The 112,324-nt window shown below is 70.8% G+C and carries 110 protein-coding genes, 3 tRNA genes, 1 other RNA gene and 2 pseudogenes (2 of these 116 only partly in view); 60 read left to right on the top strand and 56 right to left on the bottom strand.

Annotated features, from left to right (window positions below; translation table 11 throughout):
* The 3 genes in view from mycP to OG992_RS22630 are tightly spaced (at most 53 nt apart) and all read left to right on the top strand, a layout consistent with a single transcriptional unit that may run on beyond the window.
* On the top strand, positions 1–1,161 hold the 3' portion of the coding sequence (gene mycP / locus OG992_RS22640) for a type VII secretion-associated serine protease mycosin (RefSeq protein ID WP_266304243.1). It extends 180 nt beyond the left edge of the window; the window shows 1,161 of its 1,341 coding nt (coding positions 181–1,341); the start codon falls outside the window, past its left edge; the stop codon is at positions 1,159–1,161.
* A 53-nt stretch (positions 1,162–1,214) separates the two neighbouring features.
* Positions 1,215–2,006 (top strand): phosphatase PAP2 family protein, encoded by a 792-nt coding sequence (locus OG992_RS22635; RefSeq protein WP_238687050.1) that lies wholly within the window; start codon positions 1,215–1,217, stop codon positions 2,004–2,006.
* Positions 2,007–2,043: 37 nt separating this feature from the next.
* Positions 2,044–2,751, top strand: a complete 708-nt coding sequence (locus OG992_RS22630; RefSeq protein WP_238687051.1) for a phosphatase PAP2 family protein — start codon at positions 2,044–2,046, stop codon at positions 2,749–2,751.
* Positions 2,752–2,770: 19 nt separating this feature from the next.
* On the opposite strand, the gene OG992_RS22625 is transcribed toward OG992_RS22630, so the two are convergent.
* The 6 genes from OG992_RS22625 to OG992_RS22600 all read right to left on the bottom strand — a co-directional run bounded on the left by OG992_RS22625 (position 2,771) and on the right by OG992_RS22600 (position 8,118).
* On the bottom strand, positions 2,771–3,949 hold the full coding sequence (locus OG992_RS22625; RefSeq protein WP_238687052.1) for a MarP family serine protease: 1,179 nt from the start codon (positions 3,947–3,949) through the stop codon (positions 2,771–2,773).
* A 63-nt stretch (positions 3,950–4,012) separates the two neighbouring features.
* Positions 4,013–4,705, bottom strand: coding sequence for a CoA pyrophosphatase (locus tag OG992_RS22620; protein ID WP_238687053.1), 693 nt, complete (start codon positions 4,703–4,705; stop codon positions 4,013–4,015).
* A complete protein-coding gene (locus OG992_RS22615) occupies positions 4,702–5,394 on the bottom strand; it encodes a TlpA disulfide reductase family protein (RefSeq protein WP_266304242.1) in 693 nt (230 codons plus the stop codon). Before OG992_RS22615 ends, OG992_RS22620 begins: the two co-directional genes overlap by 4 nt.
* The gene (nth, locus tag OG992_RS22610) at positions 5,391–6,179 is read right to left on the bottom strand and encodes an endonuclease III (RefSeq protein WP_266304241.1); all 789 of its coding nucleotides are present in this window, start codon (positions 6,177–6,179) and stop codon (positions 5,391–5,393) included. Before nth ends, OG992_RS22615 begins: the two co-directional genes overlap by 4 nt.
* A gap of 41 nt (positions 6,180–6,220) precedes the next feature.
* The gene (locus tag OG992_RS22605; protein WP_238687056.1) at positions 6,221–7,399 is read right to left on the bottom strand and encodes a CapA family protein; all 1,179 of its coding nucleotides are present in this window, start codon (positions 7,397–7,399) and stop codon (positions 6,221–6,223) included.
* 11 nt (positions 7,400–7,410) lie between these two features.
* Positions 7,411–8,118 (bottom strand): adenosylcobinamide amidohydrolase, encoded by a 708-nt coding sequence (locus OG992_RS22600; RefSeq protein ID WP_266304240.1) that lies wholly within the window; start codon positions 8,116–8,118, stop codon positions 7,411–7,413.
* 143 nt (positions 8,119–8,261) lie between these two features.
* Between OG992_RS22600 and OG992_RS22595 the strand changes: the two genes are divergently transcribed.
* The 9 genes from OG992_RS22595 (at position 8,262) to OG992_RS22555 (ending at position 19,698) form a co-directional block, all read left to right on the top strand.
* The gene (locus tag OG992_RS22595; protein WP_007466162.1) at positions 8,262–8,939 is read left to right on the top strand and encodes a Crp/Fnr family transcriptional regulator; all 678 of its coding nucleotides are present in this window, start codon (positions 8,262–8,264) and stop codon (positions 8,937–8,939) included.
* Positions 8,940–9,051: 112 nt separating this feature from the next.
* A complete protein-coding gene (locus OG992_RS22590) occupies positions 9,052–9,795 on the top strand; it encodes a metallophosphoesterase (protein ID WP_238687058.1) in 744 nt (247 codons plus the stop codon).
* A gap of 508 nt (positions 9,796–10,303) precedes the next feature.
* Complete coding sequence (locus OG992_RS22585) at positions 10,304–10,909, top strand: TetR/AcrR family transcriptional regulator (RefSeq protein ID WP_210780790.1); 606 nt, start codon at positions 10,304–10,306, stop codon at positions 10,907–10,909.
* Positions 10,910–10,946: 37 nt separating this feature from the next.
* Positions 10,947–11,744 carry a TIGR03084 family metal-binding protein gene (locus OG992_RS22580; RefSeq protein ID WP_266304239.1) on the top strand — a complete coding sequence of 266 codons (798 nt, stop codon included), beginning with the start codon at positions 10,947–10,949 and terminating at the stop codon, positions 11,742–11,744.
* Positions 11,741–13,417: an acyclic terpene utilization AtuA family protein gene (locus OG992_RS22575; protein ID WP_266304238.1), complete on the top strand. Its 1,677-nt coding sequence runs from the start codon at positions 11,741–11,743 to the stop codon at positions 13,415–13,417. The genes OG992_RS22580 and OG992_RS22575 overlap by 4 nt, the downstream gene beginning before the upstream one ends.
* Positions 13,414–14,610, top strand: coding sequence for an acyl-CoA dehydrogenase family protein (locus OG992_RS22570; RefSeq protein WP_266304237.1), 1,197 nt, complete (start codon positions 13,414–13,416; stop codon positions 14,608–14,610). The genes OG992_RS22575 and OG992_RS22570 overlap by 4 nt, the downstream gene beginning before the upstream one ends.
* A 55-nt stretch (positions 14,611–14,665) precedes the next feature.
* Complete coding sequence (locus tag OG992_RS22565) at positions 14,666–16,267, top strand: acyl-CoA carboxylase subunit beta (RefSeq protein WP_266304236.1); 1,602 nt, start codon at positions 14,666–14,668, stop codon at positions 16,265–16,267.
* 246 nt (positions 16,268–16,513) lie between these two features.
* Positions 16,514–18,511, top strand: a complete 1,998-nt coding sequence (locus OG992_RS22560) for a biotin carboxylase N-terminal domain-containing protein (protein ID WP_266304235.1) — start codon at positions 16,514–16,516, stop codon at positions 18,509–18,511.
* Positions 18,508–19,698, top strand: coding sequence for an acyl-CoA dehydrogenase family protein (locus tag OG992_RS22555; RefSeq protein ID WP_238686631.1), 1,191 nt, complete (start codon positions 18,508–18,510; stop codon positions 19,696–19,698). The genes OG992_RS22560 and OG992_RS22555 overlap by 4 nt, the downstream gene beginning before the upstream one ends.
* Positions 19,699–19,844: 146 nt before the next feature.
* Here OG992_RS22555 and OG992_RS22550 read toward each other — a convergent pair whose 3' ends face one another.
* Positions 19,845–20,852: a hypothetical protein gene (locus OG992_RS22550; RefSeq protein ID WP_266304234.1), complete on the bottom strand. Its 1,008-nt coding sequence runs from the start codon at positions 20,850–20,852 to the stop codon at positions 19,845–19,847.
* A gap of 2 nt (positions 20,853–20,854) precedes the next feature.
* Positions 20,855–21,202: a PadR family transcriptional regulator gene (locus tag OG992_RS22545; RefSeq protein WP_124822727.1), complete on the bottom strand. Its 348-nt coding sequence runs from the start codon at positions 21,200–21,202 to the stop codon at positions 20,855–20,857.
* Positions 21,203–21,300: 98 nt separating this feature from the next.
* On the opposite strand from OG992_RS22545, the gene OG992_RS22540 reads away from it, so the two are divergent.
* On the top strand, positions 21,301–21,738 hold the full coding sequence (locus OG992_RS22540) for a DUF3592 domain-containing protein (protein ID WP_266304233.1): 438 nt from the start codon (positions 21,301–21,303) through the stop codon (positions 21,736–21,738).
* A gap of 23 nt (positions 21,739–21,761) precedes the next feature.
* Here the strand turns inward: OG992_RS22540 and OG992_RS22535 are convergent, their stop codons facing one another.
* Positions 21,762–22,973: a hypothetical protein gene (locus OG992_RS22535; protein ID WP_266304232.1), complete on the bottom strand. Its 1,212-nt coding sequence runs from the start codon at positions 22,971–22,973 to the stop codon at positions 21,762–21,764.
* Complete coding sequence (locus OG992_RS22530; protein ID WP_238686627.1) at positions 22,970–23,911, bottom strand: transporter substrate-binding domain-containing protein; 942 nt, start codon at positions 23,909–23,911, stop codon at positions 22,970–22,972. Before OG992_RS22530 ends, OG992_RS22535 begins: the two co-directional genes overlap by 4 nt.
* Positions 23,912–24,088: 177 nt before the next feature.
* Here OG992_RS22530 and OG992_RS22525 point away from each other — a divergent pair, with 177 nt between their 5' ends.
* Positions 24,089–24,421, top strand: coding sequence for a hypothetical protein (locus OG992_RS22525; protein WP_266304231.1), 333 nt, complete (start codon positions 24,089–24,091; stop codon positions 24,419–24,421).
* Here the strand turns inward: OG992_RS22525 and OG992_RS22520 are convergent.
* The 7 genes from OG992_RS22520 to OG992_RS22490 form a co-directional block, all read right to left on the bottom strand.
* Positions 24,408–25,904 carry a serine/threonine-protein kinase gene (locus tag OG992_RS22520; RefSeq protein WP_266304230.1) on the bottom strand — a complete coding sequence of 499 codons (1,497 nt, stop codon included), beginning with the start codon at positions 25,902–25,904 and terminating at the stop codon, positions 24,408–24,410. The two genes, OG992_RS22525 and OG992_RS22520, sit on opposite strands and share 14 nt — an antisense overlap.
* A 30-nt stretch (positions 25,905–25,934) precedes the next feature.
* Complete coding sequence (locus tag OG992_RS22515) at positions 25,935–26,438, bottom strand: hypothetical protein (RefSeq protein WP_238686624.1); 504 nt, start codon at positions 26,436–26,438, stop codon at positions 25,935–25,937.
* Positions 26,439–26,641: 203 nt separating this feature from the next.
* Positions 26,642–30,289: an adenylate/guanylate cyclase domain-containing protein gene (locus OG992_RS22510; RefSeq protein ID WP_266304229.1), complete on the bottom strand. Its 3,648-nt coding sequence runs from the start codon at positions 30,287–30,289 to the stop codon at positions 26,642–26,644.
* Positions 30,286–31,122 (bottom strand): MBL fold metallo-hydrolase, encoded by an 837-nt coding sequence (locus OG992_RS22505; RefSeq protein ID WP_266304228.1) that lies wholly within the window; start codon positions 31,120–31,122, stop codon positions 30,286–30,288. Before OG992_RS22505 ends, OG992_RS22510 begins: the two co-directional genes overlap by 4 nt.
* A 123-nt stretch (positions 31,123–31,245) precedes the next feature.
* Positions 31,246–31,707: a RidA family protein gene (locus OG992_RS22500; protein WP_091403351.1), complete on the bottom strand. Its 462-nt coding sequence runs from the start codon at positions 31,705–31,707 to the stop codon at positions 31,246–31,248.
* 55 nt (positions 31,708–31,762) lie between these two features.
* Complete coding sequence (locus OG992_RS22495; RefSeq protein ID WP_007466198.1) at positions 31,763–31,918, bottom strand: DUF4177 domain-containing protein; 156 nt, start codon at positions 31,916–31,918, stop codon at positions 31,763–31,765.
* Positions 31,919–31,962: 44 nt separating this feature from the next.
* The gene (locus tag OG992_RS22490) at positions 31,963–32,445 is read right to left on the bottom strand and encodes a hypothetical protein (protein WP_238686621.1); all 483 of its coding nucleotides are present in this window, start codon (positions 32,443–32,445) and stop codon (positions 31,963–31,965) included.
* A gap of 755 nt (positions 32,446–33,200) precedes the next feature.
* On the opposite strand from OG992_RS22490, the pseudogene OG992_RS22485 reads away from it, so the two are divergent.
* From OG992_RS22485 to OG992_RS22475, 3 genes and pseudogenes are all read left to right on the top strand, one after another.
* Positions 33,201–33,653: pseudogene (locus OG992_RS22485) on the top strand (hypothetical protein); the annotation flags it as partial.
* 26 nt (positions 33,654–33,679) lie between these two features.
* Positions 33,680–34,657: an ArsA-related P-loop ATPase gene (locus OG992_RS22480; RefSeq protein ID WP_238686620.1), complete on the top strand. Its 978-nt coding sequence runs from the start codon at positions 33,680–33,682 to the stop codon at positions 34,655–34,657.
* 53 nt (positions 34,658–34,710) lie between these two features.
* The gene (locus OG992_RS22475) at positions 34,711–35,862 is read left to right on the top strand and encodes an ArsA-related P-loop ATPase (protein ID WP_238686619.1); all 1,152 of its coding nucleotides are present in this window, start codon (positions 34,711–34,713) and stop codon (positions 35,860–35,862) included.
* Positions 35,863–35,868: 6 nt separating this feature from the next.
* Here OG992_RS22475 and OG992_RS22470 read toward each other — a convergent pair whose 3' ends face one another.
* Positions 35,869–36,189, bottom strand: coding sequence for a WhiB family transcriptional regulator (locus tag OG992_RS22470; RefSeq protein ID WP_030328078.1), 321 nt, complete (start codon positions 36,187–36,189; stop codon positions 35,869–35,871).
* 406 nt (positions 36,190–36,595) lie between these two features.
* Between OG992_RS22470 and OG992_RS22465 the strand changes: the two genes are divergently transcribed.
* Positions 36,596–39,013 (top strand): transglycosylase domain-containing protein, encoded by a 2,418-nt coding sequence (locus OG992_RS22465; RefSeq protein ID WP_266304227.1) that lies wholly within the window; start codon positions 36,596–36,598, stop codon positions 39,011–39,013.
* A gap of 114 nt (positions 39,014–39,127) precedes the next feature.
* On the opposite strand, the gene OG992_RS22460 is transcribed toward OG992_RS22465, so the two are convergent.
* Complete coding sequence (locus tag OG992_RS22460) at positions 39,128–39,583, bottom strand: GatB/YqeY domain-containing protein (protein ID WP_196929129.1); 456 nt, start codon at positions 39,581–39,583, stop codon at positions 39,128–39,130.
* Positions 39,584–39,608: 25 nt separating this feature from the next.
* On the opposite strand from OG992_RS22460, the gene OG992_RS22455 reads away from it, so the two are divergent.
* From OG992_RS22455 to OG992_RS22445, 3 genes are all read left to right on the top strand, one after another.
* Complete coding sequence (locus tag OG992_RS22455; protein ID WP_238686617.1) at positions 39,609–40,502, top strand: metallophosphoesterase; 894 nt, start codon at positions 39,609–39,611, stop codon at positions 40,500–40,502.
* A gap of 84 nt (positions 40,503–40,586) precedes the next feature.
* Positions 40,587–40,663 (top strand) — tRNA-Pro (locus tag OG992_RS22450).
* A 592-nt stretch (positions 40,664–41,255) separates the two neighbouring features.
* Positions 41,256–41,600, top strand: coding sequence for a hypothetical protein (locus OG992_RS22445; protein WP_238686638.1), 345 nt, complete (start codon positions 41,256–41,258; stop codon positions 41,598–41,600).
* Positions 41,601–41,688: 88 nt separating this feature from the next.
* Here the strand turns inward: OG992_RS22445 and OG992_RS22440 are convergent.
* Positions 41,689–41,934, bottom strand: a pseudogene (locus OG992_RS22440) (site-specific integrase); the annotation flags it as partial.
* Here OG992_RS22440 and OG992_RS22435 point away from each other — a divergent pair.
* Both OG992_RS22435 and OG992_RS22430 read left to right on the top strand, forming a co-directional pair.
* A complete protein-coding gene (locus OG992_RS22435; protein WP_266305317.1) occupies positions 41,935–42,360 on the top strand; it encodes a hypothetical protein in 426 nt (141 codons plus the stop codon).
* 140 nt (positions 42,361–42,500) lie between these two features.
* Positions 42,501–43,325: a class I SAM-dependent methyltransferase gene (locus OG992_RS22430; protein WP_238686616.1), complete on the top strand. Its 825-nt coding sequence runs from the start codon at positions 42,501–42,503 to the stop codon at positions 43,323–43,325.
* Positions 43,326–43,393: 68 nt separating this feature from the next.
* Here OG992_RS22430 and OG992_RS22425 read toward each other — a convergent pair whose 3' ends face one another.
* Positions 43,394–43,867 (bottom strand): hypothetical protein, encoded by a 474-nt coding sequence (locus OG992_RS22425; protein WP_238686615.1) that lies wholly within the window; start codon positions 43,865–43,867, stop codon positions 43,394–43,396.
* A 150-nt stretch (positions 43,868–44,017) separates the two neighbouring features.
* On the opposite strand from OG992_RS22425, the gene OG992_RS22420 reads away from it, so the two are divergent.
* A complete protein-coding gene (locus OG992_RS22420; RefSeq protein ID WP_238686614.1) occupies positions 44,018–45,301 on the top strand; it encodes an MFS transporter in 1,284 nt (427 codons plus the stop codon).
* A 339-nt stretch (positions 45,302–45,640) separates the two neighbouring features.
* Here the strand turns inward: OG992_RS22420 and OG992_RS22415 are convergent, their stop codons facing one another.
* The gene (locus OG992_RS22415; protein WP_266304226.1) at positions 45,641–47,347 is read right to left on the bottom strand and encodes a bifunctional UDP-sugar hydrolase/5'-nucleotidase; all 1,707 of its coding nucleotides are present in this window, start codon (positions 47,345–47,347) and stop codon (positions 45,641–45,643) included.
* A 279-nt stretch (positions 47,348–47,626) separates the two neighbouring features.
* Here OG992_RS22415 and OG992_RS22410 point away from each other — a divergent pair, with 279 nt between their 5' ends.
* Positions 47,627–48,424 carry an alpha/beta fold hydrolase gene (locus OG992_RS22410; protein ID WP_266304225.1) on the top strand — a complete coding sequence of 266 codons (798 nt, stop codon included), beginning with the start codon at positions 47,627–47,629 and terminating at the stop codon, positions 48,422–48,424.
* A 35-nt stretch (positions 48,425–48,459) separates the two neighbouring features.
* On the opposite strand, the gene OG992_RS22405 is transcribed toward OG992_RS22410, so the two are convergent.
* Positions 48,460–49,110 (bottom strand): histone deacetylase, encoded by a 651-nt coding sequence (locus OG992_RS22405; protein ID WP_266304224.1) that lies wholly within the window; start codon positions 49,108–49,110, stop codon positions 48,460–48,462.
* Between the two features lie 9 nt (positions 49,111–49,119).
* Complete coding sequence (locus OG992_RS22400) at positions 49,120–49,899, bottom strand: phosphodiesterase (protein WP_238684827.1); 780 nt, start codon at positions 49,897–49,899, stop codon at positions 49,120–49,122.
* Positions 49,900–50,097: 198 nt separating this feature from the next.
* Here OG992_RS22400 and OG992_RS22395 point away from each other — a divergent pair, with 198 nt between their 5' ends.
* A complete protein-coding gene (locus OG992_RS22395) occupies positions 50,098–51,507 on the top strand; it encodes a sensor domain-containing diguanylate cyclase (RefSeq protein ID WP_266304223.1) in 1,410 nt (469 codons plus the stop codon).
* 181 nt (positions 51,508–51,688) lie between these two features.
* Here OG992_RS22395 and OG992_RS22390 read toward each other — a convergent pair whose 3' ends face one another.
* Positions 51,689–52,750: an aspartate-semialdehyde dehydrogenase gene (locus tag OG992_RS22390; protein ID WP_238684829.1), complete on the bottom strand. Its 1,062-nt coding sequence runs from the start codon at positions 52,748–52,750 to the stop codon at positions 51,689–51,691.
* Between the two features lie 5 nt (positions 52,751–52,755).
* The gene (locus OG992_RS22385) at positions 52,756–54,021 is read right to left on the bottom strand and encodes an aspartate kinase (RefSeq protein ID WP_030489892.1); all 1,266 of its coding nucleotides are present in this window, start codon (positions 54,019–54,021) and stop codon (positions 52,756–52,758) included.
* A 260-nt stretch (positions 54,022–54,281) separates the two neighbouring features.
* On the opposite strand from OG992_RS22385, the gene OG992_RS22380 reads away from it, so the two are divergent.
* The gene (locus OG992_RS22380; RefSeq protein WP_238684830.1) at positions 54,282–55,070 is read left to right on the top strand and encodes a hypothetical protein; all 789 of its coding nucleotides are present in this window, start codon (positions 54,282–54,284) and stop codon (positions 55,068–55,070) included.
* Positions 55,071–55,154: 84 nt separating this feature from the next.
* Positions 55,155–55,685: a nitroreductase family protein gene (locus OG992_RS22375; protein ID WP_238684831.1), complete on the top strand. Its 531-nt coding sequence runs from the start codon at positions 55,155–55,157 to the stop codon at positions 55,683–55,685.
* Between the two features lie 13 nt (positions 55,686–55,698).
* Here OG992_RS22375 and OG992_RS22370 read toward each other — a convergent pair whose 3' ends face one another.
* Positions 55,699–56,685, bottom strand: coding sequence for a DUF5937 family protein (locus OG992_RS22370; protein WP_266304222.1), 987 nt, complete (start codon positions 56,683–56,685; stop codon positions 55,699–55,701).
* A 77-nt stretch (positions 56,686–56,762) separates the two neighbouring features.
* Between OG992_RS22370 and OG992_RS22365 the strand changes: the two genes are divergently transcribed.
* Together OG992_RS22365 and leuA are read left to right on the top strand one after the other, a co-directional pair.
* Complete coding sequence (locus OG992_RS22365) at positions 56,763–58,034, top strand: MFS transporter (protein WP_238684833.1); 1,272 nt, start codon at positions 56,763–56,765, stop codon at positions 58,032–58,034.
* A gap of 237 nt (positions 58,035–58,271) precedes the next feature.
* Positions 58,272–60,023: a 2-isopropylmalate synthase gene (gene leuA / locus OG992_RS22360; RefSeq protein ID WP_266304221.1), complete on the top strand. Its 1,752-nt coding sequence runs from the start codon at positions 58,272–58,274 to the stop codon at positions 60,021–60,023.
* Between the two features lie 29 nt (positions 60,024–60,052).
* Here leuA and OG992_RS22355 read toward each other — a convergent pair whose 3' ends face one another.
* On the bottom strand, positions 60,053–61,546 hold the full coding sequence (locus OG992_RS22355; RefSeq protein WP_266304220.1) for an MFS transporter: 1,494 nt from the start codon (positions 61,544–61,546) through the stop codon (positions 60,053–60,055).
* 107 nt (positions 61,547–61,653) lie between these two features.
* On the opposite strand from OG992_RS22355, the gene OG992_RS22350 reads away from it, so the two are divergent.
* Positions 61,654–62,310 carry an HNH endonuclease family protein gene (locus OG992_RS22350; RefSeq protein WP_210780751.1) on the top strand — a complete coding sequence of 219 codons (657 nt, stop codon included), beginning with the start codon at positions 61,654–61,656 and terminating at the stop codon, positions 62,308–62,310.
* Positions 62,286–62,675, top strand: coding sequence for a hypothetical protein (locus tag OG992_RS22345; protein WP_238684874.1), 390 nt, complete (start codon positions 62,286–62,288; stop codon positions 62,673–62,675). The genes OG992_RS22350 and OG992_RS22345 overlap by 25 nt, the downstream gene beginning before the upstream one ends.
* 24 nt (positions 62,676–62,699) lie before the next feature.
* Here OG992_RS22345 and OG992_RS22340 read toward each other — a convergent pair whose 3' ends face one another.
* From OG992_RS22340 to OG992_RS22310, 7 genes are all read right to left on the bottom strand, one after another.
* A complete protein-coding gene (locus OG992_RS22340; RefSeq protein ID WP_238684836.1) occupies positions 62,700–63,803 on the bottom strand; it encodes an ABC transporter ATP-binding protein in 1,104 nt (367 codons plus the stop codon).
* Positions 63,800–64,813, bottom strand: a complete 1,014-nt coding sequence (locus OG992_RS22335; RefSeq protein ID WP_238684837.1) for an ABC transporter ATP-binding protein — start codon at positions 64,811–64,813, stop codon at positions 63,800–63,802. The genes OG992_RS22340 and OG992_RS22335 overlap by 4 nt, the downstream gene beginning before the upstream one ends.
* Before the next feature lie 66 nt (positions 64,814–64,879).
* Positions 64,880–65,842, bottom strand: coding sequence for an ABC transporter permease (locus OG992_RS22330; protein ID WP_238684838.1), 963 nt, complete (start codon positions 65,840–65,842; stop codon positions 64,880–64,882).
* A complete protein-coding gene (locus OG992_RS22325) occupies positions 65,839–66,843 on the bottom strand; it encodes an ABC transporter permease (RefSeq protein ID WP_238684839.1) in 1,005 nt (334 codons plus the stop codon). The genes OG992_RS22330 and OG992_RS22325 overlap by 4 nt, the downstream gene beginning before the upstream one ends.
* 85 nt (positions 66,844–66,928) lie before the next feature.
* On the bottom strand, positions 66,929–68,590 hold the full coding sequence (locus OG992_RS22320) for an ABC transporter substrate-binding protein (RefSeq protein WP_238684840.1): 1,662 nt from the start codon (positions 68,588–68,590) through the stop codon (positions 66,929–66,931).
* A gap of 313 nt (positions 68,591–68,903) precedes the next feature.
* Positions 68,904–69,497: a recombination mediator RecR gene (recR, locus tag OG992_RS22315; protein ID WP_238684841.1), complete on the bottom strand. Its 594-nt coding sequence runs from the start codon at positions 69,495–69,497 to the stop codon at positions 68,904–68,906.
* 8 nt (positions 69,498–69,505) lie between these two features.
* Positions 69,506–69,814, bottom strand: coding sequence for a YbaB/EbfC family nucleoid-associated protein (locus tag OG992_RS22310; RefSeq protein ID WP_007466279.1), 309 nt, complete (start codon positions 69,812–69,814; stop codon positions 69,506–69,508).
* Positions 69,815–70,015: 201 nt separating this feature from the next.
* Between OG992_RS22310 and OG992_RS22305 the strand changes: the two genes are divergently transcribed.
* Entirely contained in the window at positions 70,016–70,687 is a 672-nt protein-coding gene (locus OG992_RS22305; protein WP_238684842.1) for a DUF998 domain-containing protein, read from the top strand.
* A gap of 58 nt (positions 70,688–70,745) precedes the next feature.
* Here the strand turns inward: OG992_RS22305 and OG992_RS22300 are convergent, their stop codons facing one another.
* Both OG992_RS22300 and ffs read right to left on the bottom strand, forming a co-directional pair.
* Complete coding sequence (locus OG992_RS22300) at positions 70,746–73,832, bottom strand: DNA polymerase III subunit gamma and tau (RefSeq protein WP_266304219.1); 3,087 nt, start codon at positions 73,830–73,832, stop codon at positions 70,746–70,748.
* Between the two features lie 202 nt (positions 73,833–74,034).
* Positions 74,035–74,124, bottom strand: an RNA gene (ffs, locus tag OG992_RS22295) — signal recognition particle sRNA small type.
* 82 nt (positions 74,125–74,206) lie between these two features.
* Here ffs and OG992_RS22290 point away from each other — a divergent pair.
* A tRNA-Ser gene (locus tag OG992_RS22290) sits at positions 74,207–74,291 on the top strand.
* A 137-nt stretch (positions 74,292–74,428) separates the two neighbouring features.
* Here the strand turns inward: OG992_RS22290 and OG992_RS22285 are convergent.
* Positions 74,429–74,671 (bottom strand): flavin reductase, encoded by a 243-nt coding sequence (locus tag OG992_RS22285; protein ID WP_266304218.1) that lies wholly within the window; start codon positions 74,669–74,671, stop codon positions 74,429–74,431.
* Positions 74,672–74,868: 197 nt separating this feature from the next.
* On the opposite strand from OG992_RS22285, the gene OG992_RS22280 reads away from it, so the two are divergent.
* Both OG992_RS22280 and OG992_RS22275 read left to right on the top strand, forming a co-directional pair.
* The gene (locus OG992_RS22280; protein ID WP_238684845.1) at positions 74,869–75,636 is read left to right on the top strand and encodes a helix-turn-helix transcriptional regulator; all 768 of its coding nucleotides are present in this window, start codon (positions 74,869–74,871) and stop codon (positions 75,634–75,636) included.
* Entirely contained in the window at positions 75,627–75,818 is a 192-nt protein-coding gene (locus OG992_RS22275) for a DUF397 domain-containing protein (protein ID WP_238684846.1), read from the top strand. The genes OG992_RS22280 and OG992_RS22275 overlap by 10 nt, the downstream gene beginning before the upstream one ends.
* A 24-nt stretch (positions 75,819–75,842) precedes the next feature.
* On the opposite strand, the gene OG992_RS22270 is transcribed toward OG992_RS22275, so the two are convergent.
* Positions 75,843–76,490, bottom strand: coding sequence for a DUF1349 domain-containing protein (locus OG992_RS22270; protein ID WP_266304217.1), 648 nt, complete (start codon positions 76,488–76,490; stop codon positions 75,843–75,845).
* 157 nt (positions 76,491–76,647) lie between these two features.
* Here OG992_RS22270 and OG992_RS22265 point away from each other — a divergent pair, with 157 nt between their 5' ends.
* Complete coding sequence (locus OG992_RS22265) at positions 76,648–77,202, top strand: hypothetical protein (RefSeq protein ID WP_238684848.1); 555 nt, start codon at positions 76,648–76,650, stop codon at positions 77,200–77,202.
* 92 nt (positions 77,203–77,294) lie between these two features.
* Entirely contained in the window at positions 77,295–77,789 is a 495-nt protein-coding gene (locus OG992_RS22260; RefSeq protein WP_238684849.1) for a hypothetical protein, read from the top strand.
* A 79-nt stretch (positions 77,790–77,868) separates the two neighbouring features.
* Here OG992_RS22260 and OG992_RS22255 read toward each other — a convergent pair whose 3' ends face one another.
* Complete coding sequence (locus tag OG992_RS22255; protein WP_266304216.1) at positions 77,869–79,482, bottom strand: carboxylesterase/lipase family protein; 1,614 nt, start codon at positions 79,480–79,482, stop codon at positions 77,869–77,871.
* A 172-nt stretch (positions 79,483–79,654) separates the two neighbouring features.
* Here OG992_RS22255 and OG992_RS22250 point away from each other — a divergent pair, with 172 nt between their 5' ends.
* Positions 79,655–80,590 carry a TetR/AcrR family transcriptional regulator C-terminal domain-containing protein gene (locus tag OG992_RS22250; protein WP_238684851.1) on the top strand — a complete coding sequence of 312 codons (936 nt, stop codon included), beginning with the start codon at positions 79,655–79,657 and terminating at the stop codon, positions 80,588–80,590.
* A gap of 4 nt (positions 80,591–80,594) precedes the next feature.
* Here the strand turns inward: OG992_RS22250 and OG992_RS22245 are convergent, their stop codons facing one another.
* Entirely contained in the window at positions 80,595–81,227 is a 633-nt protein-coding gene (locus tag OG992_RS22245) for a TetR/AcrR family transcriptional regulator (RefSeq protein ID WP_266304215.1), read from the bottom strand.
* Between the two features lie 167 nt (positions 81,228–81,394).
* Between OG992_RS22245 and OG992_RS22240 the strand changes: the two genes are divergently transcribed.
* From OG992_RS22240 to OG992_RS22230, 3 genes are all read left to right on the top strand, one after another.
* On the top strand, positions 81,395–82,144 hold the full coding sequence (locus OG992_RS22240) for an SDR family oxidoreductase (RefSeq protein WP_238684853.1): 750 nt from the start codon (positions 81,395–81,397) through the stop codon (positions 82,142–82,144).
* 427 nt (positions 82,145–82,571) lie between these two features.
* On the top strand, positions 82,572–83,234 hold the full coding sequence (locus OG992_RS22235; protein WP_266304214.1) for a hypothetical protein: 663 nt from the start codon (positions 82,572–82,574) through the stop codon (positions 83,232–83,234).
* A gap of 40 nt (positions 83,235–83,274) precedes the next feature.
* Positions 83,275–84,408 carry an XRE family transcriptional regulator gene (locus tag OG992_RS22230; protein ID WP_266304213.1) on the top strand — a complete coding sequence of 378 codons (1,134 nt, stop codon included), beginning with the start codon at positions 83,275–83,277 and terminating at the stop codon, positions 84,406–84,408.
* 88 nt (positions 84,409–84,496) lie between these two features.
* Here the strand turns inward: OG992_RS22230 and OG992_RS22225 are convergent, their stop codons facing one another.
* From OG992_RS22225 to OG992_RS22210, 4 genes are all read right to left on the bottom strand, one after another.
* The gene (locus tag OG992_RS22225; protein ID WP_266304212.1) at positions 84,497–84,934 is read right to left on the bottom strand and encodes a hypothetical protein; all 438 of its coding nucleotides are present in this window, start codon (positions 84,932–84,934) and stop codon (positions 84,497–84,499) included.
* A 613-nt stretch (positions 84,935–85,547) separates the two neighbouring features.
* Complete coding sequence (locus tag OG992_RS22220; RefSeq protein ID WP_266304211.1) at positions 85,548–86,489, bottom strand: NAD-dependent epimerase/dehydratase family protein; 942 nt, start codon at positions 86,487–86,489, stop codon at positions 85,548–85,550.
* Between the two features lies 1 nt (position 86,490).
* Positions 86,491–87,978, bottom strand: coding sequence for a helix-turn-helix transcriptional regulator (locus OG992_RS22215; RefSeq protein WP_266304210.1), 1,488 nt, complete (start codon positions 87,976–87,978; stop codon positions 86,491–86,493).
* Between the two features lie 73 nt (positions 87,979–88,051).
* The gene (locus OG992_RS22210) at positions 88,052–88,465 is read right to left on the bottom strand and encodes a helix-turn-helix transcriptional regulator (RefSeq protein WP_266304209.1); all 414 of its coding nucleotides are present in this window, start codon (positions 88,463–88,465) and stop codon (positions 88,052–88,054) included.
* A 406-nt stretch (positions 88,466–88,871) separates the two neighbouring features.
* On the opposite strand from OG992_RS22210, the gene OG992_RS22205 reads away from it, so the two are divergent.
* From OG992_RS22205 to OG992_RS22150, 12 genes are all read left to right on the top strand, one after another.
* Complete coding sequence (locus OG992_RS22205) at positions 88,872–89,117, top strand: DUF6284 family protein (protein ID WP_266304208.1); 246 nt, start codon at positions 88,872–88,874, stop codon at positions 89,115–89,117.
* Positions 89,117–89,491, top strand: a complete 375-nt coding sequence (locus tag OG992_RS22200) for an RRQRL motif-containing zinc-binding protein (RefSeq protein ID WP_266304207.1) — start codon at positions 89,117–89,119, stop codon at positions 89,489–89,491. The genes OG992_RS22205 and OG992_RS22200 overlap by 1 nt, the downstream gene beginning before the upstream one ends.
* A complete protein-coding gene (locus OG992_RS22195; protein WP_266304206.1) occupies positions 89,488–90,453 on the top strand; it encodes a hypothetical protein in 966 nt (321 codons plus the stop codon). The genes OG992_RS22200 and OG992_RS22195 overlap by 4 nt, the downstream gene beginning before the upstream one ends.
* A gap of 263 nt (positions 90,454–90,716) precedes the next feature.
* Positions 90,717–90,866 carry a hypothetical protein gene (locus OG992_RS22190; protein WP_266304205.1) on the top strand — a complete coding sequence of 50 codons (150 nt, stop codon included), beginning with the start codon at positions 90,717–90,719 and terminating at the stop codon, positions 90,864–90,866.
* Positions 90,867–90,963: 97 nt separating this feature from the next.
* Complete coding sequence (locus OG992_RS22185) at positions 90,964–93,192, top strand: cell division protein FtsK (RefSeq protein WP_266304204.1); 2,229 nt, start codon at positions 90,964–90,966, stop codon at positions 93,190–93,192.
* 142 nt (positions 93,193–93,334) lie between these two features.
* A complete protein-coding gene (locus OG992_RS22180) occupies positions 93,335–93,580 on the top strand; it encodes a hypothetical protein (RefSeq protein ID WP_266304203.1) in 246 nt (81 codons plus the stop codon).
* Positions 93,577–93,873: a hypothetical protein gene (locus OG992_RS22175; RefSeq protein WP_266304202.1), complete on the top strand. Its 297-nt coding sequence runs from the start codon at positions 93,577–93,579 to the stop codon at positions 93,871–93,873. Before OG992_RS22180 ends, OG992_RS22175 begins: the two co-directional genes overlap by 4 nt.
* The gene (locus OG992_RS22170; protein WP_266304201.1) at positions 93,873–94,172 is read left to right on the top strand and encodes a hypothetical protein; all 300 of its coding nucleotides are present in this window, start codon (positions 93,873–93,875) and stop codon (positions 94,170–94,172) included. The genes OG992_RS22175 and OG992_RS22170 overlap by 1 nt, the downstream gene beginning before the upstream one ends.
* 31 nt (positions 94,173–94,203) lie before the next feature.
* The gene (locus OG992_RS22165; protein ID WP_266304200.1) at positions 94,204–95,178 is read left to right on the top strand and encodes a bifunctional DNA primase/polymerase; all 975 of its coding nucleotides are present in this window, start codon (positions 94,204–94,206) and stop codon (positions 95,176–95,178) included.
* The gene (locus OG992_RS22160) at positions 95,175–96,734 is read left to right on the top strand and encodes a hypothetical protein (protein WP_266304199.1); all 1,560 of its coding nucleotides are present in this window, start codon (positions 95,175–95,177) and stop codon (positions 96,732–96,734) included. Before OG992_RS22165 ends, OG992_RS22160 begins: the two co-directional genes overlap by 4 nt.
* Positions 96,735–97,334: 600 nt before the next feature.
* Positions 97,335–97,544, top strand: a complete 210-nt coding sequence (locus OG992_RS22155; RefSeq protein WP_266304198.1) for a helix-turn-helix domain-containing protein — start codon at positions 97,335–97,337, stop codon at positions 97,542–97,544.
* A gap of 16 nt (positions 97,545–97,560) precedes the next feature.
* Positions 97,561–98,826 (top strand): site-specific integrase, encoded by a 1,266-nt coding sequence (locus OG992_RS22150; RefSeq protein ID WP_266304197.1) that lies wholly within the window; start codon positions 97,561–97,563, stop codon positions 98,824–98,826.
* A gap of 86 nt (positions 98,827–98,912) precedes the next feature.
* Here OG992_RS22150 and OG992_RS22145 read toward each other — a convergent pair.
* A tRNA-Ser gene (locus OG992_RS22145) sits at positions 98,913–98,999 on the bottom strand.
* A gap of 75 nt (positions 99,000–99,074) precedes the next feature.
* Here OG992_RS22145 and deoD point away from each other — a divergent pair.
* Positions 99,075–99,782, top strand: coding sequence for a purine-nucleoside phosphorylase (gene deoD / locus OG992_RS22140; protein ID WP_074315244.1), 708 nt, complete (start codon positions 99,075–99,077; stop codon positions 99,780–99,782).
* 156 nt (positions 99,783–99,938) lie between these two features.
* Here deoD and OG992_RS22135 read toward each other — a convergent pair whose 3' ends face one another.
* Genes OG992_RS22135 through OG992_RS22120 form a run of 4 tightly spaced genes read right to left on the bottom strand, consistent with a single transcriptional unit; the run spans position 99,939 to position 103,430 of the window.
* Positions 99,939–101,138, bottom strand: a complete 1,200-nt coding sequence (locus OG992_RS22135; RefSeq protein ID WP_266304196.1) for an ABC transporter permease — start codon at positions 101,136–101,138, stop codon at positions 99,939–99,941.
* A complete protein-coding gene (locus OG992_RS22130; protein WP_211326764.1) occupies positions 101,138–101,821 on the bottom strand; it encodes an ABC transporter ATP-binding protein in 684 nt (227 codons plus the stop codon). Before OG992_RS22130 ends, OG992_RS22135 begins: the two co-directional genes overlap by 1 nt.
* A gap of 8 nt (positions 101,822–101,829) precedes the next feature.
* Positions 101,830–102,921, bottom strand: a complete 1,092-nt coding sequence (locus OG992_RS22125) for a peptidoglycan-binding domain-containing protein (RefSeq protein WP_266304195.1) — start codon at positions 102,919–102,921, stop codon at positions 101,830–101,832.
* Positions 102,918–103,430, bottom strand: a complete 513-nt coding sequence (locus OG992_RS22120; RefSeq protein WP_266304194.1) for a hypothetical protein — start codon at positions 103,428–103,430, stop codon at positions 102,918–102,920. The genes OG992_RS22125 and OG992_RS22120 overlap by 4 nt, the downstream gene beginning before the upstream one ends.
* A 141-nt stretch (positions 103,431–103,571) precedes the next feature.
* On the opposite strand from OG992_RS22120, the gene OG992_RS22115 reads away from it, so the two are divergent.
* Both OG992_RS22115 and OG992_RS22110 read left to right on the top strand, forming a co-directional pair.
* Positions 103,572–104,228, top strand: a complete 657-nt coding sequence (locus OG992_RS22115) for a response regulator transcription factor (protein WP_181518658.1) — start codon at positions 103,572–103,574, stop codon at positions 104,226–104,228.
* Complete coding sequence (locus OG992_RS22110) at positions 104,225–105,379, top strand: HAMP domain-containing sensor histidine kinase (RefSeq protein WP_266304193.1); 1,155 nt, start codon at positions 104,225–104,227, stop codon at positions 105,377–105,379. Before OG992_RS22115 ends, OG992_RS22110 begins: the two co-directional genes overlap by 4 nt.
* A 14-nt stretch (positions 105,380–105,393) precedes the next feature.
* On the opposite strand, the gene OG992_RS22105 is transcribed toward OG992_RS22110, so the two are convergent.
* From OG992_RS22105 to OG992_RS22090, 4 genes are all read right to left on the bottom strand, one after another.
* Positions 105,394–105,840 carry a nucleoside deaminase gene (locus OG992_RS22105; RefSeq protein ID WP_266305254.1) on the bottom strand — a complete coding sequence of 149 codons (447 nt, stop codon included), beginning with the start codon at positions 105,838–105,840 and terminating at the stop codon, positions 105,394–105,396.
* Between the two features lie 145 nt (positions 105,841–105,985).
* Positions 105,986–106,513, bottom strand: a complete 528-nt coding sequence (locus OG992_RS22100; protein WP_238684860.1) for a tRNA adenosine deaminase-associated protein — start codon at positions 106,511–106,513, stop codon at positions 105,986–105,988.
* A 117-nt stretch (positions 106,514–106,630) separates the two neighbouring features.
* Positions 106,631–106,798 carry a hypothetical protein gene (locus OG992_RS22095; RefSeq protein WP_167362451.1) on the bottom strand — a complete coding sequence of 56 codons (168 nt, stop codon included), beginning with the start codon at positions 106,796–106,798 and terminating at the stop codon, positions 106,631–106,633.
* 111 nt (positions 106,799–106,909) lie between these two features.
* The gene (locus OG992_RS22090; RefSeq protein ID WP_238684876.1) at positions 106,910–107,248 is read right to left on the bottom strand and encodes a hypothetical protein; all 339 of its coding nucleotides are present in this window, start codon (positions 107,246–107,248) and stop codon (positions 106,910–106,912) included.
* Between the two features lie 115 nt (positions 107,249–107,363).
* Between OG992_RS22090 and OG992_RS22085 the strand changes: the two genes are divergently transcribed.
* Both OG992_RS22085 and OG992_RS22080 read left to right on the top strand, forming a co-directional pair.
* Positions 107,364–108,125: a M23 family metallopeptidase gene (locus OG992_RS22085; RefSeq protein ID WP_266304192.1), complete on the top strand. Its 762-nt coding sequence runs from the start codon at positions 107,364–107,366 to the stop codon at positions 108,123–108,125.
* A gap of 1 nt (position 108,126) precedes the next feature.
* Positions 108,127–109,200: a PHP domain-containing protein gene (locus tag OG992_RS22080; RefSeq protein WP_266304191.1), complete on the top strand. Its 1,074-nt coding sequence runs from the start codon at positions 108,127–108,129 to the stop codon at positions 109,198–109,200.
* A 30-nt stretch (positions 109,201–109,230) separates the two neighbouring features.
* On the opposite strand, the gene OG992_RS22075 is transcribed toward OG992_RS22080, so the two are convergent.
* Positions 109,231–110,211, bottom strand: a complete 981-nt coding sequence (locus OG992_RS22075; RefSeq protein WP_266304190.1) for a DMT family transporter — start codon at positions 110,209–110,211, stop codon at positions 109,231–109,233.
* Between the two features lie 130 nt (positions 110,212–110,341).
* Here OG992_RS22075 and OG992_RS22070 point away from each other — a divergent pair, with 130 nt between their 5' ends.
* Positions 110,342–112,012, top strand: coding sequence for a DUF885 domain-containing protein (locus OG992_RS22070; RefSeq protein WP_238684864.1), 1,671 nt, complete (start codon positions 110,342–110,344; stop codon positions 112,010–112,012).
* 120 nt (positions 112,013–112,132) lie between these two features.
* On the opposite strand, the gene OG992_RS22065 is transcribed toward OG992_RS22070, so the two are convergent.
* Positions 112,133–112,324 carry the 3' portion of a DUF6114 domain-containing protein gene (locus tag OG992_RS22065; protein WP_266304189.1) on the bottom strand. The gene runs 1,290 nt beyond the window's last position, so the window shows 192 of its 1,482 coding nt (coding positions 1,291–1,482); its start codon lies beyond the right edge, outside the window — the gene reads right to left on this strand; it ends in the stop codon at positions 112,133–112,135.

Here is a 112,324-nt window from a genome sequence, read left to right as displayed (position 1 = left end):
CCCGGTGACGCCATCGCCCGCACCGATCAGGTCCGCGACGAGCAGTGGCAGCTCGACGAGTTGCAGGCCGAGACGGCGTGGCGCAGTTCGACCGGCCGGGGCGTGACAGTGGCGGTGGTCGACTCCGGAGTGGACGGCAACCACCCCGACCTGGTTGGCCAGGTGCTGCCCGGCAAGGACCTGGTCGGCCCCGGTGGTGCGCCGGGCCCGGATCCGGTGGGTCACGGCACCACCGTCGCCGGCCTGATCGCCGGGCGCAACGACGACAAGCGGGGCGTGGTCGGCCTCGCACCGGACGCCAGGATCCTGCCGGTCCGCGTGCTGGACGAGGAGAACCGTTACGACGACGCGCTGATCGTCGCCCAGGGGGTCCGCTGGGCGGTGGACAACGGGGCCCGCGTGATCAACCTGTCGCTGGGCGGCAGCGGCGACAGCCCGGCCCTGGCCGCCGCCCTGGACTACGCGTTCGTCCGGGACGTGGTCGTGATCGCCTGCACCGGCAACCTGGCCACCTCGACCAGCACCAAGGTCTGGTACCCGGCTCGGGAGCCGGGTGTGGTCGCGGTGTCCGGTCTCGAACGCAGCAGCGACAACATGTGGTCCGGCTCGATCACCGGCCGGGCGACGGTGCTCACCGCTCCCGCCAGCGGGCTGGTCGGCGCCAAGCCTCCCGGCGGGTACTGGCGGGTGCAGGGCACCAGCTTCGCCGCGCCACTGGTGGCGGCGACCGCCGCGCTGGTCCGGTCCCGCTATCCGCAGATGCCCGCGGGTGAGGTGGTCAACCGGTTGTTGGCCACCGCCCGGGACCTGGGCCCGACCGGGCGGGACGACCGCTTCGGGTACGGGGTGGTCGACCCGGTGGCCGCGTTGACCGCTCAGGTGCCGCCGGTTAGCGCCAACCCGTTGGACGACCAGACGTCGCCGGGCGTGACCGGTTTCGGTCCGGCGCCCGGCTCGGTCGACGACGATCCGGTGGCCGGTGCCGGTGCCGATCCACTCGGTCTCGCCGCGTCCGGTCAGCAGAGCCGCTGGACGGCTCGGGCGGCGGGCGGTCAGGACACCTCCGCCCCGCGGCAACTGTGGACCACTGTCGTGTTCCTCGTCGCTCTGGTCGGTGGGGCGGCACTGGTGGTGCGTCGGCTGCGCCAGCGGACTCGTTGATCGAGGCCGACCGGCAGGCCTGACCGGCTTCCCGGCCGGGTAGAAACGGACCCATGAGTACGCACCGGCCGCCCACCCTCGCCCCTACCGCCCGGCCGTCCTGGCGCCACCGCCGATTCGACAGGGACCACGCGCTGGGTCTGCGGCTCACTCTCGCCGCCACTGCGGCGTTCCTGGTGCTGGTGCCGTTCGCGCTGCTCACACTGCTGGTGCTCGGCGTCTGGGCACCGCTGCACCGGCTGGACACGGCGGTCACCGACGCGTTGCACGGCTACGCCCAGGATCATCCGGCCTGGGTCTTGCTGATGCGGGTCTGGACCGAGGTGTTCGCACCGATGCCACTGCGCGCCGTCGCCCTGCTCCTGGTGATCTGGCTGCTGCGCCGGGGAGCCCGCCGGCTGGCCCTCTGGGCGGCCACCACAATGGTCGTCGGCGGCTTGGTCGGTCCGCTGCTCAAGTTGCTGGTCGGCCGGGACCGGCCGGAGTTGTTGGACCCGGTGGCCCGGGCCGCCGGCTACTCGTTCCCCTCCGGGCACGCGCTGAACGCCACCCTGGCCGCCGGGGTGCTGCTGCTGGTGCTCCTGCCGTACGTCGGGCGGGGGGCGGCGCGGGCCGCGCTGTGGGTGGCGGCGGTCCTGCTCACAGTGGTGACCGGGCTGAGCAGGGTGACGCTGGGCGTGCACTTCACCAGCGACGTGGTGGGTGGATGGTTGCTGGGTGTGGCAGTGGTCGCGGCTACCACCGCCGCGTTCACCAGTTGGCGGGCACACACCGGTCTGCGGCCGGTCCGGCCGACCCGCGACGGCGTCGCTCCCGAGGTCGAGCGGCACCCGGGAGCGGCCTGAGGAGTGACGAAGAGGTCGGCCGGGTACTGGCCGACCCATGTCCGAGACCGTGGTCCAGATCGTCCGGCGGGTGCTGCTGCCGGTGTCCCTCCTGCTCGGGCTCATGGTGCTGCTCGGGGTGCTGGTCACCCGGGTGTTCGCCAGCACCTGGCCGTTCACGGTGGAGGACGCGGTGAACCGCGAGCTGGCCGCTGACCGCACCGGCGACTGGAACAACGTCTCGCTGGTGTTCAGCACGCTGGCCAGCACCCAGATGATCGTCGTGGTCACCGTGCTGGTGGCGTTGGCGCTGCGGCTCTGGCTGAAGCGCTGGCGTGAGCCGCTGTTCCTGTGCGCGGCGGTGACCGCCCAGGCGCTGGTGTTCCTGCTGACCACACTGGCGATCGACCGACAGCGGCCAGCGGTGGAGCACATGGACGTCTCACCACCCACGTCGAGCTTTCCGTCGGGGCACACCTCGGCTTCGGTGGCGCTCTACGTCGGCATCGCCGTGCTGCTGGCGCTGCGGGCCCGGAGCACCGGCGCGAAGGTCGCCTGGTGGACGCTGCTGCTGACGGTGCCGCTGGGCGTGGCGCTGACCCGGATGTACCGGGGAATGCACCACCCGAGCGACGTGGTGGCGTCCTTCCTCAACGGCGGCACGTGCGTCGCCATCATGGCCCGCGCGGTGCTGGACCGGGGGCTGCGGTGGGGGCGGGCGAAGCTACCGACCGTCGGGCGTCGCGCCCTGCCGGCTCAGGGCTGAGCCGGCCCCGCAGCGCCGCTCAGGTGCACTCACCGGTGGCGACCTGCCGGTTGCGTTCGGCACCGGCCAACGCCACCGGGCGGGCCTCGGCCGCCGTCACGGCGAAGCCGGTGTTCGGGTCGTCGGACGCCGCCGCGAAGATCACGCCGAGCACCAGACCGTTGGCGGAGAGCAGCGGACCGCCCGAGTTCCCGCTGCGCACCAGCGCCCGGATCGTGTAGATCTCCCGGGTCACCTCGGTGGACGAGTAGATGTCCGGTCCCTTGATCCGGTCGACGTCGCGGACCCGCGCCGACTGCGCGTTGTACGGGCCGTCGAGCGGGAAGCCCAGCACGATGGCGTCGGAGCCGCTGCCCGCGTTGCCGGCGGCGAACCGCAGGGACGGCCCGGGCAGCCCGGGCACGAGCAGCACCGCGAGATCCCGGTTCGGGTCGTAGACCACCACCTTGCCGTCGTACCGCTCACCGCCCAGCTCCACGGCGACCGAGCGGGTGCCGGCCACCACGTGCGCGTTGGTCATCACCCGGTCGTCCGCGTACACGAAGCCGGAACCCTCGATCCGGCGTGAGCAGCTGGGCGCGGAGCCGAGCACCTTCACGACCGACTGCTGACCGCTGACCACGATCTGCGAGCCGGCCAACGCCGGGTCCGGCGGGTCGACCTGCCGGGCCCGGGTGGGCGCGAGGTCACCGAAGACGTCCGGGAACCCGTCGGTGTCGACGGTGTCCTCCAGTGCCGTGGACAGCTGGTGGGCCTGCTCCGGCAGAACCTGGTTGACCACCGTGATCAACGCGCTGTTGCGGACCGAGGCGGCGAGCCAGGGCACCGAGGACGAGCCAAGCGGCACGGCGACCAGCCAGGCGAGCAGGAGCACCGCGAACAGCGAGACGAGCGCCCCACCGACGTCGTCGGCCCGTTTGCCCACGTCGCTGGTGATGGTCTTACGCAGGTGCGAGCCGAGCCAACCGGCGAGTGCCTGCCCGACCACCGCCAGCCCGAAGATGGCCACCAGCGAGATCAGCACACGGGTGCCGGCGTCCACGAACTGTCTGGCGAACAGCGGCCCGAGCTGGAGACCCAGCAGCAGGCCCAGGAAGAAGCCGGACAACGACGTGACGCCGATGACGAAACCCTGGCGGTATCCGCTGATCGCGAACACGAGCATGAGCAGCAGCAGGACGAGATCCACGACGGACACGGGTCAAGCGTACGGGCAGTGTGCCCACTGGATGACCATCGCTTGCGGATGGTGACCGTGCGGTCAGCGCAGGGCGTTCTCGTCTGCCTCGTCGGTGCCGGCGGACGGTGCCGGTGTCGCCCCGGTCGGCGGAAGCTCCACCACCCGGCCGCGCGGCCATGGACGGGCCCAGCCGCCCATCTCGAGCAGTGTGGCGAGCACCCCGGCGGTGAAGCCCCAGACGAGCATCCCGCGCGCCGAGAACGCCGGCCCGATCCAGCCGCTCGGGTGCCGGACGCGCAGTCGGTTGGCCGGATCGACCAACTCGCTGACCGGCAGGCGGGCGACGTGCGCCACCTCGGCCGGCTCCCGTGGGTGCACCGGGTGCGGGTCGTGCCACCAGGCGAGCACCGGCGTGACCACGAAGTCGCTGACCGGGATCCACAGTTTCGGCAGCTCGGCCAGCACTGTCACGCTGGCCGGGTCGAGGCCCACCTCCTCGTTCGCCTCGCGGAGGGCGGTGGCGCGGACGTCGGCGTCCTCCGGGTCGGCCGCACCCCCGGGAAAGGCGGGCTGGCCGGCGTGGTTGCGCAGGGTGGCGGCGCGTTGCAGGACCAGCACGTCGGGACCCGCGCCGGGCTGCTCGCCGAGCAGCACCAGCACGGCGCTCTCCCGACCGCCCTCGGCCGGAGTGGTCAGCCGGGTGAAGTCCTCGGCGCGGGCGGTGCCCAGCCGGGTCAGCAACGGCTGGGTCCAGTCGGGGGGCCGACGGGTCACGCCGGCACCGCCAGGCCCAGGTGCTGACGGACCAGCGTGGCGAGCTTGGTGTCGTCGAGAGCGCCGCTGGCGTCGACGTGCCGGACCTGACCGTCGGCGTCGACGAAGAGGGTCAGCGGAATGGCGTTGCGCTTCAGCTCGCGCTGTAGCGCCTCGCCCTGGTCCACCAGGATCGGGAACCGGACGCCGAAGTCCTCACCGATGGACTGCGCGCCGCCCCGGCTGTCCCGACTGTTGACCCCCACCACCTGGAGCTGACCGGCGGCCCGCTCGCTGAGGCGCTGGAAGGCGGGCAGCTCCTTGCGGCAAGGCGGGCACCAGGAAGCCCAAACGTTGATCACCGCCGGCCCGGCCACCTCCCGCAGCACGACCGGGGCACCGCCGGTGAAGCAGGAGAGCGTCAGCTCCGGCAGCGCCGACCCACCGGCGGCGCGAGCCGTCGAGCCGGACGTTCCGGAGGCCGTCGGGCCCGAGCCGGGCGACGCCGGAGTCGCCGTTGCGGGGGTCGCCGTGCCGGCGCCGGGCGACGTTGCCGTGGGCGCCGTGCTCAGCGTGGCGCAGTCCCGGAACGGGGATGGTCGCTCGGCGGCGGCCGGGCGGGGGGCCGGCTCGTCGTCGGCGGTGCCGCTGGTGCAACCGGTGACCGCCAGCAGCAGCGGCAGGACGGCGAGGGCGAGTCGGCGGTTCACGGCACCTCCGCCGCGATCGCCTGCGCCGGCACCAACTCCGGGTCGACTCCGGCAGCCACCGCGAGGTCGCGCGCCCGAGGGCCCTTGAGCAGCTTGGCTGCGGCCGCCGGCTCGGTCGGGCCGGTGCCGTACGAAGGGCAGAGCTTGGCGAGCGTGCAGGCGCCGCAGGCCGGCTTGCGGGCGTGGCAGACCCGTCGCCCGTGGAAGATGATCCGGTGCGACAGCATGGACCAGTCGCGCTTGTCGTACAGCGCGCCGATCGCGTGCTCGATCTTGACCGGGTCGGTCTCGGTGGTCAGCCGCCACCGGTGGACCAGTCGCTGGAAGTGCGTGTCGACTGTGATGCCCGGGACGTCGAAGGCGTTACCCAGGATCACGTTGGCGGTCTTGCGGCCGATGCCGGGGAGCGTCACCAGGTCGACGAGCCGGCCCGGGACCGTGCCGTCGTACCGGTCGAGGAGGGCCTGACCGAGCTTGAGCAGTGAGTCGGTCTTGTTGCGGTAGAAGCCGGTGGGCCGGATCAGCTCCTCCATCTCGCCGCGGTCGGCGCCGGCGTACGCGGCAGCGCTCGGGTAGCGGGCGAAGAGCTTCGGGGTGACCTCGTTGACCTTCTTGTCAGTGCACTGCGCGGACAGGATCGTGGCGACGGCCAACTCCAGAGCGTTGGAGTGGTCCAGCTCACAATGCGCGTCGGGATGCGTCTCGGCCAGCACCCGGCCGATCTTGCGGGCACGGCGTTTGCGCCCGAGATCGGTCTCGCTGGCACCGGGAGGGCTACTGGTCACGACGGTCAGCCTACGTCGCACCCCGGACGCTCCTCGTCGGGTCAGCCGGCCGTCGGCGCCGAGATCTTCCCCTGCCCGTCGAGGCGAGCGCCGCCCTTCGGGAAGTCGGCGCGGCTCAACTCGGTGACCAGGCCCAGGCCCCGGTCGTCCGGGTCCATGGTCGGCTTGCCGGCGGAGTTCATGTACGTGGAGGTGAACGAGCCGGCGGCCCAGCTGCCGTCCGGCTTGAGCGACACCTTCAGGACCCCGCCCCAGCCGAGCCGGCCGTCGTTGCTCAGCGAGTTGCCGCCGCCAGCGAAGTTGCCCAGGCTGTACGCGATCAGGCGCCCCTTGTAGAACTCCATCCCACGCAACACGTGCGGGCCGTGCCCGACGATCAGGTCGGCGCCAGCGTCGATCATCGCGTGCGAGAACTTCACCGGGTCGCCCCGGTTCTCGCCCAGGAACATCTCGGTGCCCGGCTTCACCCGGGTCTTGTCGACGCCCTCGCCACCCATGTGCACCTGCACCACTACCAGGTCGGCCATGGTGGCGGCCTTGGCGACCACCGCCTTGGCCTTGTCGATGTCGACGAGGCTGTTGGACCAGACGTACGACGAGAAACCGGCGACGGCGACCTTGACGCCCTTGACGTCGACCACTGTGATCTCGTTCGGTGCGCCGGTGTGCTCCAGGTCGTACTTCTTCAGGGCCTTCTGGGTGTTCTCGTAGCCCTTGGGCCCATAGTCGTAGCCATGGTTGTTGGCCTGGTTGAGCAGGTCGAAGCCGGCGTCGCGCAGGTGGGCTGCGTACTCCGGCGGGGCGCGGAACTGGAAGCAGCGGGTGGAGTTCGCCCCGCACTTGCCGGTGCCGGTGTCGACGGTCAGCGGCTCTTCCAGGTTGCCCATCACCAGGTCGGCCTTGAGCGCCTCGGTGACCGAGTTGAAGAAGCCCTTACCTCCGGCGGCGGGCAGCCGACTGGGCGCGTTCCCCATGATGATGTCGCCGGTGGCGGAGAGCGAGATCGCGCCACCCTGACCGGACGATGCGGGCCCGGTGGCCTTCGGGCCGGCCGTGGAGACCGGCGCGCCGGTGCCACCACCTCCCGCGCCGGGCTGCCACACGGGTGCCTCACCACCGGAGTCGGCACAGCCGGCCACGAGGAGGGCGGCCAGCAGCGCGGCGAGGCCGAGGGCGACGCGGCGACGCGGGCGGGACGCGAGGGGGGCGGGAGCGTACATCGCCCGCGACCCTACCGGTCGTTAAACGCGCCGACGACAGCCGATCGGTTGGACTTTGCGTCCCTGAGCTGGTCGGACCACGGCACGACCGGCCGCGAACCACCGGCGAGCACCGCCGCGTGCACCGCTCGGGCGAGCGGGGCCCCCCAGGTGGAGCGCGGCCCGCCGTACGCGGCCTCCGGCCCGTCCACCGGGCAGAGCACTGTGACCGCGTCGGTGGGCGTGCCGGTCCCCGGAACCCCCAGCTCGGTGATCGCCTGGGTCTTCGCCTCGGTCGCGGTGGCCACCGCGTTGACCAGTGCCGAGTCGGCGAGCCGGGCCGGCACGTACACCACGATGTTGACGGTGCCGACGCGTTCGGTGAGCACGGCCGGCGTCGGAGCGGCCGCGGGCACCGGCGTGCCGAGCCCGACCGTCGCCCAGGCCCGCACCCCGGCGTCGGTTCGCGCCACCACCTCTGTCACATCGACGCCGGTCAGCAGACCGACCCCGGGCCCGTCGAGGGCCATCTCGGCGGCGAGCGAGGCCAGGTGGGCCGCGGGGTCCTCCCGGTCGTACGACATCGGTACGGTCGCGTTCAACACCCACCGCCGGAGCCCGATGCCACCGCCCAGCGGAGCACTGCTGATCGCCCGCAGAGGCACGTCCGCGCGCCAGACGAGCAGCGGGACATGTAGCCCGTCCTCGGCGCGGCTGGTCAGAGTCGGCTCGCTCAGCACGTCGGGCAGGTTACGCCCACCGATCAAGATTCCAGGGGCGACCTCTGATTCATGCTCACGTGCGCCTAGACTTGGCGGCGCGCGAGGGGATCAGCGGACGGCGGCCCCGGCCGACGGACGGCACGCGCAACCGGAGGTGCGCAATGGACGAGGTACTGGCCCGCAGCGGGATCTTCCAGGGTGTTGACCCGGAAGCTGCCGAGGCGCTTGCCAAGGAGATGGAGACGATCGAGGTCCGCAAGGGCGAGATCGTTTTCAATGAGGGCGAGCCCGGTGACAGCCTCTACATCCTGCTGTCCGGGAAGATCAAGGTTGGTCGCCGCGCAGCGGACGGCCGACAGAACCTGATCGCGGTGATGGGGCCGTCGGACATGGTCGGTGAGCTGTCGCTCTTCGACCCGGGTCCGCGTACGGCGACCGCCACCGCGGTGACCGACACCCGGCTGGTGCGGCTGCGCAAGCAGGCGCTGCGGCCGTGGCTCAACAACCGCCCGGAGATCGCCGAGCAGTTGCTCCGGGTGCTCGCCCGGCGGCTGCGTCGGACCAACGACTCGCTCGCCGACCTGATCTTCACGGACGTGCCGGGCCGGGTCGCCAAGAACCTGCTCCAGATGGCGGGCCGCTTCGGCACCCGCGACGGCGGCGTTCTGCGGGTGACCCACGACCTCACCCAAGAGGAGATCGCTCAGCTCGTCGGCGCGTCCCGGGAGACCGTCAACAAGGCGCTGGCCGACTTCGCCTCGCGTGGCTGGCTGCGGTTGGACGGCAAGAGCATCATCATTCTGGACCCGGAGCGCCTGGCCCGTCGCGCCCGCGTCTGAGCAGCACCCGACGTCCCCGCCCGCCGTCACCGACGGTGGGCGGGGACGTTTGCCGTCTGCCTGACGCAGAATCGCTGGCCTGGAGGCGGGGCCCCCGGTGAGTGTGGGGCGCATGGTGAACCGAGTAGCGGTGCTCTCCGACATCCATGGTGTCCTGCCGGCGCTGGAGGCCGTACTGGCCGAGCCGGACGTCGCCACCGCCGATCTGATCGTGCTCACCGGTGACATCGCCGCGGGCCCGCAACCGGTCGAGGTGCTGGACGTGCTCGCCGGCCTGGGCGACCGGGTGTGCTGGGTCGGCGGCAATGCCGACCGCGAGCTGGTCGAGGCCCGGTCCGGCCGCCCTGCGTCGATCGAGGTGTCGAACTGGGCCGCCGGGCAGTTGCGCGACGACCAGGTGGCCCGGCTCGCCGGGCTGCCGGCGACGGCGACGCTGGAGATCGACGGCCTCGGGCCGACGTTGTTCTGTCACGCCACGCCCCGCGACGACGAGGAGGTAGTGCTCGTCGACTCCCGGATGGCGCGCTGGGTGGAGGTGTTCGACGGTCTCCCCGCCGAGGTCTCCACGGTGGTCTGCGGCCACACGCACATGCCGTTCACCCGGCTGGTCGACCGGCGTCTGGTGGTCAACCCGGGCAGCATCGGCATGCCGTACGGGGGCGCGGGCGCGTGGTGGGCGCTGCTCGGGCCAGGCGTCCAACTGCGCCGCACCGCCTTCGACGTGGACGCGGCCTGCGCCCGGGTGGCGGCCGAGTCGACCTTCCCCGACGCCGCCGCCTGGGCCGACGAGTACCTGCGCTCCCAGCACAGCGACGTCGACGCGCTGACCGCGTTCGGCCCCCGCGACGGCCGCTGAGCAGGCACTGAGCCGGCCGCCGGGCGGCGGGCGGCGGGCCGCGGACGGCGGACGGGCGGACGGGCGGACGCCGGGCGGCGGACGGCGGACGGCGGACGGCGGACGGCGGGCGGCGGGCGGCGGACGGCGGACGGCGGACGGCGGACGGCGGACGCCGGGCGGACGGGCGGGCGGACGCCGGGCGGACGGGCGGGCGGCGGGCGGGCGGGCGGGCGGGCGGCGGAATGCCACTCTGGGAGCCTTTGGAGCTGAATCGTTTGCGGCATCAGCCGTAGGTGATCGGCAGGCCGATGCTCGAACGAGGTCGACGGGCACGGTCGACGGGCACGGTCGACGGGCACGGTCGACGGGCGATTCGTTTGTGACATCAGCTCCAAAGCGCGACGAGCCACCCATGCCGACCTCCCGCCCCGCCCCGCCCCGCCGCCCCACCGCGAGCCACCGGAGCGTCACCAGCTCAGAAAAAGTCAGTCTTGACTGTTTGTTTCGTAGGCAGCAGGCTGTCTCCGTGCCCACCTCATCGACGCGTGTCCCTCAGCAGGAACGCAGCCGCGCCACCCAGGCCCGGCTGCTGGAGGCGACAGTCGACTGCCTGATCGAGCACGGTTGGTCCGGCACCACGACCACAGTCGTCGCGGCGCGGGCCGGTGTTTCGCGCGGGGCACAGCTGCATCACTACCCGACGAAGGCGGCGCTGGTGACGGCCGCCGTGGCCCATCTGGCCGAGCGCCGGGCCGACGAGTTGCGTACCGAGGCCGAGGCGTTGCCGGCCGGCCCGCAGCGGTTGGACCGGGTCGTCGACCTGCTCGCCGTGGCGTTCACCGGGCCGCTGTTCGTGGCAGCGCTGGAGCTCTGGGTCGCCGCCCGCACCGATCGGGAGCTGCGGGACGCCCTGGTGCCGCTGGAGGCGACTGTCGGGCGGGAGATGCACCGGCTCACCGTCGCCCTGCTCGGTGTCGACGAGCGTCGACCCGGTGTCCGCGAAGCGGTGCAGGCCACGCTCGATCTGCTCCGTGGGCTCGGGGTGGCCAACCTGCTCAGCGACGACTCCGCCCGCCGGGCCGCCCTGTTGACCACCTGGAAGCGCCAGCTCGCCACCCTGCTCACGCCCTGACCGCCGGCCGCACCGGCCACCACCGACCGGAGGCACCATGGTCGACCTCAGCGACCTGCTCACGGACCTGGCCGACGAGTCCGCCCAATTGGACGCCCTGGTAGCGCCCCTGCCGGTGGCCGACTGGGCGAGGCCGACCCCCGCGCCGGGCTGGAGCGTCGGGCATCAGATCGCCCACCTCGCCTGGACCGACCACGTAGCGCTGTTGGCCGCGACCGACCCCGAGGCGTTCTACGCGACTGTCACCGCCGCGCCAGACGTGACCCGGCTCGTCGACGTCGGCGCCGAGGAGTTCCTCGCCCCGCCGGCCGAGCTGCTTGCCCGTTGGCGGGCCGGGCGCACCGCGCTCGTCGACGCACTGGCCGCCGTTCCGGCCGGTGGCAAACTGCCGTGGTACGGCACCCGGATGTCGGCCACCTCGATGGCCACCGCCCGGATCATGGAGACCTGGGCGCACGGCGCGGACGTGGCCGACGCCCTCGACGTAGTCCGCCCCGACAGCGACCGACTCCAGCACGTGGCGCACCTGGGCGTGCGTACCCTCGGGCACGGCTTCGCCGCGCACGGCCGGGAGGCACCGACGGCGCCGGTGCGGGTCGAGCTGGTCGGGCCCGACGGGGAGGCCTGGAGCTGGGGTCCGCCGGACGCCGCCGACCGGGTCAGCGGCCCGGCTCGGGACTTCTGCCTGCTGGTCACCCAGCGCCGACACCGCGCGGACCTCGCTCTGGTCGCCACCGGACCGGTCGCCGACGAGTGGCTCGACGTGGCGCAGGCCTTCGCCGGGCCGCCGGGTGAAGGCCGGCAGCCGGCCGGCGGGATCGGGGTACGGGCATGATCCGCATCGGCAACGCCTCCGGCTTCTACGGCGACCGGTTCACCGCCTGGCGGGAGATGCTCGACGGCGGTGAGCTGGACGTACTGACCGGCGACTACCTCGCCGAGTTGACCATGCTGATCCTCGCCCGGGATCGCCTGCGCGACCCCGACCTGGGCTACGCGAAGACGTTCCTGCGGCAACTGGAGACCTGCCTCGGCACTGCCCTCGACCGAGGGGTGCGGATCGTGACGAACGCCGGCGGGCTCAACCCGGCCGGCCTGGCCGCCTCGATCGAGAAGCTCGCCAACCGGCTCGGCCTGCCGACCCAGGTCGGGTACGTCGAGGGCGACACGATCCAGCGACCGGACGCGTTGAGCGCCAACGCCTACCTCGGCGCGTTCGGGATCGCCGCCTGCCTCGACGCCGGCGCGGACGTGGTGGTCACCGGCCGGGTCACCGACGCGTCGCTGGTGGTCGGCCCGGCCATCTCCCGGTACGGGTGGGGCCGCGACGACCTCGACGAGCTGGCCGGGGCCACCGTCGCGGGGCACCTCGTCGAGTGCGGCGCGCAGGTCACCGGCGGCAACTTCAGCTTCTTCACCGAGCTGCCCGACGGCGGTCATCGGCCCGGGTTCCCGATCGTCGAGGTGCACCCCGACGGCTCCTCGGTGGTCACCAAGCATCCGGGCACCGGCGGCGCGGTCACGGTGGATACTGTCACCGCCCAACTGCTCTACGAGATCGGCGGGCCCGCGTACCTCGGGCCGGACGTGGTCACCCGACTGGACACTGTGACGCTGCACCCCGACGGGGCGGACCGGGTCCGGGTCTCCGGCGTACGGGGAACGCCGCCACCGCCCACGCTCAAGGTGGGCGTCAACAACCTCGGCGGCTTCCGCAACTCGATGACGTTCGTTCTCTGCGGGCTTGACATCGAGGCGAAGGCGGCACTGGTCCGGGGGCAGGTCGAGGAGGCGGTGGGCAAGGACGGGCTGGAGTTCACGCTGGCCCGGACGGACCACCCGGACGCCGCCGACACCGAGGCGGCCAGCGCCCTGCTGCACGTACACCTGCGCGACAGCGACAAGGCGCGGGCCGGGCGGGCGTTCTCGGCCGCCGCTGTGGAGTTGGCCCTGGCCTCGTACCCGGGCTGCACGCTGACCACGGTGCCCGGTGACGCGACACCGTACGGCGTCTTCACCGCCGACGCCGTGCCGCAGGGCGCGGTGGCGCACGTGGCGGTGCTACCCGGTGGCGAGCGGGTGCCGATCGCTCCGCCGATCCGCACCGCCCCCACCTCGCCGGACGAGTCGGCCCCGGGTGGTGACCCGGCGGTCGGCGGCCCTACCCGGCGCGGGGCGCTCGGCGAGGTGGTCGGCGCACGATCCGGGGACAAGGGCGGGGACGCCAACCTCGGTGTCTGGGCGCGTTCCGACGGCGGGTACGCGTGGCTGCGGACCTGGTTGACAGGCGAACGGCTGGCGGAGCTGGTGCCCGAGACCGCTCCGCTGTCGGTGCGGCGTTACGAGTTGTCCAACCTGCGCGCCGTCAACTTCGTGATCGAGGGCCTGCTCGGCGCCGGGGTGGCCGCGTCCACCCGGTTCGACCCGCAGGCCAAGGCACTCGGCGAGCTGCTGCGCGCCCGGATCGTCGACCTGCCGGCCGACCTTGCGACGGGGGGATCCCGATGAGCATCGTGGACACTCCGGAGCGCCGGCAACTACGCGAGCTGACCCGGGCGTTCGTGACCCGGGAGGTGTTGCCGCACCTGAACGACTGGGAGCGGGCCGGCGAAGTGCCTCGGGCGCTGCACGCGACCGCCGCGAAGCTCGGTCTGCTCGGCATCGGCTTCCCGGAGTCCGTCGGTGGCAGCGGCGGTGACCTGCTCGACTCGATCATCGTGACCGAGGAGCTGATCCGCTCCGGTGGCTCGTCCGGGCTGGTGGCGGCCCTGTTCACGCACGGGATCGCGTTGCCGCACATGGTCGCGGCGGCCGGTGCCCGCACCGGTGGCTCGCTGGGCGGCCGGCTCGGTGGCGTCTCGTCCCCGGCCGACGACAGCCTGATCGAGCGGTACGTGCGGCCCACGCTGTCCGGCACGATGATCGGCGCGCTGGCCATCACCGAGCCGGACGGCGGTTCGGACGTGGCCGGCATCCGCACGACCGCCCGCCGTGACGGCGACCACTACGTGGTGAACGGGTCGAAGACGTACATCACCAGCGGGCACCGGGCCGACTTCGTGACCACCGCGGTGTGCACCGACTTCCCCGGCAGCGGTGAACTCACCCTGCTGGTCGTCGACAAGGGATCGCCCGGGTTCACGGTGGGACGCCGGTTGGAGAAGCTGGGCTGGCACTGCTCGGACACCGCCGAGCTGTCCTTCGCGGACGTGCGGGTGCCGGTCGCCAACCGGATCGGCGCGGAGAACACCGGCTTCCTGGCGATCATGCAGCACTTCGCGGCGGAACGGCTGTCGCTGGCGACCCAGGCGTACGCGACAGCGCAGCGCTGCGTCGAGTTGGCGGTGCGCTGGTGCCGGGACCGGGAGACGTTCGGGCGTCCGCTGGCCAGCCGGCAGCTCATCCGGCACCGGTTGGCCGAGATGCACACCCGGGCCGAGGCGGCCCGGTCGTACGTGCACGGGGTCGCGGGTCGGGTGGCGGCTGGCGAGCCGGTGGTGACCGAGGTGGCGATGGCGAAGAACGTGGCGGTGGCCGCCTGCGACCACGTCGTCGACCAGGCGTTGCAGTTGCACGGCGGGTTCGGCTACCTGCGCGACGCCGAGGTGGAGCGGCACTACCGCGACGCGCGGATCCTCGGCATCGGTGGCGGCACCACCGAGATCATGAACGAGATCATCGCGAAAGGCATGGGCCTGTGAGCGCGAGGAGTGAGCCGGGTCTGCGAGTCCCGCAGTCGCGAATGAAGGAGGCACGGTGACCACACTGGACAGCGCAGTCGACCCGTCCGCGCCCTCGTACCTGGCGAACCGAGCGGCGTTGCTGGAGCGGTTGACCGAGTTGGACGCCGCGCTGGACCAGGCGCGGGCGGGTGGTAGCGACAAGTACGTGACCCGACACCACGCGCGCGGCAAGCTGCTCCCCCGGGAGCGGATCGAGCTGCTGGTGGACGCCGACAGCCCCTTCCTGGAGTTGTCGCCGGTCGCCGCGTACGGCTCGGACTTCCCGGTCGGGGCCAGCGTGGTCACCGGCATCGGGGTGGTCGAGGGCGTGGAGTGCCTGATCGTCGCCAACGACCCGACGGTACGCGGCGGCGCTGTCAACCCGTGGTCCCTCGCCAAGACGCGGCGGGCTGGCGAGATCGCCCTGGCCAACCGGCTGCCCATGGTCAATCTGGTGGAGTCGGCCGGGGCGGACCTGCCCACCCAGGCGGAGATCTTCATCCCCGGTGGTCGGGTGTTCCGTGACCTCACCCGGCTCTCGGCGGCCGGCATCCCCACTGTCAGCGTGGTCTTCGGCAACGCCACGGCCGGTGGCGCGTACGTGCCGGGGATGTCCGACCACGTGATCATGATTCGGGACCGGTCACAGGTCTACCTGGCCGGTCCGCCGCTGGTGAAGATGGCGACCGGCGAGGTCACCGACGACGAGTCGCTGGGTGGCGCGGCGATGCACGCCGGCACGTCCGGGCTCGCCGACTACCTGGCCGCCGACGAGCGGGACGGCATTCGGCTGGCCCGGCAGTGCGTCCGCCGACTGAACTGGCGCAAGCAGGGCCCGTCGCCGCGGACGGCGGTGCCGCAGCCACCGAAGTACGACCCGGAGGAGTTGCTCGGCATCACCAGCGCCGACCTGAAGGTGCCGTTCGACCCGCGGGAGGTGCTGGCCCGGATCCTGGACGGCAGCGACTTCGACGAGTTCAAGCCGGCGTACGGGGACGCGCTGGTCACCGGTTGGGGTGAGCTGCACGGTTACCCGGTGGGGGTGCTGGCGAACGCCCGAGGGGTGCTGTTCAGCGCTGAGGCGCAGAAGGCGGCCCAGTTCATCCAGCTCGCCAACGCCTCGAACACCCCGTTGATCTTCTTGCAGAACACCACCGGCTACATGGTGGGCACCGAGTACGAGCAGCGCGGCATCATCAAGCACGGCGCCCTGATGATCAACGCGGTGTCGAACTCGACGGTGCCGCACCTGACGGTGAACCTGGGCGCCTCCTACGGGGCGGGCAACTACGGCATGTGCGGCCGGGCGTACGAGCCGAGGTTCCTGTTCACCTGGCCGAACGCGAAGTCGGCGGTGATGGGCCCGGCGCAGCTCGCCGGGGTGCTGTCGATCGTGGCCCGGCAGGCGGCTGCCGCACGAGGGCGCGACTACGACGAGGATTCCGACGCGGCGATGCGTTTGATGGTCGAGCAGCAGATCGAGTCGCAGTCCGGCGCGCTCTTCCTCTCCGGCCGGCTCTACGACGACGGGGTGATCGACCCCCGGGACACTCGGACCGTCCTCGGGCTCTGCCTCTCGACGATCCACAGCGGACCGGTGAAGGGCGCCGACGGTTTCGGCGTCTTCCGGATGTAGACCGTGAGCGCGAGGAACGCAGCGAAGCGGAGTCCCGCAGTCGCGAACAAAAGGCAGGCACCGTGAGCGCGAGGAACGCAGCGAAGCGGAGTCCCGCAGTCGCGAACAAAAGGCAGGCACCGTGAGCGCGAGGAACGCAGCGAAGCGGAGTCCCGCAGTCGCGAACGAAAGGCAGGCACCGTGAGCGCGAGGAACGCAGCGAAGCGGAGTCCCGCAGTCGCGAACGAAAGGCAGGCTCAGGGAACCATGATCAACAGACTGCTCGTGGCGAACCGGGGCGAGATCGCCCGTCGGGTCTTCGCCACCTGCCGGGCGATGGGCGTGGAGACGGTCGCCGTGCACTCGGACGCGGACGCCGACGCGCCGTTCGTGGCCGAGGCCGACCAGGCCGTACGCCTGCCGGGGAGTTCGCCGGCCGAGACGTACCTGCGGGTCGACCTGATCCTGGACGCGGCCCGCCGCAGCGGCGCGGACGCCGTCCATCCCGGCTACGGGTTCCTCGCCGAGAACGCCGAGTTCGCGGCGGCGGTGACCGACGCCGGTCTGACCTGGGTCGGGCCACCGGCCAAGGTGATCGCCGCCATGGGCGACAAGTTGGCGGCGAAGGCGTTGCTCGCCGAGGCGGGCGTGCCGATGCTGCCGAGTTGGACCGACACCGACGAGATCGTGGGTTTCCCGGTGCTGGTGAAGGCGTCCGCCGGCGGTGGTGGCCGGGGCATGCGGATCGTCCGGACCGTCGACGAACTGGCCGAGGCCGTCGCCTCCGCGCGCCGCGAGGCGGCTGCCGCGTTCGGCGACGGCACTGTCTTCATCGAGCGGTACGTCGAACGCGGCCGGCACGTCGAGGTGCAGATCTTCGGTGACGCCCATGGTCGAGTGGTGGCCCTGGGTGACCGGGAGTGCTCGATCCAACGCCGGCACCAGAAGATCGTCGAGGAGGCGCCGGCGGTCGTTCCGGACCGGGTGCGGGCGGCGTTGCACGAGGCCGCGGTGGCCGCCGGACGTGCTGTCGACTACCTGGGCGCGGGCACTGTGGAGTTTCTGCTCGCCCCGGGTGGTGAGTTCTTCTTCCTGGAGATGAACACCCGACTCCAGGTGGAACATCCGGTCACCGAGTTGTGCACCGGGCTGGACCTGGTGGGTTTGCAACTGCTCGTCGCCGAGGGTGAGCCGCTGCCGGCGGTTCTGCCGGCGAGCACCGGCCACGCGGTCGAGGTACGCCTCTGCGCCGAGGACGCGGCTGCGGGTTGGCGGCCGGCCACCGGGACCCTGCACCGATTCAGGGTCGGCACGGTGGCGGCCGAGTTCGGTCGGCTGGCCGGGCCGGGTCTGCGGCTCGACTCGGGCGTGGTGGCGGGCTCAGTGGTCGGGGTGCACTACGACTCGATGCTCGCGAAGCTGATCGCCTGGGGTCGTACCCGCGCGGAGGCGACCCGGCTGTTGGCCGGCGCGCTGGCCCGGGCCGAGGTGCACGGGGTGACCACCAACCGGGACCTGCTGGTCCGGGTGCTGCGCAGCCCCGCGTTCGCCGCAGTGGAGATCGACACAGGTTTCCTGGACCGGCACCCGGAGGTCTTCGCCCCGATCCTCCCCGCCGACCGGCTGCCGATCACCGCCCTCGCCGCCGCGCTGGCGGGCGCCGCGCACCGGCGGGCGACCGCACCGGTGCTTCCCGGGCTTCCCTCCGGCTGGCGCAACGTGCCCGCCGTTCCCCAGACCACAGCCTTCGTCGGGCCGGACGGCGACGAGATCGAGATCCGCTACCGGTTGGACCGGGCCGGCCGGCTCGCCGACTGGTCCAGCACGTCGGCTGCCGAGGAGTCCGCCGAGCGGTCGACGGGACCCACAGTGGTGCTGGTCGAGGCCACCCCGGATCGGGTGGTGCTCGACGTCGACGGGGTTCGGCGCGCGTACCGCGTACACCGGGTGGGGTCCGCTGTCTTCGTGGACGGCCCGGACGGGGCGGCGAGCCTGGCCGAGTTGCCGCGTCTCCCGCTGCCCACAGCGGCGGTGGCGGCCGGGTCGCTGCTCGCGCCGCTGCCCGGCGTGGTGACCCGGGTACACGTTCAGGTCGGCCAGCGGGTCGCGGCCGGCGATCCGCTGCTCACGCTGGAAGCGATGAAGCTGGAACATCCCGTGCTCGCCCCGATCGACGGCGTGGTCGCCGAACTGCCGGTGCCGACCGGCGGTCAGGTGCAGACGGGCGCCGTGTTGGCCGTTGTCGACGAAAAGGACCCCCGATGACCTTCGACCTCACCCCCGAGCAGGACCAGTTGCGCGACGCCGTTCGGGCGTTGGGCCGCCGCTACGGTCACTCCTACTTCGTCGAGAAGGCGAGGGCCGGCGAACACACCACGGAACTGTGGGCGGAGGCCGGACGGCTCGGCTACCTGGGGGTCAACATCCCCACCGAGTACGGCGGCGGAGGCGGCGGCATCACCGAGCTGGCCATCGTCTGCGAGGAGTTGGCGGCGGCGGGTTGCCCGCTGCTGCTGCTGGTGGTCTCCCCCGCCATCGCGGCGACGGTGCTCAGTCGGCACGGCACCGAGGAGCAGCGTAAGCGGCACCTGCCGGGCCTCGCCGACGGCTCCCAGAAGATCGTTTTCGCGATCACCGAGCCGGAGGCCGGTTCCAACTTCCACCGGCTCGGCACTGTGGCTCGCCGCGACGGCGACGGCTGGCTGCTCAACGGCCGCAAGTGCTACATCTCCGGCGTCGACGAGGCCGGTCACGTGCTGGTGGTGGCCCGTGTCGCCGTCGATGACGGCCCAGCCGGTTCAGCGGATGCGTCTCCGCAGAAGCTCAAGCCGGCGCTGTTCCTGGTGCCTACCGACGCGGCCGGGCTGACCCGGTCCAAGCTGGACATGGAGATCGTGTCCCCGGAGAACCAGTTCCTGCTCTACCTGGACGACGTGCGGGTGCCCGCCGACGCGCTGCTCGGTGAGTCGCTGGACGCCGGGCTGCCGGCGCTCTTCGCCGGGCTCAACCCGGAGCGGATCACGGTGGCCGCGATGGGTGCCGGCACCGGCCGGTACGCCATCGAGCGGGCCAGTGAGTACACCGCCACCCGCAAGGTCTGGGGTGGTCGGAGCATCGGCTCCCACCAGGGGGTGTCTCATCCGCTGGCACACGCGGCGGTGCAGGTGGAGCTGGCCCGCCTCATGATTCAGAAGGCTGCCACCCTGTACGACGCCGGCCGCGACCTGGAGGCCGGGGTCGCCGGCAACATGGCCAAGTACGCGGCCGGGGAGGCCGCCGCGCTCGCCGTGGACACCGCTGTGCAGGTGCTCGGCGGGGCCGGCATGACCACCGAGTACGGGGTGGCGACCCTGCTCGGCGCCGTCCGGGCCGGCCGGATCGCCCCGGTCAGCCGCGAGATGATCCTCAACTTCGTTGCCCAACACGTCCTCGGCCAGGACAAGTCGTACTGACGCCCGCCGACGGGCGGGCCGAGCCACCCCGCCCGTCCGTTGATCGACTCGGCTTCCTGGATTCCGGGGTGTCCGAGAGCCAGTGACACCCCGATTTTCAGGAAGCCGAGTCGATCAGCCGCTCGGCCGCGTGACGCGCGGCCTCCTCACGCGCCCTGTGTGCCCGAGCGCTCCCGCTGGTGCAGGATCGCCACGGCCACCGCGAAGAGCAGCGCGGGCGCCAGCACCAGGGTCAGCCACTGCGCCAGGGTGAGCGCATCGAGGACACCGTCGTGGGTGGAACGCTCCAGGAACGTCCCCGTGGTGCCGAGCCCCACGCGGGTGAGCACCAACGTGACGCCCACCGGAACCACAAGCGCGAGCAGGCGTCGCCGCAACACCGCCGGCGTCGACAGGATGACAAGGGCGAAGAGCAGGTATCCCGCCGTCAGCAGGACTGCCTCGATCCGGCCGACACCGACGGTGAAGATCCACGTGCCGTAGATGGGAGCCGTCGCGTTATCAGCACCAGTCACCTGGGCGATGCTCGGAGCAGCGACGCTGATTAGCGTCGCCGCCGCCAGCGTGCCGAGGCGCCAGCGCGCGAGGGAAGCCGTGGCGGAACGGGGAGCACGGACGGCGAGCACCAGCGGAACCATCGCGGCGAGCACGGCGGGCCAGAGATTGCGCACCGTGGAATATTGCCCGTAATCCTCGGCGACCCGCACCACCTCGAACACCGCGCAACAGACGGCGATCGCGGCGGCTGCCCGGCCCCACCCGAACACGGCCGACACCGCCACGGTGAGCCACAGCAGCGCCACGAAACCGACCGGCCAGAGGACGAACGGTTCTCCCAACCCCTCGGGATAGCCGTCCGCGAACATGGCGAGGTGCAGCACCGGAACGCGCGCATCCCGCACGAACAGCATCAACGCGGCGATCAGGCCGAGCGCCTGCGCCGCCTCCCGCCACGCATCGCCCGAGAATCGCGCACCAGCCTGGCGGACATGCGCGTGCAACGCCCCGCCGAGCAGGGCGAGCACGTCCCGCGACGCCGGCCTGCGCTGGCCCGGTGACGCGTCGTCCAGCAGCACGCCGATCATCTCGTCCTCGTACTGCCGGCGGTAGGCGCGGGGATAACAGGCCATCAGCAGTCGGTAGGTGCGGTCCAACGTCATGCCGCACCGCCGTCGAAGATGAGACCGGCACGGCGCAGTCGCACGCTCGCCGCGTCGGCGTTGCTGCGCAGACGCGCGGATTCCTCAGCCAGGCGACGCGCCCCCGGCGCGGTGAGTCGGTAGTACCTGCGCAACCTGGACTGCACCTGCTCCTCACGCTCGATGTCGACGAGACCGTCGGTCCGCAGCCGGTCCAGGGCTGCGTAGAGGGTGCCGGCGCGCAGGTCGACGCGCCCGTCGGAGATTCGGCGGACCTCGTCGAGGAGCGCGTACCCGTGCCGTGGGGCCTCGACGAGCGCGGTGAGGATCAGGTAGGTGGACTCGTGCATGGAAGCCTTCGCCATCGCCGCAGCATATACCGTCCGACTGTATATACGGCAGCAGATGCCGCCACGATTCGCGTCGTGTTTACCGGCCCGCCCCGCCGGAGATGGGGAGCGGCATGGATCTACTGCGAACCCGTCGCCCGCCAGCGCCACTGTTCGCCGGGCTCGGCCTCGTCGTCGTCGTCGGCTTCGCCATCGCCGCCTGGACGGTGTGGAGCAACGACCAGGCGCTGCAGGAGCGCGGGGTGGAGGCCACCGCCCAGGTCGTCAAGGTCAACAAAGGCCGCATCCACGTCGAGTTCGAGACCGCGGACGGGCGGCGGGCGCAGACGCTTGTCGGTCAGGGCGACGAGCCACCCGGTGCCGCTCCGGCGGTGGGCGACGAGATCCCGATCGTCTACGACCCGCAGGACCCGGAGGCGGAGGTGGCCGACCGCCGCGCCCCCCACAACCACCGCATCGCCTATCTGCTCGCCGGCGTCGCGGCCTTCGGCGCAGTCAGCGTGCCACTGGCCACCGTCGCACTCGTGCGGGCCAACCGTCGGGCGCGGTAGGCGCTGCTCTTGTCAGTTGGGCGTCAGGCCGGGGTACGGCAGGCGGCGTCGATGCGGTGGACCGGGCGGACCCGACGGCCCATGCCCTCCAACAGCGAATCCTCGACGTGGAAGTCGTGAATGCGCAGTTGGTGGCGGGGCAGTTCTTCCTCGCTCGGGCACAGCACCTGGGCGCGGACCAGGCCGACCGGGACGTACCGGACGCCACCCCGTTCCTGAAGGATCACCATGTTGACGTCGTCGGTGGTGACCACGTGCCCGCGGACGTCCTCGGTGGGCCCACTCTCCGGGCCCACAGTGGTGACGGTCAGCGGCAATACCGGCGTGGTGATCACCGGCACGGCGGCCCAGATCAGGGTGGCGAGCACTGCCACCTCGGTCACCGACGCCAGCGGCCGGATCACCATGCCCGGCAGCGGCCCCGCGACGAAGAGCGCCAGCAGCGGGGGCACCACGATGAGCGCCAGCACCAGCCACTCGTCGCCCTGCCGCATCGCGTCGCGCATCGTGGGCAGCATCAGCCAGCCGTACCCGGCGAGCAGCGCGCCGATCAGCAGCAGCCGAGGCACCACCCGCTCGTGCAGCCGCCCCGGGCGGAGTTGGAACGCGGCCACGAACGCCGGCAACAGCAACGGCAGATAGAGCAACGGCCAGGTGATCACGGCGAGCAGGAAGCTGGCCAGCACCACCCAGGCCGGGGTGATGTCGGCCCAGCGGGCGAAGAGCGGGCGGCGACGGGTGCCCGGCGGAAGTCGATCCGCGCTGACGGCCAGCACGGCGCCGAGCGCGAAGATGGCCACCAGCCCGGTGGAGAGCAGCCGGGCCGCCGTGGTCAGGAACCCGGCGAGCAGGTTGACCGGCCCGACGTTGGCCACCAGCAGCAGCGTGGTCTGGAGCTCCCCGCCGGCCTCCACGCCGAGGCGGAGCACCGAGAAGATCGCCGGTACGCCCACCACTGCCGTCCAGAAAGACTGGCTGGCGCGGGCGCGCCGCTCCGCCGGATCCCAGCGGACCCGTCCCGGCTCAACGTCGGCGACGATCGGCTCGGCCGGTTCGGCGACCGGCACTCCGGCCGGCCAGGCAACGTCACCTCCTGCGCCAGCCGCTGGACGATCGACCGCCGCCGGTACTGCGGCCGTACCGTCGATTGCCGGCGCGGCGTCGCCGTGGGGCACTGACGTGCGGGGCGGCGGGACCGGCCCGTCGCCGCTGGTGGCGGTCGGCGCCGCGCTCACTTCGCGGGCGCCTTGTCGTCGAAGTCGACGAGCTTCGGCACCTCCAAGGGCTGCGGCTGGCGCTTCTCGGCCTTCAGCCAGGGGCCCAGGGTCCGGTTGTACGCGGTCTGCCAGGGGCTGGCATCTCCGTCGCGGCCCTGCACGTAGCTCTTCTGCAGGAAGAACGCGACCAGATCGCGCAACGCGGGATCACCGATCGGCACGCCGATGCCCAGCAACTCGCTGGTGCCGAACGGCATGTCCACGATCTCGAACTCCTTGGGGAAGCTGGCCAGGAAGCCGGCGAGGATCGACTCGTCGGAGCTGACCGCGTCGTACCGGCCCTTCCGGATGCCATCGACGCAGTCGCCGACGTCCTTGACCACGAACGTCTTGACCTGGTGCTTCTCCAACTCGGCCTCGGTGGTGGAGCCGCCGCTGGTGCAGACCTTGTACGCCGGGTCGCGCAGATCCTCAATGGTGCGGATCTCGTCCTTGAGTCGAACCGGCACCATCACCTCCTGCGTGGTGACGAAGTACGGCCCGGCGAAGCTGACCAACTGCTTACGGTCTTCCGTCATGGAGAAGCTGGAGACCACCAGGTCGACGGTGCCGCCCTGCAGCGACGGGATGCGATCCTCGGTGGCGACCGACACGAACTCCAGCCGCTGTTCCCCCTCGTAGCCGAGGGAGGCCGCGACGTACCGGGCGATCTCGACGTCGAACCCGACGTGCTGGCCGTTTCGCAACTCACCCATCAGCGGCTCGTTGGTGGCGACACCGATCCGCAGCTTCGACTGACCGAAGATGTGCGTCTCGCGCATCTTCTCCTGCACCGAGGGCAGCTCCGGTTCCTTCCGGCTGTCGCAACCGGCCGCGGCGGCGAGCACGAGGGTGAGAGCGACCGCCAGCGTCGACGCGATCGAGCGGAGCCGGGACTGCGAACTGCCTGAGTTCATGGGCGACCTCGCTACCGGAAGGGCCTGCGGAACACCGAGAGTAGCCGTTCTTGTCCAATCCGTGTGGGTGCCGTGGACCCTGTCGAGTCGGCGCCTCGGATCGATGCCGATCGGCGCGGCGGTCGGCTCTGCGGTTGACAGCCGGCCTAGTCGCGACATGCTGGACGGGTGAGCCGATTGTCCAGACCCGATGCGCGCACGGTGGCGGTGCTCGCGGCGCTGGGAGCCCTAGCGCCGCTGGTCATGCTGGTCGTATGGCGCCGACAGGACCTCCTCGGCGTGGTTCTCGCGCTGCTCTGCGTGCTGATGACCATGGTCACCGGGGTCGCGGTCTCCGCCGCCCGTCAGGTCGACGATCCGGAGCCGGCGGACCGGTCGGCAGTCGTCGGGCCGCCCGAACTGATGCCGTACGGGATCGACGCGGACACCCTCGACGCCCTGGACCCCCGTGACGCGTTGCGTGCGGTGCGTGACCGTCGGCGCGGGTCGAACGGGCTCAGCGGCCGGTGAGCGTGGGCGCGGAGAGCCCGTCCACGCCGCGCCCCGCCAGACACCGGTAGGTCCGGTCGATGCTGCCGTCGACCGGCGGTAGCACCTCCAGGTGCCAGCCGGTCGCCTCGGCGATCCCGGTGGTCAACCGGAACGTCGTTGCGCTGCACACCTGCCGCACCGGCTCAGCGGCGGCCACCTCGTCGTAGTCGGCGCCGACCAGCGACACCGGCAGGATGCCCTCGGCGTACGTCTCCCAGGTGTGTCGGCCGGCGCAGGACAGCCGAGCCGCCTCGGCGCGGCTGCCGCGTATCCGCATCGGGCCGAAGCACTCCAGCTCGGGCAGGCACCGGGCACCCTCGGGCAGGGCGGTGGGCGCACCGGTGCCGGTCGCGCAGCCGGGCAACGGGCCGGTCGCCGGTGCGGCGATCTGGGTGGCCGACGGGTACGGGACGGGTGGTGGCGCCCGGTCGGCGACCCAGGCCCCGGCGGTCGCGGAGGCGGCGAGCGCGAGCACACCGGCGCCGCCGAAGATCCAGCGCCGCCACCGTCGACCGGCGGGGTCGGCTCGCTGAGTGTCCTCGATGGGAGATCGGGGCACCGGCTGGCTGGCCGCGTACGGGCCGGAGAGCGTCGCGGCACCGCTGACCGGAGCGCCGCTGACCGGTGCCGCCGGTGAGCCGAGTGGCAGGTTGCTGAGCAGGTCGTGCAACTCCAGGGCGGAGGGACGCTCGCCCGGATCGTTGGCCATGCCGACGCGCAGCACGTCGATCAGCTCGTCCGGCACCCCGGGCAGGGCGGGGAGCGGCTGGTTGAACATCTCCAGCACTGTGACAAGGCTCGGGTTGCGCTCGGACTGCCAGCGCGGCGGCCTGCCGTGCATCACCGCGTAGAGGGTGGCGCAGAGCGCGTACACGTCGACGGCCGGCGACGGCGGGCTGTGGCTGAACATCTCCGGCGGCGCGTACGCCGGGGTGAGCACCTCCAGGGTGACCGAGGCGTCCCGGTGCTCGGCGAGAACGGCGAGCCCGAAGTCGGCGAGCACCGCCGAGTTGAAGTGCGAGTAGAGGATGTTCGCCGGCTTCACGTCCCGGTGCAGCACCCCGGCGGCGTGCGAGTGGGCCAGCGCGTCCGCGATCTTGATGCCGAGGTCGCGGGCCTCCACCGGCGCGAGTGGCGAGGTGCGCATCCGTTCGGCGTACGAGCCGTCGCAGAGCTCCATGATCAGGTAGGGGTGCTGGTCGACTGTGACCCCCACGTCGAAGAGGTCCACCACGTGCGGGTGGGACGACATCCGACCGGCCGCCCGCGCCTCACGCAGGAAGCGGGCCTGATCGCGCTCGCTGTCCAGCGTTCGGTTCTCCACTTTGACGGCGACCTCGCGACCCACTGAGATCTGGGTGGCCTGGTAGACGGTCGCGTACCCGCCCCGGGCAAAGACCCGCAAATCAGTCAGGCCGGGCACGATCGGCACTGGCAGGCCGCCGGTCGGGGTGTCGGTCACCGCTCGAAAATACCCAACCCGACCGATGGCTCAGCGCACCGCGTCCGCCGGAGCCGCACCGGCGGGACCGGTACCCTCCTCGGCGACCGCAGTCGTCCCGGCACCCTCGGACGATCCGATCCCGCCAGCCGGGATGCCCCGACGGGCGTCCAGGCGCAGACCGATGGCGGTGGCCACGGCACCCAGCCCCTCCCACGCCGCCACCCCGAAAAACCGGTCGGGAGCGATGTCAGCCAGCACCGCGATCGTGAACACGGTGAACGTGACCAGCCGGAAGACCACTGTGAACCGGTAGAACGCCCGCCACTCGGTCACCGTGGCGAGCAGGTAGTAGACGCCCATGTTGAAGGCCGCCATCGAGGACGCCAGCAGGAACGTCCCGGTGTGATCACCGACGGCCCGCGTCGCCGGCACCTCGAACCCGAGCATGCGCAGCTGCGCCTCCGGCCAGAGCAGCCCGACCGCGCCCATCACCAGCGCCAACACGCCGAAGACCGCGATGGTCCAGCCCGCGATGGATCGCGGCAGCTTCATGAACGGCCTCCCCAGGCACGGCGACGGTCACCACTGTGGACCCGTACGCGGTGGTGACACGCTAGCCGCTCCCCCCGACCACCACATCCCCAGAACCGGCAAACTGCCCGCACTGGTTCACGTTGATCAAGAGATTTCGGTCATCGACCTCCCGACTCCTGACGCAAACCTCTTGATCAACAGCGGAGGGTGAGGGGGTGGGGTTAGACCAGGGCGGCCAGGCGGGTGTGGAGGGCGTCGGCTGCGGCTCGTTCGCTGCGCTGCTCGGTGGCGTACGCCAGGCGGACCGCCTCCTGCGCACAGGACAGCGCCTCCGCCGGACGACCACAGGCGGCCAGCGCCTCGGCCAGCACACTCGCCGCGATCACCTGGCTGCGCACGTCCTCGGCCGGTGCGGTGACCGCTCGGCGGGCCCAGTCCAACGCCTGCTCCCGCTGACCGTGAGCGAGCAACGCCGCAGCGTACTGGGCCATCGTCTGACGGCGGGAGAAGAGCAGCGACGGTGCGTTCGCGGCGGCCGTGGCCACCGGGGCGAGCAGCCCGACCGCTGTCGCCGAGTCGCCGGCCGCGAGACGGGCAGTCGCCAGCAGCACCCGGGGCGCCACCTGCGCCGGCGCCTGCGGGTTGTGCGGCTCCACTGCGGTCAGCACCGAGCGGGCCACCCGCTCGGCCGTCTCGCAGTCGCCCATGTCCAGCGCGACGAAGCCGCGCAGTGTGCCGGCCATCCCGGTGAGCAGCGGATGCGAGGTGCGCTCCGCGTACGCCAGGGCGTCGGTGAGCAGGTCCGCCGCGTGCTCCGGCTCGCCCAACCCGCGCGCCACCACCGCCCGGACCACCAGGGCGAACCCACGCCCCCAGTCGTCGGACGCGGCGGCGAACTCCCGGTACGCCCGCCGGGCCTCCCGGTCGGCCTCAGCCAGGTCACCCAGTTCGGCAGTGGCGAACGCCGCCACCGCGCGCAACGTGCCCACCGCCCACGCCTCGCCGACCCGCTCGCCGAACGGCAGGAACACCTGCGCCATCCGACACGCCTCGCGCAGTCGACCGGCGAGCAGCCGGGCGAACGCGGTGGTGCCGCGCAGCCAGGCCCGCCCGTACGGGTCCTTCAGCTCGGCGAAGAGCCGGGCGGCCCGGCCGAGCACCGCGTCGGTCCCGGCGAAGTCACCCCGGGTGGTGGTCACCCAGGCCAGGTTCTGTAGGGACCACGCCTGCCCGCGTCGGTCCTGCGCACCGAGGCTGACCTGGTACGCGGCCGCCAACCGGCTACTCGCCTGACTCAGCCGCCCCGCCACGAAGTCGGCCATGCCGAGCCGGCGCATCGCCGTGGCACGTTGCGTGGGCAGCCGACCCTCGGTGGCCACCTGCAACGCCTCCTGCCAGGCGGTCACCGCCCGACCCTGATCGCCGAGGGTCTCCTGCGCCTGCCCCGCCAACAGCAGGGCGCTGACCCGGGTGACCTCGTCCCCCGCGTTCGCGGCGATCTTCTCGGCGTACGCCAACGCGTCGGTAACCCGGCCGACCTGGAGCAACGCTCGGGCGTGCACCACCCGATCGGCTGCCGGCACCCCGTCGCGGGCCAGCTCGGTGGCGCGCTCGGCGTACTCGACGGCCATTGCCGGCTCACCGGCGGAGAGCGACCGGCGGGCGGCCCGGCCCAGCGCGGCGACGCCGAGCGGGACCACAGCTCGGGCCGGCGCGTCCGGGCGGAGCTTCACCGCGTCGGCGAGCGTGGCGGCCCGCTCGACGTGCGTCGCCACGAAGTCGTCCCGGGCCTCGTCGGTGAACCCGCCCACACTGCTGGCAGTGGTCTCGTCCGCTGGCGCCGCCCAGCGGGCCAGCGCCGCGTGCCGCTCGGCCAGCTCGGCCTTGCTCACGCCTGCGTACGCGGCCTCCCGCATGAGCGGTGTGGCGAACGAGTAGCCGGCACGCGAGCGGTGCAGCATGCGGCGTTGCAGCAACTCCTCGACCGCCCGGTCGAGCTCGACCGCGACCACTGCCGACGGCCGACCGTCGCGACCGCCGCGCTGCTCCCGCATCGCCTCCAGCGCTCCGGTCGGCACCGTGTCACCGGTGACCGCCGCGTCGCGCAGCACCGACCGGGCGTCCGGCGGCAACGCGTCGATCCGGGCCGCGAGCACGGCGGCGAGGTCCCGGGAGAGCAGCCGGCTGCCCAGCGAGCCCGGTACCAGCCGCCAGCCGGTCGACCCGCCCTGCTCCCGCTCGCCGGAGCCGCCCCGATCCACCGCGGCACCCCGCGTCGAGGCGGTGCCGCGCACTGATTCGGTGGTGAGCGCCCCTCGTTCGATAAGCAGGGTGACAAGCTCAGCCAGGTAGAACGGATTGCCCTGGGCGGTGGCGAGCAGACGGTCGGTGTCGGCCTGCGGCAGCTTGCCGCCGCCAAGGTAAGTGGTGAGCAGCCGGGCCGCGTCGGCACCGCGCAGCGGCGGCAGCGAGTGCACCTCGGCGTCCGCGACCCGGGTCAGCGCGCCGGCGGTGCGCACCAGCTCGGGGCGGCCGAGCAGCAGCACCAGCACCGGGCCGGTGAGCCTGGACAGGGTCAATCCGAGGGCACTGATCGTCTCGGCGGTGGCGTCGTGCAGGTCGTCCACCACGATCACCAGCGGCGCCTCCGAGGCGAGCCCACTGAGCAGGTCGGCGACAGCGTTCGGCACCACCTCGGCGTCCGCCGCCGGAGTGCCCGACCCACCCCACTCGCCGCTGTCGTTGCCACCGTGTGCCGGAAGTTCGGCGTAGCCGAGCAGGGCCAGCAGTTGCTCCGTGGCGATCGGCGGTGTCTCCGCACCGGAGCGGGCGAGCCGCTGCCCGAGTCGGCGCAGCCGCTCCTCGACCGCCGGGCGGGTCAGCGCTGTGGACGCGTCGCTGGGCAGACCGACGGCGGCCCGCACCAGATCGGCCAGGGGCGCAAGGCGTCGCCGCTCCCCGAAGGCGGCACAGCGCACCGAGAGCACCCGGGCACCGGTGTGCGCCGCGTAGCGGCCAGCACCGACGTCGTACCCGGCGGCGAGGCGCTCCACCTCGGCGGCGAAACGGGACTTCCCGATGCCCGCCTCGGCGGTCATCAGCAGCACCCGTGGATCGCCCTGGTCGATCACCTCGGCGAGTCGGCCGGCGACCCGACCGATCTCCGTCTCCCGGCCGACGTACGGCGCCTCGTCGCCGAGCCCCGAGCGGGTGCCCGGCGCGTCCAGCAGACCCAGCAGCTCGTACGCCTCGACCGGCTCACGCTTGCCCTTGAGCCGCAGCGGGCGCAGCGCCCGCCAGGAGGAGACGTGCCTGGTCGCGGCGGCGGTACGACCACCGGCGTAGACGGCTCCGACGGCGGCGGCGTCGGCGAGCCGGGCCGCGGTGTTCACAGTGTCGCCGATGACCGTGTATTCGATGGCGGCCTGGATGCCCGCGATGACATCGCCGGTGTTCAGCCCGACCCGCAGCCCGAGCGGCGCGCCGCCTCCCCGCTCGTCGTCGAGCACCCGGCGGACGGCCCGTTGCATGGACAGTGCGGCTCGGACAGCGCGTTCGGCGTCGTCCTCGTGCGCCACCGGGGCGCCGAAGACCGCCATGATGCCGTCACCGGTCAGCTTGTCGACGTGCCCGCCGAACGTCTTCACCGCGCCGGCGAGGGCGGCGAGCACCCGGTCGGTGACCGCGCCGACGCGTTCCGGGTCGAGATCCTCCGACCAGGAGGTGAACTCGGAGAGGTCACCGAAGAGCACGGTGACCACCCGGCGCTCGGCCGCCGGCAAGGTGGCGGCGGCCAGCAGCGCGGCGCCACAGTTGTGGCAGAACCGCGCGCCGGGAACGGCAACGGTTCCACACACGGGGCAGGTCACATGTGCTCCAACCCACTGACCCCGGGCGCGGATTCCCCCGTGTCGACGCCCAGATACTCCAGTTGGGCCCGGACCGACCATTCGGCCGCCCACCAGAGTGAGCGGTCCACGTCCGCGTAGACCGTCGCCACCACGTCGGCGGGGGTGTGGGCGCCGGCGGCGACCGCCGCCCGGACCTGGTCGAGCCGGGCCCGGCGGTGGGCGAGGTAGAAGTCGGCGGCGGCGGCGCAGTCGGCCAGTGCCGGGCCGTGTCCAGGCAGCGCCGGGATCCCCCGGTACGTGGACAGCAGCTCCAGGCTGCTCAGGTAGTCACCGAGGTGACCGTCGGGATGGGCGACCACGGTGGTGCCCCGGCCGAGGATGGTGTCACCGGTGAGCACCACCCGCTCGTCGCCGTGCTCGACCAGGAAGCAGACCGAGTCGGCGGTGTGCCCTGGCGTCTGCAGAAGACTGATGCGCAGACCGAAGCCGCCGAAGTGCTCGCCCGGCTCGGTCAGCGGCTCACCACCGATGGTGTGCGCCGGGTCGGCGGCGAGCACGTGCACGCCGCCGAGCAGCTCACTCAATCGGGCCGCGCCCTCCGTGTGGTCGGGGTGGCCGTGGGTGATCAGGATCAGCCCGACCGGGCCGTGCTCGGCGATCCCTGTCAGGTGCCCCTCGTCCGCCGGCCCCGGGTCGACCACGATGCCGGACTCGGCCGCCGGGGCGCGCAGCACCCAGGTGTTGGTGCCGTCGAGGGTCATCGGCCCCGGGTTCGGCGCACGTAGCAGTGAAACCCAGCGGGGCAACTCGTCGGCAAGCGCCGCTACCGCCCCCGTCACGTGCCCGCTCATGGCTGCGATCGTACGACCCCGCCCGCCACACCCCACGATCTTGCACTTGCGGCCCCTGGTTCATCCCTATTCAGGGCTTTCGTCCAAGCAGAAAGTGCAAGATCGCGGGGCAATGGTGACGGGTCAGGCGACCTCGACGATCAGCTCGATCTCCACCGGGGCGTCCAGCGGCAACTCGGCCACACCTACGGCACTGCGCGCGTGGCGGCCGGCCTCCCCGAAGACGGTGCCGAAGAGATCCGAGGCACCGTTGATCACGGCGGGCTGACCGGTGAAGCCGGGCGCGGAGGCCACGAACCCGGTCACCTTGACCACCTTCACCACGTTCTCCAGGCCGACCAGCGAGTCGACAGCGGCCAGCGCGTTGAGCGCGCACCGCTGGGCCAGATCCTTCGCCTGCTCGGCGGAGATCCCGGCGCCGACCTTGCCGGTTGCCAGCAACTTGCCCTCGGCCATCGGCAACTGGCCGGAAACGTACACGTGCTGCCCGGACTGCACGGCCGGGACGTAACTGGCCACCGGCGGCACGACCTCGGGCAGGTCGAGACCCAGCTCGGCGAGCTTCGCGTGCGGACCGTTGCTCACGGCGCCACCCCGTTGTTCGCGACTGCGGGGCTCCGCTCCGCTGCACTCCTCGCGCTCACGCCTTGGGCCGCTTCAGGTAGGCGACCAGCTGGTCCGGATTCGGGCCGGGGACCACGGCGACGAGCTCCCACCCGTCCTCGCCCCAGTTGTCGAGGATCTGCTTGGTCGCGTGGACCAGCAGCGGGACCGTGGAGTATTCCCACTTCTGCATCGCTGAAGGGCTCCCTCTCGGTGCGGAATTGTTCGAGGGACAGCCTACGGTCCGCTGGCCGGACGAGGTACGGGACGCTGCTCCGGCGCGGCCGGCAGCTCCCCGCAGCGCCCTTCGTGCTCGTACCCCTGGGGGCAGCGGGACCGGTCGGGCAGCAGCAGGTCGCAGAAGACCCGGTGCCGGTTGTTCTGATCGTCGGCGTTGGAGACTGTGGTCTCGCCGGCGTCCAGCTCGGGCAGGAAGCCCAGGGACACAGCGACCCGGCCGGCCAGCACGGTCGCCGCGGCCAGATTCGGCACCCGGATCGGCAGGTGGATGACGAAGCCCGGCTCGTCGTCCTCGCGGGTCCGCTCGGCGGGCTGGCTGGGCACCTGGGCCGGCTCCGCCTGCTCCGGCATCCGGCGGTACGACCGTTCGTTGATCGGCTGGTTGGTGACCTGCCCGCCGGCCTCGCCCACGGACCCGAGCCGGCGGGGCCGGTCGTTCGTCGGGAACTGGGTGCGAGGGATGTTGTCCGCGTCGCGCATGCACTGCCTCCGGTCGTACCTCTCGGACCATGCTTCCGGCCCGGACCCATTCGTCCGTTCCGGCCCCCGCACCGGGACGAAGGTAGGTCTGTGGCTGCGGTCCCGCCAACAGGACGCGCACAAGAGGTCACCAACAGTCACATATGCGACACACCGCAGGTCGGGGGCCCGACACCGAAACCGCAGCGGGTACCGCTCACCGGATCGCTGGGCCGCTCGGCGGGCAGGGGCGACACCGATCCGGTCATCGACCGCTACCCTTCCGGTCGGACGGTCGCGCAGCGCCCGGCCGCCCGCTCGATCACGCTCGGCGCCAGGGGTGGCGGCGGGCGCCGCACCCCTGGGGGAACGACATGACCCACCCGCCCAGCGGCGACCAGGCCGGCACACCCGCTCACCCGCCGGTCCACCCGGATCCCGCCGGCCAGCCCGGCGCGCCGACCATCCCCAGCCAGCCGGCCCCCGCTCCGCCGCCCGGGCAGCTCGCCCTCCCCGCCTCCCCCGCCCAGCCGGCACTTCCCGCCGCCCCCACCTCACCGGCCTTTCCCGGGCAGCCCAGCGGCCCCAGCCAGCCAGCCTTCCCGGGGCAGCCTGCCGGCCCCAGCCAGCCGGGCTTTCCGGGGCAGCCTGGCGGCGCTGGGCAACCGGAAGCGCCTGGCGGCACCACCTCGGCCGCCGCGTCGACGCAGCCGGGTGCCCCGAACTCCTCGTCGATTCCGCCGGCCCCGCCGGCCTATCCGCCCTACCCGAGCACGGCCGCGCCGAAGAAGAAGCGCGGTCTGCTGATCGCGGCAATCGCCCTGGTCGTGATCATGGTGCTCTGCGTGGGAGGTGGCGTGGTGGCCTTCCTGACCCTGCGCGACGCCGAGACCGGCGAGGGCGCCAAGGAGCCGGCGGTCGCCGTCGACGAGTTCCTCACCGCTGTCTACAAGGATCGCGACGCGACGAAGGCGGCGGATCACGTCTGCGCCGCTTCCCGTGACGACGACAAGATCGCCGCGAAGGTTGCCGAGGTGGAGAAGTACGCCTCCACCTACCAGAACCCGCGCTTCCGGTGGACCACCCCGAAGGTGGACAACCAGACCGGGGAACGGGCCACCGTCTCCACCCGGCTCACCATGACCACAGCCGACGAGAAGGTGGCCGACCAGGAGTTGCGCTTCACTGTGGTGCAGAAGACGGGTTGGTGGGTCTGCGAGGTCGCCTGACCGCACAGCCTGGATAGGCTCGACGGGTGTGTGCAGCTGAGCGTCCGATCGACCCGGCCGGTACCGGATGGCCCGCCCGTCTCCACGTGGTGACCGGCAAGGGCGGCACCGGTAAGACCAGCGTGGCGGCGGCGCTGGCCCTCGCGCTCGCCGCCGGCGGCCGGCGCACCCTGCTGGTCGAGGTCGAGGGGCGGCAGGGCATCGCCCAACTGTTCGGCATCGAGCCGCTGCCTTACGAGGAGCGGCACCTCGCCGACGCGCCGGACGGCGGTGAGGTGCGTGCGCTCGCTGTGGACGCCGAGGAGGCGCTGCTCGAGTACCTGGACATGTTCTACAAACTGGGCGCGGCGGGCCGGGCACTGCGCAAGCTCGGCGCCATCGACTTCGCCACCACCATCGCGCCCGGCCTGCGGGACGTCCTCCTCACCGGCAAGGTGAAGGAGGCCACCACCCGCACCACGGGGCAGCGGCGCGCGTACGACGCGGTGGTGCTGGACGCCCCGCCGACCGGGCGGATCGGCCGGTTCCTCAACGTGACGGCGGAGACCGCCCGGCTGGCCAAGGTGGGCCCGATCAAGACCCAGAGCGAGGGGGTCGCGGCGTTGCTGCGGTCCCCGATGACCGCTGTGCACGTGGTCACGCTGCTGGAGGAGATGCCGATCCAGGAGACTGTCGACGCGATCGCCGACCTGACCACTCTCGGCTTCGGTGTCGGGAAGGTGCTCGTCAACGGGGTCCGACCGCCGCTGCCCGCCGGAGCGGCGGTCACCGCCGCCGAGTTGAAACGCGGGCTGGTCGCCGCCGGGCTGCCGGCCGATCAGGACATCGTGGCCGGGTTGCACGATGAGGCGCGCGACCAGCTCATCCGTCGCGAACTGGAAGATTCGCTCCGCGCCGACCTGGTGGAGTTGGGGCTGCCGATGATCGAGCTGCCGTTGCTGCCCGACGGGGTTGATCGGGCGGGGCTCGCGACGCTGGCCCAGGCCCTCGTCCGCGCCGAATGACTCACACCTGAGCGCAGCACGGGCGCGCGGCCCCACCGGCCCGATACGCTCGATTGGTGCCTTCCGAAGACGCGGCGCCGCAGCTGGACGTCGACCAGATCCTCGCCGACCCCGGCGTGCGGATCGTCGTGTGCTGCGGTGCCGGCGGAGTGGGAAAGACGACCACGGCCGCGGCGCTGGCGCTGCGGGCCGCCGAGCACCACGGCCGGCGCACTGTGGTGCTCACCATCGACCCGGCCCGCCGGCTGGCCCAGTCGCTGGGCCTGACCGAGCTGGACAACACCCCTCGCCAGGTCAAGGGGATCGACGTCGAGAGCAGCGGCGGCGAGTTGCACGCCATGATGCTCGACATGAAGCGCACCTTCGACGACGTGGTGTTGCAACACACCGACCCGACGAAGGCCGCGGAGATCTTCGCGAACCCGTTCTACCAGGCGATGAGCTCGACCTTCGCCGGCACCCAGGAATACATGGCGATGGAGAAGCTGGGCCAGTTGCACGCCCGGGGCGAGTGGGACCTGATCGTGGTGGACACTCCGCCGTCCCGCTCGGCACTGGACTTCCTGGATGCGCCGGCTCGGCTCTCCCGCTTCCTCGACGGCCGGATGCTGCGACTGCTGCTGGCCCCGGCGCGCAGCGGCGGTCGGAGCATGTTCAGCCTGGTCACGGCCTCGTTCGGGATGTTCTCGAAGGTGGTGCAGAAGGTGCTCGGCGCGCAGCTGCTCACCGACCTGTCCGGCTTCGTGGCGGCACTCGATTCGATGTTCGGTGGTTTCCGGCAGCGCGCCGAGCAGACGTACCGCATCCTGCAGGCACGGGAGACGGCTTTTCTGCTGGTTGCGACGCCGGAGCCGGACGCGGTCCGGGAGGCCGCCTACTTCGCGGGTCGGCTGCGGGACGAGCGGATGCCGCTGGCCGGCCTGGTGCTCAACCGGGTGCACCGCCCGGCGGTTCCGGAGCTGGACGCCGAGCGGAGCCGGGTCGCCGCCGAGCGGCTGACCGAGCTGGGTGGGCATGAGGCCACCGCCGACGTGCTGCGGGCGCACGCGGCGTTGGCTCGCCAGGCGGTACGCGAGCAGCAGGTCGCCGCGCGCTTCACCGAGGCGTTCCCGGCCGTGCCGGCGGTTTCGGTCACGGCGCAGCCCGCCGACGTGCACGACGTCGACGGGCTACGGACGATCGGCGCGGCGATCAGCCGGCCGTGACCGGCGTCAGTTGGCCGCGCTGACGAGAATCTTGTCCTTGCCGGCCTTGTCCTTGCTGTTCTTCTTCATCGCGGCTTCGAACATTTTGCGCCAGCTCGTCACCTGCGGGTGTCGACGCAGGAGCGCCCGTCGTTCGCGTTCGGTCATGCCGCCCCACACACCGAACTCGATCCGGTTGTCCAGCGCGTCGGCCAGGCACTCGTACCGAACTGGGCAGCTCCGGCAGATCCGCTTCGCCACGTTCTGTTCGGCGCCCTGTACGAACAACGCGTCCGGGTCCCCGTTCTGACACGCCGCCAGCGACGGCCAGTCAGTGATCATGCCCATGTGTACACGTCCCCCCTTGCAGTACCTACCGACCTCGTCGATACACGCCAGCCGGCAATTCCCCCCGATCGCCCGCTCGCCTTCCCCAAGGCGGCACGGACGACATGTGGCGCTGTCGCCGCCCCCATCATGCTCTGTAGTCGACTGATTACGCAACGTTGTCGACGAAATCCATCATTCCGGACACTCCCGGCTTCCCGGGCCTTCGACCGCCGGTTACCCCGCCGAGGTCGGCGATAACGCTGCGCCGCCTCACCGAATCGGAGGAGACTCACGCCGGGTCACACGCAACCAAGCACCGGGGGTCGTGCGTTTAGCACAACGAGGGCAGCGCGCGCAGGAAATGGGGCAACAACGCCCAGGCGCCCCTCGTTCCCTACTCGCGTACCATGCCGAGGTGACCTGGATGCGGAAACGTGACCACAATGTGCTGACCAATGCCGCATCGCTGCTCGTGTGCGGCCTGCTGGCCGGCGTGGTGGTCGCTGCGGCGGCCTTCCCCGCGGTGGCGATGTCCGGCCTGGCCGCGAAGGCCGGCGCCGAGACGTTCGGCGCCCTGCCCACGGAGCTGACGGTGGCCCGCGCGCCACAGATCAGCTACCTGTTGGCGTCGGACGGCAAGACACCGCTCGCGACCATGTACGACGAGAACCGACGAGACGTGAAGCTCGCCGACATCTCGCCGTTCATGCAGAAGGCCATCATCGCGGCCGAGGACCACGACTTCTACAAGCACAACGGCGTCGACATCAACGGTGTCGCCCGCGCGTTCGTCAACAACCAGAGCGAGGGCTCCGGCCGCCAGGGCGCGTCGACGCTGACCATGCAGTACGTCCGGCTGGCCATCGCCTACTCGGCCACCCACCCGGCCGACGTCGTCGCGGCCACCGAGGACACCAGCGCCCGCAAGCTTCGCGAGATGCGGCTGGCCCTCCAGGTCGACAAGGAATTCTCCAAGGACGAGATCCTCACCCGCTACCTCAACCTCGCCTCGTTCGGCAACGGCGCGTACGGCATCTACGCCGCCAGCCAGGTCTACTTCGGTAAGCCGCCGAGCAAGCTCAAGATCGAGGAGGCGGCGCTGCTGGCCGGCATGGTCAAGGCGCCCACCACGAACGACCCGACCACCGAGGCTGGTTACCCGCTCGCCAAGGACCGTCGCGACTACGTCATCCAGAACATGGCCGACATCAAGGCCATCACCCAGCAGGAGGCCGACGCCGCCAAGGCGACCAAGCTGGTCGTCAAGGACAAGCGCACCCCGAACGGCTGCGTCGCCGCCAACGTCAACGAGTGGGGCTTCTTCTGCGACTACTTCTACCGCTGGTGGATGGATCAGGAGACGTTCGGCTCGACCAGGTACGACCGGGAGCGCCGGCTGAAGAGCGGCGGCTACAACGTCGTCACCTCTATCGACATCAAGGCGCAACGCGCCGCGGACAAGGCGGTCCGTAAGGCCAAGAGCGTGAACAGCAAGGAAGCGGCAATGGTCGCCGTGATCGAGCCGGGCACCGGCCGGGTCCGGGCGCTCGCTGTCAACAGGCAGTTCAAGCTCGACGACCCGAAGAACCCGAAGAACAAGATCTCCAGCGATCCCGCGAAGAGCAAGAAGAAGATTCGCGGCAACTACCCGGCGACGGTCAACCCGCTGCTCACCGGCGGTGACGGCATCACCGGCTACCAGGCCGGGTCGACGTTCAAGATGTTCACCATCGTCGCGGCGCTGGAAAAGGGCATCCCGCTCGGCCACACCATCAACGCGCCCAAGCAGTTCCGGTCGGAATACATCATCCAGCCCGGCCCAGCCGCCTGCCCGGGGACCAACCTCTACTGCCCCACCAACTCGACCGAGAGCATGGCCGGCGTACACAACATGTGGAGCGCGTTCGGCCGCTCGGTGAACACCTACTTCGTGCCGCTCCAACAGCAGGTCGGCGCCGAGAACGTGGTCAAGGCCGCCAAGCGGCTGGGCATCAACTTCCGGGCCCAGGAAGACCTGGATCTGGAGAAGGGCGCGCACCAGTGGGGCGCCTTCACCCTGGGCGTCTCGCAGACCACCCCGCTGGATCTGGCCAACGCCTACGCCACCCTCGCCGCGGACGGCAAGTACTGCGAACCGATCCCGGTGCAGGAGATCCGCGACCCGGAGGGCAACAAGCTGGACATCGCCAACCCGCGCTGCGAGAAGCGGTTCAGCACCGAGGTGGCCCGCGCCGCGGTGGACGCGGCCCGCTGCCCGGTCGGTGACAAGTCGTCGTCCTCCCGGTGTACGGGGGCGACCGCCCCCAACGTCCGCGGCGACGTCGGTTACCCGGTGGCCGGCAAGTCCGGCACCACCGACTCGGAGAAGACCGCCGCGCTGGTCGCGATGACCAAGCAGTACGCGGTCGCCGGCATCATGGCCGACCCGGACTGGCCGCAGACCAACGTGAAGATGAAGCACGCGGAGAGGGACGGCATCAACCCGCCGGTCTGGGAGACGCTGCGGGACGCCATGAAGGGCAAGCCGAAGATCGACTTTGAGGCGCCGGGTCAGAAGATCTCCCAGGGTGACCAGCGCAGCATCCCCGATGTGAAGTGCGTTTCGGTGGAACAGGCGAAGTCCCGGCTCAAGGGCGCCGGCTTCGAGCCGGTCGTCTCCAGCGCCAAGGTGCCGTCCTCCTGCAAGGCTGGCGACGCGGCCGGCACCAGCCCGGACGGACGCACGATCAAGGGTGGCGTGGTCACCATCGAGGTCAGCAGCGGCGGCGGCACGCCGGGCAACACCAACGGGACTCCGGGCGGTCAGCCCGGGGGCCGACCCGGTGGTCGCCCCGGCGGCTGAGCCGACGAGTAGGACACAACGGGCGGGCACCCTCCTTGGGTGCCCGCCCGTTTCGTCTGTCCGGACCGGCGGGCGGCTACGACAACCGTCGTGGCACCCCGCTGACCTGCCGGGTCAGAGACCGAGCTGTCGGCGTACCTCAGCGGCCACCCGGCCACCCTCGGCCTGGCCCGCCACCGCGGCCTGGGCCGCCTTCATCGCCGGGCCCATCTGGGCCTTGCCGGTGAAGCCGCCCGCGGCGAGCGCCCCCGACACCAGCTCGGTCAGGTCGGCGTCCGAGAGCTGCCTGGGCAAGTAGCGGTCCAACACCTCACCCTCGGCGCTCTCCTTCGCTGCCTGCTCGGCGCGCCCGGCGTCGGCGAAGGCGGTGGCCGCCTCCCGACGCTTCTTGGCTTCCTTGGTCAGCACCGCGAGCACCTCGTCATCGGTGAGCTCGCGCTTGGCCTTGCCGGCGACCTCGGCGGTGCCGACGGCGGCCAGGGCCATCCGCAGGGTGGAGGTGGTCAGCTCGTCGCGCGCCTTGAGCGCGGAACGCATGTCGGCAGTGAGGCGGTCCTTCAGCGTGCTCATGGACGGTCAAACTACCCTGAACGCCATGCGAAAGCGCACACTATTCCGGCTCGCCGCCGGAACCGCCACGATCGGCGCGGCCACCCTCGCGTACGCGTCGCTCGTCGAGCGCAACATGTTCACCCTGCGGCGGTACGACGTGCCGGTGCTCCCGGCCGACGCGGAGCCGCTGCGCGTGCTGCACCTGTCGGACCTGCACATGATGCCCGACCAGGCGCGCAAGCAGCGCTGGGTGGCGTCGCTGGCCGCCCTCGACCCCGACCTGGTGGTGGTCACCGGCGACAACATGGCGCACCCGGGCGCGGTGCCCGGGGTGCTGCGGGCCCTGCAACCACTGCTGGACTACCCCGGCGCGTTCGTGTTCGGGTCCAACGACTACACCGGGCCGGTGTTGAAGAACCCGTTCACCTACTTCCTGCCCGACCGGGAGTACACCGAGGGCGTCGAACTGCCCTACGAGGAGTTGCGTCAGGTCTTCATCGGCTCCGGCTGGGCGGACCTCAACAACGCCCGGACGATGCTGAAGGCTGGCGGTCGACAGCTCGACCTCGTCGGCGTCGACGACCCGCACATCGACCGGGACGACTACCCCTCCGTGGCCGGCGCGGTGTCGTCCTCGGCGGACCTGTCCATCGCGCTGACACACTCACCCGAGCCACGGGTGCTCGACCAGATGGCGGCGGACGGCTTCGGGCTGCTGCTGGCCGGGCACACCCACGGTGGTCAGGTCTGCGTACCAGGCTTCGGGGCGCTGGTGACCAACTGCGGCCTGCCCCGCTCAATGGCGCGCGGTCTGCACCGGTGGCCGGGCTCGGACTCCTGGCTGCACGTCTCCGCCGGCCTGGGCACCCACCCGACCGCCCCGATCCGCTTCGCCTGCCCCCCGGAAGCCAGCATCCTGACCCTCATCCCCCGCTGACCACTGCGCCGCCCGCTGGCCGGGGCCACGGGGGTACCGAGTTTGACCATCGGGGCGGGTGGGCTACTATTTGTCGGCACGCCTCGGGGTGTGGCGCAGCTTGGTAGCGCGCTTCGTTCGGGACGAAGAGGTCGTCGGTTCGAATCCGGCCACCCCGACCAGAGGTAAGAGGGCACATCCGATTCATGGATGTGCCCTCTAGTGCTTCCTGGGTGACCAATTGAGTGACTAGGACCATTCGACGGTTTGCACCGACAGCGAACGGCCCCCTGCGGTAACAGAGGGCCGTTCTGTCCGAGGTGCGCGCCTCACTCTCATGGCTCACATCTCGCTCCCGTCAACGAGACTGGACCTACTCTCGTGAGTAGCGCAAAGCAAGTTACTCGGAAGTAACCATGGATTGAGTAAAGTAGCGATCCACACAGGTCGATAGATTCTCGGCATTTATGCAGCTCAGGCCCCCTTCCTGCCGCTAGGCAATGAGTCCCATCGACGGGACCCGTGGAACCGCGCATGAGGCCGATATCCGGCGCTACGCCCTTGCCTACTCAATCGACGTGACAACCTCTCAAACACCGTGACGCCGCCCCACTGTCGATCGTTTCCCCGAGAAGAGCGCCCCACGTCGCGCGTCTCGCTGGCGGTAACCGGCAGACGCTCAAACGCGACGTGGGGCGACATGTCCGAGGTAGCACATGGGACGCCACGCCCGAAGTAAGTCGTCAGCCATCACACACTCTCAAGGAGACACACGTGTCCAACAGCACCGCCAGAAGTAACCGCGACCTCAATGCCAGCCAGGAGCGCTCGGCCGTGGTGCCTCAGCCACGGAGTTCACAGGATCCGATCGGTGGTGAACACCGACTAGCGCTCGACCAGCACCGCTACCTCTTGACCGAACGCCACTTGTTGATCCTCGTGATCGCCTTCGTGGTCGGACTCCTGGCCGGTGTGGCCGCCGGGGTTAGCGTCGCTGTGCAGGCACAGGCGTCACTGGGCACGGGACCATGCGTCTTGCTAGGCATCGCCAGTGGTCTAGTAACTATGACCATGGCCAGCTTGGCCGTAGCGAAAACCCTCCACAAGCTCCTGCGGTAGGACACGGGTGCAAGGTGTCCTGCCCTGTGGGGCAGGGCAGGACACCTTTCCTACGTTCTGTCGGATCCGGGGATGATCCGGTCCATGGCCAGCGGTCGACGCCCTGGGCGCGAAGCTCGCGCAGCTTCCGAGCGCCCAACGCCGGGATGATGTGGGTACGACACAGGATCTCGCGCTTAGTCTTGGTGCGGTCTGATCGGCCGTTGAGTCCATAGGTCAGCCAGTCAGTGACGGCTTCGGTGACGGTGTAGTGGTGCTCGGTGATGGCTAGCCCGTCTTCGTAGTCGCGGATCTGCTCCCGCAGTTTGGCGCGGGCTTCGTGGAGGACGGCCAGGTGACCGTCCTGGCTGCTCCCACTGTGGGCGGCGACTGGATCGGTGAGGTGTCGATCGCCCCCGATCAGCCACGGTCCGACGGCGTGCTTGGCACCGGCACCTCCTTCACCACGACGGCCGACCCCACCGATCCCGCCGGCGTGCTGGCCGTGCCCATCGGCGTTGAAACCGGCGGTAGCGAGGGTCAGCAGCTCCTGCTCGTGGTGACGCCGGCAGCCGCCACCGCGGTGCGTGTCCTGCGCGACGGGCAGGAGGTGGCGCGGAGCGCCGTCAGCGGCTCCGGGGCGGCCATGCGGGTGCCCCGCCCCACCGCGGGCCTTGTCGTGGAGGCGCTGGACGCGTCCGGCGCGACGATTGCCAGCGGTCAGGTGTCCAAGCAGGGCTCCCAGCGGACAATCCAGACCGACACCTGGAACCAGGAGTGAGACGGCCACCTGCACGGTGACGCCTATCGGACACCGCACCGACGGCCTTCAGCTGCGGGTATAGGTGTTTCTACCGATCCCCCGAGGGGCTACCGCCCCTAACGTCAGTGGCACACCACACCGTCCGAGGGGGACCACCGATGACCATCGCACCCGATCTCACCGCCGTGAAGGCACGCCAGCAGGTGACGTGGGCCAGCGGTGACTACGGCGCGGTCGCCGCGCTCATCCACCCGATCTCCGAGCTTCTGGTGACCGCTGCCGACCTTTCCGCCGGCGCCCGCGTACTCGACGTGGCTACGGGGTCCGGCAACGCCGCCATCGCCGCCGCCCGCTGCGGCTGCGTCGTGACCGGCGTCGACTACGTACCCGAACTGTTGGAACGCGGCCAGGCCCGCGCCGCTGCGGAACGACTCCCGGTCACGTTCGTGACCGGCGACGCGGAGCGACTGGCGTACGCCGACGGGTCCTTCGACGCGGTCCTCTCCGTCGTCGGGGTGATGTTCGCGCCGGACCAGGAGCGGGCGGCGGCCGAGCTGGTCCGGGTCTGCCGGCCCGGCGGCACTGTGGCGCTGGCGTCGTGGACGCCGCAGGGCTTCATCGGCGACCTGTTCCGCACGGTGGGGCGGCATGTGCCACCACCGGCAGGGCTGCGCCCGCCGGTCGAGTGGGGCGACGAGGGCCGGGTCCGCGAACTGCTCGGCGCGGCCGTGGGTGAACTGCGGGCGGTACGCCGAGAGTTCGTCTTCCGCTTCGGCACCCCGGAGGAGTTCGCCGACTTCTTCCGGGTCAACTACGGGCCGACGTTGAAGGCGTTCGAGGCACTGCCCGAAGAGCGACGCCCGGGCCTGCACGCCGATCTGGTGGAGCTGGCCCGCACCCACAACCGCGCCACCGACGCCACCGTCCGCATCCCGGCGGAGTACCTGGAGGTCGTGGCGCAGCTGACCCCCGACCGGGCCTGACACCCGTCCGCGCCACCCCGTTCGAGGTGGCGCGGACCGGTCAGTCCTGCCGCTCCGTGCGCGCGACCTCAGTCCTGCCGTTCGGTGCGCTCGATCTCCGCGAACGCGGCGGCCAGGTAGTCGTCCAACGGCACGCTGGTCGCCGCCAACAGGTCTGCCACCAGCAGCGGGGCGTGTCGCGCCAGCGTCGACGCGTCCGGCGGTGACTCGTCGCTCTCGGGGTCGTACACGCCCAACGCGCCGGCCAGCAGGACGAGCACGACGTGCGGGTCGACATCCGTTCGCCACCGCGTCGACTCCTGCACGCAGCGGGTCAACACCTGGCGGATGTCGTCGCCGGTCAACCCGTCCGGATGGCTCTCCTCCAGCAGCAACCGGACCACCGCGCCGAGCACCAGGCCGGAACGCTCGTCCGCGGCGAGACCGCCGACCGCCTCGTCGTACGCCTCACCGTCGCGTGCCTGGGCGGCGGCGACGGCCGTCGTTGCGGTCAACGCGATGGCGCGGGCGGTAGCGGGCAGATGTCGCCAGGTGCCGGTCATCGCGCCAGCATCGCAGACCCGGCGGACACCAACCGGCCACGATCACGGCGAGTGGATCAACGTGGGATTGGTCACCCGCCGGTCCCGGTGACCGCGAGGCGTGGTCAAAACGGTTCGCGCGGCGTCAGACCCACCGAACAGAATGCCGGCATGCTGCGTCGTGCCCTGCCCCGCCGTTCGGAAGCTCGCCGGATCCTCCTCGGCACACTGCTGTCGGCGGTCGGGCGGGGTCTGACCCTGCCGTTCCTCTTCATCTACCTGACCGACGTACGCGGGCTCACCGACACCCGTGCCGGGCTCGTCATCGGCTGGTACGGCGTGGTCACCCTGGCCCTGTCGCCGCTGGGCGGGACTCTGATCGACCGGATCGGCGCCCGCCGGGTGGTGGTGCCCTGTCTGCTGATCGAGGCGATCGGCACCGGGTCGTTGGCGCTGGTCCACTCCACCGGCTCGGCCCTGCTGGTGATGACGGTGATCGCCATCGGCAGTTCGGCGATCTGGTCCGGGCAGAACACCATCCTCGCGTCGCTGACCGACGACGATGAGCGGCAACGCGTCTTCGGGTTGAACTTCGCCCTGCTCAACCTCGGCATCGGCATCGGCGGCATGACCTCCGGCGCGATCGTCGACACCGCCCGGCCCGGCACCTTCCAGGCGATCTACCTGCTGGACGCGGTGACCTACCTGATGCCGGCGCTGATCCTGCTCACCCTGCCGGGGGTGGGCCACCGACTCGGCAAACGTCGAGGCGTCGACGAGCCGTCGGCCGGTGGCTACCTGACGGTGCTTCGCGACCGCCCGTTCCGGCGGCTGGTGATCTTCGGGCTGATCCTCACCACCTGCGGCTACGCGCAGGTGGAGGTGGGCTTCGCCGCGTACGCGGTGCGGGTGGCCGAGGTGAATCCCCGGGTCGTGGCCTGGGCACTCGCGGCCAACACCGTGATGATCGTGCTCGCGCAACTGCTGGTGATCCGCCGGATCGAGGGGCGCAGCCGCACCCGGGCGTTGGCAGTGGTGGGAGCGGTGTTCGCCGCCGCCTGGCTGGTCCTCGGCGCGGCCGGCCTGGTCAGTGCTGAGAACGCCGTGCTGGCCGCCCTGTGCGTGGTGCTCTGCTCGGCGATCTTCGGTTTCGGCGAGACGATGCTGTCACCGGTGATGCCCGCACTGACCAACGCGCTGGCCACCGACGAGCTGCGCGGCCGGTACAACGCCATGAGTTCGATGATCTTCGGAATCAGCGGTGTGATCGGCCCGGTGACCGCCGGCCCGCTCATCGGCGCCGCCAACGGCATGGTCTGGGTGGCGACGGTGGTCGGCGGCTGCCTGGTCGCGTCGCTGGTCGCGCTCTCCCTGCGCCGGTTGCTCACCACGGATCAGGACGGCCTCACGACGACCACCCCGGCATCCCCCACGCCCACGCCCGCCCCCGCCTGACCTCGAACATCCCCTCCGTACCCCGCACCCCGCACCCCGCACCCCGCACCCCGCACCCCGCACCCCGCACCCCGCACCCCGCACCCCGCACCAAGATCGCGCTCAATCCTGGATGTAGTGGCATCCCCGCGCACCAATGCCACTACATCCATGTTCGAGCGCGATCTTGCCCGGATAGGCGCGCGGGTGGCGCGAGCGCGGGCGGCACGGGCAGGCAGGCACGGGCGGCCAGGCACGGGCGCGGGCAGCCACAGGCACGGGCAGGCGGGCGGGCGGGGTCTGGGACGGGTCGGGCCCCGGAGCTGGTGCTCCGGGGCCCGATGTCGCAGGGGTCGGCCGTCAGGCGGCGGGGACCTCGGCGGTGGTGCGGATCCGGTCCAGCGTCGGCGCGGAGACCGGCGACTGGGCGGTCAGGTACGCCACGAAGGCGTCCAGGTCGATCTGGCCGGTGACCGGGTTCGTGCCGCCGGTGAGGGCACTGAAGCCGTCGCCTCCGCCGGCCAGGAAGTTGTTCACAGTCACCCGGTAGGTGGCGGCGGTGTCGACGGTGGTGCCGCCCAGGGTGAGGCTGCCCCGGACCACGCGGGTGCCGGCGCACGGGTCGGCGACCGTACCGGTGGTGCCGTTCGGGTCGACCACGTAGCCCACTGTGGCCGACGGGTACAGGGTCCGATTGGTGATGAACTGCTGCTCCAGGACGCAGTAGAGCTGCGCGCCGGTCAGGTCCAGCGTCACCAGGTTGTTGGCGAACGGCTGGACAGTGAACGCCTCTTCGTAGGTGACCGGGCCGGCGTCGAGGTCGGCCCGGACCCCGCCGGGGTTCATGAAGGCGGCGACGGCGTTCTGTTCGTCGTCGGTGGCGGCGAGCTGCGCGTCGGCGATCAGGTTACCCAGTGGCGATTCGCCCAGACTCGTACCGAAGAGGGTTTCCTGGCTCCGCGTGATCGCCTCGTTGGTCACGCCGACCTGGCGTCCGGCGACCGGGCCGAGCACCGTCTTGTACCGGTTGATCAGCGCGGTCTGCCTCGGGTCCTTGGCGACGTCGCGGGTGACGACGACGTTGTTCGCGGCGGCGGACATGACATCGCCGGACCGACGGTCGATCTTGAGGTCGATGTCGGTGACCAGGCGACCAAACGAGCTGGCGGAGGTGACCAGCTTGCCGTTGATGTCGCAGTTGTACGCCTGGTGGGTGTGCCCGCTGACCACCACGTCGATCGACGGGTCCATCCGGTTGGTGATGTCCACGATGGGGCCGGTCATGCCGACGCAGTCGTTGATCCCGCCGGTCGCGGCCTGGGTGCCACCCTCGTGCAGCAGGACGACGATCGCCTGTACGCCCTTGCGGCGCAGCTCGCGCGCGTACCGGTTGGCGGTGTCCGCCTCGTCGGCGAAGGTGAGGCCGGCGACGCCCTGCTGGCTGACGATCTGCGGGGTGCCTTCGAGGGTCATGCCGATAAAGCCGACCTTGACGCCCTGCACCTTGTGGATCGCGTACGGCGCCATAAGCGGCTTGCCGGTGGCGGTCTTGAAGGCGTTCGCGGACAGGTACTGGAAGCCGGCCCCCCGGTACGGGGTGCCGTCGATGCAGCCGTCCACCGGGTGGCAGCCGCCGTTCTGGATTCGCAGCAGCTCGGCGGCGCCTTCGTCGAACTCGTGGTTGCCGACGCTGGCGTAGTCCAGGCCGGCCATGCTCAGCGCCTCGATTGTCGGCTCGTCGTGGAACGCGGCCGAGAGCAGCGGGGACGCACCGATCAGATCACCGGCGGCGACGGTGATGGTGTTCTTCTTCTTGGCTGCGGCGCGCAGCTCGGCAAGGTGGGTGGCCAGGAACTCGACGCCACCCGCGGTCTGCCCGGCGATGGTGCCGCTGGACCCGCTCGGCGGTTCGAGGTTGCCGTGGAAGTCGTTGAGGGCGAGCAGGGTGACGTCGACCGGCTTCGGCCCGGCGTCGGCCTGCTCAGGGTTGGTGGCGACCGCGCCGAAAGCGGCCACCGCGAGCGCGGTCAGGCCGACAGCGGCCCGACGCATCCCGGGTATGAACATGGATCTCCTCGTGAGAATCGGCGCGTACGGTGCCCGGCCTCTGGGTCGACCGGGGCCGCCGACGGTCGCCGTCGAAAGGGTCGCGGATGACGGTGGTTGCGCATGGCCCCCGCCCCGACAGCCTCTCATCCGAACGCCCACCGGTCGACCCGGGCAGCGCGTCGGAGCAGCGCGTACGCCGAGGCCGCTATCGATCATCGTTTAACGCGGTCTGCCGGACAACGTCGGACCCAGGGTCTAGAAAGGACGGGACAGCCTACGAGGAATGGGGGCGGCATCGTGAGCGGAACGACACCCGTGGCGGAGCAGGTGCGATCGGTCGACGGCACGCCCATCGCGTTCGAGCGGTCCGGTGCCGGGCCGGCGGTCGTCCTCGTCGGCGGCGCGTTCAGCGATCGCAACGCGACCCGCGACCTGGGTGCGGCACTGGCGCCGGATTTCACCACCTTCAGCTATGACCGTCGCGGTCGGGGCTACAGCGGCGACACCGCACCGTACGAGGTCGGCCGCGAGATCGACGACCTGGCTGCCCTGATCGCGGCGGCGGGTGGTTCCGCCGCCGTCTACGGCATCTCCTCCGGGGCCGTGCTGGCCGCCCTCGCCACCGCACAGGGCCTGCCGGTGACCAGGTTGGTCATGTTCGAGCCACCGTTCCAGGTCGGCCCGCACGTGGGCGTCCGCAAGGACATCACCCCGCAGCTCATCGAGCTGATCGCCGCCGACGACCGGGACGGCGCGGTGGAGACCTTCCTCAGCGCGTCGGTGGGGCTGCCGGCCGAGCAGATCACCGGGATGCGGTCGCAGCCGATGTGGGGTGGGCTGACGGCGGTCGCGCACACCCTGGTGTACGACGCGATCGTCACCGCCGGGGGGCGATTCCCCGCCGAGCGGCTGGCGGCCATCACCGCGCCCACCCTCGGGGTGGACAGCACCGGCAGTCCACAGTGGTTGCGGGACGCGAGTCGGGCGGCGGCCGAGGCCGTTCCGGGCGGCCGGTCCGTGAGCCTCGACGGCGGTTACCACGACGTGCCGCCGGCGACGCTGGCCCCCGCGCTGCGCGAGTTCCTGCTCGGTTGACAGCACCAGCGGCCGACGAGGCGCATGCCGGCCGGTCAGTCGTCGGTCAGCGCCTTGTCGACCAGGTCAACGACGGCGTCCGGTGGCCAGGCGCCCGCAACGCCGGGCCGGGCCGCCAGGTAGGCGGCGATCCGCTCGGCGGGCCAGCCGTGCGACTCGCGCAGCCCTCGGGCGATCATGCCGAGGTAGATCGGCGCGGGAGGTCGGCACGGCACGGCTGACGCCCCCTCGGGGGCGGTGAAGGTGAGCATCGGAACACCGTCGCGGCTGCCCGGGCAGATCAGCGTCTCGTACCGCCCGGGGCCGAGCGTGGCCCGTCCGTTGGCGACGGCGGCGTCGATGGCCGCGCCGGTCGCCGGGATCAGCTCGGTCGTGTCGCCCGGCGGGCGGTACATCTCCTGGGCCGCGATGTCGGTGAACTGCTCCAGGGTGACCAGGTAGGCGCGGGCCGCGGCCTCGCCCGGCAGGTGCGGGTCGTAGAAGGCCATGCCGCCGGTCCAGGCACCGGACTCACCGGCGAAGTAGATGCCGCCGGGCAGCGACACGGGCGTCGACCGGCTGGGTGGGCGCCGGTCACGGCAGCCCGGGTACGTCCGCTTTCCGCCGGGTGGGCAGCCACCACCGATGTACCAGCCCAGCCGGGCGGCGTGCATGTTCGAGCCGTACGAGACGTACCAGGCCAGCATGACCACCCCTCAGAAGCCGCAGGTCTGCCCGGCGGAGTGGCTCACCTGCACGGTGTGGGTCACGCAGCCACCTGCCTCGACCGAGTGCAGCAGGAAGGCGGTGGGCTCGTTGACCCAACCGATCTGCTCGTCGGCGCTCATGGTGAGCGTGCTCTGCTTCCACGTGCTGGGCGCCACTGTGAGGACAGTGCCCGCGTACGCGGTGGTGACCGGGCGGTGCAGGTGACCGGCGGCGACCCGCACCACGTGCCGGTGTCGGCCGATCACCTCGGCGAGCGCGTCGCCGTCGGCCAGTCGGATGGAGTCCGCCACGGGGATGCCGACGGCGACCGGCGGGTGGTGCAGAAAGATCACGGCGGGCACCTCGGGCCGCCCGGCCAGCACCCCGTCGAGCCAGCCGAGCTGTTCCTCGCCGAGTTGGCCGCCGTCGCTGCCGGGGACGAGCGAGTCGAGCACCACGACGGACGCCGCCTCGTGGTCGACGTGGTAGTAGGCCGAGAAGCCGCCGCCGAGCCACGGTGTGCCGCCGAACGCGTCGAGCAGGGACTCTCGGTCGTCGTGGTTGCCGGTGGTCAGGTGCACCGGCAGCGGGAAGTGGCCGATCACCTCGCGCAGCGCCGCGTACTCGTCGGGCTGGCCGTGGTCGGCCAGGTCGCCGGTGATCACCACGCAGTCGGGTCGGGGTCGCAACGCCAGCACCCGGCCGAGCGCTCGGTGCAACCCGGCGGCCGGTTCGGCGGCGAGCAGGCCGGTGGTCAGGTGCGGATCACTGAGCTGGGCGATGAGCATGGGCTCGCCTCCTCGGCGCGGGGATGCTCCACGCTATCGCCGGTCGCGGCATCCCGGGGACATCCGTCCACAGGCTGCGTCCACAGCCTGTGGATAGCACGTGTGTACGAAGCCCGGTCGGTCCCAGCCACCGTGAGTACGCTTGATCGAGCGGTTCGGCGTCGGCCGGGCCCCTCCCCTACCTGGAACGACGTGCGAGTGGATCATCAGCGAGTCATCCGTGACGTCACCGTCCGCCTGCCGATGGCGTCGAGCACGCCGGAGGCGTGTCGGTGGACGGTCACCGCGCTGTCCCGCCACACCCCGGCGACCATCTCCGTGCTGCTCGCGGTCCACGACCGCCTGCGCTGCGTCGCCGCGACCGGGGCCTGGCAGGTCTTCGCCACAGTGCCGGCGCGGACCGGCATCGTCGGCCGGGTGTACGCCACCGGCGCTCCCGCCGTCGTCCCGGACGTCACAGTCGACCCGGACTACCTGCCGGTGCGCCCGGATGTGACAGCCGAGCTGTGCGTACCGGTGCTGGACCCGACGGGCCGGGCGATCGGCGTACTCGACCTGCAGTGGAGTGAGCCGACCGACCTGGAGCCGTGGCGGGAGACCGCGCAGCGGCTGGCCGACGGGCTCGGTGCGCGGATCGCCGCCCTCGGTGGCCCGCCGGCGGAGAGCCGCAGCGAGAAGCTGCTCCGGCACGCGGCCGCGCTCTCCTCCGCGCCGACCGAGGGAGAGGTGATGGGGGCAGCCGCCCGCGCCGCCCGGGAGGTCTCCACCCTCTCCACCGCACTACTGCTGATCGGCGGCCAGCTCGGCCCGTCCCCTGCGACACCGAGCGATTTGGAGACCCGGATCCGCGCCGAACTGGCCGCCGCCGGTCCGGCCGCCCTGGACCGGATGGTCGAGCGGGCGCACCGGTACGGCGCCGGGTACACGCTGGGCGAGGCCGGGCATCCCCCGACCGAGGACTACCGCCCGTTGACCCGGGCTGGGGTACGCACGCTGGTCGCCGTGCCCGTCGGCCCCACGGACGCCGCGGGGGTGCTGCTGGTCGCCGACGAACGCGCGCTGCGCCCCGACCCGACCACTGTCAGCCTGATGGAGTTGCTCGCCGGGCAGGCCTGGACGAGCGTGGACCGGCTGCGTACGCTGGCCCGGCTGCGGGAGCAGGCCAGCTCCGACCCGCTGACCGGGTTGCGGCACACCGGCCCGTTCGGGCAGCGGATCGCTGCGGCCACCCCCGGGCGTACGGCTCTGCTGGCGATCGACGTGGACGGCTTCAAGACCGTCAACGACACGTACGGCCACCAGGCCGGCGACCGGGTGTTGGTCGGGTTGGCCCGGGCACTGGAAGGGGCGCTCCGGCACGGCGACGAGTTGTACCGGATCGGCGGCGACGAGTTCGTCGCCGTGATCGAGGTGAGCCGCCCGGAGGAGGCGGTTCGGATCGCCGAACGGCTCACCGAGGCGGCCCGACGCATCGGCCGCACGATCAGCGTGGGCGTGGCGCTACCGCGCCCCGGCGAAACCCCCGACCGCACCCTCAAGAGAGCTGACCAGGCCCTGTACGCGGTAAAACGCCAAGGCCGAGACGGCGTCCTGCTCTCCGCCGCGTAACCCCACCCCGCACCCCACGCCACACGCCCCGCGCCCCGCGCCCCGCCGATCTTGCACTTACGGTTGTCGTTTTGTCGCTCTAGTCCCTTATGTCGCCACAGAAACTGCAAGATCGCGGCAGCGGGGGCGGGGGCCCGGGGGCGGGGCCCGGGGGCGGGAGGGCGGGGGGCCGGGGGCGGGGTTAGGTGGTGCGGAGTTCTTTGGCTAGGAGTTCGGCGATCTGGGCGGTGTTGAGGGCCGCGCCCTTGCGGAGGTTGTCGCCGGTGACGAAGAAGTCGAGGGCGCGGGGGTCGTCCAGGGCGCGGCGAATCCGGCCGACCCAGGACGGGTCGGTGCCGACGGCGTCGATCGGCATCGGGAACTCCCCGGCCGCGGGGTCGTCGACCAGGATCACCCCTGGTGCGTTGCGCAGTGCCTCGCGGGCGCCCTCGGCGTCGACCTCGGTGGCGAAGACCGCGTGCACGGCGACCGAGTGGGCGGTGACCACCGGCACCCGGACGCAGGTGGCGGAGACTTTGAGGTCGGGGAGGCCGAGGATCTTCCGCGACTCGTTGCGGATCTTCATCTCTTCCGATGACCAGCCGCTGTCCGCCGGGGAACCCGCCCAGGGGACCACGTTGAGTGCCATGGGTGCCGGGAACGGCCCCAGGTCGTCGCCGACAGCCTGGCGTACGTCGCCGGTGCGCGAGCCGAGCGCCCGATCGCCGGCGACCTTGGTGAGCTGATCGTGCAGGATGTCGACGCCGGCCTGGCCGGCACCGGAGACCGCCTGGTAGGAGGCGAGCACCAACTCTCGTAGGCCGTACTCGCGGTGCAGCGGCGCGACGGCGACGATCATCGCGAGGGTGGTGCAGTTGGCGTTGGCGATGATGCCCCGGGGCCGGTTGCGCACCTGCTCGGGGTTGATCTCCGGAACGACCAGCGGGACGTCGCGGTCCATCCGGAACGCGCCGGAGTTGTCGACGGCGATCGCGCCCCGGGCGACGGCGATCGGCGCCCACTCGGCGGAGACCTCGTCGGGCACGTCGAACATGGCCACCTGGACCCCGTCGAACGCCTCGGGGGTCAGCGCCTGGACGACGACTTCCTCGCCCCGGCAGCGCACCCGGCGCCCGACGGAGCGCTCGGAGGCGAGCAGCCGGATCTCACCCCAGACGTTGCGTCGCCCGGTGAGCAGCTCACACATCACGGTGCCGACGGCACCTGTCGCTCCGACCACGGCGAGGGTGGGCAGCGCCGTCATCGGCGCTACCTACCCGTCCCCGCGTAGACCACGGCTTCGGTGTCGCCGCCCAGCTCGAACGCGTCGTGGATGGCGCGGACGGCGGCGTCGAGGTCGGTGTCCCGGCAGACCACGGAGACCCGGATCTCGGAGGTGGAGATCATCTCGATGTTGACCCCGGCGGCGCCGAGCGCGGCGAAGAAGCCGGCAGCCACCCCGGGGTGCGAGCGCATGCCCGCGCCGATCAGTGAGACCTTGCCGACGTGGTCGTCGTAGAGCAGGCCCTTGAACTTGACCGGCTCCTGGATCTTGCTGAGCGCCGCCATCGCGGTGGGACCGTCGGCCTTGGGCAGGGTGAACGAGATGTCCGTCCGGCCGGTGCCCTCGGTGGAGACGTTCTGCACGATCATGTCGATGTTGATCTCGGCGCCGGCGACGGTGTCGAAGATCCGCGCGGCGGCACCCGGCTCGTCGGGCACCCCGACGATCGTGATCTTGGCCTCGCTGCGGTCGTGCGCGACCCCGGTGATCAGTGCCTGCTCCACGGAAAGGTCCTCCATCGATCCGGTGACCATCGTGCCGGTGTTGGTCGAGTATGACGAACGGACGTGGATCGGCAACCCCGCCCGCCGGGCGTACTCCACGCTACGCAGGTGCAGCACCTTCGCGCCGCAGGCGGCCAGCTCCAACATCTCCTCGTAGGTGATGTGCTGGATGTGACGGGCGTTGGGCACGATCCGCGGGTCGGCGGTGAAGATGCCGTCCACGTCGGTGTAGATCTCGCAGACGTCCGCGTGCAGGGCTGCGGCGAGCGCCACGGCGGTGGTGTCCGAACCACCGCGGCCCAGCGTGGTGACGTCCTTGGTGTCCTGCGAGACGCCCTGGAAGCCGGCCACGATGACCACCGAGCCCTCGTCGAGCGCGCCCTTGAGCCGCCCGGGGGTGACGTCGATGATTCGGGCGCGGCCGTGCACGGAGGTGGTGATCACGCCAGCCTGCGAGCCGGTGAACGAGCGGGCTTCGTACCCCAGGTTGTGAATGGCCATGGCCAGGAGGGCCATGGAGATCCGCTCCCCGGCGGTGAGCAGCATGTCCAGCTCGCGGCCCGGCGGCAGCGGGCTGACCTGGTTGGCCAGGTCGAGCAGCTCGTCGGTGGTGTCACCCATCGCGGAGACCACCACGACCACGTCGTCGCCGGCCTTGCGGGCGGCGACGATGCGCTCGGCCACCCGCTTGATCCGCTCGGCGTTGGCGACGGAGGACCCGCCGTACTTCTGCACCACGAGTGCCACGACGGTGCACTCCCTCCCAGCGACCCTGAGCGTGCCGACGCCGCCGGAACCGGGGCCGGCGGCGCGTGTCAGACCTCATGAGGGTATCCGGCGGATAACGAAGCCGGGTCAGGTGATCCCACCATCCGGCCCGGCCGGGACCGGCGAGACCGGTCCCACCAGGTCGAACGGGGTACGCCGGGACACCCCACCCGACACGCCGGGACGAGCCAGGTACGCGCCGGCACCCGCCAACCGCCCGCACCCACCAGAATGGGCCGGTGCCCGTCCTCATCCGCTCGGCCGGCCGTGTGCTCGGGCCGCTCGTCCTCGCCCTGCCAGCCCTCCTGGTCGCCTGCACCAGTGAGCAGCCTCCGACTCCGCCGCCCGCCGACCCGGGGCCGGTCGAGGTGGACGCCGCACGGGATGAGCTGGCGGCACTGGCCGCGGCGGCTCAGGACCGTCACCTGGTGGCCCAATATGTCTACGGCCAGGCGGGCCAACCGGATCGCACCATCGTGTTCACCAGCGCGAATGACGGGAGCTGGCGGGTGGACGTGCCGGGGGGCGCCCTGGGTGGCACCGCCGATGTCTCGATGGCCAGCACCGCCGACGGGTTGTTCCAGTGCGCCCTGCCGTCGGCCGGTCACACCGAGTCGGCGAGTTGCGTCCGCCTGGGTGATCGCGACGACGCGATCCCGCGCCGGTCCGACCCCCGGGTCCAGCACCTGCTCACCGACTGGCTGGACGTCCTCACCGACCGACGCGCGCCGTTGGCGGTCGCTCCGGCCAACGCGCCCGAGGGCCTCACCGGCACCTGCTACTCGGTGGATTCCACCTCGGCGTCGCTCAACGCCCCGCTGGATGTGGGCATCTACTGCTACGACAAGGACGGCACGCCGACCGGCGTCCGGACCGGGGCCGGGACGCTCCGGCTGGCCGCCGCACCCGGCCCGGCGCCGGCCACCGTGCAGCTGGCCGGTCCGGTGGTGATCGACCGGGAGCCGCTCGACATCGCGGCGCCGCCGACCCCGGACCCGTCGGAGAGCCCGGGCGCGGGAACGCCCTGATCTTCGTCCCGTTACGGGTGCTCTTGCCCACATTCGGCCACCCCATCCTGAGGGGCGAATCACCCATACAGGACGATCCGGTGTATGGCCGACCTCACCCCGCTGCTCGCCTACCGCTGGAGCCCACGAGCCTTCGACCCGAGCGCCGAGCTGACCCCGGAGGAGTCCGCCTCGCTGCTCGAGGCCGCGCGCTGGGCCCCGTCGGCGGAGAACGGGCAGCCCTGGCGGTTCGCCCTCGGCCACCGCGACGACGAGACCTGGAAACGGATCCTGATCAGCCTCCCGGTCGACGACCAGATCTGGATCCGGCACGCCGCGACACTGGTGGTCGGCGCCCACACCGGCCTCGACACCGAGCGGGCCGCGTACGACCTGGGGCAGGCGATCGCTCACCTGACAGTGCAGGCCACAGCGCTCGGCCTGCACGTGCACCAGCTCACCCGGTTCGACCGGGCCGGACTCACCACCGAACTCGACCTGCCCGGCGGCGTCCGCCCGTTGGTGGTCGCCGCCGTCGGCCGGCTCGGGGACCCGTTCGCCCTCCCCGCCGACCTGCACGCCCGGGAGACCGGCCTGCGGCACCGCCGCCCGGTCGCCGAGCTGCTGCTGCGCTGATCGAGCGCCGGGGTCACCCGCCCCGGCTGGCCCGGAGGAGGACCGCCGCCGCATCGGTGTTGCGGTAGCGGACGTGCCGACCCTCGCGGGACCGCGACACCAGGCCGGCGCCGTGCAGCGCGGCCAGGTGCTGGGAGACGTTTCCGGCGGACATCCCGGTGAGTCGGGCCAGGTCGGTGGTGGTCAGCGCAGTCTCGAGCAGATGCAGCAGAGCGGTCCGGCCCGGCCCGATCACCCGTGCCAGCGGGTCGCCGGGGGGCGGTGTGGTCGCCTCCCAGAGCGTCCCGACGGCACGGACCGGGTACGCGCCGACCGGCAGCGAATCCTCCAGCAGGTTCCACAGCACGTGCTGCTCGGTGAACACAGTGGGGTTCAGCGCCAGTCCACGACCGCGGAGGTCGAAGTCCCGCTCGAACGTGTCGTCGCTGATCACCCGGTCGCTGTGCCAGCGCAGGCTCGGGTGGAGCTGCTCGAAGAACTGCCCGGCGCCGCTCTCGGCGAGCTGGGCGGCCCGGTACGCCACGTCGGCGTCGAGCAGCGCCCGCATCCGCTGCCAGTCCGGGGCGATCGCCTCGTCGTGCCAGACCCGCACCGCGTCGACGACCTGCGGCAGCAGCCCGCCGGGGTCGGCGAGCAGCGCCCGCCCGAACGGGCTCAACGGTTTTTGCCAGGTGGTCGCCAGCAGGTCCTGGACCACCACGGCCGGCGGTGTCGCGGCGATCTGGTCGAGCTGCTCGGCCATCTCCACGTTCGGTCGGGCCGCCGGGGTCAGGAAGTCGGGCAGCCAGCGACCCGGCACGACCAACCCCACCAGAGGTCGAACCCGGTCGGCCACCTCGGGACGACGCAACGTCACCCGGGCCCGGTCGATCCAGGGCAGGTGCACCGCGTAGCGCACCGGGTTGGCCAGCGCCCACATGCTCATGACCGTCTCGTTGGCCGGTGACACGGCGAGACGCACTCCCGCCACGTCGGCCAGGCTGAACCGCAACTCGGACACACGCCCCCCTGGAGCAGGATTCGATCCAGCCTAAAAGACTCGACCGGGGTCATGGGGAACCGATTCACTCCCCGAACATGGGGACCAGAGAAACCATCCGCACCGCCGTTCGAGACGTCGTACCGCCGGCCGGGCTGACCCGCGCCCTGGCCGTGCAGGCCATGGTCTACGCCGTCGGCAGCGGCCTGTTCCACGCCGGCAGCGCCGTCTTCTTCACCCGGGCGCTCGGGCTCAGCGCCGCGCAGGTCGGGTTGGGGCTGTCCGTCGCGGCGGGGGTGTCGCTGCTGGGCACGGTGCCGCTGGGTGGGCTCACCGACCGGTACGGGCCGCAGCGGGTCTGGGTGGTGGGGCTGGTGCTGAACGCGGCGCTGTTCGCGACCTACCCGTTCGTTGGTGGCTTCGCGGGGTTCCTCGCCGTCGTGGTGGCGCTGGCCGCAGTGGACGCCGCTGTCGGCGTGGCCCGGCAGGTCTACTCGATCAACGCGCTTCCGCCTGCCGAACGGGTCACGGCGATGGCGTACCAGCGCTCGTCGCTGAACGTCGGCTTCGGGCTCGGCGCGGTGATCAGCGGCCTGGTGCTGGCGGTGGACACGATCACGGCGTACCGGGGGATGGTCTGGTTCATCTCGACGGTCTTCCTCGTGACGGCCCTCTTCGTGCGGCGACTGCCCCGGCTGCCGCAGGTGGCCCGACCGGCGGAGCCGATGAGTCGGCTCGCCGTGCTCCGGGACCGGCCGTTCATGGCGGTGTCAGTCCTGTCCGGGTTGCTCACCGCGCACGGGGTGCTCTACCTGACGGTCCTGCCGCTGTGGATCCTCACCCACACCGACGCCCCGAAGACGGTGATCGCCGGGCTGGTGCTGCTCAACACGATCCTGATCGTGCTGCTCCAGGTACGTGTCAGCCGGGGCGCGGACACCGCGGCGGGAGCGGCCCGGGCCTCCCGTCGGGGTGGACTGCTGATCGCCCTGTTCTGTCTGGTCCTGCCGATTTCCGGCGTCACTCGGGGCGCGCTCACAGTGGTGGTGCTGGTAGCCGCCGCGTTGCTGCTGATCCTGGCCGAGCTGATCGAGTCGGCGGGCAGTTGGGGGCTCACCGCCACCCTCCCGCCGGCCGACCAGCGCGGTGCGTACGTGGGGGCGCTCGGACTCGGCGTGCAGGTCCAGTACCTGATCGCGCCGGCGGGGCTGACCGCGCTCGGGGTGACCACCGGGGGGTGGGGTTGGTTACCGACGGCAGCGATCTTCGTGCTGGTAGCGGTGGCGATCGTGCCCGCTGTGGCCTGGGCGCAACGGACGCCGAGGCTGGGTGCCGAGGCCGCGAAGCCGGCCATGACCCCGGTCCCATAGTCCGGACCTGTCTTTCCACCCCCGGTTCCATCACGTAGGGTGACCTGGTCATGTGGCAGGCGCTGCTCCTCCTTAGCCGCCGCGACGAGGCCTGACCGGCCGGCACCTCGTCGCGGAGTCGCATCGCGCCGTCCAGCACATCCGAGTTTCTTCTCGGCACCGCCGCGCACCGTCGCCCGGCATCTCGCCGACACCTTCCGATCTGCTGACGCCACATGTTCCAGGGAGCACTCTGAGATGGCTCAACCTGTCACCGACGCCGAAACCGATCCGATCGCCCGGCAACGCCCGAGCCGGATGCCGTACCACCGCTACCAGCCGTACCGGGAGCAGTTCCGGGTCGAACTGCCCGACCGCACCTGGCCCACCCGCACCGTCGAGGCCGCTCCCCGCTGGTGTGCTGTGGATCTCCGCGACGGCAACCAGGCCTTGATCGACCCGATGTCGCCCGAGCGCAAGCGCCGGATGTTCCAGCTGCTGGTCCAGATGGGCTACAAGGAGATCGAGGTCGGCTTCCCGTCGGCCAGCCAGACCGACTTCGACTTCGTCCGGCAGCTCATCGACGACGACATGATCCCGGACGACGTCACCATCCAGGTGCTCACGCAGTGCCGGGAGCACCTGATCGACCGGACGTTCGAGTCGCTGCGCGGCGCGAAGCGGGCCATCGTGCACTTCTACAACTCGACCTCCACCCTCCAGCGGCGGGTGGTCTTCGGCCTGGATCGGGACGGCATCGCCGACATCGCCACCACCGGGGCGCGGCTCTGCCAGAAGTACGCCGAGATCCACACCCCGGACACGGAGATCTTCTACGAGTACTCGCCGGAGTCGTACACGGGCACCGAGCTGGAGTACGCGCTGGAGGTCTGCTCCCGGGTGATCGACGTGATCGACCCGACCCCGGACCGTCCGCTGATCATCAACCTGCCGGCCACCGTCGAGATGGCCACCCCCAACGTGTACGCCGACTCGATCGAGTGGATGCACAGGCACCTGCCGCGCCGGGACAGCGTGGTGCTGAGCCTGCACCCGCACAACGACCGGGGCACCGGCGTGGCCGCCGCCGAGCTGGGCCTGCTCGCCGGCGCGGACCGCATCGAGGGCTGCCTGTTCGGCAATGGCGAGCGCACCGGCAACGTCGACCTGGTGACCCTGGGGCTCAACATCTTCTCCCAGGGCATCGACCCGATGATCGACTTCTCGAACATCGACGAGATCCGGCGAGCCGTCGAGTACTGCAACCAGCTGCCTGTGCACGAGCGCCACCCGTACGCGGGCGACCTGGTCTACACCGCCTTCTCCGGCTCCCACCAGGACGCGATCAAGAAGGGCTTCGACGCCCTCGCCGCCGACGCGAAGGCGGCCGGCGTACCGATGGACGAGCACACCTGGGCGGTGCCGTACCTGCCGATCGACCCGAAGGACCTGGGCCGCACCTACGAGGCGGTCATCCGGGTCAACTCGCAGTCCGGCAAGGGCGGCGTCGCGTACATCATGAAGAGCGAGCACCAACTGGACCTGCCGCGCCGGCTCCAGATCGAGTTCTCCGGCGTGGTGCAGCAGGTCACCGATCACGACGGCGGCGAGGTCGACCCGGCCGCCATGTGGGAGATCTTCGCGACGCACTACCTGCTCGACCACCAGCCCGACCCGACGGTCCGGCTGGCCGGCTACACGATCGGCACTGTGGACGGCAAGGTCGAGATCGAGGCCCAGGTCGGTGTGGGCGGCGAGCAGCGCTCGCTCGCCGCGGTCGGCAACGGCCCGATCGACGCGTACGTCAACGCGCTCCAGTCGGTAGGGGTGGGCGTACGGGTGCTCGACTACCACGAGCACGCGCTCTCCTCCGGTGGTGACGCGCAGGCCGCCGCGTACGTGGAGTGTGAGGTGGACGGCAGGACGGTCTGGGGTGTCGGCACCGACGCCAACATCGTCACCGCGTCGATCAAGGCGGTCACCAGCGCCGTCAACCGCGCCCGCCGCTGACCTGGGCGCGACACCCCCGAGGTGGCTTCCTACTTCGGGGGTGTCGCGGCGGGCAGTGAAGGGCAGGGCTGGGACGGCGGGGCTTCCCGGGGCGGTCGGTGGACCAGCACGAGGGCCAGCAGCGCGCCGGCCACGAGTAGCCCGGCACACCACTCCATCGCGCCCCGGAACGCGTCGGTCAGCTCGGCCTTCTGCTCGTACCCGCCGCCGGAGAGCCCGACCAGCAGCGGCAGCGCCGCCACCGCGAGCAGGCCGCCGGCGCGGGACGCGGCGTTGTTGAACCCGCTGGCCACCCCGGAGAACCGGTCCTGCACGGCGGCCAGCACCGACGCGGTCAGCGGTGCCACCACCAGGGTCAACCCGATGCCGAAGAGCAGCACCCCGGGCAGCACGTCCCGCCAGTACGACGCGCCCGGGCCCACGCCGCGCAGCAGCAGCAGGCCGACCGCGGCGACCACCGGTCCGATGGCCAGCGGCAGCCGTGGGCCGATCCGGGCGGACAGCGCACCGGCGCGCGCGGAGCCGACCAACAGCAGCAGGGTCATCGGCAGCAACGCGATGCCGGTGCGGAAGGCCGACCAGCCGACCACGTTCTGCAGGTAGACGGCGAAGAAGAAGGTGAAGCCGCCGAGCGCCGCGTAGACGACGACTGTGAAGATGTTCAGCACCGAGAAGAGTCGGCTGCTGAACAGCCCGGTGGGCAGCATCGCGGCGTCACCACGCCGTCGTTCCAGCAGGACGAAGGCCACCGCGGAGAGCACCCCGACCACTGCGGCGATCAGCACCTCGGCGGAGTCGAACCCGCGGGCCGGCGCGTCGATCAGGGCGTAGGTGACGCCGGCGAGCGCGAGCGCTCCGAGCAGGGCTCCGGCGACGTCGAACCGCCGTCGGGCCCGACCCCGTCCCTCGGTGCGGGAGGCGCTCTCGTCCCGGCTCTCCGGCACCCAGCGCAGGGCGGCCAGCAGCACCAGCACGGCGATCGGCAGGTTGAGGAAGAAGATCCAGCGCCAGGAGAGCGCGTCGATCAGCCAGCCTCCGATGAACGGCCCCAGCGCTGTGGACACCCCGGACAGCCCGGCCCAGGCACCGATCGCCCGGCCCCGGTCGTCGGGATGGAAGCTCGCCTGGAGCACCGACAGCGACCCGGGCGTGAGCAGCGCGCCACCGGCGCCCTGGAGGAACCGGGCCGCGATCAGCATGCCGGTGTCCTGGGCCAGCCCGCAGAGCACGGAGGCGGCGGTGAACCAGACCACGCCGATGAGGAAGATGCGACGCCGGCCGAAGCGGTCGCCGAGCGCGCCGCCGAGCAGCACGAACGCCGCCAGCATCAGCAGATAGCCGTTGATGGTCCACTGGAGATCGGCCACGTTCGCGCCGAGATCCTGCCCGAGCTTCGGCAGCGCCACGTTGACGACGGTGCTGTCGAGGAAGACCATTCCAGAGGCGAGTACGGCGGCGAGCAGCGTGCCCCGGCCGGCGGTGGTGCCCATTCGGAGGGCGGTCGCCGGTACAGGTGCGGTCATCCCACCAATCTGCCTTGCATCATGTGGGAGACGCCACGAAACGCCGAAACCGTGCCCGGGTACTGTGCGCAATCGCCGGGAGCCCCCAAGCTGGAGAGGTGTCGTCTGTGCGTACCAGATCAGGACCGCGAGCGGCGGTGGCCGCGCTCACCGCGGCGCTGGCGCTCGGCGTGGCCGGTTGCGTCCCGCAGGATGAGCCGACCACACCGCCGTCGAGCGACGGCGGCAACGCCGCGGAGCAGTTGAGCCAGCTCACCGTCGCCACCGCCGGCTCGATGAAGGGCTACAGCCGGGAGCGTTTCCCGCACTGGCGGGACACCGGCAAGAACTGCGATGTCCGGGACAGCATCCTCCAGCGCGACGGCAAGGACGTGAAGCTCTCCGGCTGCAACGTGGTCGGTGGGCGCTGGGAGAGCGTGTACGACGGTCGCAGCTTCTCGGATCCCTCCGACGTGGACATCGACCACATGGTGCCGTTGGCGAACGCGTGGCGCTCGGGTGCCGACGAGTGGGACAACGCCAAGCGCGGCGATTTCGCGAACGACACCACCCGTCCGCAGCTTTTCGCGGTTTCCGCCTCGTCGAACCGGGCAAAGGGTGACCAGGACCCGTCCCAGTGGAAACCGGCAAGCCGGTCCTACTGGTGCAAATACGCCCAGGACTGGGTGACTGTCAAGCACTACTGGAAGCTGACGGTGACCAGCGCCGAGAAGGCCGCCCTGACCGACATGCTGGAGGGCTGTTCAGTGGGGAGCGATTCGTGACCGCCGCCGGGGAGAGCGGCCCGTCCGCCGCCGGCATGACAGCAGACGGCACCGCCGAGACTCCCGCCGCCGTGCCGGGTGCCGGCATGGTCGCGGATTCGGGCGGGGCGGCCGGCCCGCAGGCCCGCACCACCGACATCGTGCCCGGCCCCGGCGGCGTGATGACCGACGAGGTCGGCGTCGTCACCGGCGACCTGACGCTGCGCACCGAGTACGCGGACGGCACTGTCACGGTGCGGGTGCAGTACAAGGACGCCGACGAGTGGTACGTGGTGACCGGCACGTCGGTCACGCTGGCCGACCCGGCCGGGCTGGACGCGGTGCACGGCGTCGCCGTGGGGCTGCTGAACCGCCCCGAGGGCTGACGAGCGCCGGCACCGCGTCCAGTCTCAGACGTACGAGCCCGGCTCGGTGGGCGCGGAGACGACGCCCGGCGCGTCCCCCTCGCCCTCGGGTCGGACGATCTGCGCGCTGACCCCGTGCGGGCGCAGTTCGCCGCTGGCGATCTGTTCGGCCCAGTGGCAGGCCACCCGGCTGGCGCCGATGTCGCGCAGCACCGGTCGCTCGTCGGCGCAGCGGGTGGGCTGCGCCCACGGGCAGCGGGTGTGGAAGCGGCAGCCGGACGGCGGATTGGCCGGCGACGGCAGGTCACCGGCGAGCAGGATCCGCTCCCGGCGGTCCTCCACGTCCGGGTCCGGCACCGGCACCGCCGACATCAGCGCCCGGGTGTACGGGTGCAGCGGCTCGGTGTAGAGCCGGTCGCTCGGCGCCTCCTCGACCAGCGCGCCCAGGTACATGACGCCGACGGTGTCGGAGATGTGCCGGACCACAGCGAGGTCGTGCGCGATCACCAGGTAGGTCAGCCCCAGGCTGTCCTGGAGTTCGTCCAGCAGGTTGACCACCTGGGCCTGGATCGACACGTCGAGCGCCGAGACCGGCTCGTCGGCGACGATCAGCTCCGGCCCGAGCACCAGCGCGCGGGCGATGCCGATGCGCTGCCGCTGCCCGCCGGAGAACTCGTGCGGGTAGCGGGACAGCGCCCAGCGCGGCAGCCCGACCGCGTCCAGGGTCTCGCCGATGATCCGTCGACGGTCGGTGCGGTCGGCGCCGATCCCGTGGGTCTGGAGGCCCTCGGTCAGGATCGACTCGACGTTCTGCCGGGGGTCGAGGCTGGACATCGGGTCCTGGAAGATCATCTGCATCCGGCGACGCATGCTGCGCAGCTTGCCGGACGGCAGCGTCGTCAGCTCGACACCGTCGAAGCTGACCTCACCGGCGGTCGGCGGGGTGAGTTGGAGCAGCGCCCGGCCCAACGTGGACTTGCCGCAGCCGGACTCACCCACCAGGCCGTACGTCTTGCCGCGCGCGATGCTCAGGTCGACCCCGTCGACGGCCTTCACCTGGCCGACCACTCGGTCGAAGAGCACCCCCCGTTTGATCGGGAAGTGCACCTTCAGGTCACGCACCTCGACGAGGATGTCGTTCTCACTCACGCTGGTTCCTCCTCGCGCGGGGCGGGCACCATGCCCGGCAGCGGCTCCGGGTTGACGCACCGGTAGCTCCGTCCGTCGTGCGCGTGCACCAGCTCCGGCGGCTCGCCCACACACTCGTCGATCCGGCGGGCGCAGCGCGGGGCGAAGGCGCATCCGTCCGGCCAGGGCAGCAGGTCGCGGACCGAACCGGGAATCGGGTTGAGCTTCTCGCCCCGCCCGGCGTCCAGGCGCGGCACCGAGCCGAGCAGACCCACCGTGTACGGGTGACGCGGCTGGCGGAACAGCGGACGACGGCGGGCCGTCTCCACCACCCGGCCGCCGTAGAGCACGTTGACGGTGTCGCACATGCCGGCCACCACGCCCAGATCGTGCGTGATCATCAACAGTGCGGTGCCGGAGTCCCGGACCAGTTCCTTGAGCAGCTCGAGGATCTGGGCCTGGATGGTGACGTCCAGCGCTGTGGTCGGCTCGTCGGCGATCAGCAGCCGAGGCTGGCAGGCCACCGCCATCGCGATGAGCGCACGCTGGCGCATCCCACCGGAGAGCTGGTGCGGGTACTCCTTGAGCCGCCGCTTCGGGTCGGGGATGCCGACCCGGTCCAGCAGCGCCGCCGCCTCCTTCGCCGCGGCCTCGCCCTTCATCCCCCGGTGCCGGGTGAGCACCTCGGTCACCTGCAAGCCGATCGGAATCACCGGGTTCAACGAGGAGAGCGGGTCCTGGAAGATCATCGCGATGTCCCGGCCCCGGATGTCCCGCCGCGACCTGTCGTCGAGCTGGAGCAGGTCGGTGCCGTCGAAGACGGCCTTGCCGCCGACCCGCAGGCCGGGCTGCTTGGGCAACAGGCCCATGATCGCCAGCGAGGTGACGCTCTTGCCACAGCCGGACTCACCGACCAGGCCGACCACCTCACCGGCGTCGACCGAGAAGGACACCCCGTCGACAGCGTGCACGGCCCGTTGACCGCGGCGGGCGAACGTGACGGAGAGATCTTCAACTTCGAGCAGTGCCATTACTGGCCCTCCGTTCGCGCCTGCGGGGCTCGCAAGCTCACTCCTCGCGCTTCACACATGCCGGGCCTACTTCCGCAGCTTCGGGTCGAGGGCCTCACGCATCGCCTCACCCAGCAGGGTGAAGCCGAGCGCGGTGATGATGATCGCGACGGCCGGGTAGATCGCCAGTGACGGCCGGATGCCGAGGTACTGCTGCGCGTCGGCGAGCATGACCCCCCACTCCGGTACGGCGGTGTCCGGGTTGCCGAGGCCGAGGAAGGAGAGCGCCGCGGCCTCGATGATCGCGGTGGCCAGGGTCAGCGTGGCCTGCACGATCACCGGGGCGAGGGAGTTCGGCACCACGTGGGTCAGCGCGATCTTCGACTTCTTGACGCCGAGCGAGGTCGCCGCCAGCACGTAGTCGCTGTTGGCCTGGGAGATCATCGAACCGCGCAGCAGCCGGGCGAACACCGGCACCGAGACCACGCCGACTGCGATCATCACAGTGGTCAGGCTGGCCCCGAGCAGAGCGGCGATGCTCACCGCCAGCAGCAGGCTCGGCATCGCCAGCAGCATGTCGATGAAGCGCATCAGGGTGGTGTCGATCCACCGCCCCCACCGGCCACCGAGGCCGGCCGCGGCACCGGAGACGCCACCGATCAGCGCGCCGACCGCCAGACCGATCAGGGTGGAGACCACACCGACCAGCAGGGTCTGGCGGGCGCCCACGATCATCCGGCTGAACTCGTCGCGGCCCTGGTGGTCGTAACCGAACCAGTGCTCGCTGGTCGGGCCGGGAATGACACCCGGCTTGATCAGCCCCTCCCGGATGCCGATCGTGTCCGTCGCCGCGTACGGCACGAGGAACGGGCCGACCACAGCGACCAGCACGAAGAGCGCCAGGATGACCGCGCCGACGATCGCGGCGGGGTTACCGCGCAGCCGGCGGAACGCCTCCTGCCAGAGGCTGACGCCCCGCTCGTCGTCGCGGGCAGCCAACTCGGAGAGCCTGTCGATCTTTTCGCGCTTCTTGCCTGGGCTGAGTGTCATCGCACCCTCACCCTCGGGTCGATGAAGCTGTAGGAGAGATCGACCAGGAGGTTCACCAGCACGTACACCACCGCGATGATCAGGATGAAGCCCATCAGCACCGGATAGTCGCGTTGGCCGATGGCCTCGGCGACGAACGCTCCGATGCCGCTGAAGGCGAAGACGGTCTCGGTCAGCACCGCGCCGGAAAGCAGACCGCCCGCGAGCAGACCGATCGAGGTGGCGACCGGCAGCATGGCGTTGCGCAGGACGTGCCGACGACGAACCGTCTGCTCGGTCAGGCCCTTCGCCTCGGCGGTCCGTACGAAGTCCTCGTTCAGCACCTCCAGCACGCTCGCCCGGGTGATCCGGACGATGATCGCCAGCGGGATGCTGGCCAACGCGATGCTGGGCAACACCAGATGCCAGAGGGCGTCGGCGGCGGCGTCCCACTCACGGGTCATCAACCCGTCGAGGACGAAGAAGTTGGTGACCCGGGTCGCCCCGAGTGTCGGGTCCTGCCGGCCGCTGGACGGGAACCAGTGCAGGTTCTCCGAGAAGATCGCTTTGAGCACGTAGCCCAGGAAGAAGACCGGGATGCAGATGCCGATCAGCGAGCCGCCCACTGACGCGTGGTCCAGGAAACGGCCGCGACGACGGGCGGCCAGGTAGCCCAGCGGGATGCCGACGCCGATCGCGATGATCATCGCGGTGACGGTCAGCTCGACGGTGCCGGGGAAGCGCTCGATGAACTCCGTGGTGACCGCCCGCTTGGTGGAGGTCGAGGTGCCCAGGTCGAGCTTGATCATCCGCCGTACGAAACGGCCGTACTGCACCAGGATGGGCTCGTCGAGCCCCATGTTGCGGCGGATCGCGGCCCGCATCTCGGGGGTGCCGCGCTCGCCGAGGATGGCGGTCTCGGGGCCGCCGGGGAGTCGGCGGAGCCAGATGAAGAGCAGGAGGGAGAGCCCGAACAGCGTGGGTATCAGCTGAAGCAGGCGCCTGACGATGAACCGGAACACGGCGGCCTCGAAGGGGTGCGGAGGGTTGCGGGCGGGCGCTGTGCGACAGCGCCCGCCCGCGTTCCTTGCTGCGTCAGATCAGGACTTACTTGAACTCGGCGGTCGCGTACCGCTCGTCGGTGAGCGGGCTCGCCTTGACGCCGGTCACGTCCTTGCCGAACACGATCGCCGGCGGCGAGTGCGAGATCGGCACACCGGGCAGGAACTCCATCACGGACTTGTTCAGGGCCTTGTACTTCTCGGTCCGGGCCGCGATGTCGGCGGTGCCGTCCGCGTCCTTGAACTGGTCGAACAGGGCCTTGTTGTTGAAGCCCCACTCGTCCTTCGGCCGGTCGAAGAAGGTACCGATGAAGTTGTAGGCGTCGCCGTAGTCGCCGGTCCAGCCCAGGAAGTGGATGTCGTGCTTGCTACCCGAGGTGGTGGCGTTCAGGTAGTCCGGGCTCCACTTCAGCGGGATCGCCTCGACGGTGATGCCAACGGCCTTCAGGTCCGCCGAGAGCAACTCGAAGATGTCCTTCGGGTTCGGCATGTACGGCCGGGTGACCTCGGTCGGGTAGTGGAACTTCAGCGTCAGGTTCGACGCGCCGGCCTCGGCCAGCAGCGCCTTCGCCTTGGCCGGGTCGTAGGTGTACTTGGTGACGTCACCGTTCCAGCCCTCGACGGTGTCCGGCATGAAGTTGTCGGCGACCTTGGCACCCGGCGGCAGCTTGGAGGTGACCAGCTGCTGACGGTTCAGGGCGTACGCGATGGCCTGCCGGACGCGGATGTCGGCGAGCTTCGGGTTGCCCTTCTGGTTCATCGCCAGGTAGAGCACGTTGAACGCCGGGCGCGTGAGCATGTTGAAGCCCTCGCTCTTCAGCGGCTCGACGTCGGCCGGGCCAACCAGGTCGTAGCCCTGGATGTCACCGGAGCGCAGCGCCTGCTTGCGGGCGTTCTCATCCGAGATCGTCTTGAAGATGAGGGTCTTCAGCTTGGCCTTGGCGCCCGAGTAGTCCTCGTTGCGCTCCAGGGTCAGCGTCTTGTTCGCCACGTCCCAGGTCTTGAACTTGAACGGGCCGGTGCCGGTCGGGTGCTCCGTCGCGTACGACGGGTACTTGATGTCCTCGGCGGTGCCCGCGACGTTGCTCGCGTCGAACTCCTGCAGCGCCTTCGGGCTGTGGATGGAGAACGAGGGGAGCATCAGCGCGGCCGGGACCTTGCTGGAGACCCGGGTGAAGGCCAGGTCCACAGTGGTGGCGTCCTTGGCGGTGCAGGACTTGAAGAGACTCGGCGGGAGATCCGCGTTCTCGTTCTTGGCGAAGCCGCCCATGACGTCCTGCCAGTACGCGGTCACGTCCGGGCTCTGCATGAGGCCCTTGGCGTTGTACCAGCGGTTGAAGTTGACGCAGACAGCCTCGGCGTTGAAGTCGGTGCCGTCATGGAACTTCACGCCCGAGCGGAGCTTGAAGGTCCAGGTGGTGCCGGCGGCGTCCGGGGTCCAGGACTCGGCCAGGCCGGGGGTGACCTTCGTGCCACCCTCCTCCGGTCGGACCAGGGTCTCGAAGACCTGACGCGCCACGCGCAGCGACTCACCGTCGCTGGCGAAGCTCGGGTCGAGCACCTTCGGGTCTCCGGCGACGCCGAAGACGAGGGTGTCCTTCTTGCTACCGCCGGATTTGTCGTCGCGGTTGCTCTCGGCGCAGCCTGCTACCGCGAGGGCCGCGACCGCGATGGCCGCGATCGCGGCCTTCGGCCTGGGTGCACGCATGTGTGCTTCACCTCGTCCTTGGGGGTACGGACAACGTGGTGACAGGGGTCACCGATGGCGGTGACCATAGCTCCCGATGCGTCCACCCGGAAACCGCTGAGTGGACGGTTGGTATCGGATCGTGCCTCAACCGCCGCTTGACATTCGATTCTTAGGCAAACAGCGGGAAAAACCGATCAATCAGCACCCGCGATGCCAAACTGTTACGTCGAACAGCCCCGATGAGGGCACAGGTGTCAGATCATTTCCGGGCAGAGACGCAGCGGTGGCCGGCACCCACACGGGTGCCGGCCACCGGCCGTACGTCAGGGGATCAGACCGCGCGGCGCCCCTCGAAGGCCCGACCAAGAGTGATCTCGTCGGCGTACTCCAGATCGCCGCCGACCGGCAGCCCGCTGGCCAGCCGGGTCACCGAGATGCCCATCGGCTTCACCATCAACGCCAGGTAGGTGGCGGTCGCCTCGCCCTCGGTGTTCGGGTCCGTGGCGAGGATCAACTCCCGCACCCCGCCGCCACCGAGCCGGATCATCAGCTCCCGGATGCGGAGATTGTCCGGACCAATCCCCTCCAGCGGATTGATCGCGCCGCCCAGCACGTGGTAGCGACCGCGGAACTCACCCGTCCGCTCGACGGCCACCACGTCCTTGGGCTCCTCGACCACGCACAGCACCTCGTCGGTGCGACGCTGGTCGCGGCAGATCCGGCACTGCTCGGACTCGGCCACGTTGTAGCAGGTAGTGCAGAACCGCACCAGCTCCTTGACCTTGCGCAGCGCGCCGGCCAGCCGGTTGACGTCGGCCGGATCCGCCGAGAGGACGTGGAACGCGATCCGCTGAGCGCTCTTCGGACCCACGCCCGGCAGCCGACCCAGCTCGTCGATCAGATCCTGGATGGCACCTTCGTACATCTGCCGGCTCAGAAACCGGGCAGGCCGAGGCCGCCCATGCCGCCGGCGACCGGGCCCATCTTGCGCTCGGTCAGCTCCCGGGCCGCCTCGGCGGCGTTGTGCACTGCCGCGACGACCAGATCCTCCAGCGTCTCCACGTCGTCCGGGTCGACGGCCTTCGGGTCGATCTTGATGGCCTTGAGCTCACCGGAACCGGAGACGGTAGCGGTGACCAGCCCGCCGCCGGCGGTGCCGGTCAGCTCGGCCTCGGCCAGCTCGGCCTGGGCGGCGGCGATCTGCTGCTGCATCTTCTGCGCCTGCTTCAGCATCTGCTGCATGTTCGGCTGTCCACCTGGGCGCACGGGATGGCTCCTTCTCGCACTCGTCTGCTCGACCGCCGCTCAGCCTATCCGCTGGGACCGACCTCGCCCCGCCCGGTGCGTCCGCCCACGCCGAGCCTTCGGGTACGGCTACCCCTACCCCGAACCGGCCATCTGCTGGTAGTGCGCCCATAGCCGTCAAACTGGTCTGCTCGTGGCATGAACCTCAACCGCACCGGCCGGGTCGGCGCACTGTGCTGGCTCGCGGCCGCGCCCATCTTCCTCGTCGCCAGCCTGATCACCGGGCTGCGGTGGCGTGAGCCGGCCTACAGTTGGGCCACCCACAACATCAGCGACCTCGGCAACGCCCACTGCGGCGTCTGGGACACCACCCGCCCCCGCTACGTCTGCTCACCGTGGCACCCACTGATGAACACCGCGACACTGACCACCGCGGTCCTGCTCGCCGCCGGGCTCCTGCTGACCTGGCGAATCCTCGGCCGCGGCCCGGTGGTGCGCACCGCCCAGACACTCCTGCTTCTGGCCACCGGCGGTTACGCCCTCGCGGCCCTCTACCCGGCCGACATCGACGAGAACCTGCACGTCCTCGGCGCAGTCCTGATCATGGGGATGGGCAACATCGGCCTGCTCCTGGCCGGCTTCGCCCCACGCACCACGACGCTCGGCCGGTGGCGACGACTCACCCTCACGGCCGGGCTGATCGCGCTGGCCGGAACGACACTGTTCGCCGCCCAACAGGGCCTGGCCATCGGGGTGGGCGGCATGGAACGAGTAGCAGTCCTACCGTTCCCCCTCTGGGCCTGCGCCCTGGCTGTCCTCCTAGCCGAGACCCCACCCCTGCGCGATCTTGCACTTCCTGCTGCGACATAAGGGGCATTTGGCGCAAGACGACGACCGAAACTGCAAGATCGCCGGGCCGGAGGGCTTGTTAGCGGGCGTCGACCTCGTTGATCTTCTCGGCGCCGAAGGTTTCCCGGAGCAGCCGTACCGCCTGCTCCTCGCTGGACTCCCGTGCGGTCTTCTCGTCGATGATCTCGTCCAACGGCTCGTCGCCCGGGTCGAACCCCTCAAGGGCCGGGGCCGGCGCCGCGCCGCCGGGTCGGCCGGCCCGCGCCGGGCCGTCGAAGTCCGGGTCGTAGGGCGGCTCACCCGCCCATTCGGCGTCCGCGACGGGCCGGGCTGCCGCTCCGGTACGCGCACCGCGCCCCGCCGCCGCCGCGCGAGCCGCGGCGATGGCGCTGCTCACCGGCGCACCACCGGCTGCCGCCGGCTGCCGGGCCGCCGGTGTCGGGTTACCCCGCCCGCCTGGCTTACCGCCACCGGCCGCTGACCCGGGACCTCCCGAACCCCCTGGCCCGGTGCCGTTCGCGCCACCACCGTTGGTGCCGCTGCCGTTCGCGCCGCTGCCGTTCCCGGCGTTCCCGTTCCCGGTGCTGCCGTTCGGGCCTGTCGACGCCGGGGTGGAGTAAGGGGTCGACTCGTTTCCGGCCGACGCGCCGCCAGGTCGGGCGGCCTCCGGCCAGTCCTCGTCATCCGTAGCCTCGGCGGCGAGGGCACCGCCGCCGGGGCGGGCCGCCTCCGGCCAGCCGCCGTCGTCGTCCGCCGCTGGGGCGGACGGCGCTGCGCCCCGCCCACCAGCACCGTGACCAGCGGAACCCGCACCGGCACCGTCGCGCAAAGCCGAGCCGGCAGCGCCGCTCAGGTTCCCGGCGGTCGGCGAGGCGTTCGTCGGACCGGCGGCGGCCGGGGCCTTGGGTCCCACAGTCCCCGGCCCGGCGGAGTTCGCACGTGGCGCAGCGTTCGAGCCAGGCGCAGCGTTCGAGCCAGACGCGTTCGAGCCAGACGCGTTCGAGCCAGACGCGTTCGAACCGGGCGCACCGTTCGAGCCCTGCGCGGGGTTGGAGCCAGGCCCGCCGTTCGGCCCCTGGGCGGGGTTCGAGCCAGCCGCGGGGTTCGTGCCAGACGCCGAGTTCGAGCCAGGCGCGAGGTTCGTGCCAGGCGCACCGTTCGAGCCAGGCGCGAGGTTCGAGCCAGGCACGGCTGGCGGTGCGCTCGTCGGGGCGGCGGCAGTCGGGGTCGCGGCGTTCGTCGCGGCGGCGGGCGTGTCCGACGTGACTGGCGGGGCGGCGGGTCGGGCCGGTGCGGTCTGCTGCGCGCGCGGTGCGCCGGACAGCGACACGCCACCGCGCTCGCCGGCCACCTCGCACCGGATCTGCCAGCGCCCGCCCAACTCCTCGTAGAGCGCGTCGGTGAGCACGGCCGCATGGTCGGCCATCATCTTGGCCAGCACCGTGGACTTCACAGTCAGCACCAGCATGTCGCCGTCGAGTTCGCGGACGACCGCGTCGCGCATCAGGGCGGCGATCCGCTTGTTGGTCCGGTTGACCTTGCCGATCACGTCGGGCCAGACGCGGCGGACCGCCACCGCGTCCAGTGCGGCGGCCGGCGCTCCGGGTCGGGGCGGCGCGGGCGTGGCCGGGTCGGGAAGCACCGCCGACGGTGGCACCACGCGACGGGGGGCCGGCCCGGCGGGCGAGACGGGCACGGCCTGGTCAGCGGTTGCCGACCCGGTCGACGCGCCGGGGGAGGCCGGGATCGGCGAGTCGGCCGCCGAGGCGTACGAGGCTGGCGCACCGGAGGTCGGAGCGGGTGCCCCGGTGACCGAAGCAGCCGGGGCGGGAGCGCCCTGGGCCGGGGACGCCGCCGGGTCGACAGCCCACGGCGGTGCGGAGGTCGGGGCGTTCACTGGTGTCGGGGTGGCGGCAGCCGGGACCGGGGTGGCTTGCTGTGGGCGTACCCCGTGGTGGTTGGTTGGCGCGGAGCCGGCGGCGGCCGACGGCGCGTCGGTGCCGCCCACTGTGAGCCGGCGTTCCATCCGCTCCAGGCGCTGGAGCAGGCCGCCGGTGGAGTCGTCCACGCCGGGCAGCAGCATCCGGGCGCAGATCAGCTCCAGCAGCAGGCGGGGCGCTGTGGTGCCGCGCATCTCCACCAGGCCGTCGTGCACGATGTCGGCGCAGCGGGACAGCGTTGCCGAGCCGAGCTGCGAAGCCTGGGCTGCCATCCGCTCGATCTGGTCGGCCGGGGCGTCGATCAGGCCCTTCGCGGCGGCGTCCGGCACCTGCTGGATGACGATCAGGTCGCGTAGCCGTTCCAGCAGGTCGGAGGCGAACCGGCGCATGTCGTGCCCGGCCTCGGCGACCCGGTCGACGGTGGCGTACGCGGCCGCGCCGTCACCGGCGGCGAGCGCGTCGCACATCTCGTCGATCAGCGCCGAGTCGGTGACCCCGAGCAGCGCGACGGCCCGCGCGTAGCTGACCCCTTCCGCGCCGGCGCCGGCGATGAGCTGGTCGAGCACCGAGAGGCTGTCCCGCATGCTGCCGCCACCGGCGCGGACCACCAGCGGAAAGACCGCCGGCTCGACGGCGACGCCCTCGGCCTGGGTGAGCTGCTCCAGGTACGGGCGGACCACCTTCGGCGGGAACAGCCGGAACGGGTAGTGGTGGGTCCGCGAGCGGATCGTGCCGAGGACCTTTTCCGGCTCGGTGGTGGCGAAGATGAACTTGACGTACTCCGGGGGCTCCTCGACCAGCTTGAGCAGGGCGTTGAAGCCCTGGGTCGAGACCATGTGCGCCTCGTCGATGATGTAGATCTTGAAGCGGCTGCTGGCCGGCGCGAAGAAGGCGCGCTCGCGCAGCTCGCGGGCGTCGTCGACACCGCCGTGGCTGGCCGCGTCGATCTCGATCACGTCGATCGAGCCGGCGCCGTCGGCGGCCAGCGAGCGGCAGGAGTCACACTTGCCGCACGGCTCGGGAGTGGGGCCCTGCTCACAGTTGAGCGAGCGGGCCATGATCCGGGCGCTGGTGGTCTTGCCGCAGCCACGGGGGCCGGAGAAGAGGTAGGCGTGGTTGAGCCGTCCGCTGCGCAGCGCCTGCGACAGCGGTTCGGTCACGTGCTCCTGGCCGATGACCTCAGCGAAGGTACGCGGCCGGTACTTGCGGTAGAGCGCCAGCGTCACTCGTCCCGCCTCCTCTCGACCGAGCCATTCTGCGCCGGTCGGGCGCGGGTGACCACCCACCACCCCGGGCACCGCGGATGCCGTGCTTGATCCACCGGGCCGCCGGGCTTGATCGACTCGGCTTCCTGGAAACCGCGGTGTCCGCATGACCGGGACACCGCGACATCAGGGATGCCGAGTGGATCAACCGGCCCACAGACAAAAAGGCCTCCCGTGCACCCGGCAGAGCTCGCTTATCCTTGCTGCCTTCCGGCCCTGGGGAGGTTCACGAGATACCGCCGCACGGGAGGTGCCGCCCAGCCTACCCGACCGCCGGTCGATCTTCAGGGGGTGGTGGGGTGGCCCGCCCGACACGGGCCTGTATCCTGGCTCGCGGAGGATTCGCCTAGAGGCCTAGGGCGCACGCTTGGAAAGCGTGTTGGGTTTACACCCTCACGAGTTCGAATCTCGTATCCTCCGCTCACCTGAGCAGCACCAACGACAGGGCCGGCCCCACGGGGACCGGCCCTGAGTCGTCTGTACGGCGGCGTCAGCCCACCACCTGGACGTGCTGCAACTCGGCGTTGGTCAGGTTGGCCCCTCGAATCGAGGCTTGGTCAGGCGCGGACGCGGGCCCAGGAGAGGAAGCGGTCGGTCAGCCGGGCCGGGTCGACGTCGGTGAGGTGCTCGCCGGCCTCTGTCTGCAGCGTCGCCAGGTAGACGGTCAACGCGAGCCGGTCGTGCCGGTATTCGCCGAGCAGCCGCAGCTTCGCCGCCGAGCAGGGCCAGGCGATGCCGCACGCGGCGCAGCGCCAGGTCGGTCGGGTCGGCAGGTGCTTCCGGTAGCGGCGGCGGGGCATGGGCGGATCTCCTTCGCGGTGGGCGGGGCCGCCCCGCCTCCCCGTCGGGGGCGACCCCGGACTGACGCCGACCGCCGGGCTCCTGCGCCTCCACCGGCCACGCCGTCTTCTGTGGACCACCCTCGGGAGAGTTACGAGACAGATACACCGCGTAGCTATATGGTTTTCAGATATCTAGGACATCCGATGGAGGAGCCGTGAACGACGCGCTTCGGGTGGCGCTCAGCGACACCGGGCACACGACCGAATCCCTCGCCGAGACCGTCGGCGTCGACCCTAAGACCGTGGGGCGCTGGTTGACGGAGGACCGCATCCCGCATCCGCGCCACCGGCTGGCGGCAGCGGAGGCGCTACACAAGGACGTGTCGGACATCTGGCCGGACACTTCAAGACGTCGTGACCCCATTTGGTTTCGTCCGTGGCAGGAGATCGAGCGCGAGGCGGTGTCGCTTCGCTGGTTCGAGTCGACAGTTCTGCCGGGGTTGCTCCAGACCGAGGCGTACGCCCGCGCGGTGCTGGGCGACGCGGGCCTGATCCCCCGGGGTGAGATCGAGCGGCATCTCACGGTCCGACTCGGCCGGCAGGGCATCCTCAGGCGGGACGACCCACCGCAGTTCACGGCGGTCGTGGACGAGGCGGTCATCCGCCGTCCGGTGGGCGGCCGGTCGACGATGCGCGAGCAACTGCTGGCCGTGGCGGCGGCGTGCGTCGAGCCGCACATCCGGGTGCACGTCGTGCCCAGCGCGGTCGGCGCCTATGCCGGCCTCAACGGACCTTTCGTGATCGCGCACAGCCACGACCACCGGGTCGCCGGCTACCTCGACAACCAACTTCAGGGACAAGTCGCTAGCGACCCCGAGGACATCGCGGCCATGATGGCGGCATGGGAGAACGTGCGCGGCGAGGCGTTGTCCCACTGGCAGTCGGTCGCACTCATCCAGGAAGTGGCGGAGTCATGGAGCTGAACGGCGCCCGGTGGCGCAAGAGCAGCCGCAGCAGCGGCAACGGTGGAGCCTGCGTCGAGGTCGCCGACAACCTGCCCGGCGTCATCGGCGTACGGGATTCAAAGGACCCGACCGGCCCGGCGCTCGCCTTCGCGCCCACGGCCTGGCGCGCGTTCGTCACCCAGCTCTCCCGGCGCACCTGACCGGCGCCCGGTCACGCAGGCAGGTCAGGAGCCGTCACGGAGATCGCCCAGACGTTCCGCCCGAAACGTGATCTCGTCGAACGTCACACCGCACCCCGCACCGGTCGGGGACTGGCCAGCGAAGCCGATCCGGTCGCGAGACGTGTCGGGGTCGAGGAGGAAGACGCGGATCAACTGCCAGGTCTCACCGTCGACCGAGGCGTGGTACGCGTAGACCCCGTCGACCCGGGAGACCCGCAACCACACCGACCGGTCGGGTACGACGAAGGCGTTCGCGTCGTCGGCGACACCTCGGCAGATGACCGACACGATCATCGGGTCGCCTGCTGGGGAGAACTCGAAGCACAGCTTGGCCCAGCGCCGCTCGTCGAGCCACAGCAGGAGCACCCCGGCGTCGAAGGTGGCGGCGAAGCCCACCGTGACCCGGGCGCTGAACTGGAAGTCCCCCGTCGGCAGGTCCCCGAGCAGCGTCGCCGCGTTGAGTGTCGACCCGGCACTGACAGTGGTGGTCTCGGCCGCCTCGGCGGAGCCGGTGCTGGGGTCGATGAAGATGTCAGTGTGCGGCTGCGCCTCGACCGCCACGGTGCCGGCCGCCTCGTCGACCCGCCACAGCTCGGCGGACGAGGGCGCGAGCGGGAACGGCACACCGGGAACGCTCAGTTGATTGGCCATGGCCAGGACCGTACAACCGTCGCCCCGCCCGCCGATGCCCACTCATCGAGCAGGGCCCGGCACGTCCACCCTCCGGCCGGTACCGTCGCAGGCACGAAAGGCGGGGAATCCGTCGTACACATGTTCTATCCACAGGCTGTGGACGGCGGAGGGCTCGATGGCTTACCAGCTCAGCGCGGTGGTCGCGGACGTCGAACTGCTCCGCGAGCAGACCGCCGAGCTGGATCACGCGGTCCTCGGCGAGCTGCGCCAGGACTTCGCCTTGCTGCCGGTCACCCCGCAGTTGGTGATCGAGCTGACCGGGTCGTTGCCGGATTTCGCCACTGACGACCGGAGTGCCGCGCGCCCGTTCGGCCTGGTGTTGTCGACGGCGCTGGTCGAGGTGCTGACCCGCTGGTCACAGTCGGGGCCGGTGGCCTATGTGGAGGCGGAGTTCGGTGGTGGCGTCGGCCACCAGTCGGCAGCGGTGTGGTTGGGCGGGGCGCTGTCCTGGGGGCCGTGCTTCGACGACGAGTTCGACGCGCCGCGCGAGCAGTGGCCGATCAACTGTGCGCTGAGTCAGCTCGGCGTGGAGCCCGGCACCTGGATCGACAGGTTCGCCGAAGTGGGGTTGCACCTGGAGCGGAACACCGAGGGTTGGCTGGCGCACGGCCGGCGTCGACTCAGCGCCGACTACTGGGACGAGCTGGTCGAACAGTGGGAAAACCAGTAATCCGACGTGCGGCAGCAACCTGAACGCTCCCGTTCCGTTGGGGAATGGGGGATTCCATGAAATTGCGACAATTTGCTTTTATCGCCACGCTGATGACGGCTGCCTCGATCGCGGGCAGCGGCGTACCGCCTACCGGGTCGATTCCGAACGGCCGGCCCGCCGGCAACGTGGAGATCATCGACCTGAACGGCCTGCGCAACATCGAGTTCGGCGCCACCGAGGACGAGCTGACCCGACGCGGCATCCTGCGTACCAGCCTGGACGCCTGCGGGCCGATGCTCGCCGGCCACGACACGGTCAGCCCGGTCTTCGTGGAGGACAAACTCGTGCTGCTCTGGGTAGGCGACCCGATGCGGACACCTGAGGGCATAACGGCGGGCTCGCCCGTCGGCGAGGTCTGGGACCGCTACCCGGAGGTCAGCCGGCTACGGGCTCCACAGGGGACACACCGGCTCGACGGGTTGCTCGCCCGCAGCGGCGACCGCGCGTACCTGTTCCTGCACGACGGGCGCACTGTCCGAAAAACCATCGCCGGGTACGCGGACTGGGCCCGCCGCCTCTTCGACGAGGGTGCGGGCCCGTGCTGACCCGACAACCCACCGACTGACCTGTCGGGCCCGGTTCGCTCCACGATGGATCGGCCCGGCCCGACGGGTCAGTCGTCGTTCAGCGGCGAAGCGACAGCCAGAAGTCGTACGAGTGGGCCGCCGCGAAGTCCGTCCTGCCCGATCCGCCGCCACCGGCGAACATCCGCACGTACGGAGCCTCAGGGCGCAGTCGAGGCCAGCCCGCCCGACCCGTCCGGGCGAAGTCGCTCCAGGTGCTGACCATCTCGTCGGAGAGCCGCCGCTGGGTCGGCGTGAGCGCCTCGGCGTAGTCGACAGCGAACAGGTACGGCAGCTCGGCGCAGTGGTACGCGCCGATGGCGAACGTCGGTTCGGGTCCCTCGGTGAAGAATGGCGCGTCCTCGTCGGCGAACTCGTACGCAAACGTCGGCACCCGCCGCGCGAATGCCAACGCGGCGGAGTAGATCGGCTCGGCGTAGTCGTGATCGGTCAGCACGGCGCCCAACGTCACGCTGGCGGGTTGTGCGGGGTCGCGCGGATAGCGGGCCAGCACCTCCCCCGCGTGGTCACCAAACATGGCGCGCACCTGGTCGCGGTACTGGTCGTCGGTGAGCGGGCACGACTCCGGCTCCTGGTCCGGCTTCGGCGGCTCCGGGCAGTTGAGTCCCAACCGTTCCATCCCCCACACCACGAGCCGGGACTCGTCCCGGTTCATTCCGGTCAACACCGGCACCGGATGCAGCCTCCCGGTGGTCAGCGCGTCCGCCGGGTCCACCGGTAGCGTGCGGCCGTCGACGACCGGGCCCAGGTCGACACCCGCGCCGGGATAGCCGACCGTCTCGACCAGCCGGGCGGGGGAACGCCCGCGCAGGCAGGCGGCGACCACAGCCGGGTCGGTGCAGCCGATCCTCCGCGCGAACTCCTGGGCCGCCCCGACCGCCTCGGCCCGGGTCTGGACCGGGTTGGCGCACGAGTTGCTCTGCATGATCGCCCGGTGGAACAGACCAGCGGAGCCCGGCGCGGCGAGCTGCGCGCAGACGCTGGTCGCCCCGGCGGACTGGCCGAACACTGTGACGTTGCCCGGGTCGCCGCCGAAGGCCGCCGCGTTGCGCCGCACCCAGCGCAGTGCGGCCTGCTGGTCCCGCAACCCGAAGTTGCCGATGCTCCCGTCCCGACCGGCCAGCGCCGGATGCGCCAGGAAGCCGAGCGCGCCGAGCCGGTAGTTCACAGTGACGACGACGACGTCACCTCCGGCGGCCAGCCGCTGCCCGCCGTACCCGTCGCCGCTGCCGAACCGGAAGTCCCCGCCGTGCAACCAGACCATCACCGGTCGAGGCGTCCGTGCGGCCGAACGCGGGGTGGTGACATTCAGGTAGAGGCAGTCCTCGGACTCGGAGGGTGTGTCCATCGGCAGCCCTTGCAGTTGCGCGCAGGCGGCACCGGGCCGGTTCGCGTCGCGTACTCCGGTCCAGGTCGGACCGGGCTGCGGCGGGGCCCAGCGCAGCGCGCCCAGCGGCGGGCTCGCGTACGGAATGCCCTGGAACGAGCGGTGGTCTGCCGCGACGGTCCCCCGCACCGCACCCTGGTCGATCCGGACGACGGCCGCGCTCCGGCGCTCGTCGTTGGCCGCGGCCGGACCGGCGGCCATCGCCGGGCCGACGAGGACGACAGCGCCCACCATGACGGCCCATCGGGGGTACGAAACTCGTCTCATGCTCTCCCCATTCAGTCGACGCCGGTACGGCGTACGCACCGGGCTGCGCCGAGCATGTCGAGCTGGCGACCGTCGGGCCAGGGAGCTCTAGTACGGCCGTGGCAGGAAGGACGGGGACGCCTGCCGGTGCTCTAGTGCGCTACGGTCACCGCGAGGCCGGCGGGAGGCGATCGTGACGGAGTTCGACGAGACCGCTCCCCCTTATCTGCGCATCGTCGGGGAGTTGCGACGGCGCATCGCGGCAGGCGAGTTGGGCCCCGGCGACCGGGTGCCGTCGACCCGGCAGATCGTCCGGGAGTGGGGCGTCGCCATGGCCACCGCCAGCCGGGCGCTCACCGCGCTTCGCCAGGAGAACCTGGTCCGGGCGGTGCCGGGCGTGGGCATGGTGGTGACCGGCGCGGCGCCGACCACGCCGAGCCGGGGTGCCCCGTCCGCAGGTCGGCGGCTGCCCGTCCAGGGGTTGACCCGCGACCAGGTGGTGCGGACCGCGATGACGATCGCCGACGCCGAGGGGTTACCGGCGCTGAGCATGCGGCGCATCGCGACGGAGTTGGACGTCCCCACCATGTCGCTGTACCGGCAGGTTCGGGGCAAGGAGCAGCTTCTCGTGCTGATGGCGGACGCGGCCTTCGCCTCGAATCGGCTGCCGCGCACGTTCCCGCCCGGTTGGCGAGCCCAACTGGAGTTGCTCAGCCGACTTCAGTGGTCGATCTACCGGCGGCATCCCTGGCTGGCCCAGGTCGTCTCGCTGACCCGCCCGCTGATGGCACCGAACGCCGTCGCGCACACCGAGTGGGCGCTGCGCGCCCTCGCCCGGCAGGGCCTGGACCAGCACACCCAGCTCCATCTGGTGGCCGCACTGGCCAACCATGTTCGAGGCACCGCCATCAACCTGGAGCGAGGAGTTGAAGCGGAGCAGGACACCGGCCTGACCGACGACGAGTGGATGGAGGCCCAGGCCGACGTGTTCGGTGGATTGCTCGCGGCGGGCGAGTTTCCCCATCTGGCCCGACTCAGCCGGACAGCGGTCGACCTCGACGCCGAGAGCCTCTTCGACTTCGGCCTGCAACGACTGCTCGACGGGATGGCGGCGCTGCTCGAACGGTGACCGCTCAGACCGGCTCGGTGGCCTGCTCGGGCAGGCGCGCCCCGGACGCGGCCACGAAACCGGCGAGCGCGATCTCCGCGGTCTGTCGCAGGTCTTCCCGGCTGACTCCGGCGGCGGCATGCACCGCCTGCCCCTCAGTAACGATCATGACGAAGCGGGCGAGCGCTACCGGATCGGCGTGCGCGGGTAGGTCGCCTTCGGCGACGGCACTGGCGAGCCGGTCGGCGAGGGCACCCTCACCGCCCAGGCGGCTGGTGGCGAGGAACCCGGCGATGGACGCGTTCTCGGTGGAGCAACTGGTGCCGCCCTGGATCGATAGGCAACCGGCCGGTCGGTCGGTGCGGGTCACGGCGATCGTGTTCTCGCGCAGCAGGGTGGCGACCACCTCGTACGCGGTGGGTTGGGCGAAGGCGTCCCTCGCGTACTCCATGTCCTTTTCGGCGTAGCGGGCCACGGCCTTGCGGAACAACTCCTCCTTGCCGCCGAAGGCGGCGTAGAGGCTGGGCTTGTTGATCCCCATGGCCTCGGCGAGGTCGTTCACCGAGGCGCCTTCGTACCCCTGACGCCAGAACACCTCCACAGCGCGCTCCAGCGCCTCGTCGGCGTCGAAGCCCCGTGGTCGACCTCGCTGCGGCACAGCCCATCACCCCTTCTCCGCCCATCCTACCGACAGCGAAAACCGATCGGTACAGAAATTTGCGGACCCGGTCGGCGGTTGCTACGGTCGGATACGTACCGCTCGGTACAGAACCTGCTTGAGGCCCGGCCGGCCGCACACGACCACCCCGACAGAGGAGATCCATCGTGGGACAGCTCGACGGCAAGACCGCCCTCGTCACCGGGGGCACCACGGGCATCGGCCTGGCCGCCGCCCGCCGCTTCGCCGCCGAAGGCGCGTACGTCTTCGTCACCGGCCGCCGCAAGGGCCCGGTGGACGAGGCCGTCGCCAGCATCGGCGCGAACGTCACAGGCATCGCCAGCGATGTCAGCAAGCTCGACGACCTGGACCGGGTGATGCGGGCGATCGAGGAGCGGGGCGCTGGGCTGGACGTGGTGTTCGCCAACGCCGGCGGTGGCGAGTTCCGTTCGCTCGACTCGATCACGGTCGAGCACGTGGCCAACACCTTCGACACCAACATCTACGGCACCATCTTCACGGTGCAGAAGGCCCTGCCCCTGCTCAACGAGGGCGCGTCGATCGTGCTCACCGGCTCGACAGCCGCCAGCAACGGCACCCCGGCGTTCAGCGTCTACGCCGCGTCCAAGGCCGCCATCCGCTCGTTCGGCCGCACCTGGGCCGCCGAGCTGATCGGCCGGAAGATCCGGGTCAACACCCTGGTCCCCGGCTCGACCGAGACCCCCGGGCTCGCCGGCCTCGCGCCCAGCGCCGCCGAAGCACCCGGGTTGCTGAAGACCATCGCCTCGGGCGTGCCCATGCAGCGCATGGCACACCCGGACGAGATCGCCAACGCCGCGCTCTTCCTCGCCTCCGACCAGAGCAGCTTCATGACCGGCGGCGAGTTGTTCGTCGACGGCGGCGAGCAGCAGCTCTGACGCGAAAACGCCCGGTCGATCCTCGCGGATCGACCGGGCGTTTCTGCACTACAGAGCGGTGGCGGAGGGATTTGAACCCTCGGAGGGCGTTAACCCTCACACGCTTTCGAGGTCTGCGATCCCCTGTCCGGCGACAACCAGCACGGTCCGTGACCTGCGATCGGCCCGCGCCAGGTACGCCCACGAACCGTCCTGAACGGTGGCGAATGAGACCGCAAACGAGACCGTCGTCGGCCCGGCCCCGACTCTTGCGCAAGCCCCGATCAGTACATATGTTCTAACCATGATCCGATCGCGGCGCTCACGAGCACCACCGCAAGTCCTGAGAGCGTGTCGCGTTTCCGCCCCGACGGGTGGTTCCGCTACTCTCTCTTTTAGATTTGGCCCCACGATCGAGGAGGCTGAACTATAAGACCTGGGAGTGCGAATGGCGTTGGTGATCCCCGCCGGTGACGGCGGCTACGAGCAGAGGCTGGCGAAGATCGGCCTCCCGGCCCCGCAGCTGACGGAGTCTCTGGGCGCGAGCAACATTGCGCGCCGCACCTGCCATCCGGACGGGGCTCCGACCGCCCCGGGCTACTTCGCCTACAACGGGCTGGTGGCCAGCCTGACCGGAGGGCTGCGGGACTTCGGGTGGCGGCGGATCAACCTGAACGGTGTCCTTCCACTCCTCATCCACGATGACCGGCAGCAGGTTCTCGGCGTCTCCAGCGGCGACCCGATGACCGGCACCAGGGGTCTGCGGCGAGAGCCGCGGAGCCGATACCCCAAGGGTGAGCTGACGCGACGCCTCCTGAGGAGCAACCAGCCTCCCGGCCAGGGCACGCTCTTCGAGCCGCCCGCGACGGCGGAGGAGCCGCCGGAGGAGTTCGACGGCTACTCCTACTGGCTGTTCTTGGTCTACTTCGACAAGACCAAGCTGGAGATCCGGTCTGAAGTATCCTTGCCGCAGAGTCAGAATGCCAAGGGTTACGTTTCGCATTGGTTCGATCGCATTCCGCTGCCGCCTTACGCGGTAGACGACCTTTCGGGTGACGACGACCCCAACGGTGGTTTCGGGCCTATTGACGTGCCCGTCGACCCTCGTTGATCATGTGTCGCCCCTTGAACCAAGGGGGCAGAAAGAAAGCATGTTTACACCTTCACGATTGACGCTAGCTCGCAAGAGAAGAGGATTAACGGCGGTCGGACTAGGTCGCCGGACGGGGGTGACCGGTCAGAGCATCTCCAATTACGAACGAGGTCGACAACAGCCCTCGCCGGAGACGCTAGAAAGAATCGCCGAAGAACTCGGATTCCCAACTTCATTTTTCGACCAGGGTGACATCGACGAAATTGATGTCGCCCTGGTCAGCTTTAGAGCGCGTTCGAAAATAACGGCGACAGCGCGAGATGCCGTTCTGAGTGCTGCACGATTGGCTCTAGAGCTTAATGGCGTGCTGGAAACCCATTTTCGGCTACCCTTGCCCGACATTCCAACGCTTGAGCACCAAACGCCAGAGCAGGCCGCAGAGTACGTCCGCGCCCGGTGGGGAATTGGCGAATTGCAGGCTGCCCCAAACATGGTCCATCTACTTGAGGCGCACGGTGTCCGCGTATTCTCGCTACCACCGGAATACAGTGATGTCGACGCATTCTCGATGTGGCTGAGAGGCACCCCGTTCGTATTTCTGAACACCATGAAGACTGGCGAGCGAGGTCGCTTCGACGCAGCTCACGAACTTGGTCACCTTGTGCTTCACGGGGCGAGTGATACCACCGACTGGACACGAGATTGTGAGCGAGAAGCAAACCTATTCGCATCAGCATTCTTGATGACCCGTGCCAGCATACAGAGCAGGATACGTAGCAACCCGACTACGGACCAGATCATACGCGCCAAGAGATACTGGAGCGTCGCTGCCGCAGCGCTAGCTTACAGGCTGGGCGATCTTGGAATTCTCTCAGAATGGTCATTCCGGCGGGTGATGATCGAACTCGGTGGCATGGGTTACCGGAAGGGTGAGCCGTCTGGCATCCCGCGCGAAACCTCACAACTCCTCGAAAAGGTATTCAGAGGACTTCGAGGGAAGGGGATATCGCCGCACACCCTAGCCCGGGAGTTACATACAACTCCAGCCGAGCTGACGAAGTACGTTTTTGGTTTGGTAATCACAGCCGTAGACGATTCGGTTGCACCGCTCAACGCCCCCCCTGCCGGACCTAACGCGCAGGACACGGCGCCGAAACTACGTCTCGTCTCATCGAACGTCGGTCATGGCTGAGTAGGGGTGGGGCCGAACAGCGATCTTGCGAATCGGCCCCACCCTGAGTCCGTTGCTTATTAAAGAGCATTGCTGCGCAATGGTCGACTCAGTTTAGTTTCCGTTCGCGCGCCTCGTGGTATCGATAAATGTCGGAGCTTGCGAAAACCGGCCCGGAAGGCGTTCCAAAGAGGCGCCTAGGAAATCCCTTTTGCCGGGAAAGCTGCTGGGCGCGTTGGCGTGACACGCCTAATGCCTTTCCAATCTCTGAGAGGGTCATTACCGGCGGCAACAGCTCTGGCACTCCCTCCGGGTGGGTCAGTACGGTAATCACCGCATGATCCGGCCCCACCTCCTGTCTAATTTTGAGAATCAGTGCCCACGCTCCAACTATGGCTTCGTGTGGCCCGTTGCACTCAATTTCCCGGCTAAGGATAATCGTGGGTCCGGAAACACGCTCAACCTCAACATAGCTGACCTCAAGCTTGACAGCCGCTTTTCTTAGCGCATCGGTGGCGGTCGCATTGCGCTCGTATTCAACCTTCATGGTCCAGTGGTCGGCCACGGTACTTGCGCTTATTCCGCTATCCAGTGACTTAGAAAGCCGTGGATTATTGGGGCCGCCACAACTGAGATGATTACATCGCTGGTTTGGTAATTCACCGCGATGGCCCCTGCAAAGGATGCGACGTTTATTACGAATAGTCGCAGCGTCAAGACTTGTCGGGCCGGTTCAATCGCTTGCTCCGCTGAGGGTTCCAACATGGGGGTGATTGAGGGTATCCTCACGACGCTCCTACTGCTGCTCTGGACGTGGTTGGGGCATGATGGCGGTGCCCGAGGCGCAACTCGGGCACCGCCGCAATTGTGAGCTGCTGGAGCTATCTGGCGTCGCACCCAATGTGCGACAGGCCCTATTCGATGACTTGTCGTCGACAAGAAGAGCCCGGACCTACTGTCCGGCGAAACTGCTTTACAGTGTCAATCCGAGGAGGCTTACACGGTCAAGTCGATCCGCGTGAGCAGCGCCGCAATTTAGCCCGTGAGTTGGGCGGCCCGCGACGAACAGGGGGGCCTGCTCGCTGAGGTGCTACCCGAGCGGGATACGTGAACCGACCGATCAAACCGCGCTGCCAGTCCGGCGCGACGGTTGGCATGCGCTAGGCAAGCGGCCACGCCTCCCATGCATCCGCGAGGATCTCGCGCAGCTTGGATTTGGCTGGGGTCCAGCGAAGAACGGTGTGGGCGCGGTTGACGTTTGCGATCAGCACCGGTGGTTCAGGCTTAGGCGGTTGATGGCGGACGGTCACCGGACGGCCGGTGACTTGTTCGGCGGTGGCTACCACGGTGGCCATGCTTGTCCCCACGCCCGAGCCAAGGTTGATGGTCTGGCTGATACCTGGCGTGCATTCAGCCAGAGCGAGCCGCACGGCGGTAGCGACGTCAGCGACGTGAACGAAGTCCCGCACTGCCGCCCCGTCGCCGTTGAGGGTTACGTGGTCGAGTTCTCCGGTGATCGCGCGGAAGACGTTCGGGATGATCCGTGCGGTGTCGGTGTCGGTGACGCCGTCGACGGCGCCGGCAATGTTGAAGGGCCGGAGGATTACCGCCCCGATGGCTCCGGTCGCCGCATAAGCCCCGACCATGTGCTCAGCCGCCACCTTGGATGCCGCGTACGGGCTCTCGGGGTGCGGGTCGAGGTCTTCGGACAGTGCGCCGTGGTGCTGCGATCCGTAGACGATATTGGTGGAGGCGAAGACCAGAGAGGCCGGTGCGGTGGTCGTCCGGGCGGCGTCTAGGGCCATGAGTAGGTTCAGGGTGCCGGTTGCGTTGACGTCGAAGTAGCCCAGCGGGTCAGCGAGCGACTCCCGCCCGCTGGTCGACGCCGCAAGGTGTACGACTCCGTCGTACCCGCCCTCCTGGACGATCTCGAAGACCCGCGCACGGTCCCGGATGTCCCCCGTCACCAGCTCGACGCCGGACGGTGCGGTGCGGTCACCGCGACCCCGGGTCATGACCGTGACCGGGTGCCCGGCGGTAAGCAGGTCGCGGGCGACGGCGCGGCCGAGAAATCCCAGGCCACCAGTTACCAGTACGTGCACGTCAGCTTCTCCCCAGGATCGTGCGGCGGTGTTCCCACGCGAGTTCAAGGCATCCGGCCGCCGCCGGTGCCAGCCGCCCGCTGGCGGTCAGTTCGTCGATGGTGTGCCGGGTGAATGGCAACGCCGAGGTTGGCCGTACCCGCCCGGTCTTGACCACGGTTCCCTCATCGTTGGAGTCGACCATGTTGGCGAACAGGTGGTCATAGGTGGGGCCGTCGTACACGGCGACGGTCAGAATCTCGCCCCAGAGGGTGAGTGCGTCGAGGGCGACTCCGAGGCAGTAGACCCGCACCCCGCCGGAGGCGTACGCGCGGTCGAAGGCTGCCAGCGGTTCCGCGCTGTAGTCCGCCGGTTCCCCGTCGCCGCCGTGCTCGGCGCTGCCGAGGAATTCCTCGCTGTACTCCCGCATCATGTTGCGCCACAGGTCGAAGTCGGCCACTTGCGCGGCAGGTAGGACGCTCGATGGCTGGAACACCCCCGCCGGCATGATGTGCAGCATTCCCCCGGCTACGGCCACGTTGCCGGCGGCGCGGTTGTGTAGCACGAAGGACGCTCCGTCGTCGTCTACCCGCAGGGTGAGCGTGTCGGTTGACGGCGCTGTCGGTCGGCGGCTGGGCGTGAACGGGTCGCCCACGAGTCGCCGGAAGCCCAGGTGTCGCCAGGATGCTGGCAGGATGCCGCTCCCGTCGCCGGCTACGTGGTACATGGCCATTTCGTGTGCGAGCGCTTCCGAGACATCAACACCCCCGAAGTACGTGCCGGTGGTGAACGTGAGCGCATGGGCAGGCTGGCTCCAATCGACTCCCGCGAGGTGCCACGCGAGCCGGTTCTCAAAGAGCCGCGGCTGTTCAACATCCCGCAGGGCGAGGCTGTAGCGCTGGTGTCGCCGCCCGTCCGACGCCAACGGCCGCACACCGGCCGCAGCGTCCTCGGTCCCAGTGACGACGGGCGCGGTTCCCTCCGGGGCGAGCCCGATTCCGAACTGCGCCAACTCGATCGGAGTCGACGGCAACCACTGCGGCGCCGCAATCAGGCCGCTGTCACCTACGCGGTGCTCCACGTCATAGAGGCGCGCGGCCTCGCGCGCGAGCTGCACACGGTGAACGTTCAGCTTCCGCCGAACCGCACGCCACTCTTCCTGGCTGTCCTCGGCCTGCGGGTGAGACACCGGATCTTGGTAGATCGCGAAACCTCCGGAATCGTTCTCGGGACTGTCGCGCTGCTGGGGCGTGACGCGCTGCCTGGTTAGTCCAAGATCTTGCACAGAGACGCCGAAGTGCTCGACAAGGAGCTGCCGGTAGAGCGCGGACGGATACGTGATCCCTCGCTCCCACCTGCTGACCTGATTGGCGGTTACGGCCAGTCTCTTGCCGCGCGCCACCCCCAGGCGGTTCAACCCATCCGCCACGTCCTGCTGAGTCTCGCCCGCCGCGTCGCGGAGGTTGTACAGCGCGAGATTCGGGGTGGCGTCCCTGGCGTGAGCAGGCACAACGGCCCTCCTTCGCTGGCGTAGACACCTGCCGACGCGCAACCACGCCTAGTCGATGCCTAGCGGACGGCGGTTACCCGGCTGATGAACGGCGTTCGGATGCGCGTTCGAAACTGGTGTCCTTATCGCCATGACCGACATCGACCGCCATCCGCTCTACGGCATCCGCGAGCCGCCGCACCTCGGCGTGAAGCTGGTCCAGCCTGGCGAGTACCAGCGACGAACTGTCCGCCCGCCCCACTCCCCCACCGCTGTTCGGCGGCGTGACCCCGGTCAGCACGGCACGAAGGTAGTCGTCCGGCCAGCCGAGAGCCTGAGAAATCGCGGCGAGCGTGCGCGCCGACCGCTTGCGGGTCGCGGTCGCCTTTTGCAGCTCACGCAGGGTGGCAACCGACACCTTGGACCGCTCGGCCAACTCCTGCTGTGACAGCGGCAAATCGGCCATCCGGCCGTTGATTGCGCTGGCCACAGCCTGCCAATCCTCCACCCGACGCCTCCCTGTCTGACTGCTTGATCCGCTGATCCTAGTCCCCTCACCTCGTTGACATCGCACAACTTCAGCGCTAATTTTAGCGCTGAAATTAGCTACACCAGCCGGCAGGCAGCCGGGGAAGGCAGCCCCTCACGGAGCTGCGCGCCCACGAGCATCCGCGCAGTCGTTCATTGACAACCGAATAGCAGGAGCGCCGCGTGGATCCGTCTGCGGCATCCCCGCCTTGAGCCACCTGGTGGCCGACCCCGGTGACTTCCCGGGCGAGCGGGGCGAGCGGGCCGGGTCTGGCGCGCGGCATGGACTTCTGCCTCTTCATTCCTGTTCGCCCCCGGGGTGCGGCCGATCTGGTCGCACCCCGGGGCCTCTTCCCCGACTTCATCGACTCACCGGAGGTTCCCCCGTGCGCACGCACCTCGCCCTCGTCACCACCGACCCGACCGCCGCCGACCTCGCGGCGATCGACGCGGAATGGCCGCTGATCGCGGCCGACTTGGACCTGCTGGACGCCGAGATCACGCTGCTCTACGCCGAGGACCACGGCGGCCCGTCCCCGCTGGACTGGCGGCGGTTGCGCCGGGCTGAGGCCCGCGTTACCCGCGCCGCCACCGAGACGACCGCCCGCACCGACCCGCGCCGCGCGGCCTGATGGCCCGCATCCGCGCCGCCTTTCACGATCCGGACGGGGCGCGGTACGACATCCCTACCTACTGGTGGCAGGGTGCCCCGCCCGGCTACGCCACCCGCCGCCAACTGACCGCCGCCGGCCTACGGCCCGGTGGTCAACCCATCGCCGCTCAGGTGCTCTGGCGCGGCGTCGGCGGCACCCGCACCGCCTACCTGTACCGGGTCGACCTGGCCGCCCCGAAGCGCACCGCGACCCCCGCGCAGCGCGCCGCCATCGGCAAGGCCCTAACGGCCCGTCGTACCTGCCCGACCTGCCACACGGTGCGGCCCTACTTCATTCCGCGCTCGCTGGGCGAATGCCTCGCGTGCGCCTTCCCCCAGGAGGACGCAGCATGACCGCCCCCACCATCAACGGCACCCGCTACCCGCAACCGATCGAAGTCCTGTTGCCCGCCGCGCGGGACCTGGAGCTGCCGGACGGGGAGGTGTTCCCGTCGCGGAACCGGCTCATGCGGGAGTTCCGCATCGGCGCGCCGAAGGCCGGCGAACTGCTCGCGCTGCTCAAGACCACGCCGGCCGACGCCACCGAGGCGGCCACCCCGGACCCGGCACCCGCGCCGGCCGCACCCGAGCCCGCACCGCCGACCGAGCCGGACCCGACGCCCGCGCCGGAGATCACCCCGCCCGAGCCGGCCGAGCAGGTCACGCCGGTCAGTCGCCCGGACACGCCCGCCCCGCCCGCGCCGGCCCGCCGGTTGAGCCGTGGGGAGCGTCGGGCCGAGCGGATGCAGGAGGCGCGGGACGCGCTGATGCAAGGGCGGACCCGCCGGGTTCAGGAGTGGACCGCGAAAGCTGCTGAGGCTCGGCAGTTGCGTCGACTGCTGATGGACCCGGACGTCCAGGCGGTCCGGCTGATGCGCCAGCGGGCACGCTGGACCGCAATGGCGTGGTCGGCGCTGCTGTTCGCGCTCGCGTTCACGATGGTCAACGTTCAGCGATTCGCCGCCGGACACGCCGAGCCGTGGTCCCCGACGTGGCTGGTCGCGTGGCTGGTCGACCCGGCCTTCTCGATCCTGCTCGTTGGCCTACTCATCGCCCGAGGGCAACTCTCGGCCGTCGGCCGGAGCGTTCACGAGCGCACCGTCCGCAAGGTCGAGTATGGGCTATTGGCCAGCACTGCCGCGATGAACGTCATGCCGGCACTGACCGAGGCGTACCCGGGCGGCTTGCCTGAGCAGGTCATGCAGGTGCTGCTTCACCTGCTCATTCCCGGCCTGGCGTTCGCGTCCGCCCTGGTGATCACCCTCGTGCAGGACCACTTCTCCGCTGCCATCGCGAGCCTGACCGACACCGAGTAGCCCCGCCCGGCGGCGCAGCCCTCATGGCCTGGAAACCAGTGCTGCGCCGCCGGTCTCACCCCCCTCCGTCTTACAGACATCAGGGAGAGAACACCCATGATCCCCCGCCGCGCGGCTGCCGCGCACTCCCGAACCGTCCTTCTGCCCTGCGGCAAGCACTACGCCACGTTGTGGGGCAACGCCAAACCGCCCACGACCTGCGGCGACTGCCCGCCCACCACCAGCCGCTAGCCGCACCTCACCCGGAAAGGCTCATGCGACCGATGCGTATCTGGCACCTGTTCAACGTCCTGGCCCTGGCCAACCTCGTGCTGATGTTCACCGCCGACGACACCACGAGCCGTGCGCTGCACGCGGTCGGCACGGTCGCGTTCGCGGTGACCGCCATCGCGACCCGCCCGTCGCGTCCCTGACCCCGCCCGGCGGCGCGGCCTCACGGCCTCGACAACCCGGCCGCGCCGCCGGCCCTCAACCCCCGACCCTCACGGATCAGATGGAGGAACACCCATCATGACCTCCCCCCAAGGAGACGACCGCTTCGACTGGCAGGCCGCCGAGGCGGACCTGACCGACCCCGACGGCCCGGATGCCGAGGTGGTCGACCTGGACGCCGCCCGCGCCCGCCGCGCCGGCACCGACGACCCCGACCCCGACGACCTCGACGCCGACCCGGGCGAGGGTGGCTCGGTGATGGTGGACAGCATCGGCGCGCAGCGCCGGCCGCGGTTCACCCTCGCGGGGTTTCGCGACGCGCAGCGCCGGCCGATTCTGCCGGGCTGGCTGCGCTCGCGTTCCGAGTTCGCCGGCAACCTGACGTGGGCTACCGGCCTGGCGGGGCACGGTGTGCTCTACCACGGGCTGCGGGTGCCGAAGTACGCCGCGAAGCTGGCCTGGCGTGCCCCGTTCGGCCTCGGCCGGGTGGTCGGCGGGTACGGGCGGTGGCTGTTCGACCTGGAAGGCGAGCCGGTCCGGCAAGCCGTGGTCCGCGCCGCCGTCACGAAGCCGGAAGAGGCCAAGACGTACGAGACGCTGTCGCGGCGTCGGGATCGGCGGGTGCGCTGGCGCGGCCTCACCGCCGTGCTGCTGGCCGTGCTGCTGGTCGCTGGCCTCGGCGTGCTGCTACTCGCGACCACCGCCGTTCAGGTGGCCGCGCTCGCGGTGGTGCTGCTGGTGTTCGGGGTGCTCGGCGCTCCGGCGGATCGGCCGCTGCTCGACACCGCCGTGGTGCGTACCGACGCCGCGCCGCTGACCAGCACGGAGGTGTTCACGGCCCTGGCGTCGCTGCGGATTCCGGGCATCGACGCCGCGATCCGCCGTGGCGACAACGGCAAGCGGTGGTTCCCCGCGCCCATCGCGCGGGAGAACGGCGTCGGCTGGCGCGCCGAGGTGGAGCTACCTCGCGGCGTGGTCGCCTCGGCCGTGATCGAGAAGCGCGAAGAACTGGCGGGTGCGCTCACCCGGCCGCTGGGGTGCGTGTGGCCGACCGCCAACGCCGACGTGCACCCGGGCCGCCTCGTGCTGTTCGTCGCGGACAAGGACATGAGCCGCGCGAAGCAGAAGCCGTTCCCGCTGCTCACCTCCGGCACGGTGAACCTGTTCAAGGCTCAGCCGTTCGGCACCGACCCGCGCGGCGCGCTGGCCACCATCACCCTCATGTACGCGTCAATGATCATTGGTGCGTTGCCCCGGTTCGGGAAGACGTTCGCGCTGCGGTTGGCGCTGCTGCTGGTCGCCCTCGACCCCCGGTCGTGGGTGCTGGCGTTCGACCTCAAGGGCACCGGCGACCTGTCGCCCCTGGAGCCGGTCTGCCACGCCTACCGGGCCGGTGACGACGAAGACGACATCGTGTACCTGGTCACCGCGTTGCGCGAGGTCCATGCGGAGATGCGCCGCCGCACGAAGGTGATTCGGGATCTGCCGCGTGACCTGTGCCCGGAAAACAAGGTCACCGACGAGTTGGCCAACAACCGCAAGTTGGGGTTGCACCCGATCGGCATCGGGATCGACGAGTGCCAGCGAGGCTTTGAGCACCCGAAGTACGGCGCGGAAATCGAGGACATCTGCGAAGACCTCGTTCGGCGTGGCCCGGCCGTCGGGATCATGCTCAAGCTGGCCACCCAGCGCCCGGACGCCAAGAGCCTGCCGACCGGCATCTCCGCGAACGCGGTGCTGCGGTTCTGCCTCAAGGTCATGGGACAGACCGAGAACGACATGGTGTTGGGCACGTCGATGTACCGCAACGGCATCCGGGCGACGATGTTCTCCCGCCGGGACAAGGGCATCGGCTACCTGGCCGGTGAGGGTGACGAGCCGGTCATCCTCAAGACGTTCGAGATCGACGGCCCGGCCGCCGAGGCGATCGTCACCCGCGCCCGCAAGGCGCGGGAGCGCTACGGCAACATCACCGGCCACGCCGCCGGGGTCGTGCTCGACACCACCGCCGTGCGGCGGGACACGATCCTTGAGGACGTCGCCGGGGTCATGGCCGAGGCTGAGCCGAAGCTGTGGTCGACCGTGATCGTGAAGCGTCTCGCCGCGCTGCGGCCCGACGTGTACGCCGGGTTCACCGCCGACCAACTCCGCGAAGCGCTCAAGGCCCACGGGCTGAGCACGAAGCAGTGCTGGGGCGAGGACACCGACACCGGCGAGTCCGGCAACCGCAAGGGCTTCCACCGCGCCGACATCCTCACAGCGATCACCAAGCGTGACCGCGAAGCGGGTAACGGCAAGACCAAGTAGCCCACGATCCGCCGCTAGGTCTAGCGGCCAGCACCGCTAGACCTAGCGGCACCGCTAGCGACACAAACATTTCCTGGCCAGCGCCCTAGCACCTAGCGGCGTTGGCCCTGCTCACCCTGAAAACGGCCCCAGGAGGCGAATCGTGGTCACCCTCGCCCTGCTAGCTAGCCTCACCCTCGCCGGTTACGCAACGTGGTACCTGATCCTCTGCTACGCGTCCCCGTTCGGCCGCTGCCACCGCTGCAAGGGAGCCGGCCAGCGCCCCGGGCTGATCGTCCGCCGCCTGACCCGCGAGTGCCGCCGCTGTGCCGCCACCGGCAAACGCGTCCGTGTCGGCCGCCGGCTGATCGAGCACATCCGCACCGAATACCGGGCCGGCAACCAATGACCCGCCGACCCCGCGACGGACACACCGAATGGTGCGGCAAGGATCACCGCTGCGGCCTCGGCGAGCACCGATCCGACGAGATCCTGGTCGACGTCGCCGGCCGCTCCCGCGCCGTCCTCGTCAGGGTCCGCACCGCCGCAGGGCGGGAGCACGCCGAGGTGCGCATCCGCGTGGCGCTCGCACCGTCCGAGTCGGCCGCGCGTCGACAGTTGGTCGGGCTGCTCGGTGACCTGCGGGAAACCGTGACCCGCGCCGCGGTCGCGGGCCGTCCCCGACCTCGGCGGGCCGCCTGATGCCCGCCGCGCGCCGCGACGGCCCATCCCCGCGTGACGCCCGGCTGTCCGGGTTGGAGGTCTGGCTCACCGGCACGCCCGCCGAGTTGGACGCCGTTACTGCCGCGCTGGTCGGCGCCGGGCACCTCACGCAGCACGGCACCCGCCGGCCGCTGACCGGCAGCGACGCCGGCCGCTACCGGCTCTATCTGCGCCTGAGCGTCACTGCTGGCCGGCAGCGGCCCACCGGCCCGGCGGACGCCTCCGGCGGTGCGCTGATCGACCTCGCTGCCGCCCGCGCCCAGCGCCGCCCGGCCTGACCCATCCCCGCGAACCTTTGGGAGATGCCCCATGCCTGACCTGTTGACCGCCGCGCTCGCGCACGCTGCGCGCGGCTGGCACGTCTTTCCCCTGCGTCCTGACGATCAGCCCGACAACCCGGATGCGGCCAAACGGCCAGCGTTCCCGAACCGCTGCACCGCCGAGTGCTGCACCCGCGCCGATCCGCGCTGCCGTGCCGCCGGCCGTCACGTCGGGTGGGAGGAACGCGCCACCACCAACCCCGGCCGTATCCGCCGGGCGTGGTCGACCCGCCCCTACGGCGTTGGCATTGCCTGCGGCCCGTCCGGGCTGGTCGTGGTCGACCTCGACGTGCCCAAGCACGCCGACGACACCCCGCCGCCACAGTGGGCCGGGGCGTGTGACGGCCTGGACGTGTTCGCCGCCCTCGCCAACCGGCACGGCGGCATCGACGCCACGTACACCGTGACCACGGCCAGCGGCGGCAGTCACCTCTACTACCGCCACCCCGCCGCCGGTACGGCGTTGCGCAACACGACCGGCGACCGGGGCGGGTTGGGGTGGAAGGTCGACACCCGCGCTCACGGTGGCTACGTCGTGGGCGCCGCAAGCACCGTCGCCGGTCGCCCCTACGAAGTGGCGCTGGACTGCGACCCGGCACCCCTGCCCGCGTGGGTGGCCGGGCTGCTCGCCCCGGCCCCGCGACCCGCGCACCGGCCCGCCCCGGTGGCGCTGCCGCCGGACCGGCGCGGTGCGTATCTCGCAGCAGCGATCCGCCGCCAGGTCGCCCACCTCGCCGCCGCCGCTGAGGGGCAGCGCAATCACGCCCTGTTCGCCTCAGCGGTGGCGCTCGGGCAACTCGTCGCCGGGGGAGCGCTCACCGACACCGACGTGAGCACCGTGTTGGAACCCGCCGCGCTGTCGCTCGGCCTGCCCGCCGGGGAGGTCGCCCGCACGATCGCGTCCGGACTGCGGACCGGGGCGAACAACCCGCGCACCCTGGCCAGGGCGGGGAGGGCGGCATGAGCACCCGGTTGCAGATCGGGTCCGGCCCCGAAACGATCCGCGTGCTCAAAGCGGCGCTGGTCGACGGGCTGCTACCCGACACCTACGTATCCGCAGGCTCCCTCGTGCACATGGAAGCCGTCTCCGGCGGCCTGGCCACCGCCGCCGACGAGGACTCCCCGCTGCCGGTGTCGGCCAGCATGGTCAACCCCGCCGGCCTGGCCGGGCTGCTGGCCGAGCACGCCTACGTGTACCGGCTCAAGACCCGCAAGAGCGACACCGGAGATCCCGAGGTCTACGAAGACGAGGTGACCCCGCCCCGGGACATCCTGTCGTCGGTGCTGGCCGGGAAGACGTGGCCGGGCGTGCCGCCGCTCCGCGGGATCATCGGCGCTCCGGTGCTGCGGCGGGACGGCACCCTGTTGCAGCAACCGGGCTACGACCCGGCGACCGGCCTCTACCTGGCGTCTAAGGTGGCGCTTCCCCCGGTGCCGGACGAACCGACCCGGGCGCAGGTCGACGAGGCGCGCACGTTCCTGCTGGATCGGTTCCTGCGTGACTTCCCGTGGTCTAGTCCGGCGGACCGGGCGAACTATGTGGCGCTGCTGGCCACGCCGATCCTGCGGCACTTCACCCGCTCCCTGACCCCGTTCGCGTTGATCGATGCGACCATGCCCTCATCGGGTAAGACGATCCTCACGGCGGGGCCGGGGATGCTCTACGGGCAGCGCGTCATGACCTGGGCCTACTCCGACGAAGAGTTGCGCAAGTCCATCACGGCGGTGCTGGCCGAGCAGGTCGGCGTGGTGATCTGGGACAACCTGGCCGAGGGCACCGTCATCGACTCGGCCGTGCTCGCCCAGCTCGTCACCTCCGGCGTGTGGTCCGACCGGCAGCTAGGTGCGTCGCGCAACGTCGCCACCGTCAACGACCGGCTGTGGATGGCCACCGGCAACAACCTCCAGGTTGGCGGGGACATGGCCTCCCGCACCGTGCGGGTGCGGCTCGACCCGGACATGCCCCGCCCCGAACTGCGCGACCAACGCGGGTTCGGCATCCCCCACCTTGACCAGTGGATCACCGACCCGGCTAACCAACTCACCGTCCTGTGGCACCTGCTCGTGCTGGTGCTCGACTGGACAAGGCGGGGAGCACCCCGGGTGTCGGGGTTGTCGATGCGGCAGTTCACCCCGTGGGCGCAAGCCCTCGGCGGGTTCCTCGCTCACCACGGCATCGACGGGTTCTTGACCAACGCCGCCGATATCCGTGAGATCGATGAAGACGAAACGCGCTGGCGCGCGTTCCTCACCTGCTGGCACGACCGCCACGGCGGCCGTGCGATGACCGCCGCCGATCTGCGGCAAGACGGCGAGCCCATGCACCTCGGCAGCGACGTCAACGACCCGTGGGATGGGCAGTTCATCACCACCCACAACGGCCGGCTACCTAACCCGCTGCAACTCGGCCGACTGCTGACCGGGCAGGCCGGGCGGTGGCGCGGTGAGCACGTCGTCCGCGCCGGCCGCAACGACCGAGGCGACCGGTCCGTCTTCTGGGTCGAGCGGCACGAGGGGTGAAACCCGCTGAACCATCTCCGCATCTCCGCAACGCCGCACCGACCCTCACCACCAGGTAAAACACCCTGCGGAGATCAGACCAGAGAAGAACACCAGTCTCCGCATCTCCGCAACCAACTGCGGAGATCCCACCTCTTGCGGAGATGACCCCTCACCACCCCGCTCCATCTCCGCAAGCATTTGCCCAGCTCGCAGCCATGTTTGCGGAGATGCGGAGATGCGGAGATGGTTCAGCCGCTCTCAGCGGAACAACCGGCCGGGCGCCGCCGACCCAAGACCGCGACCCGCTGAGAGCCACACAGCCAGATCGATGCATGGCCTAACCCCAACCCATCGCAAATCTTGGCTATACGGCGCTCTCAGCGGCCCGCCCTACGCCGCCCTGCCGCACCACCACCCCGAGTGTCCACAACTGACCAGCACGGCCCGAAAGGCATCCACGATGCGCATCAGGCTGCACGGCACCCTGACCGAAACCGCCGCCACCCTCGCAGCGCTTGTCCACGTGCTCACCATTCGACACGTCAGCCGGCCTGACTCCGACCGGCCACCCTCTACCCGCCACCGGATTTACCTCGACGCCATTCCGAGGGGGCAGAAGTGACGACCACCGACACCCGCATTGTCCTGACCATCGAACAGGCCGCACAGCGTCTCGGAATCGGCCGCACGACGATGTACGCGCTCGTCAAGACCGGCCAGATTCGAACCGTGACGATCGGTCGCCTCCGCCGGGTTCCCGCCTTCTGCCTCGACGAGTACGTCCAAAACCTTCTGACCGACTCGACTACCTTGCCAAACGCCGCCTAGGAAAGGCTAGGAATTCATGGGAAAGCGCAAACCAAACGGGGCATCGAGCATTTACCAGGGCAGCGACGGGCATTGGCACGGCCGCGTGACCGTTGGCACCAAGGACGACGGCAGCCCCGACCGCCGCCACGTCCGAGGTAAGACCGAGGCCATCGTTACTCGCAAGGTGCGCGATTTGGAGCGCGACCGCGACAAGGGCACCGTCCGCAAGGCGGGACAGCCGTGGACGGTCAAGACGTGGCTTACACACTGGGTGGAGAACATCGCCGCGCCGGCCGTTCGCGAAAACACGATCGCCGGCTACCGGGTCGCCGTGTACCGGCACCTGATTCCCGGACTCGGCGCGCACCGCCTGGAGAAGCTGCAACCCGAACACGTGGAGAAGCTGACCCGAAAAATGCAGGCCGCGGGCAGCGCCGCCGCCACCGCCCACCAGGCCCACCGCACCCTACGGACTGCCCTTAACGAGGCGGTGCGCCGGCAACACATCGTGCGCAACGCCGCCAGCCTGGCGAAAGCGCCGCGCCTCGAAGACGAAGAGGTAGAACCGTACTCGGTAGAGGACGTGCAAAGGTTATTGCTTGCCGCGAGCGAACGGCGAAATAGCGCGCGATGGGCAATCGCGCTTGCACTCGGACTACGGCAAGGCGAAGTGCTGGGATTGAAATGGGATGACGTAGACCTGAACGGCGGGACGCTTACCGTCCGCCGCGCGCGGCAGCGCCCCAAATGGAAGCACGGTTGCGCGAAACCCTGCGGGCGGAAGTTCGGCGGTCACTGCCCGGATCGGCAGCCGCTACGTACGGAAACCGCCGACACGAAATCACGGGCCGGGCGGCGCAGTATCGGAATTCCGGATCCCCTGGTTGACCTGCTACGCCTGCATCGGGAAGAACAGGACGCCGAGCGCGAAAAGGCCGCGCAACTCTGGACGGATACCCGCTATCTGTTCACCACACCGACCGGCGGCCCGGTCAACCCGCGTACCGACTACACCGAATGGAAGCGGCTGCTAATCCGCGCTGGACTGCGCGATGGGCGGCTCCACGATGCCCGGCACACCGCGGCAACTGTGCTACTGATCCTCGGCGTGGCCGAGCGCGCCGTGATGGGCATCATGGGGTGGTCGGACTCCGGCATGGCACGCCGCTACCAGCACCTCACCGGACAGGTTCGCCGGGACGTGGCGAAGCGGGTCGGCGGGCTGCTCTGGCAACCGCCGGAGACCGCCAACAACGACCCGGACGATGGGGCGGCCGGAGTCCTCAGCAAGGCGTCATGAACGCAACTGAGACCAGAACTGAGACCACCACGGAGAAACGCCCGGTGACTCACGGAGAGTCGCCGGGCGTTTCGCCTGTTACAGAGCGGTGGCGGAGGGATTTGAACCCTCGGAGGGCGTTAACCCTCACACGCTTTCGAGGCGTGCTCCTTAGGCCGCTCGGACACGCCACCGCCGACGAGGGTACAGGACCGCCGGTTCCGACGCCGAACCGGTATCGCCCGGGCCGGCCTGGCAGGATCTTTGCCATGAGTACGCACATCGGCGCGAAGCCGGGCGAGATCGCCGAGCGGGTCCTGATGCCGGGTGACCCCCTGCGGGCCAAGTGGATCGCGGAGACCTACCTCGAGGGCGCCACCTGCTACTCGACGGTTCGGGGCATGCTGGGCTTCACCGGCCGCTGGAACGGCGTCGAGGTTTCCGTCCAGGGCTCCGGCATGGGCATGCCGTCGGCCTCCATCTACGCCCACGAGTTGATCAACGAGTACGGCGTGAAGACGCTGATTCGGGTCGGCTCCTGTGGCGCCCTCAGCACCGACCTGCAACTGCGGGACGTGGTGGCCGCGATCGGGTCGTCCACCGACTCGAACATGAACCGGATGCGTTTCGACGGGCTGATCGACTACGCCCCGGTGGCCGACTTCGGGCTGCTGCGTACGTCGGTCGAGGTGGCCGAGCGACGCGGCATCACCATGCACGTCGGGCCGATCCTGGCGGCGGACGCCTTCTACACCGACCGGCCGGACCTGTACGACACCCTCGCCGACTACGGCGTGCTGGCGGTGGAGATGGAGTCGGCGGCGCTCTACACGATCGCCGCCCGGTTCAAGGCCCGCGCGCTGACCGTGTTGACAGTCAGCGACCACATCAAGACCGGTGAGAAGACCACCTCGGAGGAGCGCGAGCAGACCTTCAGCCAGATGGTCGAGATCGCCCTCGACACGATCATCGCCTGACCCGTCCGGGCGGCGTCACCGCGACGAGCGTGATGACTGTGAGGCATCAATATGCCGCACAGTCATCACGCTCTTTCGCATCACGCCGTCCCCCGCCGGCCCGACCGAGCCACGCCGGCCCAACCGAGCCACGCCAACCGGCCCGCGCCACGCCGGTCACACGGCGGCCAGCGCCTCCGTCGGCGCGAGTCGGGCGGCGCGCACCGCCGGGTAGAGGCCGGCGAAGCCGCCGATGACCAGCGTCGCGCCCACCCCGCCGAGCATCGCCCAGGCCGGCACCACCGTCGGCCAGTCCTGCGACAGCGCGTAGCCCGCTGTGACCAGGATGCCCAACACCACCCCACCGATCCCGCCGAGCGCGGAGAGCAGCAGCGACTCGGTGAGGAACTGGGCCCGTACCTGACCGCGGGTGGCGCCAAGCGAACGGCGCAGACCGATCTCGGCTCGGCGTTCCAGCACCGAGATCACCATGGTGTTCGCCACGCCGACACCACCGACCAGCAGGGCGACCGCGCCCAGGCCCAGCAACAGCCCGGTGAAGGCGTCGTCGGTGGCCTCGGCGGCGGCCAGCGCGTCCGAGGGCCGGGACACCTCGACCTCGTTCGGCGCCTCCGGGTTGGTGGTCGCGCCCAACACCGACCGGACCGCCTCGACCTGCGACTCCTGCGCCCGGGTGTAGACGGTGGTCGGGTGACCGTCGAAGCCCAGGTATTCGGCCGCCGCCACCCAGCCGACAAGCGCCGAGGTGTCCAACTCCGGGGCGAGCGGTGCCGCGGCGAGGGTGCCGACCACGGTGAACGGCCGCCCACCCAACCACACCTGCACCTGCGGGTCCGCCGAGGTGATCCCGAGCCGCTGCGCGGCGGTGGCGCCGAGCACGACCGCCGGGTAGCGAGCGGTCGCCTCGTTGAGCCAGGTGCCGGTGGCCACCTCCGCCCCCACGGTGCCGAGCAGGTCCAGCCGGGCCGCCCGAGTGGCGATGCCACCGGTCTCCGCCGCCGGGATCCGGTCCGAGCGGTACACCTTGGCGTCGGAGACCTGCCCGGTCGCGGACACCTCGGTCACCGGGCCGATCCGCCCGATCATCGCGATCGACTCCTCGGGCAGTTGCGCGTCGGCGCCGAACAGGGTGCTGCCCGGCGCGACGGTGAGCAGGTTGGTGCCGAGCGCGTCGAGTGCCCGGTCCAGCTCGGCCCGGGACGACGACGAGATGCCGACCACCGCGATCATCGCGGCGATGCCGATCGCGATGCCCAACGCGGAGAGGAACGCCCGCAGCGGACGGGTCCGCAGCCCCACCCCACCGACGCGTACGACGTCCGCCGGCCGCAGTCGGGCCGGGGTCAGCGTCGCCATCAGCCGACCCCGCCCGACGCGAGGGCCGAGTCGTGTCGCACCGCGCCGTCGCGCATCCGCACCTGCCGGGGCAGGCTTCCCGCGATCTCCCGGTCATGGGTGATCACCACGACCGTGGTTCCGGCCCGGTGCAGATCGTGCAGCAACTCCAACACCCCGGCACCGGAGTGCGAGTCCAGGTTGCCGGTCGGCTCGTCGGCGAGCAGCACCGCCGGCTCGCCGACCACCGCGCGGGCCACGGCCACCCGCTGCCGTTCCCCGCCGGACAGCTCGTGCGGCCGGTGCCCCAACCGGTGGCCCAGGCCGACCCGGACCAACGCGGCCTCCGCCCGTTCGCGTCGCCGCCGCAGCGGTACGCCGGAGTAGAGCAAGCCGTCGGCCACGTTGTCCACTACCGGGACGCCCGGAGCGAGGTGGAACTGCTGGAAGACGAAACCGATCCGGGTGGCCCGCAGCGCGGACAGCTCCCGGTCGGTCAGCTTCGCCGCGTCGTACCCGTCGATGAGCACGCTGCCCGACGACGGCCGGTCCAGGGTGCCGATCAGGTGCAGCATCGTCGACTTACCCGATCCGGACGGGCCGACGATAGCGACCAACTCGCCGTGACCGATCCGCAGCGACACGTCGTCCAACGCGACGACGCCGCCGGCGTACCGCTTGCTGACCCGGTCGAGCACGATCACCTCGCCGCTCACGTCGGCACCACCACCGTCGTGCCCTCGGTGAGGCCCGTACCAGTGACCTCCACCCGACCGTCCGCGAACAATCCGGTGGTCACCGCGAGGACTCGGCTCGCGTCGCCCTCGGCGACCTGGACGCCGTAGCCGCCCTCGGCCAGCGCCAACAGGGCCGCCACCGGCACGGTGAGCACGTCGCGGCGCTCCGAGACGGTGAACGTGACGTCCGCGCTGGCCTTGTCGAAGCCGGTCAGGGCCTTCGGGTCGGTCACCGCGACTGTCACCTCGATCTTCGTCTCGGCGTCGCCGGCCTGCCCGTTGGCTCCGGTCGCACCGGCCTGGACGACAGTCTCGACAGCGCTGATCGTGCCCGCCACCGACCGGCCGTCCGGCAACCGCACGGTGACCTTCGCGTCGCGCTTGGCCAACCGCTGGTCGTCCACGTCCAACTCGACGGTGACGACCCGGCTGGTGCCGGTGTACGTCAGCACGGCCTGCCCAGGCTGGGTGAGATCGCCGACGTCGACCTGGTGGCCCTCCACCCGGACCTCCCGGTCGGCGTACACGACCCGCCCCGGCTCGACCCGACCGGTCTCGGTCAGGCCCAGGTCCTCCTGCCAGTCCCGCACGGCGTCCGCTGTCGCGCCGGTGTACTCGTCGTCGACAGTGAAGCCGGTATAACCCAGCGCCTCGAGGTTCCGCTCGAACTGCGCGACGTCCGGCCCCTCCACCCCGGGGGCGAGGGTCCGGTACGCGGGCAACCCGCCGTAGAGCAGCACCACCTCCTCGTTGTCGACCAGGTAGAGCGCCTTGCCCCGCCGTACCGTCGAACCGGTGGCCGTCAGCGCGGTGACGGTGCCGTTGAGCTTCGCCGTGGCGGTACGCGTCGCGCCGTACCCCAGCTCGCCGTCCGCGGTCTCCGAGTCGGCGAGGGTCTGCCGGGTGACAGTGGCGGTGGCGGGTGGTGCGCTGCCGGCCTGGGCGCGGCCCCCGTCAGCGCCGCCGCCGAAGCCCACAGCGGCGACCACGCCCACGGCGGCGACAAGCAGGACGACGCCGCCGGTGACGGCGGCGCGCAGCCGCGAGCGTCGGATGGTGCCGGTCACCGGCCAGCCCCGAACTGCGGCGCGTGCTGCCGGCACTTCTCCAGCGCGGCCTTCATGGCCGGGTCGCCGATGTTGATCGCGTTGCCGCCCGTCCCGATGCGGACCCGCCCGTCGGCGTCCGGGTCCGGGAAGTCCGGCACCCCGTTCTCCCGCATGCACTTGGCCAGCGTCCGCATCTGCTCGGCCTGCTCGGGGTCGAGCTGCGGTCCCTGCCCGCCGTTGGGCAGCTTGTCCTGGCACTTCTCCATGGCCGCCTGGACCTTCTGCTGATCCACGTCCGCACCGAACCGGAAGCCGGGACGGCCACCCGGCTCCGGGTCGGGCATGTCCACCCCGTTCTCCCGCATGCACCGGGCGAAGGCGAGTTGCCGCTCCGAGTCGCTGACCGGCGTGCCGCTCGCCGTGGCCTCGGCCTTCGCCCCACCGGCGGTCGCGACCCCGCCGCCGTCGTCGCCTCCCGCGCCGCACCCGGACAGCGCCAGGGCGAGCAGGACGGGGATCGCAAGCATCTGTCGTCGCATGGTGTCCGCTTCCGCTCAGGTCCGGCACGGTTCGCCGAACGTGACACCCAGTGCACGGCAGCGGACGTTTCCCCGGCGTTACCGTCGGCGGTTATGCCGGCGTTACCGCACCCCGAGCACCATGGAGGGGTGAGAGTGCTGGTGGTCGAGGACGAGAACGTGCTGGCGGACGCCATCGCCGAGTGGCTGCGCCGGGAGTCGTTCGCCGTCGACGTGGCGTACGACGGGGACGCCGCGTTGGAACGGCTCGGCGTCAACGAGTACGCGGTGGTGGTCCTGGACCGGGACCTGCCGGTGGTGCACGGCGACGACGTGTGCCGGGCGATCGTGGACGCGGGCGGGGAGACCCGGGTGCTGATGTTGACAGCGTCGGCGGCGGTCCGGGAGCGGGTGGCGGGATTGGCGCTCGGCGCCGACGACTACCTGACCAAGCCGTTCGCCCTGGTCGAGCTGTCGGCCCGGGTGCACGCGCTGACCCGCCGGTCCCGCCCGGCGGCGCCTCCGACGCTGCGTCGCGCCGGCATCCAGCTCGACCCGGCCCGACACGAGGTACGCCGGGACGACCGGCACGTGGCGCTGTCCCGCAAGGAGTTCGCGGTGCTGGCCGAGCTGTTGCGCGCCGACGGCGCTGTGGTCTCCGCCGAGGACCTGCTGGAACGCGCCTGGGACGAGCACATCGACCCGTTCACCAACGTGGTCCGGGTGACAGTCATGAAGCTGCGCCGCAAACTCGGCGACCCACCGGTGATCGAGACGGTCCCCGGTGCGGGGTACCAGATCCGATGAAACGCCTCACGATCCGCGCCCGGCTCACCCTCATCTACGGTGGGCTCTTCCTGTTGGCCGGCGTGGTCCTGCTCGCCGTCACGTACGTGCTGGTGGATCAGCGGATGGCGCAGCCGTTCGGGGTGAAACTACGCGACCTGCCGAAGACCGCTCCCACGACGCCCAGCGGGCAGAACGTCGACAACCTGCGCGCCCTGTTGCAGGAGGTGCAGGACGAGGCGAAGCGCAACGCGTTGGAGTCGCTGCTCACCCAGGGCGGCATCGCGTTGATCGTGGTGTCGACGGTGGCGATCGCGTTCGGCTGGTTGCTCGCCGGTCGGGCGTTGCAGCCACTGCTCCAGATCACCGGCACGGCCCGCCGGATCGCCGGCGCGGACACCGCCGGTCGTGGTCTGCACGAGCGGATCGCGCTCACCGGCCCTCCCGACGAGGTACGCGAACTCGCCGACACCTTCGACGAGATGCTGGAACGGCTGGACCGTTCCTTCGACGGGCAGCGCCGGTTCGTGGCGAACGCCTCGCACGAGCTGCGTACGCCGCTGGCGCTCAACCGCGCCCTGGTGGAGCTGGCGATCACCCGCCCGGACGCTTCGGAGGAGACCCGGCGACTGGGCGAGTCGCTTCTGGCGGTGAACGAACGCCACGAGCGGCTGATCGACGGTCTGCTGACCCTGGCCGACTCGGAGAACGAACTGACCGAGCGTACGCCTGTCGACCTGGCCGAAGTCTGCGCGCACACTACCGACCAGGCCGGGAAGCAGGCACCCGACGTACGGGTTCGGCGGGCCCTGGCTCCGGCGCCGACCAGCGGCGACCCGGTGCTGTTGGAGCGGCTCACGTTCAACCTGGTGGAGAACGCGTTGCGCCACAACCTGCCCGCCGACGGTTGGGTGGAGGTGCGCACCGGGCTGGTCGACGGCCGGCCCACCCTCACCGTGACAAACACCGGCCCGGTCATCCCCGGCTACGACGTCGAGACGATGTTCCAGCCCTTCCGACGGCTGTCGCGGGAGCGGGTCGTCGGCGCGCGGGGCTTCGGGCTGGGGTTGTCCATCGTCCGCGCGGTGGCCCGGGCCCACGGCGGCACCGCCGAGGCGCAGCCCCGCCCGGACGGCGGTCTGATCGTCACCGTCACAGTGCCGCCAGTCTGACCGGCCGCCCGGTCTCAGCGGAAGAACGCGCGCAGGACGGTGGCGGTCTCGGCCTCCAGCACCCCGCCGTAGACCTCGGGGCGGTGGTTGAGCCGACGGTCCCGCAGCACGTCCCAGAGCGATCCGGCCGCGCCGGTCTTGGGCTCCCACGCGCCGAACACGACTGTGGAGACCCGGGCCAGCACCAGCGCCCCGGCGCACATGGTGCACGGTTCGAGGGTGACCACCAGGGTGCAGCCGTCCAGTCGCCACCGGCCGGTGCGCTCGGCGCCTCGGCGCAGGGCCAGCACCTCGGCGTGGGCGGTGGGGTCGCCGGTCAGCTCCCGCTCGTTGCGTCCGGTGGCCAACTCGGTGCCGTCCGGCCCGTAGAGCACCGCACCCACCGGCACGTCGTCGACGTCGGTGCTGACCGCGTCGTCGACGGACGGACCGGCGACGGCGATCTCCAGGGCACGGCGCATCCACAGCTCGTGCCGCTGTCGTCGGCCGACCTCGCCCAGGTCGGCCAGGCCCTCGTGGGCGCCGGGCCCGGCGCGGCCCACAGCTCCGGGGGTCGGCTGGCCTGGTCGGATCGACTCCAGCGACGGATCGGTGGCGTCGGCCGGCTCAGACCTCACGCAGCTCCTCGACCTCGTCGGCGCAGCCGAGCACCTGGCAGATCTCGACTGTGACGTCCGCCGGCATCATCCCCTCGTGGGTGCAGAGGGTCAGCAGCTTCTGCGCGGAGATGCCCAGGTTGGCCAGCAGGTCGGCGTCACCGACCGGGTCTGCCTCCGGGTCGACGACGGGCTGCTCGCTCTCCTCGTCGCCGGTGCTCACCGGGCGTGGCTCGTCGTCACCGTCGAGCCCGGTGACCGAGGTCTTCAGGTCACCGACCAGCAGCGACCCGAGCTGCGACTCCTCGGCGTACGCGGAGTCCGAACCGAACACCCGCAGGTCCTCGCCCTCGTCGAGGCGCAGGATCACCAGGTACGCGTCATCGGCCTCGACGAAGAGCAGCGACACGTCGGCCTCCTGGTCGACGTCACGCAGCCGGTCGGCAACCTCGTCGATGTCGGTGGCGCCACGCAGGCTGACCTCGGCGGCGGTCCAGCCACTGTCGTCGCGCACCACGGCCGCAGCGAAGTACGACACGGTCCCCCCAATAGCCCTCGACACAGCGTCGACTCGTTACGCGTGCACGTTAGCCGGTCGGGTCGGCAGGCGACCCGTCAACGCCCCGAAGGGCGGGTCATTCCTGACAAAGTCGGATCAGCCAACGACTCGACGGCGGGTGGCGATGAGCTGGCGCAGACGCTCGGTGCGCTGCCGCTGCGGTCGGCTGCGCTGGCGGACCGCCCGGGCGCCCGCCAACTCGGCCAGCAACTGCAGTCGACGGCGATTGCGATCGGGATCCTGCCGGGGAGTGGTCCAGGCCATGGTCCCGAGCGTGCCGAGTCTCGGCGGCCACGTCAAGACGGCGTTCGCTACGCAGCCAACCGGGCACACGGTGCAGTCACCGAGCGCCGTTTCGGGGCCCGTCCGCGCCGGTCACCACAGCGGCCAGTCACCACTGGTGGCCCAGCGGACCGCCACCACGGCGGCGGCGATGCTCCACCCACCCGCCGTGACGATGGCGACCCCGGTGGCCACCCCTCGGTCGCCAAAGCGGACCAGCACCAGGGCGGTGGCCCAGGCCAGCAGGCCGGCGAACACCGTCCACCGCGCGTAGCTGGCCACGTCGGTGCCGAGCAGGCCGAACAGCAGCAGCCAACCGGCCGCCGCGCCGCCACCGGTGGCGACACCACCGCCGGTGACCGGGTGCGGCTCGCGGTAGGTGGGCCGCGTCGGCGGCCCGGAGGGGAAGAGACCCGACGGGGTACGCGGCATCGGGCGGACGGCACCGAAATCCGGGCCACTGTCGGGTCGGGCAATGGTCACCGTCGCTGCCCTCCTTCACGCGTGCCGCTCGTGCCCACGGTACCGGCTCTGCCAGGATGACCGGATGTCCTCGCCGACGATCAGCCGCCGCGCTCGTCCGGTGTACCCGATCCTGCTGCTGCTCGCCCCGGTGCTGGCCGCCGGCTGTGCGACCACCCGGCCGGGGGTGCCCGACGGCGCCGCGCCGACGCCACCGTCGGTCTGGGCGACCGCCGACCAGCCGGCGTCGCAGCCTCCCGCTCCGACGGCGACCGACCCGAGCCCTCCGGCGCCGTCGTCGGCCAGGCCGTCGGCGACGGCACCCCGCACTGGGCTGAAGCACGTCTTTCCGGTACGCGCCGACAACGTCGACTACCACCCGACGCACGGGGCGTACCCGGGGACGGATCTCTTCGCCGACTGCGGCAAGCCGTTCGTGGCGGTCACCGACGGGACGGTGTTGGAGGTGAGCCGCGTGGACCGGTACCGCAAGCGTGGACCGCAGGGCCCGAACAACGGCGGCCTGTCGGTAGCACTGCTCGGCGACGACGGGGTGCGCTACTACGGCTCGCACCTGAGTGTGGTGACCAGCGGAGTCGACGCCGGGGTGCGGGTCCGCGCCGGGCAGCAGCTCGGCAAGGTGGGCCGCACCGGCAACGCGAACAACGTGTGTCATGTGCACTTCGGCATTTCGCCGGCGTGCGCGGGCAAGGACGGCTGGTGGATCCGGCGTGGGGTGATCTGGCCGGCGCGTTACCTGGACTCCTGGCGGCGCGGCGGCAACCGGGAGCCAGCCGCCGAGGTCACCGCGTGGCAACGCAGGCACGGCTGCCCGAAGGCGCCCTGACATGGCTCGCGCGAGAGATCCCATCGCCGACCTGCGCCGGATCGCGTTCCTGTTGGAACGGGCGAACGAGGCCACCTACCGGGTGCGCGCGTTCCGGTCGGCGGCGAAGGCGCTGGCCGGCCTGCCTGCGGCCGAGCTGACCGAACGGGCCGGCAACGGCACGCTCACCGAACTCGCCGGTGTCGGTGACGTCACGGCCCGCTGCGTGGCGGAGTCCCTCGCCGGTGAGGAACCGGTCTACCTCCGCCGGCTGGTGGCGACCGAGGGCAGCGACCTGGACGCCGAGGCCACGGCGCTCCGCGCCGCCCTGCGCGGCGACTGTCACACCCACTCGGACTGGTCCGACGGCGGCTCACCCATCGAGGAGATGGCGCTGGCCGCTGTGGAGTTGGGCCACGAGTACCTGGTGCTGACCGACCACTCGCCTCGGCTGACGGTGGCCCGAGGGCTGACCGCGGAGCGGCTGCGCCGGCAGCTCGACCACGTGGCGCAGGTCAACGCGGCGCTGCCCGAGGGTTTCCGGATCCTCACCGGGATCGAGGTGGACATCCTCGCCGACGGCTCCCTGGACCAGGACGACGACCTGTTGGCGCGGCTCGACGTGGTGGTCGGGTCGGTGCACAGCGGCCTGAAGGACGAGCGGTCGAAGATGACCCGGCGCATGCTGAAGGCGGTCGCCAACCCGCACCTGGACATCCTCGGTCACGTCACCGGCCGGATGGTGTCGTCCCGCCCGGCCGGGGTGACCGGTCCGGGCGATCGGGGGCACCGCGCGCGTACCCGGGCGGAGAGCGACTTCGACGCGGACGCCGTCTTCGCCGCCTGCGCCGAGCACGACACCGCCGTCGAGATCAACTCTCGGCCGGAGCGGCAGGACCCGCCGAAGCGCCTGATCCGCCGCGCCCTGGAGGCTGGCTGCCGTTTCGCCATCAACACCGACGCGCACGCGCCCGGCCAACTCGACTGGCAACGATTCGGCTGTGAGCGCGCCGCCCTCTGCGGCGTCCCCGCCGACCGCGTGATCAACACCTGGTCGGCAGAGCAACTGGTGGCCTGGACGCACAACCGCACGTGACCAGCCCGGCGCTGATCGAGCGGCGGTCTGTCAGCGGCGGGCGAGTTCGGCGGCGAGTGTGGCCGGAGCGCCGACACCGACGACCGGGCTGCTCCGGCGGCGACCGAACATCCCCTGCGAGACCGCGACCCCGAGCAACACGATCAGCGCGCCGACCGGTTGGTGCCAGTTGAGGCGTTCGTCGAGCGCCAGAGCACCGATCAGCACCGCGAAGATCGGAATCACGTACGTGACCGTGGACGCGGTGCTCGCGCCGGCCAGCCGGATGTTGCGCATGTTGATCACGAACGCGAGCCCGGTGCCGAGCGCGCCGAGGGCCAGCACACTTGCCACTACCCCCGCCGACAGTTCGCTGGGCAGCGGCGGCAGGCCGGCGACGAAGGGGGAGACGATGGCCAGCTGCGCGGCGGCGAGCAGCAGTTGCGCTGTGGAGAGCGACAGACCCGAGTACGCGCTGCCGGCGACGAACCGCTTCTGGTACGGAATGGACACGCCGTAGCAGGCCGCCGCACCGAAGCACATGAGCTGCCCGGTGAAGTGCGCCCCGCCGATGCCCTCCCAGACTCCGAGCACCACCAGCACCCCGACGAAGCCCAGCCCGAGCCCGACCGCGCGGCGCACTGTGAGCCGCTCGGTGCGGAAGACCAGCACCGCCAGCGGCAGCACGATCAACGGCGTGGTGGCGTTCCAGATGCCGGCCAGCATCGACTCGACCCGCTGCTCGCCGTAGCCGAAGAGGGTGAACGGCACTGCCACACCGAAGGCGGCGACGACCGTCAGGTGCGCCCAGACCCGGGGCTCGCGGGGCAGCCGGTCGCGCAGCACGGCAAGGACCACGAGAAGTGTCAACGCGCCGGCGACGACCCGGTAGAGGGTGAGTTGGACCGGGTGCAGCTCGGCCACCCCGACCTTGATGAAGAGGAAGCTGGAACCCCAGATCGCGGCGAGGGCGACAAAGCCGGGCAGCCAGGCGCGGACCGGTGCCTTGTCAGGAGTGGTATCGGTGGTCACCCCTGACACTCTGCCGCAACCGTGCGACAAAGTCGCGCGCCTTTCGGCCGTCACGCCGCACCTGAAACCGCAGCTCCAACACGACAAACGTCGGCGACACGGGGGTGGGGTGGTCACGTAGGGTCGCAGCGTGGGACGAATTGATGAACTCGCCAACCGCTACGTGGCCGAGTGGGCGCCGTTGAGCCCCACCGGCGCCACCTTCGTCGGCATCGCCGGCCATGACGACCAGCTCGACGACCTCTCGCCCGACGGCTACGGGGCGCGCGCGGACCTCACCCGCCGGACCCTCGCCGAACTGGAGGTGACGGAGCCGGAGACCGAATCGGAACGGACCGCCAAGGAGGCCATGCAGGAACGACTCGGCTTGGACCTCGCCCGGTACGACGCCGGCGAGGTGACCAGCGAGGTCAGCGTGATCACCAGCGGGCTGCACGAGATCCGCATGGTGTTCGACCTGATGCCCACCGCCACCAGCGACGACCAGGCCAACATCGCCGCCCGGCTCAACGGCTTCGGCGCCGCCCTGGAGGGCTACAAGACCACGCTGCGTGAGGCGCTCGCCGCCGGTGAGGTCAGCTCGAAGGTGCAGCTGGTCGAGGTGGCCAAGCAGTGCGACATCTGGGTCGACCCGACCGGTGACAACTTCTTCCACGGGCTGGTCGAGCGGCTCGGGGCGGATGGCACGCTCGGCTCGGAACTGCGTAGGGGTGCGGCGGCGGCGACCGCGGCGACCGCCGAGTTCGGCCAGTTCCTGCGTACCGAGCTGGCCCCGCACGGGCGGGACAAGCAGGCCGCCGGCCGGGAGCGCTACGAACTCGCCTCGCAGTACTTCCTCGGTGCCAAGGTCGACCTGGACGAGACGTACGCCTGGGGCTTCGCGGAGCTGGCCCGCCTGGAGGCGGAGATGCGGGTCGTGGCGGGGCGCATCGCCGGCTCCGGTGCCACAGTCGACGAGGCCGTGACCAAGCTGGACGCCGACCCGGCCCGGACCATCCAGGGCAAGGAGGCATTCCGGGACTGGATGCAGGCGCTGGCCGACAAGGCGATCACCGAGCTGCACGGCACCCACTTCGACATCCCTGAGCAGGTCCGCCGTATCGAGTGCTGCCTCGCGCCGACCAGCGACGGGGCCATCTACTACACCGGCCCGAGTGAGGATTTTTCCCGCCCCGGTCGCATGTGGTGGGCGGTGCCGCAGGGCATCAGCGACTTCTCCACCTGGCGAGAGGTGACAACGGTCTACCACGAGGGCGTGCCGGGTCACCATCTCCAGGTGGCGCAGACCGCCGTCCGGGCCGACCTGCTCAACCGTTGGCAGCGGCTGCTCTGCTGGGTCTCCGGGCACGGTGAGGGCTGGGCGCTCTACTCGGAGCGGCTGATGGACGAACTGGGCTACCTGGAGGATCCGGGCGACAAGCTGGGCATGCTCGACGGCCAGGCGATGCGCGCGGCACGGGTGATCGTGGACATCGGCATGCACCTGGAGCTGGAGATCCCGAAGGACAATCCGTTCGGTTTCCACCCGGGCGAACGGTGGACGCCCGAACTGGGCTGGGAGTTCATGCGGGCGCACTGCCGGGTCCCGGACGAGAACCTGCGCTTCGAGCTGAACCGCTACCTGGGTTGGCCGGGGCAGGCGCCGTCGTACAAGGTGGGTGAGCGGATCTGGCTCCAGGCCCGCGAGGACGCGAAGGCCCGCAAGGGCGCCGATTTCGACCTGCGGGAGTTCCACAGGCAGGCGTTGGACCTGGGTGCGCTGGGTCTCGACCCGCTGCGCCGGGCGCTGGCCCGACTCTGACCGCGCGGTGGCTGCGCGCGCCGACGGTACGACGAGTCCGTCGCCGCGCGCGGCCACGCCCGCGCCGAGGCTGCTCGCGCCACGAACGCCGCACCCCGAGGCCGCTCTGCGGCTGTGCGCTCAGCCGAGGGTGAGTGCCAACGCCGGGCGGGCGGTCAGCGTGTCGCTGGTGACGTACGCCAGGTCGATGGCGGGGTCGGTGAACGTGATCGGGATGGGCGAGGTGATCGGAAGGCCGTCCGGTAGCGGCAGATCCGGGGTCAGCGTGATCTTGATGCCGAGCAGTCGGCCGACGAACCGGGTCGCGTAGAA

It is taken from the genome of Micromonospora sp. NBC_00362, from assembly GCF_026342155.1.
Classification (GTDB): domain Bacteria; phylum Actinomycetota; class Actinomycetes; order Mycobacteriales; family Micromonosporaceae; genus Micromonospora; species Micromonospora hortensis.
The sequence above is the reverse complement of the archived record's forward strand: the minus strand, read 5'-3'. Positions and strand labels throughout refer to the sequence as shown.

Coding starts and splice junctions, on each gene's coding strand:
- OG992_RS22365 (WP_238684833.1), top strand. CDS start 56,763: ATGGGGACCAGAGAAACCATCCGCACCGCCGTTCGAGACGTCGTACCG.
- OG992_RS22150 (WP_266304197.1), top strand. CDS start 97,561: ATGGGAAAGCGCAAACCAAACGGGGCATCGAGCATTTACCAGGGCAGC.
- OG992_RS22465 (WP_266304227.1), top strand. CDS start 36,596: ATGCGGAAACGTGACCACAATGTGCTGACCAATGCCGCATCGCTGCTC.
- OG992_RS22225 (WP_266304212.1), bottom strand. CDS start 84,934: ATGAAGGTTGAATACGAGCGCAATGCGACCGCCACCGATGCGCTAAGA.
- OG992_RS22495 (WP_007466198.1), bottom strand. CDS start 31,918: ATGCAGAAGTGGGAATACTCCACGGTCCCGCTGCTGGTCCACGCGACC.
- OG992_RS22470 (WP_030328078.1), bottom strand. CDS start 36,189: ATGGGCATGATCACTGACTGGCCGTCGCTGGCGGCGTGTCAGAACGGG.
- OG992_RS22355 (WP_266304220.1), bottom strand. CDS start 61,546: ATGACCGCACCTGTACCGGCGACCGCCCTCCGAATGGGCACCACCGCC.
- OG992_RS22105 (WP_266305254.1), bottom strand. CDS start 105,840: ATGCGCCGTGCCCTGGAGATCGCCGTCGCCGGTCCGTCCGTCGACGAC.
- OG992_RS22430 (WP_238686616.1), top strand. CDS start 42,501: ATGACCATCGCACCCGATCTCACCGCCGTGAAGGCACGCCAGCAGGTG.
- OG992_RS22580 (WP_266304239.1), top strand. CDS start 10,947: ATGGTCGACCTCAGCGACCTGCTCACGGACCTGGCCGACGAGTCCGCC.
- OG992_RS22170 (WP_266304201.1), top strand. CDS start 93,873: ATGCCCGCCGCGCGCCGCGACGGCCCATCCCCGCGTGACGCCCGGCTG.
- OG992_RS22390 (WP_238684829.1), bottom strand. CDS start 52,750: ATGACGGCGCTGCCCACCCTCGCCGTGGTCGGAGCGACAGGTGCCGTC.
- OG992_RS22415 (WP_266304226.1), bottom strand. CDS start 47,347: ATGTTCATACCCGGGATGCGTCGGGCCGCTGTCGGCCTGACCGCGCTC.
- OG992_RS22165 (WP_266304200.1), top strand. CDS start 94,204: ATGCCTGACCTGTTGACCGCCGCGCTCGCGCACGCTGCGCGCGGCTGG.
- OG992_RS22560 (WP_266304235.1), top strand. CDS start 16,514: ATGATCAACAGACTGCTCGTGGCGAACCGGGGCGAGATCGCCCGTCGG.
- recR (WP_238684841.1), bottom strand. CDS start 69,497: ATGTACGAAGGTGCCATCCAGGATCTGATCGACGAGCTGGGTCGGCTG.
- OG992_RS22285 (WP_266304218.1), bottom strand. CDS start 74,671: ATGCCCCGCCGCCGCTACCGGAAGCACCTGCCGACCCGACCGACCTGG.
- OG992_RS22455 (WP_238686617.1), top strand. CDS start 39,609: ATGCGAAAGCGCACACTATTCCGGCTCGCCGCCGGAACCGCCACGATC.
- leuA (WP_266304221.1), top strand. CDS start 58,272: ATGGCTCAACCTGTCACCGACGCCGAAACCGATCCGATCGCCCGGCAA.
- deoD (WP_074315244.1), top strand. CDS start 99,075: ATGAGTACGCACATCGGCGCGAAGCCGGGCGAGATCGCCGAGCGGGTC.
- OG992_RS22080 (WP_266304191.1), top strand. CDS start 108,127: ATGGCTCGCGCGAGAGATCCCATCGCCGACCTGCGCCGGATCGCGTTC.
- OG992_RS22085 (WP_266304192.1), top strand. CDS start 107,364: ATGTCCTCGCCGACGATCAGCCGCCGCGCTCGTCCGGTGTACCCGATC.
- OG992_RS22330 (WP_238684838.1), bottom strand. CDS start 65,842: ATGACACTCAGCCCAGGCAAGAAGCGCGAAAAGATCGACAGGCTCTCC.
- OG992_RS22200 (WP_266304207.1), top strand. CDS start 89,117: ATGGCCCGCATCCGCGCCGCCTTTCACGATCCGGACGGGGCGCGGTAC.
- OG992_RS22595 (WP_007466162.1), top strand. CDS start 8,262: ATGGACGAGGTACTGGCCCGCAGCGGGATCTTCCAGGGTGTTGACCCG.
- OG992_RS22305 (WP_238684842.1), top strand. CDS start 70,016: ATGAACCTCAACCGCACCGGCCGGGTCGGCGCACTGTGCTGGCTCGCG.
- OG992_RS22320 (WP_238684840.1), bottom strand. CDS start 68,590: ATGCGTGCACCCAGGCCGAAGGCCGCGATCGCGGCCATCGCGGTCGCG.
- OG992_RS22400 (WP_238684827.1), bottom strand. CDS start 49,899: ATGCTCATCGCCCAGCTCAGTGATCCGCACCTGACCACCGGCCTGCTC.
- OG992_RS22235 (WP_266304214.1), top strand. CDS start 82,572: ATGGCGTTGGTGATCCCCGCCGGTGACGGCGGCTACGAGCAGAGGCTG.
- OG992_RS22555 (WP_238686631.1), top strand. CDS start 18,508: ATGACCTTCGACCTCACCCCCGAGCAGGACCAGTTGCGCGACGCCGTT.
- OG992_RS22530 (WP_238686627.1), bottom strand. CDS start 23,911: ATGAACTCAGGCAGTTCGCAGTCCCGGCTCCGCTCGATCGCGTCGACG.
- OG992_RS22265 (WP_238684848.1), top strand. CDS start 76,648: ATGGCTTACCAGCTCAGCGCGGTGGTCGCGGACGTCGAACTGCTCCGC.
- OG992_RS22120 (WP_266304194.1), bottom strand. CDS start 103,430: ATGCTTGCGATCCCCGTCCTGCTCGCCCTGGCGCTGTCCGGGTGCGGC.
- OG992_RS22095 (WP_167362451.1), bottom strand. CDS start 106,798: ATGGCCTGGACCACTCCCCGGCAGGATCCCGATCGCAATCGCCGTCGA.
- OG992_RS22160 (WP_266304199.1), top strand. CDS start 95,175: ATGAGCACCCGGTTGCAGATCGGGTCCGGCCCCGAAACGATCCGCGTG.
- OG992_RS22260 (WP_238684849.1), top strand. CDS start 77,295: ATGACGGCTGCCTCGATCGCGGGCAGCGGCGTACCGCCTACCGGGTCG.
- OG992_RS22605 (WP_238687056.1), bottom strand. CDS start 7,399: ATGTACGCTCCCGCCCCCCTCGCGTCCCGCCCGCGTCGCCGCGTCGCC.
- OG992_RS22590 (WP_238687058.1), top strand. CDS start 9,052: ATGGTGAACCGAGTAGCGGTGCTCTCCGACATCCATGGTGTCCTGCCG.
- OG992_RS22425 (WP_238686615.1), bottom strand. CDS start 43,867: ATGACCGGCACCTGGCGACATCTGCCCGCTACCGCCCGCGCCATCGCG.
- OG992_RS22185 (WP_266304204.1), top strand. CDS start 90,964: ATGACCTCCCCCCAAGGAGACGACCGCTTCGACTGGCAGGCCGCCGAG.
- OG992_RS22540 (WP_266304233.1), top strand. CDS start 21,301: ATGGATCTACTGCGAACCCGTCGCCCGCCAGCGCCACTGTTCGCCGGG.
- OG992_RS22375 (WP_238684831.1), top strand. CDS start 55,155: ATGGCCGACCTCACCCCGCTGCTCGCCTACCGCTGGAGCCCACGAGCC.
- OG992_RS22090 (WP_238684876.1), bottom strand. CDS start 107,248: ATGCCGCGTACCCCGTCGGGTCTCTTCCCCTCCGGGCCGCCGACGCGG.
- OG992_RS22255 (WP_266304216.1), bottom strand. CDS start 79,482: ATGAGACGAGTTTCGTACCCCCGATGGGCCGTCATGGTGGGCGCTGTC.
- OG992_RS22570 (WP_266304237.1), top strand. CDS start 13,414: ATGAGCATCGTGGACACTCCGGAGCGCCGGCAACTACGCGAGCTGACC.
- OG992_RS22575 (WP_266304238.1), top strand. CDS start 11,741: ATGATCCGCATCGGCAACGCCTCCGGCTTCTACGGCGACCGGTTCACC.
- OG992_RS22190 (WP_266304205.1), top strand. CDS start 90,717: ATGCGTATCTGGCACCTGTTCAACGTCCTGGCCCTGGCCAACCTCGTG.
- OG992_RS22195 (WP_266304206.1), top strand. CDS start 89,488: ATGACCGCCCCCACCATCAACGGCACCCGCTACCCGCAACCGATCGAA.
- OG992_RS22545 (WP_124822727.1), bottom strand. CDS start 21,202: ATGGCGAAGGCTTCCATGCACGAGTCCACCTACCTGATCCTCACCGCG.
- OG992_RS22270 (WP_266304217.1), bottom strand. CDS start 76,490: ATGGCCAATCAACTGAGCGTTCCCGGTGTGCCGTTCCCGCTCGCGCCC.
- OG992_RS22405 (WP_266304224.1), bottom strand. CDS start 49,110: ATGCTGGCCTGGTACGTCTCGTACGGCTCGAACATGCACGCCGCCCGG.
- OG992_RS22230 (WP_266304213.1), top strand. CDS start 83,275: ATGTTTACACCTTCACGATTGACGCTAGCTCGCAAGAGAAGAGGATTA.
- OG992_RS22490 (WP_238686621.1), bottom strand. CDS start 32,445: ATGCGCGACGCGGACAACATCCCTCGCACCCAGTTCCCGACGAACGAC.
- OG992_RS22635 (WP_238687050.1), top strand. CDS start 1,215: ATGAGTACGCACCGGCCGCCCACCCTCGCCCCTACCGCCCGGCCGTCC.
- OG992_RS22420 (WP_238686614.1), top strand. CDS start 44,018: ATGCTGCGTCGTGCCCTGCCCCGCCGTTCGGAAGCTCGCCGGATCCTC.
- OG992_RS22460 (WP_196929129.1), bottom strand. CDS start 39,583: ATGAGCACGCTGAAGGACCGCCTCACTGCCGACATGCGTTCCGCGCTC.
- OG992_RS22505 (WP_266304228.1), bottom strand. CDS start 31,122: ATGAGCGGGCACGTGACGGGGGCGGTAGCGGCGCTTGCCGACGAGTTG.
- OG992_RS22275 (WP_238684846.1), top strand. CDS start 75,627: ATGGAGCTGAACGGCGCCCGGTGGCGCAAGAGCAGCCGCAGCAGCGGC.
- OG992_RS22310 (WP_007466279.1), bottom strand. CDS start 69,814: ATGCAGCAGATGCTGAAGCAGGCGCAGAAGATGCAGCAGCAGATCGCC.
- OG992_RS22175 (WP_266304202.1), top strand. CDS start 93,577: ATGACCCGCCGACCCCGCGACGGACACACCGAATGGTGCGGCAAGGAT.
- OG992_RS22335 (WP_238684837.1), bottom strand. CDS start 64,813: ATGGCACTGCTCGAAGTTGAAGATCTCTCCGTCACGTTCGCCCGCCGC.
- OG992_RS22110 (WP_266304193.1), top strand. CDS start 104,225: ATGAAACGCCTCACGATCCGCGCCCGGCTCACCCTCATCTACGGTGGG.
- OG992_RS22515 (WP_238686624.1), bottom strand. CDS start 26,438: ATGAAGCTGCCGCGATCCATCGCGGGCTGGACCATCGCGGTCTTCGGC.
- OG992_RS22135 (WP_266304196.1), bottom strand. CDS start 101,138: ATGGCGACGCTGACCCCGGCCCGACTGCGGCCGGCGGACGTCGTACGC.
- OG992_RS22630 (WP_238687051.1), top strand. CDS start 2,044: ATGTCCGAGACCGTGGTCCAGATCGTCCGGCGGGTGCTGCTGCCGGTG.